This is a genomic window from Pseudomonas sp. NFACC10-1 (genome assembly GCF_900119195.1).
Classification (GTDB): domain Bacteria; phylum Pseudomonadota; class Gammaproteobacteria; order Pseudomonadales; family Pseudomonadaceae; genus Aquipseudomonas; species Aquipseudomonas cerasi.
This window is the reverse complement of record NZ_FPJB01000008.1, coordinates 172,068-287,410: the sequence shown is the minus strand read 5'-3', so window position 1 is coordinate 287,410 and position 115,343 is coordinate 172,068. Positions and strand designations below refer to the sequence as shown.

The window sequence follows — 115,343 nt, the reverse complement described above, 5'->3', positions numbered from 1 at the left end:
GTTTGATCAAGATTGGCGAGCTGGCGGTCAACAAACGCAGACCGGGTGAAAATGTCCAGGGCGACCGGATGCTGCACCTGTCGGTGTGAAGGTCAAGACCGATGACGCAGAGCGTCATGAACGGCATTCCCACGCTGGAGCGTGAGGAACGATCACTGTCCGGCAGAACACCATCGCGTCCATGCTACGCGGCGCGGCGCCAAGAGCTGACGCGCAGCGTCATGAACGGCATCGCCACGCTGGAGCGTGAGGAACGATCACTGTCCGGTAAAACACTATCGTGCCCATGCTCCGCGTGGGCATGCCGTTCCGGACGCTCTGCGTCCTCTTCTGAGCAGGCGGCGCTTTACGACAAGCGCATCGCCAGCGCCTTGGCCTGAATTGCCACGTCGGTCACCGCAGTGCTTTCCCACCACATGCCGCGCAATGGCGGGCCCATGGCGAACAGACGTGCCGAGTACTGACCGTGTGCGTCGAGCACTGCGCCAGTGGCGTCGGCGGCGATGCCGAGTGCCAGCGGACCGGGCTGGATCAGCCCGCGTGCCAGCAGTTGCCGGGGCAACGGGCGGTCCACGCGCCGCCAGTCGTATTCGATACCGGTGGAGTTGATCAACGCATCGCCGGTGATCTGCGTCGGCTGACTCTCCCCGCGTCGACGAACGCTGATCTGTACCTGACCTGACGGCAGGCTGGCCACGCCCTGCAGCGAGGCCGCATCAATACTCAACCGCCCTTGCCTGATCAGCCGCGCCAGTAGCGCAGCGCTCGGCGGCGGGGAGCGATGGTGGTGACTCTCCCACCAAGGCCTTACATGACGGACGAACTGGCGGCGCTGCTGGTCGCTGGCCTGATTCCACAGCCTGCCGACGTTGGCCCGCACGGTGTCCAGCGGGGCCTGCCAGTCAATGCCGCTCTCGATGGCCAGTTCGCACTGTTCACGCACTTTGCGCACCAGTTGCCGAGTGCTGCGGATACTCGGGTCCTGAGCAAGAAAATCAGACCATTCCGGCGGCTGACGCCGAACGTGCGGCAGCAGGCCGTGCCGGGAAAAAATCTGAATGGGCCCGCGGTGCCCCGCCGTTTCCAGCGAGACCAGCGCATCGACCATGGTCAGCCCCGAACCGATGATCAGCACCTTTGACTGCGGATCAAGCTTTTTCATCACCGACACATCCCAAGGGTCCAGCGCTGCCGTGTTCAGCTCGTTCGAATCGCGTCGCGGGGTGCGTGAAGCCGCGTACATGCCGGTCGCCAGCACGGCACGGCTACCGCGCAACTTACGGCCGTCAGCCAGCGAGACACTGACCCCGCCTTCATGGACCTGCAGGTCGACTGCCTCGCCGGGCACATGCACGGCGGTCGAGCCAAAGGCTTCAGCAGCGCTTCGGGCTTCACGCAGTCGCTGCTGAACATAAAGCCCGAACACACCGCGTGGCGGAAACAGTTCGGCAACCGGGACCCTCTGCTCATAAGCTTCAGGCCAGCCCCCGGCGGCCAGATAGTCAGTCAGCCACTGGGTGAGGTCATCCGGATTATCCGGATCGACGCTCATCCGCGCAGCGTTGCCATTGAGCGTATGGCCCGGCTCCGTCGCACTGTAGGCCTCGCCCCTGCCGAGTTCGCTGCGGGTTTCGATAATCAGGATTCGGCGCTGGCCCGGTCTGCGCAGCAGTTGCGCCGCCAGCATGGTGCCGCTCAGACCGCCGCCGATGATCAGAATGTCAGCCGTCTGGTGGGAATCTTCGGTCATCGAACAGCGCCTCGGTCGAGTTGCGATAAAGAATCGGAAAGGTCAGAGCACGACATTACGCACGAAGCGCAGGGGCACATCGGCGTCATTGCAGTAGCGGTGCGACTGGTTGCTGGGAAACATGAAGAACTCGCCCGCCCCGACCTGCTGCACGGCCGCAGGGTCGGCAAAGCGCAACGTCAGATGCCCTTCGACGACGTAGACCTGTTCACTCCAGCCATCGGGATCGGCCTCCGAGACATAGGCGTCCCCAGGCTGCAGGCAGAATTCCCACAATTCCACCTCGCGCCGGGCAACGGCCCTGGCCAGCAGCACCGCCTTGCTGCCGACGATCGTACCGGCCCATGCCAGCTCGTTGATGCGGCTGTAATCACGATTTTCAGGTGCTTGGATCAGGTCGCTGAACGCCACTTCCAAGGCTTCGGCCACGCGGTCGAGTGTCGCCAGGCTGACGTTTTTTTCGCCGGCCTCGATAGCGACCAGCATGCGTCGGCTGACTCCGGACTTTTCCGCCAGAGCCGTCTGGCTGAGGTCCGCACTGTTACGCAGACGCCGGACGTTCTGGCTGACGTGCTGCAGCACCGGAGGGCGCTGGGAATTTTCTTTGTGCATGCAGGTGCTCACATCAAACCGTTGCGCATTATACTGCCCAGCCCAGGGACACTGTCAGGTTGTTCCGCCTTTCACCGCGCGCATGGCAATTAACAGGAACCAGGAGCTGACATGAAGTCTATCAGCCGCATACCCCGCATCAGCAAGGCAGAAGCCGTACTGATTCTGATCACCATGCTCTGGGGAGGCACCTTTCTGCTGGTCCAGCATGCGATGACCGTTAGCGGGCCGATGTTCTTCGTCGGCCTGCGCTTTGCCGCCGCAGCGCTTATCGTAGCGCTGTTTTCAATAAAGGTGCTGCGCGGTCTTACCTTCCTCGAACTCAAGGCGGGCGTCTTCATCGGCACCGCGATCATGCTCGGTTACGGTTTGCAGACGATCGGACTGCAGACTATCCCCAGCAGCCAGTCCGCGTTCATCACGGCACTCTACGTGCCCTGCGTGCCTTTGTTGCAATGGCTGGTACTCGGTCGACGACCAGGATTGATGCCGACACTGGGCATCATCCTGGCTTTCACCGGGCTGATGCTGGTAGCGGGGCCGCAAGGCGCATCCCTGCAACTCAGTTCCGGCGAAATCGTGACGCTGATCAGCACGGTGGCCATTGCCGCCGAGATCATCATGATCAGCGCCTATGCCGGTGAGGTCGATGTGCGTCGAGTCACGGTGGTGCAACTGGCCACCGCTTCAGCGCTGGCATTTCTGATGATCGTTCCAACCGAGGAACACTTGCCGGATTTTTCCTGGTTGCTGGTGCTCAGTGCCGTGGGACTTGGGACCATGAGTGCGGCGATCCAGATTGCCATGAACTGGGCACAGAAAAGTGTTTCGCCTACCCGCGCCACCGTGATTTATGCCGGTGAACCGGTCTGGGCCGGAATTGTCGGAAGACTCGCCGGCGAACGTTTGCCGGGCATCGCCCTGCTGGGCGCGGCATTGATTGTGGCCGGAGTGATCGTCAGCGAAATGAAGCGGCGTTCTCCGCGCGCCGAACAGAACGTAGTCGACGAAGAGCAACAGCAGCGAGGCGTGCGCGAAGCTGAATGAACCGTGCTTAATTGCAGACCGTCAACCACCTTGTTTCTTCGAAACTGTTCCAACGACATATCACCGCATCAGAAGCAATTATTTACCGAATTAAAAAAGCAGACACTTTTTGTAGGAAATTTCGGAAACCGTCCCTTTGGTATCGGAGTGTCTGGCACGTATGATGCTTGACATTCCCCTGCAGATTAGAAGTCTATGTCCCTGATAGTTCTACTGCTTCTGCCTTTCATCGGCAGCTGTCTGGCGGCCTTTTTGCCGCACAACGCGCGTAACGCGGAATCGTTTCTGGCCGGTCTGATCGCCCTCATCGGCGCTGTGCAGATGGCCTTGTGGTTCCCGCAGATCGCCGACGGCGGCGTGATTCGTGAAGAGTATTTCTGGCTGCCAAGCCTGGGCATGAACTTCGTGCTGCGCATCGACGGCTTCGCCTGGCTGTTCTCGATGCTGGTGCTGGGCATCGGTGCGCTGGTCTCGCTGTACGCCCGCTATTACATGTCGCCGGACGATCCGGTGCCGCGCTTCTTCGCGTTTTTCCTGGCTTTCATGGGCGCCATGCTCGGACTGGTGATGTCCGGCAATCTGATTCAGATCGTGTTTTTCTGGGAGCTGACCAGCCTGTTCTCGTTCCTGCTGATCGGCTACTGGCACCATCGGGCCGATGCCCGACGCGGCGCGTACATGGCGCTGATGGTCACCGGCGCAGGCGGTCTGGCGCTGCTGGCCGGCATGATGATCCTCGGCCATGTGGCCGGCAGTTACGACCTGGACCGTGTCCTGGCCTCCGGCGACGCGATTCGTGCGCATGCCCTGTACCCGGTGTTACTGACCCTGATTCTGATCGGCGCGCTGACCAAAAGCGCCCAGTTCCCGTTCCATTTCTGGCTGCCGCACGCGATGGCCGCGCCCACGCCGGTGTCGGCGTATCTGCACTCGGCGACCATGGTCAAGGCCGGGGTCTTCCTCCTGGCGCGTATGTGGCCGGCGCTGTCCGGCACCGAGCAATGGTTCTGGATCGTCAGTGGCGCGGGGGCCTGCACACTGATTCTCGGCGCCTACGCCGCCATCTTCCAGAATGATCTCAAGGGTCTGCTGGCCTACTCGACCATCAGCCATCTGGGCCTGATCACCCTGCTGCTCGGCCTCAACAGCCCGCTGGCTGCGGTGGCTGCGGTGTTCCATATTCTCAACCACGCGACCTTCAAGGCGTCGCTGTTCATGGCCGCCGGTATCATCGACCACGAGAGCGGAACCCGCGATATCCGGCGTCTCAGTGGCCTGGTAAGGCTGCTGCCCTACACCGCAACACTGGCGATGGTCGCCAGCGCGTCGATGGCCGGCGTACCGCTGCTCAACGGCTTCCTGTCCAAGGAAATGTTCTTTGCCGAAACCGTGTTCATTTCCGCCACTGCCTGGGTCGAGATTGCCTTGCCGGTGATCGCGACCATTGCCGGGATCTTCAGCGTTGCCTATTCGCTGCGCTTCACGGTCGATGTGTTTTTCGGTCCGGCGGCCAAGGATCTGCCGCACCTGCCGCACGAACCGCCGCGCTGGATGCGTGCACCGGTCGAACTGCTGGTCCTGACGTGTCTGGTGGTGGGGATTTTCCCGGCGCAATCGGTCGCCCCCCTGCTCGCCGCCGCTGCGCGTCCGGTAGTCGGTGGAACATTGCCCGAATACAGCCTGGCGATCTGGCACGGCTGGAACCTGCCAATGGTCATGAGCCTGGTGGCGATGGCCGGCGGTATCATTCTGTATCTGTTGCTGCGCAAGCCGCTCAAGCACGAGCGCATCACCGCCCCGCCACTGGTGGGACGCCTCAACGGCAAGCGCTTTTTCGAGCGCAGTCAGGTTGTGATGATGCACTGGGCGCGCCGTTTCGAACGCAAGGTCAGCACTCGCCGCCTGCAGCCACAACTGTTTCTGCTGGTGCTCGCGGCGGTACTGGGCGGTTTCATTCCGATGTATTTCAGCGGCCTGACCTGGGGCGACCGACCGAAGATTCCGGGCTCCGGGGTGTTTGTCACGCTATGGCTCATCGCGATTGCCTGCGCCATAGGCGCGGCATGGCAGGGTAAATATCACCGTCTGGCAGCACTGGTGATGGTCAGCGTGTGCGGTCTGATGACCTGCATCACCTTCGTCTGGTTCTCGGCGCCTGATCTGGCACTGACGCAACTGGTCGTGGAGGTGGTGACCACGGTGCTGATCCTGCTCGGTCTGCGCTGGCTGCCGCGACGCAACGAAGATGTCGCTCCGCTCAGCGCACGCCTGCGTGCCCGCACCCGGCGCATACGCGACTTCGGGCTGGCGGTGCTCGTGGGGTTGGGCATGGCGATACTCTCCTACGCCATGCTGACCCGCCAGACGCCCAACGCCATCTCGTCCTTCTACCTGAGTCGTGCGCTGCCCCAGGGCGGCGGCACCAATGTGGTCAACGTAATGCTGGTGGATTTTCGCGGCTTCGATACGTTTGGCGAGATCACCGTGCTGGCGGCGGTCGCCATGACAGTGTTCGCCCTGTTGCGACGCTTCCGCCCACCGAAGGAAAGCATTCTGCTGCCCGCCCAGCAGCGCCTGCTGGCCCGTGACGTGGTGACGGATCTGGTCAACCCGCGCAGCGCCAGCGATACCGCGCTGGGTTTCATGATGGTGCCGGCAGCACTGGTTCGATTGCTGCTGCCGATTGCCTTCATTATTTCGATGTACCTGTTCGTCCGCGGTCACAATCAGCCTGGCGGCGGGTTTGTTGCCGGGCTGGTGATGTCGGTGGCGTTCATCCTGCAATACATGGTGGCAGGCACCCAGTGGGTCGAGGCGCAAATGAGCCTGCGACCGTTACGCTGGATGGGCACAGGCCTGCTGTGCGCGGTTCTGACCGGCGCAGGCTCGATGGCGCTGGGTTACCCGTTCATGACCACCCACACCGCCCATGTCGATCTGCCGATCCTGGGTGATATTCACATTGCCAGCGCGCTGTTCTTCGATGTCGGCGTGTACGCCGTGGTGGTCGGCTCGACGCTGTTGATTCTCACCGCACTGGCGCACCAGTCGGTGCGTAGCCATCGGCCGACGCAGTTGCCCAAGCCTGTCGCCAACCCGCAAGGAATCCTCTGATGGAAGAAGTCATTGCAATCGCCATCGGCGTGCTGGCCGCCTCCGGCGTCTGGCTGATCCTCAGGCCACGTACCTTTCAGGTGGTCATGGGGCTGTGCCTGCTGTCGTACGGGGTCAACCTGTTCATCTTCAGTATGGGCAGCCTGTTCATCGGCAGAGAGCCGATCATCAAGGACGGTATTCCTCAGGACCTGCTCAATTACACCGACCCGTTGCCACAGGCACTGGTGCTCACCGCGATTGTCATCAGCTTCGCCATGACCGCGCTGTTTCTGGTGGTCTTGCTCGCCTCCAGAGGCCTGACCGGCACCGACCATGTAGATGGCCGGGAGCCCAAGGCATGAGCGGGATGAACCAACTGATCATCGCGCCCATCCTGCTGCCGCTGCTGACCGCCGGGCTGATGCTCTGGCTGGGCGAAAAGCACCGGCCTCTCAAGGGCCGTATCAATCTGTTTTCCAGCATCTTCGGGCTGGGTATTTCCGTGGTGCTGTTCCTCTGGGTACAACACAGCGGCAGCAGCGGCTCGATCGGTGTCTATCTGCCGGGCAACTGGGGCGTGCCGTTCGGCATCGTACTGGTGGTGGACCACCTGTCAGCAATGATGCTGGTGCTGACCGGGATTGTCGGTGTCTGCGCCCTGCTGTTCGCGCTGGCTCGCTGGGACAGGGCCGGTGCCAGTTTCCATGCGCTGTTCCAGATCCAGCTCATGGGGCTGTACGGTGCGTTCCTGACTGCTGATCTGTTCAACCTGTTCGTATTTTTCGAAGTACTGCTCGCAGCGTCATACGGCCTGATGCTGCACGGCTCCGGCCGAGCACGAGTATCGACGGGCCTGCATTACATTTCGATCAACCTGCTGGCTTCGTCGCTGTTTCTGATCGGTGCTGCGTTGATTTACGGGGTGACCGGCACGCTGAACTTCGCCGATCTGGCCATCAAGATCCCGCAGGTGGCGGAGTCCGATCTGGGCCTGCTGCATGCGGGTGCTGCGATTCTGGCCACGGCGTTCCTGGCCAAGGCCGGCATGTGGCCGCTTAACTTCTGGCTGGTCCCTGCTTACTCGGCAGCCAGCGCGCCGGTGGCGGCGATGTTTGCGATCATGACCAAAGTGGGGATCTACACCCTGCTGCGCCTGTGGACGCTGCTGTTTTCCGGCCAGGCCGGTGCATCGGCATTCTTCGGCGGCGACTGGCTGATCTATGGCGGCATGGCGACGATTTTCACTGCAGCCATCGCCATCATCGCCGCCCAGCGTCTGGAACGCCTCGCCAGCCTGAGCATACTGGTGTCAGCGGGCATTCTGCTGTCTGCCGTGGGTTTCGCCCAGCCAAGCCTGACCTCGGGTGCGCTGTTCTATATGGTCAGTTCGACGCTGGCGTTAAGTGCCATGTTTCTCCTGGGCGAGCTGATCGAACGCTCCCGCTCGGCCAACGAGATCCCTCTGGAATACGATGTGGATCAATTGCCTCGTACCCTGGAGTCTCTGCATCCGCCGCCCGGCACCAACCTGGACGACGAACAGAAGGTCGTGGTCGGTCAGGTCATTCCCATGACCATGGCCTTTCTGGGCCTGAGTTTTATCGTCTGCGCCTTGCTGATCATCGGCATGCCGCCGCTCTCCGGGTTCATCGGCAAGCTGACATTGCTCAGCGCCCTGATGAACCCGCTAGGGCTGGACGTCGCGCAGGACGAATCGCTTTCGACCCAGGCCTGGATGCTGATCGGCCTGCTGATCTTTTCCGGGCTGGCGTCGCTTATCGCTTTCTCGAGGCTCGGCACGCAACGTTTCTGGACGCCACACGAGCGCCCTTCGCCGATGCTGCGCCGCAACGAATGCCTGCCGATCATCATCCTTCTGGGTCTGTGCATCGCGCTGACCTTCAAGGCCGAGCCCTTGCTGCGCTATACCCAGGACACCGCCGCAGCGCTGCATGAGCCCAAACAGTATGTGCAGTCAGTGCTCGCCACACGCCCGATACCCGGCCCCACCAGTCGGGAAGTCGATCCGGAGGGGCAACCATGAAGCGCCTGTTTCCCGCCCCGCTCCTCTCGTTGGCACTCTGGCTGCTGTGGCTGGTATTGAACCTGTCGATCAGCCCCGGTCACTTGCTGCTGGGCGCGGTGCTGGGGTTTCTCGCCCCCGTATTGATGGCCCCGCTGCGCCCGCTGCCGGTACGTATTCGCAAACCAGGTACGATCCTGAAGTTCTTATGGCGGGTGGGACGAGACGTGGTGATCTCCAATGTGCAGGTCGGCCTGAGCGTCTGGCGGCTCGAAAGCCGTCCGCCACGCTCGGCCTTCGTACGCATTCCACTGGACCTGCACGACGCCCACGGCCTGGCCGCGCTGGCGATGGTCACCACGGTAGTACCCGGAACGGTGTGGTCGGAGCTGGCACTGGATCGCAGCGTGCTGCTGATGCATGTCTTCGATCTGGAGGACGAAGCGCAATTCATCGAGCACTTCAAAACCACCTATGAGCGACCGTTGATGGAGATCTTTCAATGAGTGCACTGCTCGACAACGCCATCCTGATCAGCCTGCTGATCTTCGCTCTGGCGATGGTGATCACCCTGCTGCGCTTGCTCAAGGGGCCTTCGGCGCAAGACCGGGTGCTGGCGCTGGATTATCTGTACATCATTGCCATGCTGATGATGCTGGTGCTTGGCATTCGCTACGCCAGTGACACGTATTTCGAAGCGGCCATGCTGATTGCCCTGTTCGGCTTCGTGGGCTCGTTCGCTCTGGCCAAGTTCCTGCTGCGCGGAGAAGTGATCGAATGACCGGACTGCCGAATACAGTGCCCTTCTGGGTGGAAATACTGACCGCCGGGCTGCTGATCGCCAGCAGCCTGTTCGCCTTGACCGGTGCTCTGGGATTGCTGCGCCTCAAGGACTTTTTCCAGCGCATGCACCCGCCCGCCCTGGCATCGACGCTGGGCGCCTGGTGCGTTGCGCTGGCGTCGATCATCTACTTCTCGGCGCTGAAGTCGGAACCGGTGATCCACGCCTGGCTGATCCCGGTATTGCTGGCGATCACGGTACCGGTGACCACCCTGCTGCTGGCGCGCACGGCGCTGTTCCGCAAGCGCATGGCCGGTGACGACGTGCCCGCGGAAGTCAGCAGCGGTGCCGGCAACGGAGAATCGACAGGCGGCTGAACCGACGCCTGGCCAGTGTTACTCGCTGGCCTTGAAGGTCAGCTCGCCCTTGCGCCATTTGGCGGCCTTGCCGACCGCGCCTTTGAGAAGCTTGCTCATGCCGATCTGCAGTTGCTCTTGCGCAGCGAAGACCATGAATACGGTCTGACCTTCCTTGAACACGATACCGTGACCTTCGGGGACGTCGACGAAGGCATATTCGCCCAGCCCGTACACGGTGGTCTTGATTTCACGGAATTTCAATTCGAGCTTGCCGCCCTCGCGACTGGGCAGAACAGAAGCGCGGAAATGGTCGCCCACCTTGAGCTCAAGGCGAGGTTTATCGTCGACTACCAGTGCGGTTTCGGTGTCGATTTCAGCGATATAGATGCCTTCGGCTGATTGTTCGGCGATGTAGACAAAACGGGATTGGAACTGCTTGACCAACTGTGCACGGAGGTCGCCGAGCACGAACAAGGCATGGGTATCCAGATTACTTACAGCCAAAGTACAAACCCTCAAACATGAAATGAGGCTGCCTGATGTCAGGGCAGTCGAGAAAGTGATTCGTCCATAGACCGCTTCATGTGGCCGGAGTTTTTCCGGCATGCTGCACGCAGAAGCGCAGACAGCGCCGCCGCAAACCTTGTGCAGGCGGGTGGCGGATTCTACCGGCTCATGGCAGCTACGGGATATATACCTTTTGTACACAGCAGTGTCGCAGCAGCGCTGATGCCCTGAAAATTGCAGTCAGCCCGGGCACGGCGCAAAGGCTGGACGGGTTCCAGCCTGCGTTGGGTGCATCCTGCGATAGCAGAAACATATCATTTATAGCCGTTGCAAAAAAAGCCATCTTTTCTCCACAGCCAAATGCATCGAACTCTTGCCTGTGCCCACCACTCCCATAAGAACTGATGAATACGGGGATATCCCCCGGCGAGGAGATGACATGGAACAGACTACAACTACCATCAACGACCTGTTCGCCCAATTGGCGCTGGATTCCGATGATGAAAACATCGAAAAGTTTATCGCCAGCCATCCTCTGCCCGACGACGTCAAACTGATCGACGCAGAATTCTGGACGCCGCGTCAGTCTGACTTTCTCAAGGAACAACTGCACGAAGATGCCGAATGGGCGATGGTGGTCGACGAGCTGAACGTGCGTCTTCACAAAAAGCCCGAGTGAGCCACTCGGGCGTTGAGGCCTATTGCGGATAACCGGGCTGGCCGATATTGGGATGCAATATCCGGCCGCCTGGCTGGGGTGCGTGGACGAAAACAGCGTCGCCTAACGTACCTACTCTGCCAACCACTGCATTCCAGTGCGCGGACTGATGGATGTAGCGCCAGCGCAGTAATGCCTCTTCATGACTGTCCAGCAGGTAAGGCCCGCCTCGCGCATAGTCGATCAACCGGGTAGAGATGTTCTCGAGTTCGGGAGGCAGCTGGAATTCAGGTGTCAGTGGCACCGGATTGAAAGGCACGCCCTCATCACACGCCAGTGTGTGCATGACCAGCAACGACACCCTCGACAGATGGCCAAATACCTGGCGGCTCATGCCCACTGCGGCAGCGACCGTACTCATGCCATTCAAGCTTTTCCTGCACGAATAACACTTGCTCTCGCATGTCTGAACCCTCAGCCAGGCCTGGCTGTCGAGCGGGTCGATCCAGTGATCGCGGTTCATCCGGTTTAACTCAGCCTGTGCCTCCTTCCAGCTCGGTGCCGCCTCGCAGGAACTGTCACGGCTGACCACGCTGCTACGGGGGCGCGTGAGCAGTACGCTTTCTTCCATCTGTGGAGGATAACCCCCACCGATATCGGAATGTGCACCGGGCAGAACGATTTCTCTGGGCCACACGGGCAGGACGCTGTTCAACGCAAAGTTGCGCCGTGACTCATCGCGAGCCACCAGATGCAACACCTGCTGCGCACACCCCGGAGGCAGGTACAGATTGACCCTCCTGTTGCTCGCATCGCGGGTATTGCCCATGTCCTTGAAGCTGCCTATGGCTGCGACGGTGTCGAACAGACCGATAACCTTGAGCCGTACGCTGCCGTTGCTCCAGCTGAAACTGTCGCTCAACCTGACCCTGCGGCTTTCGAGTATCGGCTCGAGCATGCCCGAACGCTGCTTGAGGATTTCATTGACCAGATGCCTGGCCGACGCTGCACCTCGACTGAAGCCGAACACGTCCAGTTCCAGCGCGTCCAGCACACAGTCGGGGTTGTCGCGGGGGAACGCCTTCAATACCGATTCCAGCTTTTTGAATGCGTTTTCCACCTTGGATATCACGCCGGTGGCCCCGCGGCCAAAACTCTGCCCCGGCCATACCGAATCACGGCCACCGGAAGTAGTGCCGGCGCCACTTATATAGATCGGGTAATACACCTTCAGGCCTTCACCGTCATTTTCGGCAACAGGTTGCAGGCGGTAGATATCGACCAGTCTGGCTATATTGCTCGGATCATTACTGTAACTACTGCCAGGCTGAACATGACGACCCGCACACGCTTTAATGTGCTGCCCCGCATTGATCTCCATCAATGCCTGGCAGTCGGCACCGATCTGACTGTTGAGCCGGTTATTTCCCGTCCCATCGAAGAAAATGCCTACCCGCGCCGTGACGCGGCGTGTCACCACATCTGAAAGGGCTGATGACTGTTGGAAACTCCATTTATCGCTCATAACTTTTCCGTCCCTAGAGGCAAGCCAGGAAAAGGCCGCACTTAAATCAAAACGTAAATAACGTTGATTTAAACAGCTTGCTTAAAGACAGTGAGCAGTCAAGCCATGTTGCGCCTTTTCAGACCTTTCCTACGACTTCTATAGTCATGACTTCATTACTTATAAATAATACCCTACACACACTCACTGATAACTTTCTGATGCACTCTTTCAATGAAAACCAACTAACAGGCCAGCCCCGTTGCCAACCCGAATGATCGGTTACGCATATCAACGGCCTTGCGGCCTGTACCCCAGGCGCAGACCACCCCAGTGTCGTCCGTTGACCATGATCGGCACGGACAGGTCGTGCATCAGTTCGCCGGTGTCTCGCGTGTAGGTTTGCAGCAGGACCGGCTGTTGGTGGCTGCCACAGCGAATGCCGGTACGGTCATCGAACTTGCGCTTGCTTCGATTACGCGCGTTATCCACCGTCGCATCACCCGTCAAAGGCTGGCTGAAGGCGTTGTTGTGCGTCGGCACATAGCCCTGTTGCGTACAGGCGATGGCAAATACCAGACCTTCATGGCGCGACAGCAGCGGTTCCTGCAGTGCGGGCAATACCTGATCGGTGTAACGGTCGAAACGCGTTGTAAAGCGGGTGGGCGAAGTATTGGCAACGGGTTTGTAATTGCGATCGAACAGGTCATCAAGGCTGACCCGCCCCTGTTCGATATCGGCCTCGAACTTTTCGCTGATCATGCGCGCGCCTTCACGAGCCAGGTCGTAAATGCGCTGGTGGTATTCATCCAGACCGACCTGCGCCAGGCGCTGGCTGATGGTCTCGGCCTGCCCCTCCATCTGCACTGCGGCCTTGGCCAGTTGCCGGGTCTGCTCATCGCTGACGGCAAGATCACTGCGCATATGCTCGACAGCGTCGAACAGGCTCGCCAATTGATCCTGATTGCTCCTCGCGCCCTGCGCGATTTCGCCGACCTGGCTTTCCAGCTCGACCGCAAGCCGGGCGATATTGCCCAGGTGCTCGCCGGTCAGCTCGACCTGCTCGACACCCACGTCCAGATCGGCCGACAGCTCGCGAATTTGCTCCACGACTTGTGCGGTGCGCTGCTGGATATCCGCCACCATCTGCCCGACCTCGCCCGTGGCACTGGCAGTGCGGCCGGCCAGACCACGGACTTCGTCGGCAACCACCGCGAAACCGCGTCCGTGCTCGCCAGCCCGCGCCGCTTCGATGGCGGCGTTGAGCGCCAGCAGGTTGGTCTGGCTGGCAATCGACTGAATGACCAGCGTCACACGCTGGATCTCTTCGCTGCGCTGGCTGAGTGCCTCGATCAGCTCACGGCTGCCGACGGCACGCTTGCTCAGGTGGTGCATGCGCTCGATGGACTCATTCAGCACGCTGCTACCCGATTCGCTGCGCTGCCGCGCCTCGCTGGCAGCAACCAATGCCTGCTGGCTCAACTGGGCCGTCTGTTGCTCGGTGGCGATCATCTGCTCGGCACTGCTGACGATCTGTTCGGCAGCCCCCAGTTGCGATTGCACCTTGCCAGCCAGCCGACCAACGGAAAAGGCCACTTGGGCCGCGGACAGCGCGTTATGACTGGTGGTGCGCGACAGGTCGCGAGTCAGCAAGGCGATATCGCTGTCGCCCACCGCGCTGCCTGGCAGCACTTGCCTGCTGCGCACCAGGCGCGGCAACCAGACCACCAGCAGCGCCAGGGGAACGACGACATACAGCGACAGACCTGCAACGCTCATGGCGGCGAACAGCAGGCACAGGACTACGCTCTGCACCGCTGGCACCCACCACCTCGATGCAGCGTCGGGCGTATCGGCCAGCGGTAATCCGGCTGCCATGGATAGGTTCTCGGCCATGCTGCGTCACCCCGTCTGTCATTGTCGTTATGACGCTATTAAACGCCAGATAACGGCCTTGTGCCATGCGCTGTTGGTCGTAGCGACCGAGCGATGGCGATCAACGCGTTTTCGACAAATCCCGGGCACAACAAAACCGGGAGGCAATTGCTTGCCTCCCGGTCTGGTCACTCAGTCGCTGTTGCCTGCGTATCAGGCCTGGCGCTGGTGCTTGTCGATCTGCTCGTGGCGCTCTTGCGCTTCGATGCAATACTTGGTGGTCGGGCTGATCAGCAGGCGCTTGAGGCCGATTGGCTCGCCGCTGTCGTCGCACCAGCCGAAGGTGTCGTCGGCAATACGCGAAAGGGCCATTTCCAACTGTGGCAGCATGCGCTGGTCGCGATCGATCACGTTGACCAGCCAGTGACGCTCTTCTTCGACCGAAGCGGCGTCAGCCGGGTCGGCAGGCGTGTCCAGGCTCTCGATCGCAATGCGGCTCTGCTCGATACGCTCATGGATCTCGACCTTCATGCCCTGCAACAGCTCGACGAAGAAAGCGTGCTGCTCGGCGTTCATGTAGTCATCGGCCGGCATGGCCAGCAACTTTTCCTTTGTCATTTATTTCTCTATAAAAAAACGTGCATTGAGGAGCGGCCTGACGTTGCCGTTCAAACCAATAATCTCCAAGCGCCACCTGGCACTCAATTTACGAGGGGCGGCAGTCTAAGGCCGGCTAGCGGGCTCGGCAACACAATTGAAGGATTTTTGTACAGCGAATACCGTAAAACCCTTGAAATGCGGGCGAAAGACCTGACCAGCAGGTTGCTTGATGAGGCTCTGACCCACTGACAGCGAATCGGTTCCTGCAAACTCCAACGCACAAAAGGGCCTTGAAAGGCCCTTTGCTGCAGGTGATTGAATCAGCGCTTGGTCTTGCGCTTGTTGCGATATTGATCGATTACCACGGCCACGACAATGATCAAGCCTTTGATAATGTCCTGAACATAGGCGTCCACACCGACAAAGGTGAAACCGCTGGCCATCACGCCGAGGATCAGCGCACCGATCACCGTACCGGTGATCCGCCCGACCCCTCCGGAAAGGCTGGTGCCACCGATGACCGCAGCGGCAATTGCGTCCAGCTCGTAGGACATGCCCATCCCGGCCTGCCCGGTTGCCGCCCGCGCCGAGGCAACCACCCCGGCCAGCCCGGCCAGCAGCCCGGCGATGCTGTAGACAATCACCAGATGGCGCTTGACGTTGATGCCCGAAGTACGTGCCGCCTGCATGTTGCCGCCAATGGCGTAGGTGTATTTGCCGTACTTGGTGTAACGCAGGGCAATATGAAAGATGACCGCCACCACCAGAAAGATGATCACCGGCATCGCGCCCTGACCGATGGCCGTGTACGAGTCGGAGAGCATGCTCACCGGCTGACCTTCGGTATAGAAGCGTGCCAGACCGCGCGCAGAGACCATCATGCCCAGCGTGGCAATGAACGGCGGAATGCCGGTTATGGCAATGATGCTGCCATTGATGGCGCCCGCCAGCAGCCCGACCCCGAGACCGACAACGACCGGAATCCACACCGGCAGGTCGGTCAGCGACGGGAACACCGCCCGGGAGAAGTCGGAGGTTTGTGCCAGGCTCGCGGCAATCATCGCTGAAAGTGCAAGTACCGAGCCCGACGAGAGATCGATGCCTGTAGTGATGATCACCTGAGTCACGCCAATGGCCAGCAAGCCGATGATCGACACCTGCAGGATCATCAGTACCAGACGCTGGGAATTGAGCAAGAAGCTCTGATCACGGACGATCCAGCCGAACAGTTCAAAGATCAGGCCGATGCCGATCAGCACCAGAAAGATGCTCAGTTCGGTGGGCAGCCGTCGTTTGCTTCGGGTCGGCGTCATAGCCGGTTTATTTTGCAGAATCGCGTCGCTCATGTTCGTTTCCTCTTGTTCTTCTTCTACCGAGCCCTGTAGTGCGAACTCAATGAACCTTGTGGCCGGAGGCCAGATGCATGACTTTTTCCTGGGTCGCTTCGCCACGATCGAGGATGCCCATCATTTCGCCTTCGTGCATGACCATGACCCGGTCACTCATACCAAGCACTTCCGGCAGCTCCGAAGAAATCATGATGACCGCCATGCCTTCACTGGCCAGCAGGGAGATCAGGCGGTAGATTTCCACCTTGGCCCCCACATCGATACCGCGTGTGGGCTCATCCAGAATCAGCACCCTGGGGTTGGTCATCAGCCAGCGCGCGAGCAGTGCCTTCTGCTGGTTACCACCGGATAATGTGTCGATGCATTGCTCCAGCGACGGCGTCTTGACCCGAAGCTTTTTGCACATGTCTTCGCACAGTGCGCGCAAGGCCTTCTGTTGCACGAAACCGTTACCGGCATAGTTGGCCAGCACAGCCATCTCCATGTTTTCCATCACTGACAGGCATGGAAACAGGCCGGTCAATTTGCGATCCTCCGTGAGCAGCGCAAAACCCAGTTCAATCGCCTGATGCGGATCGCCGATGTGCACCGTCTTGCCATCGAAGCGCACCTCGCCGCTGTCGCTGGGGGTTATGCCGAACAGGGTCTCGGCGACATTGGTGCGCCCGGACCCCATCAGCCCGGCAATGCCAAGCACCTCCCCGGCACGCAGGTCGAAGCTCACGTCCTTGAAAATGCCGTTCAGGCTCAGTTGATTGACGGACAGCAGTACGTCGCCTGCCGGTTTTTCCCGCTCGGGGAACAGCTGGGTCAGTTCACGGCCCACCATCATGGTGATCAGGCTGTCACCGTCCATGCTTTCGGCGCGCTGCAGGCCGATATAGGCGCCGTCGCGGAACACCGCCACTTCGTCGGCGATTTCGAAGACTTCGTTCATCTTGTGGGTGATGTAAATGATGCCTTTGCCCTGGGCACGCAGGTCGCTGATGATCGAGAACAGGTGAGCGACTTCGGTTTCGGTGATCGCCGAGGTCGGTTCGTCCATGATCAGCACGTCCGAGTCGTATGACACGGCCTTGGCGATCTCCACCATCTGCCGCTCGGCAATGCTCAGCGTGCCGACCAGCTCCTCGGGATCGAGCTTGATGCGCAGACGCTCCAGCAGTTCGGCAGTGCAGCGGTGCATCTCGCGGTGATCGACCATGTGCAGGCCGTTGAGCTGTTCGCGACCGATCCAGATGTTCTCGGCAATGCTCATGAACGGCATCAGGTTCAGTTCCTGATGGATCATGGCGATACCCGCCTGCAACGCTGACAGAGGCGTATCGAAGCGGACCGGCTTGCCACGCAGGCGGATTTCGCCCGAGTCCGGCTGATAGATGCCCGCAATGATTTTCATCAGGGTCGATTTTCCGGCTCCGTTCTCGCCCATCAGCGCCAGCACGCTGCCAGGGCGAACGCGCAATTGCACATCATTGAGCGCAATGACGCCGGGGAAGCCCTTGCTGACATGGCTGATTTCCAGCAGATACGGGGCCTGGGCATCAGGCGCCCCTCCGCCCCCGTCGCCGGACGGCAGATCGCGTTGCGCGGGCGGATTGGCAGTAGCAGAACCGAACATGATCACAACTCCTCAAGCGGCAGGCTGCGGGAGCGCATTGGCATGCCCTCCCAGGCCTGGCGATCGTTGTTATTTGAAGGTGGCGACGTTTTCAGGGGTGATCAGGCGATAAGGAATGATGATCGCCTGGGGCTCGACCTTCTCCTTCCTGGCCAGTTTCACCGCGGCATCGATCGCCCCGTCGGCCTGTCCTTTCGCGTCCTGATAGACCGATACGGCCAGATCGCCCTTGGTCACGGCGTTGAGCCCGTCCGGTGTACCGTCGACACCGGCAACGAAAACGCTGCCTTTATCCACGCCTGCCTGCTTCAGCGCCATCGCCGCGCCAATGGCCATTTCATCGTTGTTGGCCAGCACCGCGTTGAATTTTCGGCCCTGGGTAAGCCAGTCGTTGGTCAGGTCCATGCCCTTCTGGCGCAGCCAGGTGCCGGTCTGCTCCTGGCCTATCTTGATGTCCGGGTACTTGGCCAACACCTCTTTGACGCCCTTGGTGCGGTTTTGCGTGGAGTTGTTGGCCAGGTCACCCAGAAGAATCATGACGCTGCCCTTGCCCTTCATTTTGTCGGCGATGTATTGCGCCTGAAGTCGGCCGGCCTCCATGTCATCCGACGTCACTGTGGCGACGCCCGCAGGCAGTTTCGGATCGTCGGGGCGGCGGTTGACGTAGACCAGCGGGATACCGGCGGCGACCGCTTCCTTGGTGATCCGCGCAGTAGCGGCGGTGTCGACCGGATTGACAATCAGGGCGTCGACTTTCTTGTTGATCAGGTCCTTGACCTGATCAAGCTGCTTGTTGACATCCGCGCGGGCATCGACGAACTGCAGGTCCACTTTCTCGGTCGTGGACATGACTTTGGCCTTGGCATTCATGTCGTCACGCAGGTAGGTCAGCCAGGTGTCATCGAACTGCGACATGGCCACACCAATCTTGATATCGGCCAAAGCTGCACCGCTGCCCACCATCAGCGCCATCGCCAATGAGGTCAAAGCAATCTTGGTCTTCATGAGGATCTGTCTCCAAATTATTGTTGTTGTTCGGATGCAGCGAATCAGCGTGACAGGCGGATCCCGGTGGCACCGGGAATGCAGAACAGTTGCGCATCCTTGTGGCGCACGCACAGGCTCAGGGCGACGACGGTGAGAAATCGCTCCAGGGTCCGGATCCAGAATGACGAGGTGGCAGAACGCTTGGCGGTGACGCCAGAGGTAGGGGTTTTCATCGACAGTACCTATCTTTTGTATTGTTTTTGTCGGGCTTGCTTCTCGTGCTTTGAAAAACCTTCAAAACGCGAGGGATTCGATAGTCGGCAACCTGAAAACGACTCTATTGGAAAATATTTTCCAATTCAACTGATTTTAGAATTTTATTCCATTTCATTTTATTCGGTTACAGAGACGACAAAGCCCGACGCATGGCAAGCGTCAGGCTCTCTTCGATAACGGGCCGCTGGATGCGCTGCAGCGCGAAATGGCTACAGCACCACAACGCGCCCTTCTCTGGCACTCAGGCGCGCGGCATCCATGATTTGCGCCGAGGCTATCGCATCATGCGGATTGACCGGATTACTGCCCTGCTCGTCAACCGCGCTTTGCAACTGGCGGTAGAACTCCAGCCAGCAACCACGCTCCGACGGCACACGCTCGCGATGCTCGCCCTGCTCGAACCAGCCCCAGCGCCGATGCTCCTCGACACCCCAGCGCTCGCCCTCGGACCTTGGCGTAAGCCCGGCAAAGGCGGCCTCTTCCTGGCCATCCAGCCCGTCGACGCTGTAACAACCCTTCGCTCCACTGATTCTGAAACGCGGCTTGGCAGTGTTTTGCAGGCAGCTGCCGGACAGGTGTGAGGTCACGCCGCCAGCATGGTGCAGGGAAACGAAGAATGTGTGATCCAGTTCGTCGTGCGGCGCAGCGAATTGCAGTTCCGCATACACCCGTTCGACCGGGCCGAACAGCACCAGCGCCTGATCCACCAGATGACTGCCCAGGTCACGCAGCACGCCACCGCCGCTGGCCTTGCCGACAGACCGTGGCGAATAACGCTCGATGCTGGACTCGAACCGGCTGACCGCGCCCAGTGCCTCGCCGTCGAGCAACTTGCGCACGGTGAGGAAGTCCGAATCCCAGCGGCGGTTCTGATAAACGCTGAGCAGTACGCCACGGCGCTCGGCCGCTTCCACCAGCTCGCGCGCCTGCGCTGCATCAATGGCGAAGGGCTTGTCGCTGACCACCCCGACGCCCAGCTCTATCGCTTCAAGGATCAACGCTCGGCGCGAAGCCAGGGGCGTGGAAATCACCACCACATCTACCCCGGCAGCGACCAGCTCGGCCAGCGTGTCGAAGGTTGCCACGCCGGGATGATCGTTGACCACTTCCTGTTTTCGCTCGGGTGAACGGGTGACAACGCCTGCAAATGTGGCACCGGGCAAACTCGAAATCAGCGTTGCATGAAAGTAACGCCCGCCTTTGCCGTAGCCCACCAGCCCTGCTCGCATGGATATCTCCTGTAGTCCATGAACCTCATGGCCGCAGCCATCGGTCGTGTATTGGATGCCACCGTTTCAACGAAGCAGCTCGCTTTTGACCCGCTCCAGCATGAATCGGCTCGATTCATCTGCACGCTCCTCCCAGGCAAATACGGCCACTGTGGCAATACCGTCGAAATCAATGTCCCGCAATGTCGAGAAGAACGCGTCCCAGTCCACCTAGCCCTGCCCGATGTCCAGATGCTGATGCACCGTTGCCGTGACGCCAGGCGGGTTGACGATGTAGCGCAGGTTGGACGAAGCCCGGTGATTATAGGTGTCGGCAATGATCAGGTGGGTGAGCTTGTCACCTGCGTACCGCAGCATGGAGGCAATGTCCCCCACGCCATCATCGTAGAAAAAGGTGTGTGGCGCGGCATACAGGTAATTGATCCAGTCCCGGTCCAGGCCGCGAATGATGTCGACTGACTCGTTGTTACGTTCGCAGAAGTCATAAGGATGCGCCTGGATATCGAGCCGGATGCCTTCTCGCTCGAAGTACGGCATCAGTTCATCCATGGATTTCATGAACTGGTTTTCGCACACCAGTGCATGATCGGATTGTCCGCTGAACTCGGTATTCATAAGGTCGCAGTCCATTTCCACAGCCACCTGAATGGCGCGCTTCCAGTTGCGCACCGCTGCAATACGCAAGTCTTCATCCGGCGCAGCCCAATGGTACAGCGGCAACAGCGAGGAGAGTTTCACACCAGCATCGCTCAGGGCTTTGCGAAACTCCCTGATTCGCGCACGATCCACGCGCGGGTACTTGTAGAACGGCATGAAATCTTCGCGCGGTGAAAGCTCTATGTAGTCGTAGCCCAGTTCCGCCGTCTTATCGACCATCGCACCCAGCGACAGGTGGCGATACATATAAGGATCCAGTGCGATGCGCATGATGCCCTCCCTTTTACTGTTTGAAAGACAGCCCGATTCCAGACACCTCTGTCAGTCATAAAACGCGGGACGCATCTCCAGGGCAATCGGCACGACTGCTCCACTGTTCTGCGCCTGCACACAGGCATCGGCGGCCACCGCAGCGGCATAGCCATCCCAGGCAGAAGGTCCGTAAATCGTGCCCGCGTTAACGCCATCGATGAAGTCCTGCAACTCGACGTCATAGGCGGCAATGAACCGGTCTTTCCAGTCCATCAGGATCGCGTTGGACAATTTCGCTTCGCTACGCAACTGCACTTGGGAAGGCTCAGGCAGTTTGGCAATGCCGCTCTCGCCGACCACTTCACACTGGATGTCGTAGCCGTACTGGCAGTTGACGAACACTTCGACGTCGATGCGCGTGCCTCTGGCCGTTTCCAGCATCACGATCTGCGGATCTTTCATGTGCGCAAGGGCCTTGCTGGTCTTGCGCGGGAACACCACCTGTACCGACACATAGTCATCGTTGAGCAGCCAGCGCAGCACATTGAGTTCATGAATCAGAGTGTCGGTGATCGCCATGTCGGTCTTGTAGTTCTCGCCGACCCGAGGGTTGCGGTGCGCACAGTGAAGCATCAGCGGTTCGCCGATCCGGCCGCTGTCGATCACCGATTTCAGGGCGCGATAGCCCTGATCATAGGGGCGCATGAAGCCCACTTGAACCAGACGCCTGCCGCTGGCGATCTCGGCCTCGACAATGTGCCGGCAACCCTCGGCGGTAACGGCCAAAGGCTTTTCGCAGAACACCGGCTTGCCTGCGGCAATGGCCGCCAGCACGTACTCTTCATGGCTGGGGCCCCAGGAACAGACCAGCACCGCCTCGACGTCGGGCGCGGCAATCAGCGCGTGGCCATCGGCATACACTTCGGCGCCGATGTCCAGCTCGCGCACCACTTTGGCTGCCTGCTCCAGGTTGATGTCGGTGACCGCTACCACCTGACTGCCAACCAGCGTTTTGCTGCAACGCCGGATATGATCCTGACCGATTGCGCCTGTACCGATCACGCCGAGTTTCAATGCCATTTTCATGTTCCTTTTTTTATTGGATGTTGCCGTGAACGGGTCACGGGCGCTGAACGATAAACAGTGATCAGTACTGTCGAGCCTTGGCCAGTTCGCGGTTGAGTTTTTCGTACACCTGGGCCGTGGTGCCGGTCGTTGATACTTCGGCAACGCCGACACGCCACCACGACAGGTATTTGTGGATCATGGTCTTGGGCAGGACCTTGATGTCGATCAGCGTCGAGACCGTCTGACGTTGCGCATCGACGAGCGCCTGACGCAGTTGTTCGGCGGTGCTGACCTTATAGGTCTTGCAGCCATAGGCGGCAGCGCTCATGGCGAAATCCACCGGTACAAAGTCGCCGTCGAGCTTGCCTGTTTCGGGATTGCGAAAGCGGAACTCGGTGCCGAAACTGTCCATGCCGTGCTCCATCTGCAGGTTGTTGATGCAGCCGAAGGTCATGTTGTCCAGCAACACCACATTGATCTTGCGCCGCTCCTGAATCGAGGTCGCCAGCTCTGAATGAAGCATCATGTAAGAGCCATCACCGACCAGCGCGAAAACCTCGCGGTGCGGCGCAGCGAGCTTGACGCCCAGTGCGGCATTGACCTCATAGCCCATGCATGAATAGCCGTATTCGACGTGATAGGTGTCGACCCCGGTGCTGCGCCAGGCACGCTGCAGGTCGCCCGGCAAACTGCCCGCCGCCGCAACGATCACTGCGTCAGAAGGCAGGTTCTGGTTAAGGATGCCCAGTACGCCGCTCTGGGTCAGACACGAGCCGGTCAGCTCGATGAACTCGCGCAGCACGGCCGGATCCAAGTGATCGTTGATTTCCGGGACGAAATCCTCGCTCTGGTACTCGACCGCATACAGGCGATCAACCTCGGCAGCCAGCTGCGCACGGGCTGTCTGCGGCGCATCGCCCCAGGCAGCACGGTAACCGCTGGCTTGCAGGCTTTCGGTCAGTGCCTGCAATGCCTCCTGCGCATCGGCCAGGACCTGCACGCCATCCAGCTTCTGCACATCGAAAGCGCCGACATTGAGGTTGAGAAACTGCACATCCGGGTTTTGGAACAGCCATTTCGACGCGGTGGTGAAATCGCTATAGCGGGTGCCGACGCCGATGATCAGGTCCGCCTCTTTCGCCAGCCGATTGGCCGCCACCGTGCCGGTTTCGCCGATGCCGCCCATGTTCAGCGGGTGCGCCGAAACGATGGCACTCTTGCCTGCCTGGGTTTCGGCGAAAGGGATATCGAAGCGCTCGGCAAAGGCTTGCAAGGCATCGGCTGCGCCGGAGTAACGCACACCACCACCGCAAATCAGCAGCGGTTTGCGCTTGCCGGCCAGCAGCTTCAATGCGTCGTCAAGCATGGCCTTGCTGGGCGGGCGGCGGTCGATACGGTGCACACGTTTTTGCAGGAAGCTGTCCGGATAATCGTAGGCCTCGGCCTGCACATCCTGAGGCAGCGCCAGCGTGACGGCACCGGTATCAGCCGGGTCGGTCAGTACGCGCATGGCATTTAGAGCTGCGCTCATCAACTGCTCGGGACGGTTGATACGGTCCCAGTATTTGCTCACCGCCTTGAACGCATCGTTGGTGCTGATGCTCAGGTCGTGAAACTGCTCGATCTGTTGCAGCACCGGATCGGGCTGGCGGCTGGCGTAGACGTCCCCCGGCAACAGCAGCAACGGAATGCGGTTGGCCGAGGCGGTTGCGGCGGCGGTGATCATGTTCGCCGCGCCTGGCCCGACCGAAGAGCTGCACGCGTAGATCTTGCGCCGCAGGTGCTGCTTGGCAAAACCGATGGCGGCGTGGCACATGCCCTGCTCGTTACGGCCTTGATGAACCACCAGGTCGCCGCTGTCCTGTTCCAGCGCCTGCCCAAGACCCAGCACGTTGCCATGCCCGAAAATGGTGAAGATGCCAGCGACGAATTTGCTCTGCACGCCGTCGACTTCGACGTACTGATTATCGAGAAACTTCACCAGGGCCTGGGCCATGGTCAGTCGGGTTGTACTCATGTTCGCACCTTGTTGTTGTTTGAGGTGGCCAGGGTTTGAGGCGGCCTGACGGCTGACGTCAGTGACGCTGCGAAACGGCTCGTGACAAGTGCGTCATGCTCGCCGCTATCGCCTGAGGGATGTCGGCCAGCGCATGGACGCTTTCGGCGAATGGTTCGAACGACAGATGGCCCTCATAGCCGCTGTCCAGCAAACGCTCGATCTGCGATGCATTACCCAGAATGTCAGCTTCGCCGACCAGCACGCGATGGCCATCGCGAATGCTGTTGAGCGGTGCCTGCGCATCCTCGACACCGGAGATATGCACCAGCCCGGTCAACTCTGGAAACAGCTCGACCTCACCGGCCAGGTGGTGGTGAAAGGTGTCATGAACCAGCCGATAAACGTCCAGCCCACCCACCGCCCTGATTGCGTCCACCGCCTGACGTTTGAGGCGCAACGAGCACTCCTCGAAGCCCAGCGGTTCGACGAAGCCGAGAATGCCGTGCTCACGAAGAATCGGTGCCAACGCAGTCAACGCGGTGCGCAACCCCGAAGCGCGCTGCGCGCCGTTACGCGGATCTGCACGGTCATTGAGCGGACATAGCACCAGACCGCGCGCACCGCAGTCGCGAGCGTACTGCGCAAGCTTCGTCGCCTGGGCTGCGCGCTCTTCATTCCAGACATCGAATGGGTACAGGGCGTTGATGGACAGCACCTTTACCCCTCGGGCAGCGCAAAGGTCACGAACGACCTGGGGTGCAGTGCCGTCCTCGATCTCGATACCCTTGAGGTCGTTGCGAATCTCGATGGCATCGGCACCCAGCTTCACCGCCAGATCGACGAAACCTCCCAGAGACAGGCGCGGCGCGACCATTCGATTAAGGGCGAAACGCAGAGGTTGGTTCATTGTTCTTGTTCTCCGCAACATTCCATTGATGAAGGCTATTTGGCAGTCGGCATACTGAACTCGGGGCCTTTGGCGATGCTGTCCGGCCAGCGTTGCATGACGCTTTTGTAGCGGCTGTAAAAACGCAGGCCTTCTTCGCCATAGGCATGGTGATCGCCAAACAGCGACCGCTTCCAGCCGCCAAACGAATGCCAGGCCATGGGTACCGGGATCGGCACGTTAATGCCGACCATGCCGACCTTGATGCTGCGAGCGAACGCGCGGGCCACGCCGCCATCGCTGGTGAAGCACGACACACCATTGCCGAACTCGTGGGCGTTGATCAGCGCCACGGCGCTGGCAAAATCCGCGACGTGGACGATGCCCAGCACCGGGCCGAAGATTTCTTCCTTGTAGATCTGCATCTGCGGCGTGACGTGGTCGAACAGCGTCGCGCCGACGAAAAAGCCCTGCTCGGCACCCGGCACCTTGAAGTTGCGCCCATCGACGAGCAGCCTGGCGCCCTCTTTGACGCCCTGATCGATGAAACCCTCGACCTTGGCCTTGTGCACGGCGGTGACCAGCGGCCCCATGTCCGAATCGGCCTGCATGCCGTTGCCGACCTTGAGCTGGTCGATGCGCGGCAGCAGCTTGTCGATAAGACGCTGGCCGACATCGCCGACCACCACGGCAATCGAGATCGCCATGCAGCGCTCTCCGGCCGAGCCATAAGCCGCCCCGATCAGGGCGTCGGCGGCCTGATCCAGATCAGCATCGGGCATCACGATCATATGGTTCTTGGCCCCGCCCAGTGCTTGCACGCGCTTGCCATGGGCAGTGCCTTGCTGATGGATGTACTCGGCGATCGGGGTCGAGCCGACGAAGGAAATGGCCTCGATGTCAGGGTGTTGCAGCAACGCATCGACCGCCACCTTGTCACCCTGCACCACATTGAAGACGCCATCGGGCAGACCGGCTTCCTTGAGCAGGCGCGCCATCAGAAGGCTGGCCGATGGATCGCGCTCGGAAGGTTTGAGGATGAAGCAGTTACCGGTCACCAGCGCCATGGGAATCATCCACAAGGGCACCATGACCGGAAAGTTGAACGGCGTAACCCCGGCGCAGACGCCCAGTGGCTGACGCAGGTTCCAGTTATCGATACCACCGCCGATGTTGTCACTGAAATCGCTCTTCAGAAGACTGGGGGCACCGCAGGCAAATTCGACGATCTCGATACCGCGCACCACCTCTCCGCGCGCGTCGGACAACACTTTGCCGTGCTCGCGGCAAATGATCTGCGCCAATTCGTCATGGTGCTGGTCCAGCAGTTCCTTGAACTTGAACATCACCCGCGCCCGGCGCAGCGAGGACTGCTCGGCCCAGGCCGGAAACGCCGCCTTGGCCGCCGCAACCGCTTCATCCACAGTCTTCACGCTGGCCAGCGCAACACGCGCCTGGACCGTGCCGATTGCCGGATTAAAGACATCGCTGTAACGCTCACCCTCGCCATTGTTCAGGTGTCCGTTGATGTAGTGGCCGATCACCGGTGACTCGTTCATCTCATGCCTCCAGAACAAAAATGGGAAATCAGAGATCCAGCAGCCAGCTGTGCTGCGGATCGTTGTGGAACTGCCAGGCGCGCGTCGGGCCGGCCATTACGTTCAGGTACCAGGATTCGTAGCCGTAGGGGACGGAGACCGGGTGGTAGCCCTTGGGCACGGTCACCAGGTCATTGTTTTCCACGGCCATGGCCTGATCGATGCTGCGGTCGTCGGTATAAACCCGCTGAAAAACGAAGCCCTGCGGCGGGTTGACCTGGTGGTAATAGGTTTCTTCGAGAAAGCTCTCGTGCGGCAGGTTGTCCCGGTCGTGCTTGTGCGGCGGGTAACTGGAGGAATGCCCGGAAGGTGTACGCACCTCGACCACCAGCAGCGAATGCGCCGCTTCGCTGTCCGGCAATATGTCGCACACATAACGGGTATTGGCGCCCTTGCCGCGTACGCTGCGCTTCATGCTGCCCGGCATGATCAAGCGTGCCGGAAAATGTTTGCCGGCATCGCCCGGCGCCGTGCATACGGCAAGCTGCACCGCGCCGCGTGCGACAAACTGCGCCTGGCTATGCGGCGGCAGGTAGACCGCGAACGGTGATTTTTCTTCGAACACCGATTGCCGGTCGCCGATGTTTTCCCAGCTGAAAGCGCCCTGCCCCGGCGCTTCGCCACTGACGCTGGCGTGCCCGGTCAGCAGGACCACGCACAGCTCGTTTTCTCCTGCGCTCAGCGGCAGGCTTTCTCCGGACTCCAGGCGGTAGGCGGCGAAGTTCACGTATTCCAGCGAACCGGGGGCCAGCGCTACGACGTCGCGGCCAGTGGATTTGCTCTTGGTCAGCAGATTCATGTTGCAGCCCTCCTTATCGTGCATCGGCCAGCAGTTGGCGCAACGTGTCATAGCCCTTTTTGGCGTACACATAGCTGGGCGCTACGGCGGGGTCCTGTTCGGCCTCGACCACCAGCCAGCCGTTGTAACCGGCCTGCCGCAAGACCTTGAGCAGCGCCGAGAAGTCAATATCGCCGTCCCCTGGCACCGTGAAAGTGCCGTTGATGATGCAGTCCGGAAAGCTCCACAGGTTGTTGCGTGCCAGTTGCACCACCGGCTTGCGCACGTCCTTGAAATGCACATGGCAAATACGCTGGATGTGCTTGCTCAACACTTGAAGAGGTTCGCCACCGCCCATGTAGCAATGCCCGGAATCGAACAGCAGCCCGACCTCCTCGCCGGTCAGCGCCATCAGCCGGTCGATATCCTGCGGCGACTCGACGTAAGCGCCCATGTGGTGGTGATACGCCAGGCGCACGCCTCGGGACAGGGTGAAACGTGCCAGCTCGGTCAGTTTTTCGGCGTATTCATGCCAGGCGGCATCGGTGTGAAAACGTGGACGTTCGACCAGCGGGATACGTTGCCCCTGAATCGAGTCGGCCACCTCGCCGTACACCAGCACCGAAGCGCCATTTTCGGCGAGCAGGTGCACATGCGCAGCGATGGCTTCGATTTCCTCGGCCACCGAACGCCGCGCCAGGCGGCTGGAATACCAGCCGGACACCAGCGCCAGGCCATGGGGACGCAACACATCGCCGACGCCCTTGGCATCTTTCGGAAACTTGCCGTTGAGCTCGAAGCCCTCGTAGCCAATGGCTTTGCCTTCGCTCAGCGCCGTGCTCAGCGGTGTTTCTCCGCCGAGGGCCGGCAAATCATCGTTGCTCCAGGAGATCGGATTGATGCCGATGCGGATTCTGGGTGTGGAAGTCGAAACGGGCATGGCTGCACCTTTTTTGTTGTTATCGCGACGTTGTTGTGGCGTCGAAATCCGGAACGAATCAGGCGCGGCTTTCGCGCCAGGACTCGATCAACCAGTTGAAGGTGCTCTGCACCCGACTGATCAGCGTCGCATCGTCTATTTCTCCGGCCATCCAGGCCCGGCTTGGCTCACGGAATATTGTCCGGCCGACAGCAAAGCCCTGGCAGACGCGGCTGTGGCGTGCTTCGGCAAAGCCTGCAGCGAGGTCTTCGACAGGCGCATTGAGCCCGAGCAGTACCACGCCGCGGCAATACGGATCGCGTTGCTGGATCAGTTCGTCCAGTTGCTGCCAGACCTGCGCGCTCTGCGCCTCGATCTTCCACCACGCCGGGTAGATGCCCAGGTTGTACAAGCGCTTCAGCGAGCGAAGCATCACGTCCGGGTGAGGCGACGGGTGATCCTTGGGCGGAATGATTTCCAGCAGCAACTCATGGCCGCTGACTTTCGAAGCGTCGTAGAGCGCCTTGATCTGCGCTTCCTGCTCCAGACGCAACATCGGCTCGTCATCGGGGTGATATTGCACCAGGCACTTGATGATCTGCTCTTGCGGCCAGGCGAGCAGATTGCTGCCGATGGAGCGACCGTGCTCGAAGGCCAGCGGCCTTGAGCCCTGTACTTCCACCGGACGCGCCACCCACCAGCCGCGACCGGTTGCGGCGTTGAGTGAATCCTGACCGAAGCGCTGGTCGGCAAGCAGACCGACATCGGCTTCGATGCCGCGCTTGCGCAGGTCGGCTTCGACCCGCTCGACCGCCTGCACGAACAGCTGCTTGAGCTGGCTGATGCTGCCCAGATCACGCCCGGCCTGTTGCGCCAGTTCGACTAGCTGGCCGCGATGATCGAAGGCAAAGATGAACAACTGCCGCCACTGCTTGCGCGGCACGCTGACCTGATGCAGCCGTTGCAGGGCGACATCCTGATCAGGACGGGTAATGGGTTCAGGGCTGTTGAACAGGTAATCGAGTTCGGCCGGGGTCGGCATCGCGGGCGCACAGGCATGCCGCGACACCACCAGCCCGCCACAGGCATTGGCCAGCTGGCAGCAGCGTTCGTCACTGGCTTCCTTGAGCCAGCCGCTGAGAAAACCGGACATGAACGCGTCGCCCGCACCGAGCACGTTGAGTACTTCGACCTGCACGCCGGGGTAGATGGCGCCCTCTTCCAGCCGCGCAGGAATGGCCCCGTGAATCACCGTGCAGCCTTGCGGGCCGAGCTTGACCACCAGCGTTGCGGCCGTCAGTTCACGCACCTTACGCAGGGCCGCGAGCAAATCGGTCGAACCGCCGGCAATCTGGAATTCTTCTTCGGTGCCGACGATCAGGTCGAAACGCGGCAGGATGCGCTGCACATGCTGGCTGACCTTCTGATCGGCAACGAACCGGGTCTCACCATCGGCCTTGCCTGCCAGCCCCCAGAGCACCGGGCGGTAGTCGATATCCAGCACGCGCTTGACGTTGTGCTTCTCGGCATAGTCGAGCGCCTGACTGCTGGCCCTGAACACCTGATCAGTGGAGAAATGCGTGCCGGTGATCAGCAGCGCCTTGCTCGAGGCAATCTGCTGCTCGTCGATGTCCTCGGCGCGCAGGGCCATGTCAGCGCAGTTTTCACGGTAGAACACCAAGGGGAAGGTTTCACGATCCTTCAACCCCAGCAGCACCATCGCCGTCAGACGCTCGGGGTCGCGCTTGATGGCGCTGACATCACAGCCTTCGCGGGCCAGGGACTCGACCAGAAAACGGCCCATGTGGTCGTCGCCGACCCTGCTGAGCATGGCCGACCTGAGCCCGAGCCTGGCCGTGCCGAAGGCGATATTGGCCGAAGACCCGCCCAGGTACTTGGCGAAACTGGAAACGTCTTCGAGTCGCGCCCCCACTTGTTGCGCATAAAGGTCGACGCCCAGGCGTCCGAGGCAAATCAGATCCAACTGACGCCCAGTGGCAAAGCGTGTCTGGCCCATGGTGGCTCCTGTTATTTTTATCAGCCTGCAGCGCCTGCATCATGTGTACACGCTGCTTTGTGAATGCAGCGTAAAACGTCAAGACACATCAATCAATATTTTTTCTATAATTATTTTTAGTGGAATATTTTTTCCATACCAGCACTCAAGTGCTGGCACACTGCGCAGGCGGGTAGGATATAGTCGTCGTTCCTGCCCCAAGGCAGCCTCCACCGTCAGGCCCACAACGGTCGTGCTGTGCGCGCCGTTGCCCTGAAGAAGAACAAGCAGAAAGGATTTGAATATGACCAGCGCCGATCAGCCCACTCTGCCCGGGACGAGCGTCGACATGCCGCCGAACAGTGCCGAAGGCTTGTTGCGGCTGATCACTGATGAATACGAGGGCCTGCCGCGTCAGCTCAAGCGGATTGCCAGCTATATGAGCCAGCAGAGCGACCGGATCATGGTTGACCGGATCAGTGACATCGCCCGCGAGTGCGAAGTCCACCCTTCGGCCATCGTGCGATTTTCCCAGCGTTTCGGGTTCAGCGGTTTCAGCGAGATGCAGGCGTTGTTTCGCGAGGCTTATACGCACAAGACCACGCCGGTGCAGAATTACCAGCAGCGTATCCGCAGCCTGATCGCCAACAAGTCACAAAAGGCCAATGCAGGCGATCTGGCACGTGAATGCGTCAGCGCCACCCTCTCCGGCCTGGAACGCCTGAGTGTCGAGCTGGATGACGATGAATTCGAGAAAGCCGTGGACCTAGTGGTCAACGCCGACAACATCTATGTGGTGGGCGTGCGCCGCTCATTCGCGGTGGCTGATTATCTGGTCTACAACCTGCAACACACCAACAAGCGCATTCATCTCATCTCCGGCCTAGGGGGCAGCTATCGCGAGCAAATGCGCAGTGTGCGCGCCAATGACCTGGTGATTGCCATCAGCTTCACGCCGTATGGCAAGGAGACCCAGCACTGCCTGCGCATCGCCCAGCACCACCAGGCCAAGACGCTGATCATCACCGACAGCAACCTGTCGCCGCTGGCCAAGCGCGCCAACTCGGTGCTACTGGTCAACGAAGGCAGCTCGTTCGCCTTCCGCTCGCTGAGCGCCACGCTATGCCTGTGCCAGGCGCTGTTCATTGCCGTGGCCTATCGCCTGGAACTCAAGGTCGATGAAATACACGAGCAGGTCGGGTTTGATGACTGAGGGCTGAGCCCTCAGGATTTGGCTTCCTCGCCCATGCGTTGCTGGTTCTTCTCGCCCATTTTCTTCGCGCGTTTTTCCAGCACCAGATACACCACCAGTGCCAGCAGCAGCGGCAGCAGGAAGTAGATCGCGCGGTAGCCGATCAGCGCTGCGAGCAGGCTGCCCTTGGAGAACTGGTGCGCCAGCAAGGTGATGAACACGGTCTCAAGCACACCGAGGCCCGCTGGAATGTGAGTGATCACACCGGCGATGCTGCTGATCAGCAACACACCGAGAATCGCCGGATAAAACGCCTTGTCCGGCAGCAGGGTGTAAATCACCGCGGCCATCAACGACCAGTTCAGAGCGCCCAGACTGGCCTGCATCAGCGCCTGCTTCATCGACGGCAGATTGAACTCCTGATCACGGATGGTCCATGAGCGTTTCTTCGAAAACCGGCAGGCCAGCAGGTACGCAAAACACACCGCCAACAGTCCGAAGCCGATCAATTGCAGGGTTGTGGTGCCGATCGACCACTCCTTGGGCAACTCCAGAAAGCGCATCGAAAACACAAAACCGGCCAGCAGCATGTAGCCCAGCCAGTTGGTAATCAGGCTCAGGCTGAGAATCCGCGTGATGGTCGAAACATCCAGCCCCAGTCGCGAATACAAGCGGTAACGCAAGGCAATGCCGCCCACCCAGGAACTGAGGTTGAGGTTGAACGCGTAGCAGACAAACGTCACCGGCACGATCTGCTTGATCGACAATGTGTGCCGGGTGTAATAACGCGCCAACACGTCAAAGCCGCAGTAGGTCGCGTAGCTGGCAAAGGCCACAACAGCCGCGATAGCCAGGGTGCTGGCCTTGTAGGACGCCAACGCCTGTTTCACCTCTTGCCAGTCAAGCTTCTTGACCAGCATAAACAGCAGAACCGGGACGGCGATAAAGAAAAACAGATTGAACGCCCGCTTTGCCCATTTCCACTTGGTTCCCTGCGCACTTTGCGGCGCTGCCTGCGTGGCTTGGGTCATAGGGTTTTCTCCTGGTCCATCGGATGGTTGTTCTGCTGCTGTTCGATCACTTTCGCTTCGGGCACTACATCACCGGCACGCAGGGGCTTGAGGCGTACACCGTGAACCGGGAACAAGCCGGCAATGGCCGGAAAACGGCGCAGGAAAAAGAAACTCAAGACGATCATCGGCGCACGCCACCACTGGCCACGCGCCGCGCCCTTGAGGCTCATCTGCTTGCTGTGCGCAGCGGCAAGCTCCATCAGGTGGTTTTGCAGATGCTCATTGAGCCCGCGATCACGAATGAACAGATTGGCTTCCAGGTTCAGCGCGAGGCTCAGCGGGTCAAGATTGCTGGAGCCCACGGTGGACCAGTCCTGATCGATCAGCGCGACCTTGCCGTGCAGTGCACGTTGCTTGTACTCATGAATGACCACGCCGTCGCGCAGCAGGTAGGTATACGTCAACCGCGAGCAAACCCGTACGAACGGCATGTCGGGCTGACCTTGCAAAATAAGGGTGACCTTGACGCCCCGCCGTGATGCATTGCGCAGCTCACGCAGAAAGCGGTAGCTGGGGTAAAAATACGCATTGGCCAAGGTGATCCGTTGCTTCGCAGCGCGAATCGCCTTCAGGTACTGCTCTTCGATATCGGTACTGTGCTCGTCATTGTCACGCTCGGCGAGCAGCATGCTGGCGTCACCGGCGCGGTCCAGCTTCAGTGCAACGGGCGGCAATTTGTCACGAACGACCTTGCTGAGCATATTCAACGCGCTGTGGTGAATATCGCCAACAATCGGGCCGCGGACCAGAACGGCATAGTCCTGTTTGGCCGTCACCCCCGTGTCAGTCATGTGATCGACGCTGTAATTGATGCCGCCGATAAAGCCCAATTCGCCGTCGATCACCACCACCTTGCGGTGCAGCCGGCGAAACAGGTTGGTGCGCATGCCCATGAACCTTGGGCGCGGATCGAACAGCTGAATCTGGATACCGGCGTCGATCATGGTTTTGACAAACGTCGAACTCAGATCCGAGGTGCCATAGTCATCCACCGTGACGACCACCTTCGCGCCATTCGCAGCGGCTTCGAGCAACGCCTGTTGCAGACCCTCGCCGATTCGGTCTTCAAAAATGATGAAGGTCTCGATCAGCACCTCTTTGCGCGCGGCACGTATGCACTCGAATACCCGGGCGTAGAAATCCTCGCCATTGATCAGCAACTCTACCGAGTTGCCGTCGCGCCACTGCCCTGTCGTATTGCTCATAAGGTCAACTCCACCGCCAGCGGTGCATGATCGGAAAGGTGGGACCACGGTCGGCTGGACAACACTTTCGGCCGGTGGGACGTTGCATTGCGCACATAGATCCGGTCCAGCCGGAGTAATGGCCAACGGGCCGGAAAGCTTTTCGCCGGTGCCCCGAAGCGCTCTACGAAAACCTCGTGCAGCCCGCTGCCCTGCAGCGACGCATCGGCGCGTTGGCGCCAGTCATTGAAGTCACCGGCAACGATCACCGGCTCGCCTTCGGGAATACGCGCCATCAGCTCGTTAAGCAGTTTGAGCTGCTGACGTCGATGGCTTTCACGCAGTCCCAGGTGCACACAGACCGCATGCACCCGGCCCGCGTGTGGCACCTCGAGAATGCAGTGCAACAAGCCGCGCTGCTCGGTGCCATGAATGGAAATGTCGAGGTTTTCATGCTGGATGATCGGGTATTTGGACAGCAACGCGTTGCCATGATCGCCATCCGGATACACCGCGTTGCGGCCGTAGGCAAAATCACTCCACATGCTGTCGGCCAGAAACTCGTACTGCGAAATCGTCGGCCAGTCCTTGACCCTGCGCGCGTGGCTCTGGTGTTCGCCGTGCACTTCCTGAAGAAACACGATATCGGCCGATACAGTGCGCACAGCTTCACGCAGCTCGGGCAGAATGAAGCGGCGATTGAAAATGCCAAAGCCCATGTGCATGTTCATGGTCAGTACATTCAATGAAACACTGGCGGACACAGGTGTCGCTGGGCCGACAGGCGGATTGGCACTGGTCAAGACTTGCTCCCGGGTGAATATTCACGGCATATGAAGCCACCCGTGAGCACAGGTTCCGTCGCGTATCTCACGTGCTGTGTATTTGCCATATGCAGTGGCGCAGAGATACACGTGAAAAAAATCAGGCCAACATGAAACGCAGGCGCCTGATAGACAGCCTAAGCTGTCTATCAGTCCTGCAAAAAAAGAGACAAGGAATCAAACCGTGGATGCATCGACTTCTCAACGCTACACCGCCCGAGCCAGATGGCTGCACTGGGCCATGGCCATTCTGATCGTGCTGGCGTACACCCTGATTCTGAGCCGCACCCAGTTCAGCAAGGGCTCGGAATACCGCTTGCTGGTCGTGCAGAGCCACTACTGGGTCGGCATTCTGATTCTGATCATGGCGTTTTTCCGTGTCGCCGAGCGTCGACGTCATCGTCCGCCCGGGATCACACCGCCGCTTGAAGGAGCGTTGCGCATCGTCGCAACCCTGACCCATTACGCGCTGTATGCGTTCCTGTTTGCCCAGCCGTTACTGGGCCTGCTGACAGTGATGGTGGAAAAAGGCGCGCTGCCCATTCCCCTCACCGATCTGCAGATTCCCTGGCCGCTGGCCACCTCGGACCACCTGGCCGAGACGTTCGAAGACGTGCACAAACTGCTGGGCTCGATCTTCTACTATGTCATCGGTCTGCATGTGATTGCTGCGCTCTGGCACCACCTGGTGCGCAAGGACAATACCCTCAAGCGCATGCTGTAACTCAGGACGCCGACAGGACCCGGGCAAGCGTGGCCTTCACCTTGCCCATCCCCTCACGCAGGGCCTGTTCGATTTCCGCCATGGTAATGACGGTCGTCGACTTGCCCGCTGCCGGATTGACCACCAGCGCCAGGCAGGCGTATTCAAGCTCCAGCTCACGAGCCAGCGCGGCCTCGGGCATGCCAGTCATGCCAACGATGTCGCAGCCATCGCGCTCCAGGCGGATGATTTCGGCAACGGTCTCCAGACGCGGTCCCTGGGTGCAGGCATAGACGCCCCGGTCGGAGAACGCGCATCCCTCGGCAGTCAATGCTGCAATCAGCCGGGCGCGCAGGGGCTCGCTGTACGGATAGCTGAAGTCGATGTGCGTGACCTCTTCCAGATCATCGGCAAAGAACGTGTGCTGGCGACCGCTGGTGTAGTCGACCAGATCATGCGGCACACAGAAATGCCCGGTGCCCATGGCCGGATGAATGCCACCGACTGCGTTGACCGCAAGAATCGCTTCGGCACCCGCCTGCTTCAGTGCCCAGATATTGGCCCGGTAGTTGACCTGATGCGGCGGCAAGCGGTGCGGGTGGCCGTGGCGCGCCAGAAACATCACCTCGCGACCGGCATAGTCGCCGATCTGGATTTCGCTGGAAGGTGCGCCATAAGGGGTGTTCATCGGCAGGGATTGCCGAATGTTCAGGCCCTCGAGCTGGGTCAGGCCGGTGCCGCCAATAATCGCGTAAACAGTCATCGCAAATCCTTAATCGATCAGTTGAGCAGCGCGCAGAGCCTGGAGCGCGGTCTGCCAGCGCGGGTGTTGCCGATAGTCGGTACTGGCCGATGCCTGACCGCGCATGCGCGCGATACGTGGCGAAGGCTTGACCTTCAGACGCTGCGCAGCGCCCAGCGCAAGCTCGGCGGCCGCCCGGTCGTTGCACACCAGGCCCATGTCGCATCCGGCTGTCAGCGCCGCTTCGATACGGCTCGCCGCATCCCCGACCACATGAGCGCCGGCCATCGACAGGTCGTCACTGAAAATAACACCGTCAAATTGCAGTTCGTCGCGCAAAATGTCCTGCAACCAGCGCCTTGAAAAGCCTGCGGGCTGCGAATCGACTTTCGGGTAGATGACATGCGCCGGCATCACTGCAGCCAGTTGCTGACTCAGACGTGCAAACGGCACCAGATCACTGGCGCGGATCTCTTCGAGGCTGCGCTCGTCATTCGGAATAGCCACATGAGAATCGGCTTCAGCCCAGCCGTGGCCGGGAAAATGCTTGCCGGTGGCAGCCATGCCTGCAGCGTTCATCCCACGAATGAACGCCCCTGCCAGCAACGCCGCGCGCTGCGGATCGCCTTCGAACGAACGCGTGCCGACCACGGCGCTGCGCTGGTAGTCGAGGTCCAGCACCGGGGCGAAGCTCAGGTCCAGTCCGACCGCCAGCACTTCGGTCGCCATCAGCCAGCCGCAGTGTTCAGCCAGAAGCTCGGCATCAGGCTTGTCGGCAATGGCACGCATTGGCGGCAAGCGTACGAACCCCTCACGCAGGCGCTGCACCCTGCCGCCCTCCTGGTCGACGGCCAGCAGCAGGTCCGGGCGCACGGCCCGAATTGCGGCGCTCAGCTCACGAACCTGACGGGGATGCTCGATGTTTCGGGCAAAGATGATCAAACCGCCCACTTCGGGCTGACGCAAAAACTGACGGTCTTCGCTGGTCAGCCAGGTGCCGGCGACATCGACCATCAGGGAGCCTTGCAGGCCAGAACTCATAGAAAAACCCTTACACACCAGTGCTCGTTCACAATCCGGGCATGGTGCTTGATCCTGAAGCCCGACGCAATCCGACACGCCGGTGCCGCTTGATTCAGGGCAAGGGCTTCAGGCCTTGGCGACCGCTGGTGTGCCGGTGCTGCTCTTGGTACGCGGCCTGAGCTGCGCGGCGATCATTGCCGGGTCGCTGACGCCGGTGTCGGCGCGCATGCCGGCGGCCAGAAACGGTACCATCAGGCGCATGACCTGCTCGATGGAGGTATTGACGCCGAAATCGGTCTCGGCAATGGCGCGCAGGGCCTTGATGCCGGACATGCTGAACGCGGCAGCACCGAGCATGAAGTGCACGCGCCAGAACAGCTCGATGGGCGGAATGCGCGGGGCCGCTTCGTTGACCAGTGTCATGTAGCGACGGAACACCTTGCCATACATGTCTTCGAGGTAGCGGCGCAGGTGGCCCTGGCTCTGACTGAAGGCAAGCCCCAGCAGGCGCATGAAGATCGACAGGTCGTTACCGCTGCGTGGCTGCACCACAAGCGCCTGCTCGACGAGAATCTCCAGCAGTTCCTCAAGGCTTGGCTTGTGCTCGGGCTTTGCCTGGCGACGTTCCAGTTCGCGATCAAGACTGATGCAGAAGGGTCCCAGAAAACGCGAGAATACGGCCTGGATCAACGCCTTCTTCGAGCCGAAGTGATAGTTCACTGCTGCCAGATTGACCGACGCCTTGCTGGTGATAAGGCGCAAGGACGTTTCGGCAAAGCCTTTCTCTGCAAACAACTGCTCGGCAGCATCAAGAATGCGTTCAACGGTTTCCGACTGGGCCATGGCTCTCTGCCTAACAAACGAACGTTTGAAACATACGTATCAAACGCCTCGGTTGTCAAGCCGGGCCGTTCATTTTGTGGCCGAACAGTCACGGTAATGGATGTTAAATGACAAAACGCAGGTGTTACCGAGGTTTTGGACGAGAAGCGCTACGCGGGTTGACCACCGCCTGGCGGCGAAAATGAAATGGATGATTGCCAACGCGCCTTCACTGTATATAATCCCAGTCACTGTATAAAAAGCCAGAGCGCCCCTCATGATCAAACTGACGCCACGCCAGGCTGAAATCCTGGGTTTCATCAAACGCTGCCTGGAAGACAACGGGTTCCCGCCGACACGTGCGGAAATCGCTCAGGAGCTGGGCTTCAAATCGCCCAACGCGGCGGAAGAGCACCTCAAGGCCCTGGCCCGTAAGGGCGCCATCGAAATGACTCCGGGTGCTTCACGCGGCATTCGAATTCCCGGCTTCGAAGCGCGGCCCGATGACAGCAGCCTGCCGGTCATCGGCCGCGTCGCAGCAGGTGCACCGATCCTGGCTCAGCAACACATCGAAGAGTCCTGCAACATCAACCCGTCCTTCTTCCACCCGAGCGCCAACTACCTGTTGCGCGTTCACGGCATGAGCATGAAGGACGTCGGCATTCTGGATGGCGATCTGCTCGCCGTGCACACCACGCGCGAGGCCCGCAACGGCCAGATCGTGGTTGCCCGGATCGGCGATGAAGTGACCGTCAAGCGCTTCAAGCGCGAAGGCAGCAAGGTCTGGCTGCTGGCGGAAAACCCTGATTTCGCACCCATCGAGGTCGATCTCAAGGATCAGGAACTGGTGATCGAAGGTTTAAGCGTCGGCGTCATTCGCCGCTAAGGAGACGTTATGCAGTTCCATCAAGCACCGCATTCGCAATTGCCGCTGTTCGAGGCGTTTCTGGCCCAGCCCATCGCCCCTCTGCTCACAGATGCAGTCGAAACGCCGTGGGGCAACGACCCAGAGCCCTTCAGTGAACTGTCATTGCGTGGCGCTGCCGGGAACTGCCTCAGCCTTCTTGCACCCATCCTTCGGGAATTGAGCGAGGAACTGGATGCGCGCTGGCTGACGCTGATCGCACCGCCATCCAGCCTGACCCAGACATGGCTGCGCGATGCGGGGCTCAACAGGGAGCGAATTCTTCTGCTGCAGCCACGCGGTACGCAAAGCGTACTGGAGCTGACGCGCGAAGCACTTCGACTGGGCCGTAGTCATACGGTGGTGAGCTGGATCAACCCGCTGGGCGCCATAGCGCGTCAGCAATTGATCAGTGCAGCAAAAATCGGGGAAGCACAGAGCCTGAACATCCGGCTGGGCTGAGGCCCAGTCGTCGATCAGTGCAGAACGTGAGGCACATCATCCTTTTCGATTTCGCCTTCAGCCAGGCGGCCAGCCATCTGCACACCCACACTCAACATGGCTTTGGCGACTTCGACATGCTGACCTTGCATGAAAGCTTTGGCATCCGCAGAGAAATCAAGCGTTACCAGGGAACCCTCGTCATCGGCACGACGCAGCTCTATACGTCCGTCAGGTAGTTCGACAATTTCCAGGAAAGAGGTAGGCATTGGTACAGTTACTCCGCGATAAGCCGGCATTGTAACAGCCTGCCAGCCCTTACTTCATTGGTTTTCAGCATTCGCTCAGGCCTTCACGAAAACGGATGGCCAACCCTTTGAGTTGTTGACGCCAATTTTCAAGCTCTTCACGTGAGAGTTCAGACTCCGGCTCGGCGTCCAGGTTCACTGCCTGTATCATCGGCTGCGTGACATCACCCTTGAGCTTTTTCGGCGCACGAGGCGGCTCATATAACGCGTTATAGGCCGACAGCAGTTGCGCAAGCCATGTCTGGCGATTCTGGGCAAGCTCTACCAGCTCGGCCATTTCGGGGATGGCGATGGCGTCCAACACTTCCTGCGTCAACAATTCTTCCGCACGACGCGCGCCGGCTTGTGGCAGACGGTAGTAGCCTGCGATCTCGTGGCACAGGCCCAGCAGCGCACCGTACAGATGAAACAGCGCGGACTCGCGCTCTGCCTGCAACAACGCAGGAGAGTTCACCGCCTGTCCCTTCTCCGCCCTGCCCAACGCCTCGAGCGAGAGCCCTGCGAAATAGATTTTCTGGTTGGTACGGGTATAGAGCTCATGGGCCATGGCGACACTCTCCACAACGATGGGATAGAGAACAGCATAGCCTGCGGCGCCTGGACAGGCCGGCGAAACAGGCTGGTGCCTATCGAAAACAGCGCCCGGCCCTCTTGAGCCGCGCGCTTGCGATCAACGCTTGTCTTCAACCTTCCAGGCGCTGCCGTCGTAGAACGCACGCCAGCCGGTAGGCTTGCCCTCTACTTCGGTCTGGACATATTGCTCTTTGGTCTTGCGACTGTAGCGGATCACTGCTGGACGACCGTCCGGATCCTTCTTCGGCGCTTCGCAAAGGAAGTGATACTTGGGATCGATTTCGTCCTTGTGCGGGGCGATTTCGATGACCAGCGGTGCGCGGGTTTCGCGATTCTTCGGGAACTGGCTGGCGGCCAGGAACAGGCCCGAAGCGCCATCACGCAGTATGTAGGTATCGTCAACCTTGTCGCACTTGAGTTCCGGCATCTTTACCGGGTCCATCTTCGGCGGCGCTGCGTCACCGCTTTTCAGCAGTTTGCGGGTGTTCTTGCAGTCCGGGTTGGTGCAGCCGAAGAACTTGCCGAAACGGCCGGTCTTGAGCTGCATCTCGCTGCCACACTTGTCACATTCCAGGCTCGGACCTTCATAGCCTTTGATACGGTAAGTGCCTTCCTCGATCTCGTAACCAGTGCAATCAGGGTTGTTGCCGCAAATATGCAGCTTGTGCTTCTCGTCCAGCAGGTAGGCGTCCATCGCCGTGCTGCAGATCGGGCAGCGATGCTTGCCGCGCAGAACCCGTGATTCGGACTCACCCTCGTCATCGTCGGCAATTTCGTCGCCGGGAGTCAGATTGACGGTCGCCTTGCAGCGTTCCTTGGGTGGCAGGCTGTAGCCGGAGCAACCCAGGAAAACGCCCGTCGAGGCTGTACGGATCTGCATCGGACGGCCGCACACTTTGCACGGGATGTCGGTCATCACCGGCTGGTTGGCGCGCATGCCGCCATCAGCGGCCTCGGCCACGTCGAGCTTTTTACGAAAATCACCGTAGAACTCGTCCAGCACGTTTTTCCAGTCGCGCTCCCCCTGAGCCACGTCATCGAGGTTTTCTTCCATCCCGGCGGTAAAGCCATAGTCCATCAGGTTGGAAAAGCTTTCGGACAGACGTCCGGTGACGATGTCGCCCATCTTTTCCGAGTAGAAGCGGCGGTTATGCAACGCCACGTAGCCACGGTCCTGGATGGTCGAGATGATCGCTGCGTAGGTCGACGGGCGACCAATGCCCCGTTTTTCCATCTCCTTGACCAGACTCGCTTCCGAGTAACGCGCAGGCGGCTTGGTGAAGTGCTGGCTTGGATCGAGCTTGTTCAGTTTCAGGGTTTCGCCCTGTGCCATGTCCGGCAAAACATCGTCATCGCCCGGCTTGGCCATCTGCGGCAGCGCACGGGTATAACCATCGAATTTCAGGATGCGGCCCTTGGCGCGCAGCTCGAAATCGCTGGCGGCGACCGTGACGGTGGTCGACAGGTATTGCGCAGGCAGCATCTGGCAGGCCACGAACTGGCGCCAGATCAACTCGTAAAGACGCTCGGCGTCACGCTCCATCCCGGTCAGTTTGCTCGGGTGAGTGTTGACGTCGGAAGGTCGAATCGCTTCGTGAGCCTCTTGCGCGCCTTCCTTGCTGCTGTAGACGTTGGGCGACTCCGGCAGGTACTTCTTGCCGAATTCGGTCTGGATGTAGTCACGCGCCATGCTGACTGCGTCAGCCGACAGGTTGGTCGAGTCGGTACGCATGTAAGTGATGTAGCCCGCTTCGTACAAGCGCTGGGCCATCATCATGGTCTTCTTTACGCCGAAACCCAGACGGTTGCTCGCCGCCTGCTGCAGGGTCGAGGTGATGAACGGCGCCGATGGCTTGCTGCTGGTCGGCTTGTCTTCACGCTTGACGATGCTGTAGCTGGACGCCTTGAGCTTTTCAAGAGCGGCCATGGCCTGGGTTTCATTGAGCGGTTTGAACGCTTCGCCGTTTTCACGCGCTACTTCGAAACGCACGTTGGCGCCCTTGGCGGTGCCCAGATCGGCGTGGATCTCCCAGTATTCTTCAGGGTTGAACGCGCGGATTTCACGCTCGCGCTCGACCACCAGCTTCACCGCAACCGACTGCACACGCCCGGCGGACAAGCCACGGGCAACTTTCTGCCAGAGCAGTGGGGAAACCATGTAGCCGACGACGCGGTCGAGGAAGCGACGCGCCTGCTGGGCATTGACCCGGGCGATGTCCAGTTCGCCTGGCTTGGAAAACGCCTCCTGGATGGCTTTTTTGGTGATCTCGTTGAACACCACGCGCTTGTAGCGGCTGTCATCACCACCGATGGCTTCGCGCAGGTGCCAGGCAATGGCTTCCCCTTCGCGGTCCAAGTCCGTCGCGAGATAGATGGTGTCGGCATCCTTGGCGAGCTTGCGCAGCTCTTCGATGACCTTTTCCTTGCCGGGGAGGATCTCGTACTTGGCTTTCCAGCCGTGTTCCGGATCGACTCCCATGCGCGAGACCAGCTGGCGTTGCGCCTTTTCTTTCGGCGTCAGTACCGGGCCTTCGCCCGCAGCGGCCTTGCCACGCTTGGCGGCAGGATCTTTGGCGGCACTCGCCGAACCGCTGGTGGGCAGGTCTCGGATATGGCCGATACTCGACTTCACCACGTACTGGTTGCCCAAATACTTGTTGATGGTCTTGGCCTTAGCCGGGGATTCCACGATGACCAGCGATTTGCCCATGGATCAGAAAATTCCTGAATACTAGATGAAAGACAGTGAGGAGCTTGTAAAGGCCACGCTATATATAGTGGCTACAAGGTGAGGTCAAGCACAGCCTGTTGTGCAATCGCCTCTCACGTTCGGGAAAACAGGCTGGGTTCAGCCTCAATCAGAGCAAAGCGCGGGACGTGCTCGCCGTCAACCTCGACCGACTCCAGAAACATGCTCAAGGGACGTACCCACATGCCGAAATCGCCGTACAAAGCCTGATAGAACACGACTTCCTCTTCGGTTTCGGAATGTTTTGCAACGCTGAAAACCCGGTAGTGCGGGCCCTTGTAATGGCGATAGAGCCCTGGCTGCAATTGCATGTCGCGGTCCTCTTGTAACACGTCCAGAAAATTTGCCTGAAACCATTTTTCCAAAAAACAAAAGCCGGGGCACCAAGCCCCGGCTCGCATCACACTCAGGAATCAGACGCGTTCGAAAACGGTCGCGATGCCCTGACCCAGACCAATACACATGGTCGACACGCCGAAGGTGCCGCCATTTTGCTTCATGACATTGAGCAAAGTGCCGGAGATGCGTGCACCGGAACACCCGAAAGGATGCCCCAGAGCGATGGCGCCGCCGTGCAGGTTAACCTTCTCGCTCATCTTGTCGAGCACTTTCAAATCTTTCAACACCGGCAAGGCCTGTGCAGCGAAGGCTTCGTTGAGCTCGAAGAAGTCGATATCGGCAATACTCAGACCAGCGCGCTTGAGCGCTTTCTGAGTGGCCGGAACCGGACCATAACCCATGATTGCGGGGTCGACACCGGCCACCGCCATCGAACGAATCACCGCCATCGGCTGGATGCCGAGGTCCTGGGCACGCTGGGCCGACATGACAATCATGCACGACGCACCGTCGGTGATCTGTGAAGACGTACCGGCAGTCACGGTGCCACCTTTTGGATTGAAGGCAGGCTTGAGTGCCGCCAGACTTTCCAGGGTGGTGTCCGGACGAATAGTCTCATCGTAGTCGAAGACCTTGAGGAAACCGTTCTCGTCATAGCCCTGCATCGGGATGATCTCGTCCTTGAACTTGCCTTCCAGCGTTGCCTTGTGCGCCAGCTGGTGGGAACGCAGGCCGAAAGCGTCCTGCTGCTCGCGGGTGATGCCGTGCATTTTCCCGAGCATTTCAGCGGTCAGGCCCATCATGCCGGAGGCCTTGGCGGCGTGCAGGGACATGTGCGGGTTCGGGTCGACGCCATGCATCATGCTGACATGCCCCATGTGCTCGACACCGCCGATGACGAACACGTCACCGTTGTTGGTCATGATTGCCTGAGCAGCCGTGTGCAGCGCGCTCATGGACGAACCACAAAGACGGCTGACCGTCTGGGCGGCCGAGGTGTGCGGGATCTGGGTCAGCAATGACGCCATGCGCGCAATGTTCCAGCCCTGCTCCAGGGTCTGGTTGACGCAGCCCCAGATCACATCCTCGACTTCGGCCGGATCGACCTTGTTGTTGCGCTCGAGCAACTTGCTGATCAGGTGCGCGGACATATCTTCAGCGCGGGTGTTGCGGTGCATGCCGCCCTTGGAGCGGCCCATCGGGGTGCGACCGAAGTCGACAATCACGACGTCTCTTGGATTAAGGCTCATTGGTTCATTCCTCGGAAGACGCTTGACCGAAGAAGCTCTGGCCATTGGCGGCCATCTCACGCAGCTTCGCGGTCGGTTGATACAGGGCACCCAGTTCGGCGTATTGGTCAGCCAGGGCAACGAATTCGGCAACACCGATGGAATCGATGTAGCGCAGCGCGCCGCCACGGAACGGAGGGAAACCGATACCGTAGATCAGGCCCATGTCAGCCTCGGCAGCGGTTTCGACAATGCCGTCTTCCAGGCAGCGGACCGTTTCCAGGCACAGCGGGATCATCATCCAGTTGACGATGTCTTCATCGCTGACCTCGCGTTGTTCGTAGACAATCGGCTTGAGCACGTCCAGCACCGCCGGGTCATTGACCTTCTTGGGCTTGCCCTTCTTGTCGGTCTCGTACGCGTAGAAACCCTTGCCGTTCTTCTGCCCGAGGCGCTTGGCATCGTACAGAGCGTCGATCGCAGAGCGGCGATCGTCCTTCATGCGATCAGGGAAGCCTTCGGCCATGACATCACGCCCGTGGTGTCCGGTGTCGATACCGACCACGTCCATCAGATAGGCAGGACCCATCGGCCAGCCGAATTTCTCCATGACCTTGTCGATGCGCACAAAATCCACGCCTGCACTGACCAGTCTGGCGAAACCACCGAAATACGGGAACAGTACACGATTGACGAGGAAGCCCGGGCAATCGTTGACCACGATCGGGTTCTTGCCCATTTTCTTGGCGTAGGCAACGGTCGTGGCGACCGCTTCTTCACTGGATTTCTCGCCACGGATCACTTCCACCAGCGGCATCATGTGCACAGGGTTGAAGAAGTGCATGCCGACGAAGTTTTCCGGGCGCTTGAGGGCCTGGGCCAGCAGGCTGATCGAGATGGTCGAGGTGTTGGACGCCAGAATGGTGTTTTCACCCACATTGGCTTCGACTTCGGCCAGTACCGCCTGCTTGACCTTGGGATTCTCGACGACTGCTTCGACGACCAGATCGACGTTACCGAAATCGCCGTAGGACAGCGTAGGACGAATGGCGTTAAGCGCTTCGGCCATCTTCGCAGCGGTCAGACGACCTTTCTCCAGACGACCGCCAAGCAGTTTGGACGCTTCGTTCAGACCCAGTTGAATGGCTTCTTCGCGAATATCCTTCATCAGGATCGGCGTGCCTTTGACTGCCGACTGATAGGCAATACCGCCGCCCATGATCCCGGCGCCCAGTACGGCAGCCTGTTTCACGTCCTTGGCGATTTTGTCGTAGCCCTTGGCTTTCTTTTTCAGCTCCTGATCGTTCAGGAACAGGCCGATCAGGCTCTGCGCAGCAGCAGTCTTGGCCATTTTCACGAAACCGGCAGCTTCGATCTCCAGTGCCTTGTCACGACCGAAGTTGGCGGCTTTCTGGATGGTCTTGATGGCTTCTACCGGGGCCGGATAGTTCGGGCCGGCCTGACCTGCGACAAAGCCTTTTGCGGTTTCGAATGCCATCATCTGCTCGATGGCATTGAGCTTGAGTTTGTCCAGCTTCGGCTGACGCTTGGCCTTGTAATCGAACTCGCCGGAAATGGCGCGCTGGATCAAATCAAGGGCGGCAGCCTGCAGCTTGTCGGGCGCAACCACCGCGTCCACGGCACCAACCTTGAGCGCATCTTCTGCGGCGTTTTCCTTGCCCGAGGCGATCCACTCGATCGCGTTGTCAGCGCCGATAATGCGTGGCAGACGCACGGTGCCGCCAAAACCCGGGTACAGGCCGAGCTTGACCTCGGGCAGACCGACGCGAGCGCTGCTGGCGATGACTCGATAATCTGCGGCCAGGCACATTTCCAGACCGCCGCCTAGCGCAATACCGTTGATTGCGACGACAGTCGGCACGTTCAGGTCTTCGAAATCACTGAAAATCCTGTTCGCTTCCAGATTGCCAGCGACCAGTTCAGCTTCCGGCAACTTGAAGTTGTCGACGAATTCGGTGATATCGGCGCCGACAATGAATGAATCTTTGCCACTGGTGACGATCACGCCCTTGACCGATGCGTCGGCCTTGAGCGCGTCGACTGCCTGGCGGAACTCATTGAGGGTGAGACGGTTGAACTTGTTGACGGACTCACCCTTGAGGTCGAAATTCAATTCGACGATGCCACTTTCAAGAGCCTTAACCGTGATGGCTTTACCTTCGTAAATCATCAACTGATCTCCACAATATGGAAGCTGAACAATACCCGCCGGACCTCAATGTCCGACGGGGCTACGACGTCGCCGTCGATGAACACGCCAAATCACACGCTTACCGCCGCGACGTGGTAGTCGGGATTCTGTGAGAGCCCTCTGACGACCAAACGCTCATTTCATACGCCCGTTTGATTTGGGTACGCACACCATCAGGCATAACCACAAGATTGTCAATTCGACAAAACGCCTGAAAATTCGCGTTTTAACAGGAACATGCCGAGGCCCCATAATGCCCGCTGCAACCTAAGATCTTCCATCATTCGCGGTAATGATAGTGCTCACTTGAATGCCCTGCAGTTGCTGGACGCGGAGCGCGGTAATAAGCCGCCACGCCAGGGACGACGGGCCTCTGCATGACAATAATCGCGATGCGTGACAATCGATAAGCGCGGGGAAAATCAGCCAGGAACGCACCGCACGAGGGCACATGCAAAAAATATTTGCAGGAATCGCGACAAAAAGGAGCAAAAGGTCTAGAGTCGCAGCACTGCGCCACAAGAGGCTCGCAATGCAGCTGATTTGCGGGTGCGCAACAGCGAAAGCCGACATGGCAGCGAAAGCCTGTCGGCACGCGACGAATTATCGGCCTGCCTGGCCAACCCCGGCCCGATGTTGTTATCGGGCTTTTTAATGCCTGCGATTCAGGGTCAGGCCAGCGCCCTGAGCACCGCATCAATACGCTGTAACACTTCTGCCTCGCCCCGCTCGGCCCAGTACACCGCAATCAGTTGCCCATCAGCCTCGACCTTGTAGGCATCCACGGGCAACGTTTGCAGGTGGGGCAGCAGCCTCGCGTCCTCGCAAGGCTCGCGCCAGCGGTTAAGCCATACGCCCGGTTCGCTTTGCCAGTACACCCAGGTATCTGCATGCGAGCCCAGACGCGGACGATGGTACTGCGCGCAAGGGCTGGGCGGCTCTTTGCTCAGCCAGTGCGGCCACTCCTGCGGGGTCAGTTGCATACCCATGCCCAGCCGCCGCGCCTGCATGCGCAACGCCATCCTGCCGCTTTGCTGGCGCGAGGGACGTAACCACACCAGCGGACTCAGCATTACACCAATGATTGACAGGACTATCCAGACCGTCATATTTCTTGCCCCCAGCCGATTTCAGGCTCTTTACAACATTCTTGAAAACAATGACTTGCACGGGGGCCTGCCCAGATGCGAACGAAAGAGCCATACTCCCATCATTGCAATTCTCCCGGAGGACACCCTCATGCCATACAAACACGTTCTGGTTGCCATCGACCTCACCGATGAGTGTGAATCGGTCATCCACCGCGCCAGCATGCTGGCAAAAGACAGCGGCGCGAAGCTGTCGATCGTGCACATCGTCGAACCCATGGCAATGGCCTTTGGCGGTGATGTACCCATGGACCTGTCGCAGTTGCAGCAGCAGCAATTCGACCAGGCCAAGGAAAAACTCAAGAAAGTACAGGACTCGCTCAAGCTAAGATTCCCGCTGCTCAACGAAGGCGAAAGCCATCTTGTGTATGGCCAGCCGCGTCAGGAAATCCATCAACTGGCCAAGAACAAGGGTTGCGACGTAATCGTTGTCGGCAGCCACGGCCGCCATGGCCTGGCCCTGCTGCTAGGCTCGACCACCAACGACGTCGTGCATGGCGCGCCCTGTGACGTACTGGCCGTACGCCTCAACAAACAGGAAGACAAGAAGCCTGAATAATCCCGGGCCCGCTATAGCAAAAAGCCCGGTGACCCGGGCTTTTCCTGCAACCTGAGACGCGCCGGACGATCACTCGTCCAGTTCGGCCCAACGCTCCAGCAGCTTGTCCAGTTCGGCCTGCAGGTTTTCCAGCTGCGCCAGCACGGCTGCAGTCTGCTCGGACGAGCGCTGGTAGAAGCCCGGCTCGGCCATTTCCGCGTTCAGCGCGGCCATCTTGCCTTCGACTTCATCGATCTGCGCAGGCAACGCCTCCAGCTCACGCTGAAGCTTGTAGCTGAGCTTCTTCTTCGCCACCGGCATGTCCTGAGCGGCAACCGGTGCGGCCTGCACCACAGCGCTGGCCAGCTCGGCCTTGCCCGACTTGGTGTCGGCGACGCCCAGCAGACGCGGTGACCCGCCCTGACGCAGCCAGTCCTGATAACCACCCACGTACTCGCGAACCTTGCCTTCGCCTTCGAACACCAGCGTACTGGTGACGACGTTGTCGAGGAATGCCCGGTCGTGACTGACCATCAGCACAGTGCCTTTGAAGGTCAGCAGAACCTCTTCGAGCAGCTCCAGGGTTTCGACGTCCAGGTCGTTGGTGGGTTCGTCGAGCACCAGCAGGTTGGCTGGCTTGCTGAACAGCTTGGCCAGCAACAGACGGGCACGCTCGCCACCGGAAAGCGCCTTGACCGGCGTGCGGGCACGCTGCGGGCTGAACAGGAAGTCGCCGAGGTAGCTCAGCACATGACGGCTCTGGCCATCGATATCGATGAAATCACGTCCCTCGGCAACGTTGTCGATTACGGTCTTTTCCAGATCGAGCTGGTGACGCAACTGGTCGAAATAGGCCACATCCAGACGCGTACCGACTTCAACCTTGCCTGCGGTTGGCTGCAGGTTGTCGAGCATCAGCTTGAGCAGCGTGGTCTTGCCGGTACCGTTGGCGCCGAGCAGACCGATACGGTCCTCGCGCTGCAGGACCATGGAGAAATCCTTGATCAGGGTCGGCCCGCCCGGATGGGCGAAGCTGACGTTATCGAGCACCATGACCTGCTTGCCGGACTTCTCGGCAGTGTCGAGCTGAATGTTGGCCTTGCCGGTACGCTCACGACGCTCGCTGCGCTCTACGCGCAGCTCCTTGAGCGCACGCACGCGACCTTCGTTACGGGTGCGACGAGCCTTGATGCCCTGGCGGATCCAGACTTCTTCCTGGGCCAGACGCTTGTCGAACAGCGCGTTGGCGGTTTCTTCGGCAGCCAGCGCAGCTTCCTTGTGGACCAGAAAACTGGCGTAGTCGCCATCCCAGTCGATCAGGCCGCCGCGGTCCAGCTCAAGGATGCGGGTCGCAAGGTTTTGCAGGAATGCCCGGTCGTGCGTGATGAACAGCACTGCACCCTGGAAATCCTTGAGGGCTTCTTCAAGCCAGGCGATGGCGCCGATATCCAGGTGGTTGGTCGGCTCGTCGAGCAACAGCAGGTCCGGCTCGGACACCAACGCCTGGGCCAGCAGAACACGGCGACGCCAGCCACCGGACAGTTCGGCCAGGGTCTTGTCGGCAGGCAACTGCAAGCGGCTGAGAGTGCTCTCGACCAACTGCTGCAGGCGCCAGCCATCACGGGCTTCGAGGTCCTGCTGAACATGCATCAGCTTGTTCAGGTCTTCCTCGGTGACGCAGTTCTGCGCCAGGTGGTGGTACTCGGCCAGCAAGGCACCGACGCCATCCAGACCTTCGGCCACCACGTCGAACACAGTCCGTCCGTCGGCTACCGGCAATTCCTGGGGCAATTCGCCGATCTTGAGGCCGGGCGCGCGCCAGACAGCCCCGTCATCAGGCTTCTGAACGCCTTTTACCAGCTTCAACATGCTGGATTTGCCTGTGCCGTTACGGCCGATGATGCACACCCGCTCGCCACGGGCGATCTGCCAGGACACCTTGTCCAATAACGGCATGGCGCCGAAAGCAAGGGACACATCGCTGAATTTGAGCAGGGTCATGAGCTTCTCCAAAAACCGGGCGCGCATTCTACCTGAGATAGCAGGCAGATGTCGGCATTCATGGCACCGCTGCGCGCCTCGACAAGACTTTATGACCGCCAATTATTTCCATATGAGACAAGCTCGTCGGCAATGCTTTCACCAAGAGCTGGCAAAAGGCTAAGCTAGCAATACTTTTCACCGACTCATCTGCTCGGAAGTCTCATGCGCAGTCGTTTGTTCAGCTTTTTATCGTGCCTGCTCCTCTCCGCCACCGCCGTCCAGACTGCTCATGCGGTAGACCTCAACCAACAACGCAAGTATTACGACGAAGCAAAGCGCGCACTGGCCAAGGGCGATTCCGGCCCCTACCAGATGTACGCCACAGCCCTGGCCGACTATCCGCTGGAGCCTTACCTCGAATACGACGAACTGACGGCGCGCCTGAAAACGGCAAGCAATCCCGAAATCGAGAAGTTCCTTGCCGAGCACGGCGACCTGCCGCAAGCCAACTGGATGAAGCTGCGCTGGTTGCGCTGGCTGGCCGAGCGTGGCGACTGGCAAACCTTCGTCAAGTATTACGACCCGAAGATGAAGTTCGTCGAGCTGGACTGCCTGTACGGGCAGTACCAATTGAACAACAACAAACGCGCCGAAGGCTTCGCCAGTGCTGAAAAGCTCTGGATGACCGGCAAGACATTACCCGCCGCCTGTGACGGTTTCTTTGCCCAGTGGGCGGCCGCCGGCCAGCTGACCGAACAGAAGCGCTGGCAGCGCGCCAAGCTGGCGGCGCAGACGCGTAATTACAGTCTGGCCAGCACGCTGGTGGACAGCCTCAACTCGCTGGCACCGCAAGGACGCCTGCTACTGGCTGTCGCGCAGAAACCGGAGATGGTCAACAACCCGTCGCAATTTGCCCCGGTAGACGAAGCGATGTCCGACGTGGTCGGTCTCGGCCTGCGTCGGCTCGCCAAGCAGGACCCGCAGAAAGCCCTGTCGATGCTCGATGGCTACGCCGTGACCATGCATTTCTCCCGCGAAGAGCAGGTCGAAATTGCCAAGGAAATCGGCCTGACCCTGGCGCGTCGTTATGACGACCGCGCACTGGAGGTCATGACCAAATATGACCCCGAGTTGCGTGACGACACCGTGACCGAATGGCGCCTGCGCCTGTTGCTGCGCCTGGGTCGCTGGGAAGACGCCTATGAGCTCGCGCGCCGGCTGCCCAAGGATCTGGCGGCGACCAATCGCTGGCGTTACTGGGAAGCCCGCTCTCTGGAACTGGCGCAACCCAACAGCCCGCTGATTGCTGCGCTGTACAAGGATGTCGCCAAGGAGCGTGACTTCTACGGCTTTCTGGCTGCCGATCGCACCCAGAGCCCATACCAGCTCAACAATAAGCCGCTGGTGCTGAGCCAGGCGCTGATCAACAAGGTACGCAACACGCCGGGCGTGCGTCGCGCACTGGAGTTTCATGATCGCGGCGAGATCGTCAACGGTCGGCGCGAGTGGTATCACGTGAGCCGCCTGTTCAATCGTGACGAGATGGTTGCCCAGGCCAAGCTGGCCTACGACATGCAGTGGTATTTCCCGGCAATCCGCACCATCAGCCAGGCGCAATACTGGGACGATCTGGATATTCGCTTCCCGATGGCGCACCGCGACACGCTGGTACGCGAAGCCAAGGTGCGCGGCCTGCATTCGAGCTGGGTGTTCGCCATCACGCGTCAGGAAAGCGCCTTCATGGATGATGCCCGCTCGGGCGTCGGTGCCAGCGGGCTGATGCAATTGATGCCTGCCACCGCCAAGGAGACCGCGCGCAAGTACAGCATCCCGCTGGCCTCGCCTCAGCAGGTGCTCGACCCGGACACCAACATCCAGTTGGGCGCCGCCTACCTGAGCTCGGTGCATGCGCAGTTCAACGGCAACCGGGTGCTCGCCTCAGCCGCCTACAACGCTGGCCCGGGGCGCGTGCGCCAATGGCTTAAAGGTGCCAATCATCTGGCCTTCGATGTCTGGGTAGAGAGCATTCCGTTCGATGAAACCCGTCAGTACGTGCAAAACGTATTGTCGTACTCGGTGATCTACGGCCAGAAGCTCAACTCGCCGCAGCCTCTGGTGGACTGGCACGAACGGTTTTTCGACGACCAGTGACCGGTGTCGGCAGGAGTGCCGCGCACAGCACTCCTGCCGGACAATAGCGCTGCCCGCCCCTACTCCAGCACTTCGACGGACATGCCCACTTCAAGCTCGCCCACCCCCTCGTTGACCACGTTCTGACCGAACAGCACGTTGCCTTCAACTTCCCGATAAGTCTTGAGCGTGGCAAACGGTTCGCGATCTGCACTGCGCTCGCCGGTTGCCGGGTCGACAGTGGTCAGGATGCAGCGTGCGCAAGGCGTGAGCAACTGGAACTCGATGTCGCCGATACGGATGCGTTTCCAGCCATCCTCGGCAAAGGCCTCGGCCCCTTCGATCACCAGATTGGGTCTGAAACGCAGCATTTCCATCGGCCTGCCCATGCGCGCTGACAGGTCATCGAGCGATCCCTGGCCGATCAGCAGCAATGGAAAACCATCGGCAAAGCTCACCCGGTCGTTGACCGTCTGGTAGCCGCCAGGGATCCAGCGCGCACGCTCCGCAGGCAGGTAGACCATGCGCGTGGGCTTGCCGATAAACCGGCTGACCCATTCGCCGGCCTCATCACCCGCATCCGGAACCTGCAGCGAGTCACGCCAGACGGTCACGCCACGCAAATTAGAGTCGATATCCAGCGGAATCGCGACGTCCAGAGGCTCGAAGCCAGGTGCCGAAAGGGTTACACCACCGCTGGCGTTCCACAATACCGACAGTCGGGACATGTGCGGCAGGGCGCGCTGAGTGAAGAATCGGCCATTACTGGCGTCGACCAGCATCCAGCGTCGATCGCCCGCCAACCCCAACGCATCGAACGAGGCGCGCTGCATCGGCTCGGCCTTGCAGGATTTGAGGGGGAAACGATAGAGCGAGCTGAGACGTAACATGTGCGCCGATTCCTTTGGGGCTGGATAAGCTTTGATGCAGACAGCAAAGCTTATCCGAAGCCGGAGCCGGCAGCACTCGCGATGAAGAATCGAGCGCGGTGTCAGACAATCATCAAAAGACGTTCGCGCACGACCTCGACCAGCTTGTCGGGCTGGAACTTGGAGAGGAAGTTGTCACAGCCGACCTTCTTGACCATCGATTCGTTGAAGCTGCCGGACAACGAAGTATGCAGGACGATGTACAGACCGCGCAGGCGTGCATCGTTGCGAATCTCAGTGGTCAGACGGTAGCCGTCCATTTCCGGCATTTCCGCATCGGTGAACACCATCAGCAGCTTCTCGTGCACGTTCTCGCCTGCGTCCGCCCAGGCCTTGAGCATGTTCAGCGCCTTGAGGCCGTCGCTGGCGACGTGCAGCTTGAGGCCTAACTGAGACAGCGTATCGCGCAACTGCGCCAGCGCGACCTTGGAATCGTCGACCAGCAACACTTCCCGACCACGGGCATTTTCCAGCACCGGATCTTCGAGCTTCTCGCGGGATACCTTGGCGTTGTAAGGCACGATCTCGGCGAGCACTTTTTCAACGTCGATGATCTCTACGAGTTGATCATCGACCTTGCTGATGGCGGTCAGGTAATGCTGACGACCTGCGCTGACCGGCGGTGGCATGATTGCATCCCAGTTCATGTTGACGATGCGGTCGACACCGCCAACAAGAAAGGCCTGAACCGACCGGTTGTATTCGGTGACGATGATTGTGCTGCCCGGACCCGGTACCAGTGGGCGCATGCCGATGGCCTGGGAGAGGTCGATCACCGGAAGGGTCTGGCCGCGCAGGTTGACCACACCACACACGAACGAATGGCGTTGCGGCATGAGGGTCAGCTTGGGTAGCTGCAATACTTCCTGGACCTTGAACACGTTGATCGCAAACAACTGCCGACCGGCAAGGCGAAACATGAGGATTTCCAGGCGATTCTCGCCCACCAGTTGTGTGCGCTGATCTACTGTGTCGAGAATGCCTGCCATTATTAGCTCCTGAAGCGATGGTCGCGTTGATTCTGTTGAGCCTGTATCGGCTGAAATCAGCCGGACCTTAATGGCGATGAACGGCCACTCTCAAGCATTGATGTCATTTTACCATCATGCTTTACTGATGTCGCTTTCAAGACACACAAATACAGCTTCAAACCCGCGCCGAAAATGCCTCGGCGCCTCTTTGCGCCCAGAGCAAAATCATATATCCGCAAAAAGTCAATCAGGGATAACCTGATATGATCGACATCTAATTGCCACTATTGTGACGGCATTCTCACTACATGAATGGCGTTAGATTTGTGTCCGCGTCCCAATCCCTGCAATCGAGTGGCGCTGGCGACATTCAGAAACGTCCTACATACTTTTGTTTGAAATCGACATTAACTGTCAGCCATTCGCCGCGGGCGGAAGTTCGCTATCCATGATCAGTGGAGACAAAGGATGCTGAGCCACAACGATTGGCAGCACAAGCACGACCAGTTCCTGAGCCTGTCTCAGGCACTTTTGCACAAGTCGGAAGAATGTCTTTCGCATCTGGAGCTGATCCCCAACGACGAGGACGCTACCGGCTGCCTGCTGACAACCCTGCGCAAGCTCGCGCAGGAGGCAGAGGCCGTTCCTGTGCCGTGCATTGCCGATTTTTCCCGCCAGCTGTGCCAGTTGTTGAAAACCGGCAGTCAGGCCAACGAGCTTTCCCAGGAAGCCCTGCTGGCCGTCAAGAACTGCCTGACGCTGATGTACTGGCAAGTCGAGCTTCTCGATCCGCTGACCGGCGAATTGACGATGGACGACCACGAACAGCTCGAACTGCTGGAAAAACTGGCCAGCGCCTCCGCGCAATCGGCCTTGCCGAAAGATGCAACCCGCCAATAACGCTCGATCACGCCCGGCCGTTGAGAATCGTATCGCGATGTCATTGAGGCAGCGTTGTCACGCCAGCATTTTCCGTTCATTGTCTTTACTGGTGTTGACATCGTCTTCACGTATGACCAGAGACTGCACACGCGCTTGAGCGGTCCCATTTGCACAAGAAATCACAATGACCTGCAATCTGTTATTGGTCGACGACCACTCCCTTATCAGAGCCGGCGTGCGAGCGCTGGTTGCAGACATGCCCGGATACACCATCGTGGGCGAAACGGCTGACGGCGCGCAATTGGCAAACCTTGCGCAGCAGCTCAGGCCCGACATCATCCTGCTCGACATCTGCATGAAAAGTGTCGACGGCCTGGATGCACTCGAGCACCTGCTGCAGGTGCTACCGCACTGCAAGGTATTGATCCTGTCGATGCAGAATGATCCGGACATGATCATGCGTGCACTCGACATCGGCGCGCATGGTTATCTGCTCAAGGACACTACGGCTGCGGAACTCGAACAGGCACTCGGGGCGCTGCGCAGCAACGAGCGCTACCTGAGCCCGGCCATTGCTCAGATGGTCATCGAGTGCGCATTGCGCGGTACCCCCTCAGACCGGGCTCAGGCGGCGAAGGAGCGTTATCGCCTGACCGCTCGCCAACTTGAAATCCTGCGCCTGATCGTGCGCGGCAAGTCCACACGCGAGATTGCCGATGGCCTGGGACTCAGCGTCAAGACCATCGAGACTCACCGTGCCCAGGTCATGAAGCGCCTGCAGATATTCGACGTGGCCGGGTTGGTGCTGTTCTGCGTTCGCGAACGGATTATCAGTCTGGACGATTGAGTTCAGGTGCGCCGCTCAGTACCGGCGAATCGGTTGGCAGGTGTACCTGAAGTGCCCCCGGCCGGGCCTCGAAACGCAGGTACTCGCCCGACAGCGGCTCACCGTCCAGATTGATATCCAGGCCCTGGGCGGACTTGAGTTCTACCCACGGCAAACGCGCTCGAACGAACATATTGTCGATGCCCAGCCCGCCTTCCAGAAGACTCCTCAGCGTGCCGACCACTTCCTGAGGCGCCGGCAGGATACTGATGTCGAGCAGACCGTCATCGGCCAGCGCGGTCGGGCACAGCTCGTGTCCACCGCCCGCCTGCCGACCATTGCCGATACCCAGTGCAAGCAGGTCGCCGCGCCAGTGAAAATCCGGCCCGGTGAGTTCGCCGTGGGCCGCATGCAGCTCGCTGAATCGGGTCAGGCCGGTAAACAGGTAGGCAGCGCCACCCAGCACCTTCTTCAGGTCTTCGGACGTGCTGGCCGTGACCTGGCTGCCAAACCCACCGGTCGCCATATTGAGGAACAGCTTGCCGCCGACCTCACCCAGATCGACGGCACGCGGAGCCACGTCCATCAGTTGCAGGGCCCTGGAGACTTCCAGAGGCACGCCAGCCGCACGGGCAAAATCGTTGGCAGTCCCCAGCGGCAGAATAGTCAGGCTGGCCTTGGTTTCGGCCATTGCCAAGGCTTCGGCGATATCGCGCAAGGTGCCGTCGCCACCACCTGCGACGATATGCCGATGACCGGCGGCCAGGGCCTCACCGACCAGGCGCTGGGCATCGCCGGCTTCCCAGGTCAGTCGCACGTCCAGTTCCCAACCCTGCTTGCGCTTGTCTGCCACCGCGTCACGCACGTCTTCGTTGAGTGCCTGTTTACCGTGAAGAATGAGCATTGCCCTGCGTTGTGTCATGACACCTCCTCTGCCGAACCCTACGAATTGAAACCTGCGAGCGACGCTCTTGGTGTAATCGGCGCCCGCATACATTTCGCACGACGCATGACTCTGACCCCGGGCAGCCGGAAAAAGCCCATCCGTTGCGGAAATTTTTTTCACCTCTGCAACAGCTCGCTTGCCCCCGCAGGTACTGGGGAGAACCTCGCAACGGGCTGTCCGGATCAACGCCTGCGTCAGGGCTGAAGCACTTTTGTCCTGTCACTATTCGTTTCATGAGCTTTACTGACAGCAGTACCCTCACTTGAGGGAAATTTCCTTCACAAATGATTGAAAAGGCTTAAATAAAATCCGGTAAGGGACGACATATATAAAGTGATATTCACAAAAGACGGTCCGGATTCCTCATCAGCACGACCTGTAACTGGCTACGCTTGGACACAGTCCCCGTAGAAACACCTCTCGGGTCTTACAAAAAATAGAAATACGTCCTGGGTCAGCAGAATTCAGGCGCACACAGGGAGTAAGGGATTTCCATGAGGTTGCAGCCCGTCGACAGCCTTTCGCTGACCCGCACCAGCCTGGTCGAATACTTTCTTTTCGGCATCCGCCTGGCTCACGGCATCGCCTGCATACTGCCGGGCCTTGTGATCATTCTGCTGATCAAGGATGGCGGAGCGGAAACACAGCAGGGTTACCTGACCATGCTGCTGTTTTTCGGCTTTGTCGGGGTGCTGGTGTTCCAGGCCATGGGCGTCTATTCCGAAGCACTGTTCAGCAACGATCTGCGCATGGGCGCGATGGCGCTGGCCTGGACGGCCGCCTTCGGACTGTTGCTGTTCATGCAGCAGGCAATGGGCCTGTTCGGCTACCTCCCGCCGGAAGAACTGCTGATCTGGTACCTGACCAGCCTTGCGCTGTTCGGCATCATTCGCCTGCTGCTGCTGATGCTGTTCAAACGTCAGATGCGCAAGGGCGTGTTCCTGCAGCACGCCGTGATTCTTGGCGCGACGGAGAATGGCCAGCGCCTCGCCGAATACCTGCTTGAACATCAGGACATTCGTTCGGGGGTGACCGGCTTTATCGACGACCGTATCGGGCGCATGCCCAAGACCGTAGCCAACCTGCCACTGCTGGGCAATACCAGCGATCTGGAGCGGCTGATCCGCGAAGAGAAAGTGACCCAAGTGCTGGTCGCCCTGCCCTGGACAGCGGAAAACCGCATGGACTACATCATCCGCGAACTGCGCAGGCTACCGGTCAACGTATTGCTGGTTCCGGACATGATCGCCTTTCGGCACACCCACAACCGCATCACCGAAGTCGCCCGGCTGCCGATGTTCAATGCCTCGGATCTGCCGCTCAGTGGCTGGTCGCCGTTCATCAAACGCGCTGAAGACATCGTGCTGTCATCGCTGGCGCTTCTGGCGCTATCACCCTTGATGCTGCTGGTCGCACTGGCGATCAAGCTCGATTCGCCAGGACCGGTGTTTTTCCGTCAGAAGCGCTACGGGTACAACAATCGCCTGATCGAAGTGTTCAAGTTCCGCTCCATGCATCAGCACCAGGCCGATGCAACGGCCGAACGGCAAACCACCCGCGGTGACGCCAGAATAACGCGGGTCGGTCGCTTCATTCGCAAAACCAGCCTGGATGAACTGCCACAGCTGTTCAACGTGGTGGCGGGCAGCATGTCGATGGTCGGACCGCGTCCGCACGCCACGGCGACCAAGGCAGCCGGGATTCTGTTCGAGCAGGCGGTGAAGGAATACACCTCGCGGCACCGCGTCAAACCAGGCATTACCGGACTGGCGCAGATCAACGGCTATCGGGGCGAAACCGACACCGTTGAAAAAATCGAAAAACGCGTCGAGTTCGACCTTGAGTACATAGAAAACTGGTCCGTCTGGTTCGACCTCTACATCCTTATGCGCACTGTGCCTGCAGTGCTATTCACCCGTGAGGCTTACTGATGAGCACGCTCATTCCCTGCATCATTGCCGGCGGCTCCGGCACCCGTCTTTGGCCGGTTTCCCGTGAAGCGATGCCCAAGCCGTTCATGCGCCTGCCAGACGGCCAAAGCCTGCTGCAGAAGACCTTTCTGCGTGCGGTCGGTCTGCCCGGCGTCGAGCGTCTGCTGACCGTCACCAACCGGGAAGTGTATTTCCGCACGGTGGACGACTACCGCCAGTTGAACAAAGGCAATGCACGTCTGGATTTCATCCTCGAACCCTTCGGTCGTAATACAGCAGCTGCCGTTGCCGCCGCGGCATTGCACGTCAGCCAACTGTATGGCGACGAAGCGCAACTGCTGGTGTTGCCTGCCGATCACCTGATCACCGACGTGGCGGAATTCTCCAGAGCAGTGAGCGCTGCACAGAAGCTGGCCGCAGAGGGCTGGCTGGTGACGTTCGGTATCCTGCCGACCGCGCCGGAAACCGGTTTCGGCTACATCGAGAAAGGCCCGGCACTCAATGCCGACGCCTGTCAGGTCGCCCGTTTTGTCGAAAAGCCCGACGCGATCACCGCCCAAGGCTATCTGGACAGTGGTCAGCATTTCTGGAATGCCGGCATGTTCTGCATGCGCGCCGACGCCGTGCTGCGCGAGCTGCGCACACATGCGCCGGACGTCCTGAGCGCCGTCAGCGCGTGCCTGGAATCCAGCCCGCGCAAGGAAGGCAACCGTGAGCTGCAAGTCGAGCTGGACAGTGAGTCGTTTGCCCTGACACCGGACATTTCCATCGATTACGCGCTGATGGAACGCTCCGACAAAGTTGCCGTGGTGCCCTGCCAGCTTGGCTGGAGTGATATCGGCTCGTGGCAGGCGGTGCGTGAACTGTCTCCCGGCGATGCTCAAGGCAACTACTGCAATGGCGAAACTGTGCTGCACGACGTCAGCAACTGCTACATCGACTCTCCCAAACGTCTGGTAGGCGCTATCGGCCTCGACAATCTGATCATCATCGACACCCCCGACGCCTTGCTGATCGCCGACGGTCGACGCAGTCAGGACGTCAAGATCATCGCTCAGGAGCTCAAGCGTCAGGGCCATGATGCCTACCGCCTGCACCGCACGGTCACACGCCCCTGGGGCACTTACACCGTCCTCGAAGAGGGCAAGCGCTTCAAGATCAAGCGCATCGTGGTTCGCCCGCAGGCGTCACTGTCGTTGCAGATGCACCATCACCGCAGCGAACACTGGATCGTGGTCAGCGGCATGGCCCGCGTCACCAACGGCGAGCGCGAGTTCATGCTGGATACCAACGAATCGACCTTCATCAAGCCGGGCCACACGCATCGTCTGGTCAACCCTGGCGTCATCGATCTGGTGATGATCGAGGTGCAGAGCGGCGAGTACCTGGGCGAGGACGACATCGTACGTTTTACCGACATTTATGGACGTGTACCCGACAAGGCCGTGAAGAGCTGATCGGCGCAGCAGCAAGCGCCGCTTGATTCACGCGGCACGCAATTGACAGCACCCGGAACACGCATGACCCGCCAACATGAATTTATTACCCGCAAGGGAGCCGTATTTGTGCATGACAGGAGCTCAGGACCAATGAAAAGCATGATGCTGATCGCCAGCTTATTGCTGTTAAGTGCGTGCAATACCCCTTCCAGGGTGGGCCTGCCCGATGACCGTGCGCAAATCGAGGCCGGTCAGGCGGCGGGGCGCGCGCTGGCAGGCAAGCCGCTGCCACCGGAGCGGATCCGCCCCGGCGATACGCTGCGCATCGTGCGCAACAGTGGCGAGGCGCCGTCGATTTCGGCGTTCACCGCCAACTCCATCTATGAACTGACCCTGTTTCAGGTGCTCAACGACGGCACCTTTTCCTACCCTTACATCGGCACCGTCAAGGCCGCAGGCCTGACCCTCCAGCAACTCAACGACCTGCTGGAAAGCAAGCTGCAGAACGTCTACCGCGAGACCGCGCTGACCATCAACATTTCCCAGTCACCGGGCAATACCGTGTTTGTCGGCGGCGCGGTGCGCAACTCGGTCACTTTGCCGGTCAACGTCGCTACCAACCTTGACCAGGCGATTGTCGGCGCGGGCGGCGTGGCGCTTGACGCCGATGCCGGTCAGGTCGCCCTGCTGCGTCAGGAAGAAAACGGCCTCTACAAGACTTACTTCTTCGATTACAGCAAGTTTCTCTGGGCCGGCGGCGCCGGTGGCCCCAGCGCACCGGTCCTGTTGAAACGCGGCGATATCGTGTTCGTTCCCAAATCGTCGGTCGGCAACAAGGTTGACGGCGTGTCCCTGTATTTCAACCAGTTGATCCCCTTCGCGAAGTCGATCGGCCTGGGCATGAATTACGAGCTGCGCAACAACAATTAATTGTCAGGGAAACAGACATGATCAACATCCGCTCATTCCGCGACCTGCTGCGCCTGCTCTTCATCTTCCAGCGCGAAGTCAGGATTACCGTGCTGGCGACCTTCGTCATCATTCTTCTGGGCGCATTTCTGCTCCCCAACCGCTATGAGTCCACCGCCCTGCTGCTGGTCAAGCCGGGCCGCGACAGCAGCACGGTGCCGATCGAGTTGTCTGATCGTCAGGCCATTGTGATTCCGAGCGGCCTGCGCGATCCGCTGCTCGACGAGGAGCGCATGCTCAGCGGGCGGCCGATCATGCGTGCAGTGTCCGAGAAATACCTCGCCGAACTGTCCATGGTGCCACCTGAAACCGGCGTTCTGGCCTCGGTGAAGAACGGCATCAAGACCGTAGTCGGAGCGCTCGTCAACGGCGTGCGCAACGTTCTGCAGTTCATCGGGCTGGTGGAAAACCGCTCTCAGGTCGAACGTCTGGCCGAGGATCTGGAGAAAAACTTCAAGGTCAGCCATGAACCGGGCTCGTCGGTGATGGAGTTGAGATTTACCTGGAACGACCCGGAAATCGCGCAGACCGTACTCAAGACCTGGATCACCGAGTACCAGACGCAGCGCACCAAAACGCTGGGCCGTGTCAGCCTGTACGCGTTTTACGAAGGGGAAGTGAAGACGACCGGTGCGAACATCATCGAGTACAAGAAGCAAATTCAGAACTACCTGAACCAGTTGAGCGCGGTCAGTATTTCCCAGCGTCTGGCCGACACTTCGCAGGGGCTCAACGATCTGCGCACCGAGCGCAACAACACCACCCGCTCGATTGCCTCGACCAAGGCAGGTCTGGACCTGCTGAAAAAACAACTGGCAGAACAACCCAAGACCGTCTCGGCAGGCCGTGAACTGGCCCTCAACCCCAATCGTCAGGACCTTCAGAACCGCATCAACGGCAAGGAAGTCGAGCGCCAGGAAATGCTTCGCTCGTTCAAGGAAGAGGCGCCACCGATTCGGGCCATCAACGAGGAAATCAATAACCTCAAAAAACTGCTCAAGGAACAGGACGCCACCGTCCAGCGTTCCGAAAGCATCACGCCCAACCCCATCTACAACCGCATGCAGAATGTGTATGCCGACCAGCAGACCAGCTACGCGCGCTTGCAAACCCAGCTTGCCCAACAGAATGCGCAGATTGCCCAGCTGGAAAGCGACCGCCAGCAGGCGCTGAATCTGGAACCGGAACTGTCGCGCCTGCAGAACGAACTCGATGCAGCGGAGAAAAGCTATGCGCTGTACAAGGACAGCCTGGAAAAATCGCGTATCGACCGTGAGCTCGACAACAGCCAGATCAGCAATATCGCGACCGTCGAGGACGCGACTTTCAACCCCAGCCGGGTATTCCCGAAAAGCCTGTTGATGCTGTTTCTGGCATTCCCGCTGAGTATTGTGGTCGGTGCCGTGGCGCTGTACTTCTTCTACCTGCTGGATCAGCGCATTCACGACGGCGACAAGATCGAGAGCAGCTTCGGTGTTCCGGTCTGGACCAGCCTCCCCGACCTGGAACGTGCTCAGGAACGCAGTGCAGCGTTCACCTCGAATCTGCATCGGGTGTACGGCATTCTGCCGCTTGATCAGGTAGAAGAGCGCGGATTGACCATCGGTTTTACCTCGGTCAAGTACGGAGCTGGCGTATCGTTCGTGATCGCGCGGTTAAGCGCGCTGCTGATCGAACAGGGCCATCGGGTGCGTACCGAGGGCCGCGGCCCGGCCAGTCCTGGCGAAATCGTGCTGATCAATGCGTCGGCGCTTTCGGCGAATCAGGACGCCTTCGTGCTCTTGCGCAAGGCTGACCTGATCGTGCTGGTGGTTCGCGCCCAGGACACCACCGTGCCAATGCTGGAAGACACGCTCAACAACCTCAACACCGCGTTCAAGAAAGTCGACGGTATCATCATCAACCGTCGGCGCTTCGAAGTGCCTGAAAAGGTCCTGAATTTCCTCAAGCGGATCGGGAGCCGAGGCTGATGCGAATAGCGTTGCTTGCGCCGCTGCCGCCCGAACAGAACGGCATCGCCGATTACGCCGGACATCTGCGGCATGCGCTTGAAGGCCTGGGTCTGCAGGTCAGTACACCGCTGCAGGGTGTTGGCAACGATCCCCGCGCTGCACAACAGCGGGTGGCCGAAACCGACTGGAGCGGCATCGATCTGGTCCACGCCGAACTGGGCGGCGGTCGACTGGCGGAGTTTCAAGCCCTGCGCGCATTGCGTCGGCGTTTCCCGAGGCTGCCGTTGACCGCGACCGTGCACGATCCCGAGCGCCTGGTCTGGCGACGCGAGAAACTGCCGTGGCCATTATCGATGGTCAGCGGCATGCGCTCGCCGCTGCCGGAAATCGCCACAGTACTGGCCGATCCGCTGTGCCTGCATGAAGAACGGCAGCTGGCGCGGCACATGACCCGGCTGGTGACCCTGACCCAGGCAGGCAGTCAGAGCCTGCGCCAGCGCATGGGGCTGACGGCAGCGCAGATGGCCGTCATCAATCATGGCAACCTCGACATCGCCCCCATGCCGTTACCGCCGTTGAATCCCTTGCGTCTGTTGTATTTCGGTTTCATTTATCGCGGCAAGGGTATCGAGGACCTGCTCGATGCGCTGTCCAGCGTATTCACCGCCCAGCCTGCGCTGCGCTCGACCGTGCGCCTGACCCTGGCCGGCGGCAGCGAGCCGGAAATGGCCTTTGGCCCGTCCGGCAGTTATCTGGAACAACTACGACTGCGCATCCGCCAACTGGGCCTTGTCGATCTGATCGACTGGCAACTGGACCTGCCTGCCGAACAGATTGCGCAGGTGATCCAGGCCCACCACGTGATGGTTCTGCCCTATCGCGAGTCGAGCAAACTGAAGATTCTCGGCAAGCTGCGCGGCACCAGCGGCGCGCTGTCCTGGGCGGTAGCCTGCGGACGTGGCGTGATCACTTCGGATGCGCGCTCGTTTGCCGAAGAAGTCTCGCATGGCAACGGCATGATCTATCCGCAAGGCGATGTCGACGGGCTGGCGCAAGCCCTCGCCCGCGCCTGCGCAACACCGGAGCTGGTCAGGCAGTGGGCCGACAACGCCGCGCAGATGGGCAAGGCCCGGGTCTGGAGCCATACCGCAGAACATTTTCAGGATGTATTTCGCCAGGCTTGCCAGGAGAAGTGACATGCAGCGTCCATCCAGATTCGGGCAACTCGTCACCAGCATACTGCTCGGCGCAGCAATGAGCTGCGCCGCCCAGGCGGCAACGGTCCTCAAGGCGCCTCGCGAGGTGGTCTGGGCGGACTTTCTGGGCGTCAACGTACAGTTTCAGTACTTCGCCCCGGACATCTACCAACAGCAGATGAGCCGTCTGGACGAACTGGGCCTGAACTGGGTTAGGCTGACCATTCACTGGCCGGTGATCGAGCCGCAAAAGGACCGCTACGCCCTGACCGAGCTGGACGCCGCCATGACCGCGATCAAGGCGCACAATTACAACACCCTGGCGTACCTGGTCGGGTCAGCGCCTTTCGCCAGCAGCGCGCCGGCCGATGCAAAGAGCCGCGATCAATACCCCCCGACGGATTTCAACGTGTTCGCCGCACGCATGACCGCCCTGGCCCAGCGCTATCCGCAGGTCAACAACTGGCAGGTCTGGAACGAGCCGAACATCGTCTGGCTGCCCAAAGAGGATCCGGCTGCCTATGGCCGCTTGCTGACCACCACTGCCAATGCGATCCGCGCCGTCCTGCCGAACAAGACGATTGTCACGTCAGGCATGGCTTACTACAGTCAGATGCATAGCACCTCTGGCTACATGCTGCAGACGCTGCTCGATAATGGCCTGGGCCAGCAGAATATCGTCGCGGCCTATCACCCCTACTCCGAGTACCCGGAAGGCGATTCCATACCGGATCGCGATTTTCTGGTGCGTGCCAATGCCATGAACCAGTTGTTGCACAGCAATGGCGTCAAGCAGGTGTGGGCCACTGAATGGGGCTGGTCGAGCTATGCAGGCCCGGTGGAGATGCAGCACCTGATTGGCACCTCCGGCCAGGCTGACTACACCCTGCGGCGTCTGGCGCTGATGAGCGCCATGGATTTCCAGCGCATCTTCCTGTTCAACCTCAGCGATCTGGACGAGCGCGCCTCGGCCCGCGATCAGGGTTACGGGCTGCTTGACCTGCAAGCCAGTCCCAAACCGGCCTACACCGCGCTGCAGAACTTTCTGAAAATCACCGGCCCACGTCTGCTACCCGCCGAACCACCCGCCGTAAGCAGCGTACCGGACGACCTGTATGCCATTCCATGGACGCGCGCGGATGGCTCGCACTTGCTGATGTTCTGGAGTGCGGCGGGCACATCGCTGACTTTCCCGGCTATCACCGATGCGGTGGTCCACGACCCATTGACCGGTAGCCGCACCCCGTTGTCCGGCAGCCAGGGGATCACCCTGCTGCTGAAGCCGACTCTGCAAATTCTGGAATGGAAGCCCTGAGCCATGCGAATCCTGTGGACGCTCCCCTATCTGCCCTGGCCCACCACCAGTGGCGGCAAAACCCGGGAATACCATTTGCTGCGCAACCTGGCAGCACGTGGTCATCGCATCACGCTGCTGGTGCAGTCCAAGAACCCGCTGGACGACGATGCCCGCGCGGCACTGGAGCCTTGGCTGGAACGCCTGATCGTGATCGATCGACGCCCGTTGCTCAGCTTGCGTACCCTGCTGGCCGTGGCGTTTGCCCCGCCACCGATGCTGGCCAGCGTGAACGGCTACGCACCGCAACTGGAAAAGGCCTTCGAACAGTTGCTGGAGGAAGACTGGGACATTATTCAGTTGCAGCACACTTATGCCTTTCAGCCCTTCGAGCATGCGCTCAAGCGCTCCGGCAAACCCTTCGTGCTGACCGAGCACAATGTCGAATCGGACCTGGGTGCCGCCAGCTATGACCGTCTGCCACGCTGGGCCAATGCCTTCGCGGTCTATGACCGCTGGCGCTACCGGCGCTGGGAAACCCGCGTGTTTCGCCAGACCGGTGAGCTGATCGCGGTCACCGAGGACGATGCCAAGGCGCTTTCGCGTCTCAGCGGCAGGGCGACGTCCTATGTGGTCAACAGTGTCGACTGCGATTACTACGCCAGCGTCCACGCGGACCGTCACAGCCATCGACTGCTGTTCATCGGCAACTATGAATACGGCCCCAATGTCGACGCCATCGAATGGGCGCTGGACGAGATCATGCCAAAGGTCTGGGCCCTGGCACCCCATGTGCGTTTTGCCATCGGCGGCTTCGGCATGCCGCCCGCCTGGCGCGAGCGCTGGTCTGACCCGCGCATTGAATGGCTGGGTTATGTAGCTGACCTGCGTGCCTTGCAGGCCACTGCCTCGATGTTCTTCGCACCCCTGCGCCAGGGCGGCGGCTCCAAGCTCAAGACCCTGGAAGCCATGGCCGCCGGCCTGCCAGTGGTGACCACCGCACAGGGTGTTTCCGGACTGGCGGTGCGGCATGGCGAACATTACCTGGGCAGCGAGGATGCGTCAGGGCTGGCGACACTGATCGCCGAATACACCGACAAACCACTGCAGCTTGAGCAGATTGGCGAAGCCGGCCGCATTTATGTTCGCGCCCGGCATGACTGGTCCGTTTCCGCCGCTCAGCTGGAAGTGATTTACACCCGCTTTTCGTTCTCCAAGCAAGGATTGCGCTCATGCGTATAGGACTCGACTACCGCGCCGCAGCCGGTTACCCCACCAGCGGCATCGGACGCCAGAACCTGGCACTGGAACGGGCATTCCGTGAACACCCGGACGTGCAATTGCAGCTGTTCGGCGTGGCCCCCTACGATCATCCGGTACGCCGCCTGATGCATGCCCCGCGCTGGGCTGCCCCATTGAATTCAGTTCATCGGCTGCCGGATCGCCTGCGCTTCGAAGGCCAGTTCCTGCCTGCAGCCCTGCGCGATGCCGGCATTCAGATCTACATGGCCAATATCAACATGGGCCTGCCGCTGGGGCGCAAGCCGGCCGATATGCGTTACGTACTGCAACTGCACGATCTGTTTCAGCTCACGCAGCACAACAGTCACGGTTCGCGACTGAAAGCCAGGATCTACCGGATGACCGACTACCTGTCGATTGCCTGGTCGCTGAAGGTTGCCGACCAGATCTGGGTGCCTTCGCAATTCACTGCAAACGAGGCTGCACGGATGTTCCCCAGGATCAAAGCCAAGCTGCGCGTCATACCGCTGTTGGTGGAAGCCTTCAAGGGTGAGCCGGCCGACATCGCGCAACTGCGCCTGCCGCTGCGTTACTGGCTGTGCGTGGGCACGCGCGAACCGCGCAAGAACATCAAATGGTTCGTGGATGCCTGGCAGACCGCGCGTATGCAATTCGTCGATACCCCGGAACTGGTGCTGGTCGGTGGCGATGATCCGCTGACCGAAGCGCAGCGCCAGTTACCGGGTCTGCATGTGCTCAGCGGCCTGAGCGACGCCGAACTGCACGCCGTATACAAAAATGCCGAACGGCTCTGGCAACCCTCCAAAAGTGAAGGTTTCGGGCTGCCGGTGATTGAAGCACTGAACAGCGGCACACCGGTTGCAGTGGCCTCGGGCTCCTCGCTGGACGAAGTCGCACCGCCCGACAGTCCACGCTTTTCGCCGGTCGACAGCGGTAACCTGATCAGGTTGATGGGGACCCTGTCGCAAGCGCCTGAAGAGGATCCGGCGATTGCCACAGACTGGACGCAGCGCTACCAGTTGAAAGCCTTTTGCGAACGCGTGCACGTGGCGCTGGAGGAATTGCGCTGATGCCATTGGCCTTGCCCTTGGGGCTGCTGTTCAGCCTGCTGTTCGGCGTAATGATCTGGATGCTGCCGGCGCCCTTCGTGGTAGCGGCGGCAATCGGTATCGTGGCGGTTGCCACGATCATCCGCCGGCCGGTACGCGGGCTGCTGCTGTTCTGCCTGATCGGAACCTTCCTGCCCTACTCGACGATTCAGATCGGCATTCGCACCACGGTCTCCGAAGCGCTGATCATGCTGACCTGGGCCAGCTATCTGCTGCATGCAGTCTTTCAGGAACGCCACCGTGTGCCCCATATGCTGCGCCCCGAACGGCTGCTGGTGGCGTTGATGCTGTTCAGTGCGTTTCCGTTTCTGGTCGGCCAGTTGACCGTCATCGCCGAGGGCAACGGCCCGATCAACTGGATCCGCTGGCTGTTCAACCTGTCGATCCTGTTTCTGGTGCCCCGTCTGCTGACCGACCTCAAAACGCTGGAAAACGCAGTCATCGCGCTGCTCGGCGGGACGCTGTTGTTGCTGGTGCTGTCGATCGGTGTCTACGTCACCAAAGGCTCGGCCACTGCAATCATTCCGATCCTCGGCAGCCTGGGCTACAGCGGTGCCGACGTGTTGAGCGAGAGCCTGCTTTCGTTCGCCAGCCGCATGGGATCGCCGTGGATGCACCCCAACGTGGCGGGGGGTGCACTGGCGATGCTACTGCCGCTGGCCTTCTGCTTCGGCATGACGCGCAGCGGCACGGCCCGCAGGCTGGGCCTTGCGGTAGCGGCCCTTGGCGTGGTCGGCCTGTTGCTGACCGGCTCACGCGGCGCGCTGTTGAGCCTGATCGCAGTGATGCTGCTGATGGCCCGGCGACGCATTCCGCATCTGGGACGGCTGTTGATGGGTGGCATGGTGGCCGGCATTCTTCTGCTGATGTTCTACCCGCCTCTGCAAGACCGGCTGATGGGGCTGTTCAGCAATGACGATGCCAGTACCGCGATTCGCTTCCTGGAATACAGCCATTTCCCCGACGCAGTGGCCACCTTCCCGTTCGGCATCGGTTTCAAGACCGACCCACCGGTGCTGGGCTACACAGAATTCGGCATTTCCAACCTGTGGCTGAACTTCATCTACAAGATCGGCATACCCGGCATGCTGCTGTTCATCGCTATCACCCTCAGTTGGTGGAAGGAAGTGCGTCCCGGAAGCGGCCGGGTCGTGCTGACTCGCGAAAACGCTATTGCGCTGGGCTGCACCACCGGTGTACTGGCTGCGTTGTTCAGCGGTCTGTTCGACCATTACTTCAGCTTCACCAGTGTGCTGGTTGCGTTGTTCTGGCTCTTGCTCGGCATCAGCCTGCACGAAACCAGACGCCTGCGCGCCAGGCCCGACATGACATCCAGACACCTTGACGCCTCACCCGAGCCGGGAGCCTCCTCATGAAACACCGCATGCTGCATTCTCATAATCTCAGAGAGGCACTGCCCGATTACGCGCGCAAGATGGCGGTGCCGCTCGAAGAGCTGGAAGCCGCCTATCAGTGGATGCTGGACAACGAAGTGTGCTTTGAAACGCGGATCAAGGAACGCACCCTGTCGTTCATCTGCTACCTGAATATCGAGACGAGAATCGAACACCCGCTGGCGCGACGCTTCTACAAGCTGCTGGCCAGCGAAACCAAAGGCGCGCTTATTCCGCTGTACGGGATCAACTGGCCGACCCTGCGCGACCGCATGTTGCGGACCTGGGAGCAGGCTTACAACATCCTCATCTGCAAGATCCCCAGCCACACCCTGCGCCTGCTGTGGTTGCGCATCGGCGGCGCGAAGATCGGCAAGGGCTCGACCGTCTGGCGCAATACCGAGGTGCTCGGCGTCGACAGCCTGCGCATAGGCAATGACAGCACGGTGGGCTGGCACTGCCAACTCGACGCACGCGGTGGGCTGGTGATCGGCGATCACGTCACCATCGCTTCACATGTGCTGATCATCGCCGGTGGACACGATCTCAACGAACCGGAATTCTGGGCGGTAGGCGGGCCGGTGTTCATCGGCGACTACGCGTGGATCTGCAGCCGCGCGCTGCTCTCGTTCGGCGCCGACATCGGCGAAGGTGCCGTGGTGGGCGGTAACAGCGTGGTCTCCAAACCGGTTCCGCCCTACGCCATCGTCAGTGGCCCGAACGCAGAGATCAAGGGCGAGCGCGCTCGCGGCCTCAAGTACAAGGTGGGCGGCAAAGGCCTGTTCACCTTGTTTCACTGATCAGAAGCACAGACGATGCTGGGTTCGACACTTTGGCTGACACTGGCCACCCTTACCGGTCTGGCTGCCGGATTTGCCCGCGAATGGCTGCTGGTGGCGGCCTGGGGTGCCGGAGGTCAGAGCGACGCGTTTCTGGTTTCGATGTTCCTGCCCGAGGCGCTGCGCATGTCACTGGCCGCGGGCTTGCTCAGCGCCGCTGCCCTGCCCCTTTATCAGCAGCGCAGCGTTGAACGGCAACAGCGCTGGCTGGGAGGCATGGCACCGCGTCTGTTACTGACCGGGCTGGCAGTGAGCGTCGTTCTGCTGTTGAGCGCAGAGGGACTGGTGCGGCTGATCGGTCCGGGGCTGGACGCCGATGGCTACGCGCAGGCTGCCAGTGGCTTGCGCTGGCTGGCATGGTGCGCTCCGGGCTTCATGCTGCATGCGCTGTTTTGCGTACCGCTACAGGCTCGCTCGCGCTTCGTGCTGGCCGGGCTCGGCTCGCTGCTGTTCAACCTGCCGCCGGTCATTTACCTCGCCACGTTCAGCCATGCCTCGACATCGAGCGGGCTGGCCAGCGCGTGCGTACTGGGTAGCGTGCTGATGCCGGGTGTGCTGTTGCCCGCCTTGTATCGTTCGGGCTGGCGGCCCTGGCAGTGGCAATCGGAAGCGGGCGCAATGCGTGAGCTGTTACAGCGTATCGGCCCGCTGCTGAGCAGCAACCTGGCCAGCCAGGGGCTTGCCCTGCTGGAGCGCATGGTGGCTTCGCTGCTCGGCGAAGGCGCGGTGACCTGGGTCAACCTGGCGCGCAAACTGATCAACCTGCCGTTGATTGCCTTGATGAGCCTGAATCAGGTGCTGCTCGGCCTGATGAGCGGCAGTGCCGGCGATCAGCGCCTGTCGCTGCTCAAGCGCGGGCTGGGCAGCGCGACCTTGCTGACCTTGCCGGCAGTGGCCGGCCTGATCGGTGCAGCCGGGGCGCTGGTGGCCCTGCTGCTGCCCAACCAGACCCAGGGCGGGCCGCTGCCGGAACTGCTCGCCTGGTTTGCCGTGCCGCTGATGTTCGGTGCCTGGAATGCCTTGCTGGCGCGCTATGCCTACGCCGCTGGCGACACGCGCCTGCCGCTCAACTGCGAGCTAGTGGGCAGCCTGTGCAATGCACTGCTGCTCGGCGCACTGCCCTTTGCCTTCGGCCTGACCGGCATTGCCCTCGCCGCGCTGGGCGGCGCGCTGGTCACCGGCGTGCTGCTGATGCGTCGCCAGTCGTTGCTGCATGTCTTGCCGTGGCGCAGCCACTGGTTACTGGCCAGCCTGCTGATGGCTATCGCCGCCCTGTTGCTGCATCCATTGCACGACACCTGGCTGCAACTGGGCCTGAGCTGTGTTTACGGCGCGCTGCTGCTGGTCGGGCTGGCGTTGTGGCTCAAGCCATGGCGCAACGTGTCAGCCTGATCGGCAGCCTGGCGGCAGGCCTCCCTGAAGCGCTCCAGGCTCGGCGAGATGAACTTGTCGCGATGCCTGATCATGAAGAACCGGCGATTGAGCGGCGGCAACGGGCTGGCGAGCGTGCGCAACTGTCCGCTCGCCAGCAGGTCGGCGACCACACGACGGGACAGGCAACTGATGCCAATGCCTTGCGCGAGGGTGCGCATGATCGCTTCCGAACTGCCTACCTGACGCATGTCCTGCAGGTCATGCAAATGCCTGAGCAGCAAGTGTTCGACCTCTTCGCGCGTCCCCGAACCCTGCTCACGCAGCAGCCACTCCGCGCCCTGCAGTTCGCCCAGTGACACGTATTCCTGCCCGGCCAGCGGATGGGCGCAGCCGGCGACGATGACCATTTCATCGACCAGCCACGGCTCGGCGATCAACTCCGGCAGATGACAGGGTGCCTCGATGAGCCCCATGTCTATTTCAAACTGCGCAACCTTGCGCGCGATCAGCGCGCTGTTGCCGATGTCCACATCGATTCGCAGTTGAGGCGTCGAGCTGCGCAATGCTCCGACGATCTGTGGCACGACGTAATTGCCGATGGTGCTGCTACTGCCGATGCGCAGCCGAGCCTTCAACGCTGCGTCGGGCAATAGAAAGCTGTCCTCGATCTGCTGGGCGTTTTCCAGCATTTTCATGGCACGCGGCAGCAACGTCTGGCCGCTGTCATTCAGAACCAGGCGTTTGCCAACCCGGTCGAACAAACGCGTACCCAGCGCACTTTCAAGCTCGTTCAATGCCGCGCTAGTGGCTGATTGGGACAGTGCTAAAGCGCTGCCTGCGCTGGTGGTGCTGCCACAGCGGGTGATCGCGCAAAAAATCTGTAATTGCCGCAGGTTGATTCTCAAGGCCGTCTCTCTCGCCGGGTAGACCTACCTGAAAAACAGGTAACGATGAGAGAGATTACCCGTTTAGAAGATTGACTGTCGATCCGTAGACTGATGGCACATCCCGAAATCACCCGTAGGAGACTGCCATGAGCAGACTCGCAATCCTCATCAAGGGCAACGCCCCCTTCACAGCGCTGAACAGCCCGCTGGAGGCGATTCGGCAATTCACCCCCAACTGGTTCGCCGTGACCATGGGCACCGGCATTCTGTCGCTGGCGCTGGCGCAACTGCCGGGTAGCCCTGCCCCGCTGCGTGCGCTGGGCGAAGCGCTGTGGTTCCTGAACATCGCCCTGTTCACGCTGTTCAGCGTGATGTACGCCAGCCGCTGGTTGCTGTTTTTCGATGAGGCGCGTCAGGTCTTCGGGCACTCCACCGTGTCGATGTTCTTCGGCACCATTCCCATGGGCCTGGCCACCCTCATCAATGGCCTGCTGGTGTTCGGCCCGGCGCGCTGGGGCAGTGCCATTGTTCCGGTTGCCGAAGCCTTGTGGTGGCTGGACGTGGCGATGGCCCTGGCGTGTGGGGTGCTGATCCCTTTCATGATGTTCACCCGTCAGGAGCACAGCATCGAGAAGATGACTGCTGTCTGGCTGTTACCGGTGGTGGCGGCCGAAGTTGCAGCGGCCTGCGGGGGATCGCTGACAACGCATCTTGCGACCGCTGACTCGCAGTTCACCGTGCTGATCACCAGCTACGTACTCTGGGCCTACTCGGTGCCCGTGGCGTTGAGCATTCTGGTGATTCTGCTGTTGCGCCTGGCGTTGCACAAACTGCCCCACGAAAGCATGGCCGCCTCCAGCTGGCTGGCACTCGGGCCCATCGGTACAGGCGCACTGGGCATGCTGGTGATGGGCAGCGACGCCCCGGCCATCTTCGCCGCCCACGGCCTCGCATCCATCGGCACGGTAGCAGCAGGCATCGGTGTGGTGGTCGGTATGCTGTTCTGGGGGCTGGGTCTGTGGTGGATGGCGCTGGCCGTGCTGATTACGGCGCGCTACGTGAAACAGGGCATCGGCTTCAACCTGGGCTGGTGGGCGTTCACCTTCCCGCTCGGCGTGTATGCAGTGGCGACACTCAAACTCGGCGCTACCCTGCATCTGGGCTTCTTCGATGTGTTTGGCACGTGGCTCGTTGCGCTGCTGGCACTGATGTGGTCGGTCGTGGCGGTACGTACTCTGGCCGGCGCCTACCGGGGTTACCTGTTCGTCTCGCCCTGCATCGCAGCACAAGGGTGCGTCCGCCGGTAAGTTTCCTTGAACTTACCTCGGCGGCGAGGCGCCTGAGAGGAATATCTTCATGACAGAGAGCCTCCATGCCCAACTCAGCCTTTTCCGCCAGCCACTTTTCCGGCAACCACGCCGCTCGCGATGAAAACATCGTCATCAACTCCTACACCACCGTGCTGCGCAAGACGGGTGTTCCCCATGAACTGTTCGCGACCTACTGGCGCGACGTTCATGGCCCGCTGTGCGCCAGGCTTGAGGGCCTGGGCTGGTACGTTCAGCATCACCTGACGCGCGAAAAGGACGGCCACCTTTGGCCAGTCATCGAAGGCGTTAAGGCATTACCGGGCTACGTGCTGGATGGTGGTGTGGAGATCGGCTTTCTGTCCGCCGATGCGCAGAAACAATTCAAGGATGCCAGCGCCCTGCTGTTCTCCGACGAGCAGAATATGTTCGAAGAAACCATCGCCTACGACGTACCGGATGGCTCCAGCACCCTGGTGGATCGCCTGCCTGACCCGATCCCCAACGAAACCGCCACACTGGACAAGATGCATCTGCACTTTCATCTCGCCAGCGATGATCTGCCCGCAGCCCGCAAAGCCATTGAGCAGCTCGCCCGTGACATGGCCGGTTCCGAGGCTGTGCTGAAACTGCGCCTGCACCTTGCGCAACCCTACGATAACGCCAAGCCTGCGCCGCCTGCGCCGGACGTTAATCATGAGGTCGAAGAGTCGCGCCTGAATATCGTCATGATGGAGTTGGTGTTCGAATCGGCCTGGACGCGCAGAACCTATTACGCCAGCGAGCATTTCAAGACGATCACCCAAGGCATCAGCCAGCATGTTCGCTACATCACGCCGTTCGGTGTCAGCGGCGTCTACACCTACGTGCGCGATGCGCTGATGACCACTGCTGGCGTGCGTGGCAGCAGGCAGGCCGAACTGATCCGTCAGTTGGGTGCGATCAACCAGACCCGGCCCGAGATCGAAAGCCTGTTTGGTGCGCCGTCGACGTTTTGAAGCGTCTGCTTTAACCGGCACGATTCGGAATCGTGCTTTACTCAGCAAAATGGATTTGAGTGACGCCTGTGAAAGCTCTGACGACTCGTGAGGTGTATCAGCAACTGCGGGATGCTGCGATGGGTACTCGGTCGCTGAAGCTTATCGGCACATCCTCCGGCTTCGGGCTGCAACAGGTCGAGATTGACGGCTGGTTGCTGACGCTGGAAGTCACCGAGGGCAGCCCGACCCGCTGTCGGGTATGTCGCTGTCCGCTGGGTCGGGAAGGCTCGTTTGAAAGCTGGCTGCGCACTGATCCGGTGAGTTTGCTCAGCGGTTGGGAGCATGCGCAGATCGAGCGGTTGCTGGGTGAGGCGGCAGCCGAGCGGCTTGGGCTCGATCAGGTTCGGGGGCAGTCACCTGAATCTCGATGAACGGTGATTAACGTGCCTGGCTATACTCGGCGAGGCACCTCTCGTTCCTCATCGTCCGCGCTCATCGTTATACACAAATCTGCTTTTGATGCTGGCCGGAGGCCGTGGGAGCAAACTTGTTCACGAAGGGGGCTGTGGTATCAGGTGGATTCAGGTTCGACTCGGATTCTCGTTCCTCACGCTCCGCCTGGGAATGCAGTTCGTGACGCTCTGCGTCACACAGCAGTTTTTCTTTGTCAGGCGGATTGAGGTTCGACTCAGGTCACCTTTTCGCCCCTCGGCGACTCACTTTGAGGGACCAACGTGAGCAACGTCCCCGCTCCTGCTTGCGGCCCGATTTCGTTGGGTTCCTTCGCCCTGTCACTGACGTCGCACTCTGCGTCGTCAGTGCCATCGTGGTTAAAAGCGCTTTGCCTGGACTCTGCCCATTGCTGAATCGTTTAACTCGGCGTTAAATAGCTGTTCAGACGGTATGCAACACCATAATTCCAATAATTACAGAAGGACCATCACCATGAAATCCCTTCCTCTGCTCGTAGGCCTCGGCGCTCTTACAGCCGCTTCCAGTGTGTTTGCCTGGGATTATGTGCTGCTCGACACCGACAAGGCTGCGCAGAATCAGCAGATCACCAGTCAGCAGCTGGGCGTGAAGACCGACAAGCCGTTCACTGTCACGATGCGTACGCTGCATGGCGGTCGTCAGGAAGGCGTGAGCATTATCGATATCGATAATGGCACGATGAAGCTGTCAGTCGTCCCGACCCGTGGCATGAACGTGCTGCAGGCATCAGTCGGCGATGTGCGCATGGGCTGGGATTCTCCGGTCAAGGACGTGGTCAATCCGGCCTTCATCGAGCTCAATGGCCGCGGCGGCCTGGGCTGGCTGGAAGGTTTCAACGAGTTAGTGACCCGCTGCGGCTATGAGTGGGTGGGCCACCCGGGCATGGACAACGGCGAGCTGCTGACCCTGCACGGCCGTGCGGCCAACATTCCGGCGAGCAAGGTGACACTGCAGATCGACGAAAAACCGCCCTACGCGATCCGTCTCAAGGGTGAATTGAAGGAGCAGGCGTTCAAGAAGGTCGACTTCTCGGTGCAGACCGAACTGGTCACCGAGCCAGGCAGCACGAGCTTTTCGCTCAACGATACGCTGACCAACAATGGCGACTATCCGAAAGAATACCAGGCGCTGTACCACAGCAACTTCAGCACGCCGTTCCTCGAACAGGGGGCGCGTTTCGAAGCGCCGGTCAAGCAGGTCTCGCCGTTCAATGAAAAAGCCAAGGGTGACCTGGGCGACTGGCAGACCTACCGCGCACCGACGCCGGATTACGACGAGACGGTCTACAACATCGTGCCCTACGGCGATGCCAAGGGTGACACGCTGACCGTGCTGCACAACAAGGCTGGCAGCCTGGGCGTGTCGGTCGGTTTCAATACCAAGCAGTTGCCGGTGTTCTCGCTGTGGAAAAACACCGACACCAAAGGCCAGGGCTACGTCACCGGACTGGAACCGGGGACCAGCTTCTCCTACAACCGCCGCTTCCAGCGCCCGCTGAATCTGGTGCCAACCATTGCGCCGAAAGAGCAACGCCAGTTCCAGATCAGCTACAGTCTGCTGGCTGACAAAGGTGCTGTCGACAAAGCCCTTGGGCAGGTCAAGCACATTCAGGACGGTCGCGAGACCGAAGTGCGCAAAGAACCGCTGGTGGATCTGACCAAGGAGCAATGATCCTCATCCGACGTTTTTAAACGCAGCGGTGAAACAGGGCCGGATGTCGACGCACGTCATTGTGTCGACATCCGCCCCTGCTCGTTCCGGTGGTAAAAAATTCTCACACACTTGAGGTTTTTGCCTGTCTACACCCTCTCACCCCTTCGAAGACGAGCATGCACATGAAAATCCTGATGGTTTTGACATCCCATGACCAACTGGGCGACACCGGCAAGAAAACCGGTTTCTGGCTCGAAGAGTTCGTCGCGCCGTATTACGCGTTCAAAGAGGCCGGCGCCGACGTTACGCTGGTCTCTCCGAAAGGCGGTCAACCACCGCTGGACCCGAAAAGCGATGAGCCTGACGCTCAGACCGACGACACCAAGCGCTTCTCCAAAGATGCCGATGCGCAAAAAGCGCTCGCCAATACCGGCCTTCTGTCTGGCGTCAATGCGGCCGATTTCGATGCCGTGTTCTACCCGGGCGGTCACGGCCCGCTGTGGGACCTGGCTGAAGACAAGGACTCCATCGCGCTGATCGAGGCCTTTGCCAAGGCAGACAAGCCACACGGGATGGTCTGCCACGCACCTGGCGTATTGCGTCACGTAAAAGCGCCGGACGGTCAGCCACTGGTCAAGGACCGCCGTGTCACAGGCTTCACCAACAGTGAAGAAGAAGCGGTCGGCCTGACCAATGTCGTGCCTTTTCTGGTCGAAGACACGCTCAAGCAACTGGGCGGTGACTATTCCAAGGGCGACGACTGGGGCGTCTACGTGCTGACCGATGGCAAGCTGGTGACTGGCCAGAACCCGGCCAGCTCTGCGCAGGCGGCCAAAGACTTGATCACTCTGTTGAGCTGATTGATGTGCGCGGTTCAGCGTCCGACGCTAACAGCACCGGGCAATGAACCGCGCGTCATTTAAATCGAATCTTGCACCCGCCACACTGACCAATAACCACACCCCCCCTACAAAAAGGAATACGGTCATGGCAGATGAATCCAAACGCGAAGACCTCGATCACAAACCGGAAAACGCCGGCAAGGTGGGCGAGAAGAACAAACAGCTCAATCAGCAGGGCGAACAGGCCCGACCTGCCACCTCACCCGACCCGCAGAAAGACAAGTCAGGCAACTGACAACCCGTCAGAGCAAGCCGCGTTCGGCACACACCTTCACGACTTGTTCACGCAGCCAGCCGCTGGCTTCGTCTCGATCCGCCTGGGCGCTCCACAGCATGTCCAGGCTGAAGCCAGACAGGTCAGGTGGCAGTTCGAATACGGAAATCCACGGTTCATTACCCAGCAGCGTCTGAATACGCCGTGGCAGAACCAGCATGAAATCGGTGCCTTCCAGCAATTGCAAGGCCGCCCGATAGCTGTTGGCCCGCGCGACAATGTTGCGCTCCAGACCCTGTCGCTGCAGCCAGCCATCCACCATGTTGGTGTCGGACGTCCACGGCGTCGGGTAGACATGACGATGCTGGACGAAGGTTTGAATGTCGATCAGGGCGCTGAGCGGCGCGAACCTGGAGTCCATGACGCAAACCAGATCATCCTCCATCAACACCTGCGAAATCAGACTGTCCGGGACTCGGTGAAAGCCAGGCCCGAAGCACAGGGCGAGGTCAAAACGACCGTCGTTCAACTGCTCGGCAGGCAACTGCTTCTCAAGTTTTTGCACATTGACCGTCACCGAGAAACCAGCGGCAGCGAAGTCACGCATCAAATGCGGCAATACCAGCAGCTCGAAATACTCCGGCGCACAGACCGTGAAGGTCGTTTGTGTGCGAGTCGGGTCGAACAGATCCAGGCCGTCATGGCACAGATTGACCGAGCGGAGAATCTGCTGCACATGGTCGTGCATGGCCAATGCCTTGCGGGTCGGGCGCATGCCGTTGCGGGTGCAGATGAAAAGGTCGTCCTCGAAGTTCGCCCGCAGCTTTTTCAGGCAGTAACTGACCGTCGACTGGCTGACATGCAACGCTTCCGCGACCAGGGTCAGGTTGCGCTGCTCATACACCGAGACAAAGACCATCAGGTCCTGCATGTCCAGCTTTCTCAGAGCATTACTGTTAAGCATCAAGGTATCTCGCTGGCGCTGTGACCAGGCGGTCAGGTCAACGCGCACAAGATAGCATCAAAATGCGATCATGCCGCCTATCTGCCAGTGATGACAGGTTCGTCGAGTGCGTCGCGCAGATGATCAGCATAACGCCGGGGGTCGAGTCGCACCACCATCAACAGCATGACCGCGACCAACGCCATCAGTGAACACCATGCACCCGCAAAGCTGCCCGTCAGGTCACGAATCACTCCGGCAAGCAGCGGCGACAGGCTGGCGATCAGATAACCCACGCCCTGCACGAATGCCGTCAGGCTGCCCGCCTGCTGTGGCTCATCGAAATGATCCATGGACACGATCAGGCTCATCGGAAAAAGACCGCCAATCCCCAATCCCAGCAGGCATGCCCACAGCAGTCCCAACTGCTGCGGCATCAGAATCAGCCCGGCAAAGCCGGTCATCATCAACAGCAGCAGCACAACCAGCGCCACGCGCTTATCGCGACTGCGGTTGGCCAGCACCGGCACCAGCAGACCCGATACGACCTCCATCAGGGTCAGAAAACCCAGCAGCAGCCCTGCACTCTGCTCACTCCAGCCGTTCTCCAAATAATACGGGGCCAGCCAGGCCAACACGCAGGTATAGGACGCAGTGCCAAGGCCGAAGAAAACCCCCAGCATCCAGGTCCGAGGCGTGTGGAAGAAAGTCTGCCGGAGCCCTGCAGTGGTTGACGCATCGGAGCGCAATACGCGCCGCTGGGCAAACCAGAAGCACATTGCCAAAAGAGCCAGTAGTGACCAGACCGCCAGGCCGAAGCGCCAACTGCCACTACTACCCATCACCACGGGGCTGAATGAAGCGGCCAGCGCGGCCCCGCCCATGATCGCAGTCACATACAAGCCCATGCACAAAGAGACGTTGGCTTTGAAGCGCGATTTGATCAACGCGGGCATCAGCGCCTGAATCAAGGCAATACCCAGCCCCGCCAACACAGCGCTGAAAATCAGTTCGGCAGCAGAATCCAGAAACAGACGCGCCAGGGTTGCCAGACCGATAAGCGCCAGTGAAAGCATGATGCTGCGATACGACCCCAGGTAGCGAGCGATGCCCATGCCGAAAAACATTGCCAGTCCCATGGCCATGACCGGCAGCATGGTCAGCAACGACGCCGTCCCGAAACCCAGTGGGACGTCCAGCCGAATCGCCATCAACAATGGACCGACAGCGGCCATCGACGGACGCAAGTTGAGCGCCACCAGTATGACACTGATCATTAACCCCATATTCTGAACCACCGAGCCACGCATCTGCATACCTTCACCCTCCCTGTCGAGGGTCACGATTAGGCCGGGCGTGTGCTCAGGTGACAAATCAAAATCTGGGCCCTGCTATTTAAAAAATCAGTTCATCGTTACCAGAGTTGGTTTTCAGGCGTTCTGACGACGGCAGTTGCAGGGTTCTGCGCCCTCCGTCTGTGCGGTTTCAGACTCAACCACCTCATCCACGCCCAACCACCAGGTCAGACCCCGACACGGGTACTGCACATAAAACGGCTGGCCCATCATCGGCGTGGTGATCAAGACATTCTGCTCCCAGGCCAGGGCCAGAATGCGATCGAACGGCTCGTGCCAGGCATGCATCGACAGGTCGAAGGTGCCGTTGTGGATCGGCAGCAACCAGCGACCGCGCAGGTCCAGATGCGCCTGCAGCGTCTGCTCGGGCTGCATGTGCACATCAGGCCACTCGACGTTGTAGGCGCCGGTTTCCATCAGGGTCAGGTCAAACGGCCCATATTGATCGCCGATGGTCTTGAAGCCATCGAAGTAACCGCTGTCGCCACTGAAGAAAATCCGCTGATCGCCATCGATCATCACCCAGGACGCCCACAGCGTGCGGTTGCTGTCGAGCAGCGTACGCCCCGAGAAATGCTGCGAAGGCGTGGCGACGAACTCGATGCCCGCCACTTCGGTGGACTGCCACCAGTCCAGCTGACGCACCTTGTGCGCAGGCACGCCCCATTCGATCAACGTATCACCCACGCCAAGCGGTGCCAGAAAGTGCTCGGTCTTGTCGGTCAGCGCCTTGATAGCCATACGATCCAGGTGGTCGTAATGGTTGTGCGAAAGAATCACCGCCTTGATCGGCGGCAACTCTTCGAGGCTGATCGGCGGCTGATGAAAGCGCTGCGGGCCCGCCCACTGCACGGGCGAGGCACGTTCGGCAAACACGGGGTCGGTAAGCCAGAACTGATCGCGCAGTTTGAGCAGAACGGTCGAATGCCCCAGGCGATACACCGTGTTGTTCGGTGCCGCCAGCAATTGCTGACGCGACAGCGGCTGTACCGGAATTTCGCCTGCCGGGCGTGTGTCCTTGGGTTTGTTGAACGCCTGATCCCAGAAAATACCGAGCGTGCGAAGCAGACTCGACGGCTTCATGGTGGCGTGATTGCGGTATCTCCCTTCGTGACGGGACAAGACAGGCAGTGTAGAAGAGTCCTTTTTCTGATGTGTCGAGGCCATGGTTCGCTGACTCCTGGGGGCAGGTTGAGGCTCCAGCCGTGCATACTTCGTACGTGATCCTGTTGCAGGATGTCCGAGGGAAAATATGTAACAGTGTTTTACACTACACGGTGTAGTTTTAAGCTTGCATGATCCTCGGCGACAAGTAAACTGCTGAGTGTAATTTTCTCTAAACGCACGTTTGAAGCGAACCTATGACCGAACCCATGCGCCTCACCGATCAGAAACGCGAATCCATCGTCCAGGCGGCTATCGCCGAATTCGGCGATCGTGGCTTCGAGATCACCAGCATGGACCGGATCGCCGCGCGGGCCGAGGTTTCCAAACGTACGGTGTATAACCACTTCCCCAGCAAGGAAGAACTGTTCGCCGAGATGCTGCAGCGCCTCTGGAGCTGCGCCCCACCGCAGGCCGAAGTGGTTTTTCATCCGCAGATCGGCTTGCGCGAGCAGTTACGGGAATTGCTCTGGGGCAAGATGCGCAACCTGACCAACAGCCATTTTCTCGACCTGGCCCGCGTGGTGGTCGGCGCGACCATTCACTCCCCCGAGCGGGCTCAGGTGTGGATGGCGCGTATCAATGAGCGAGAAGAAACCTTCAGTGCCTGGATTCGCGCCGCGCAGAAAGACGGCCGTCTGAAACCGGTCGACCCGGCCTTTGCCGCGACGCAGATGCATGCATTGCTCAAGTCGTTCGCGTTCTGGCCGCAGGTAACGTTCAGTGCGGCCTTGCTTACCCCCGAGGAGCAGCACACGGTGGTCGAATCGACGCTGGACATGTTTCTTGGCTGGTACGAAATAACCCGCTGACGTTGCAGGAGCCGAGCACGGTATTCTCAGTCGAGCACAACGCCCCGGCACTCACCAAAGCCAATCGAGGCATACCCGTCGCGATGACAACGGGCACGCAGAATCACCTCGTCGCCACTTTGCAGGAACATCCGTACTTCGCCGTTGGGTAGGGTCACCGGTTGTTTGCCGCCAGCGGTCATCTCCAGCAGGCTGCCGTACTGACCTTCTCCGGGACCGGACAACGTACCGGTGCCGAGCAGGTCACCCGGCTGCAACCTGCAGCCGTTGACGCTGTGATGCGCGACCATCTGCGCCACTGTCCAGTACATGTTCAGCGAGTTGCTCAGACCCAGCCGGTGAGGCGCCAGCCCGTCGGCTTTCATCCGTGCAGTCAGCAGCAGCACTTCCAGCTCGATATCCAGCGCCCCACCCTGCTGATCGTGGTCATCCAGCAGATAGGCCAACGGTTGCGGATCGCCGTCCGGACGCGGCGGTTGGGCGCGACGAAACGGTTCAAGGGCTTCGGCAGTCACCACCCAGGGCGAAATCGTGGTGGCGAAGCTCTTCGACAGAAATGGCCCCAGTGGCTGGTATTCCCATGCCTGTATGTCACGCGCCGACCAGTCGTTGAGCAGGCAGAACCCGGCAATGTGCTCGGCGGCCCGATCGATCCCGATGGCCTCGCCCTGGACATTTCCCGGCCCGATCCAGACCCCTAGTTCCAGTTCGTAATCGAGGCGTTGGCAGGGACCGAAAACGGGCGACTCCTGACCTGCCGCCAGGGTTTGTCCGCTGGGGCGCCGCACAGCCGTACCCGAGGGACACAAGGTCGACGCTCTGCCGTGATAGCCGATCGGCACGTATTTGTAGTTGGGCAGCAGCGGGTTGTCCGGGCGGAACAGCTTGCCGACATTCAGCGCATGATGAATACCGACGTAGAAGTCCGAGTAATCACCTACCCGAGCGGGCATGTGCAACGTGCACTCGCTCATCGGCAGCAACAAACCGGCCATACCCTGCAGCCTGTCGCGCTGCGGGCTGTCTTCATCGAGCAACTGCAACAAGGCGGTGCGCAATGCCTGACGCGCTGCGGCACCCAGCGCAAGAAAATCATTGAGCTGGTCGCGGCTGGCAACGTCGGCAACGTCGGCGGCCTGTCCCTGAAACACCCCGGATTCTGTTGCCACGTGCAGATCGAAAATCCTGTTGCCTATCGCCACCCCGCCACGTGGGCCGGTCTGGCCGTGACTGAACACGCCCAATGGCAGGTTCTGCAGAGGGAAATCGGCATGCCCGTTGGCAGATTCGACCCAGCTACGACGCTTGAACGCGGTATTCATCAGCGTGGCTCCCTGGTAAACGTTCTGGCCATGTCCTTCCAGCAGGCATCGTAATCGGTTTGCAGTTGCGGGCAGTCGAGCGCGTGACGACTGGGGCGCAAGACCTTGCCGGTCTCGAACATGAAGGCCATGGTGTTGTCGATCCTGTGCGGTTTCAGCTCGGCGGCAATAGCCTTTTCGGCGGTGACATTATCGGGGCCGTGCGCGCTCATGCAGTTGTGCAGCGAAGCGCCACCGGGCATGAAGCCTTCGGCCTTGGCATCGTACGCGCCGTCGATCAGGCCCATGAACTCGTTCATCAGGTTTCGGTGGAACCACGGCGGGCGGAAGGTGTTTTCCGCCACCATCCAGCGCGGCGGAAAGATCACGAAATCGATATTGGCCTGGCCGTGAATAGCCCCCGGTGAGGTCAGCACGGTGAAAATCGACGGGTCCGGATGATCGTAGCTGACCGTACCGAGGGTGTTGAAACGCCGCAGATCGTACTTGTAGGGAACGTTATTGCCGTGCCAGCCCACCACGTCAAACGGTGAGTGCTCCAGTTGCGTCGACCACAGCTCACCGAGGAACTTCTGCACCAGTTGCATTGGCTGGCGACTGTCTTCGAACCAGGCGACCGGGGTCAGAAAATCACGTGCGTTGGCCAGCCCGTTGCTGCCGATCGGACCCAGTTCCGGGAGGCGCAGGGCGCAGCCGTGATTCTCGCAGAGGTATCCGCGGGCGCTGCTATCGAGCAGGTGCACGCTGAACTTCAAACCTCGCGGCAGGACGGCGATTTCGAGGGGTTCGATGTCCAGCAGGCCCAATTCGGTGACGACTCTGAGCCGGCCCTGCTGGGGCACCACCAGCCATTCGCCATCCGCGCTAAAGAAAGCTCGCTGCATGGAGATGTTGGCGGTGTACAGGTAAACGCTGACGCCCTCGGCCTGCTCCGCCGCCGAGGTGCTGGCGAGAGGGATGAGGCCGTCGATGAAATCGGTCGGCTCTGTCGGGATATCGAAGGCATTCCAGCGCAACCGGTTGGGGTTGATCGGCCCCTGCTCCCGACCGGCGATCTGCAGATCCATGCGCTGGTAACGCGGATGGGCTGCCGATGGGCTGATCCGATACAGCCAGGTACGTCGGGCTTCGCTGCGCGCAACCGTGAAAGCGGTGCCCGAGAACTGCTCGGCATACAGGCCCAGCGGATGCTTCTGCGGCGAGTTCTGACCAATCGGCAAGGCACCAGGCAGCGCCTCGCTGCTGAACTGGTTGCCAAAGCCCGACTGATAAAGCAGTGCGTCGGAACTGGAGTGGATAGCCATCTGGACCTCTTGTTATTGTGGGGTCGGACACAGACACGAGGAAATATAATTTAACGTAAACAGATTACGCATAACGTAATTTGAGTTTGCCAGCCGGTCAAGCTATAAAGCTGCCTTTCCCGATCGGCGCACAGCATCCCATGACCCAGCAAACCGAAAGCCCCGCAGGCGGACGCCAGCAGAAGGTCCAGGCCGCCGAAGTCGGGCTGGGCGTGCTCAAGGCGCTCGCCGAACTCTCCCCTGCCACGTCTTTGTCGAGACTGGCCGAACACCTGGGCATGCCCGCCAGCAAGGTCCATCGTTATCTGCAGGCGCTGATTGCCAGTGGCTTTGCTGAACAGGATGCCGTCAACAATCACTATGGGCTGGGACGCGAGGCGTTGCAGGTAGGGCTGGCCTCGCTCGGCAAGCTGGATGTCCTGAAGGTATCCGCCCCCTGGCTGGCTGGCCTGCGCGACGAGTTGAATCAGACCTGTTTTCTGGCGGTATGGGGCAACAAGGGGCCGACCGTGGTGTATGTCGAGCCCTCGATGGGTGCGGTGACGCTGGTCACGCAGATCGGCTCGGTGCTGCCGCTGCTTGGCTCGTCCACCGGCCTGGTGTTCGACAGCTTTCTGAACGGGCGCGAAACCGCTGCGCTTCGCGAGCAGGAAGTGCCGTTGCTGAGCACCGGCCAGCTGCGTGAGGTCGAGCAGCATGTCGAGCAGATTCGTACCACCGGCGTGCACCAGATTCAGGGCCTGCTGATGCCGGGTATCAATGCAGCCTCGTCACCGCTGTTCGCCATGGGTGACAAGCTGGTGGGGGTGATCACCGTGGTCGGGCCGGGATCGATGTTGAACGACGAGACGCAGAATCTGGCGGCCAGGCGGCTTTTGCAAACGGCGCAGGCCATCAGCGAGCGTATGGGCGGTAGCCGTCCGTCAGACTGACTCAGGAAGAGGCGGTTGATACCCTGGCGAAATGGCTCGCTCCATGCCAGCCGTGAATCAGCCGACCTTCGACGCGGTTACGCCCTTTGGTTTTGGCCAGGTAAAGCAGCCGATCCGCTTCCGCCAACGCGGCGGTATGTCCATCCTTCTCTGCTGCGTTGATCGACACCACGCCCGAACTGATGGTCAGTTTGCCCAGCGGGCTGGCCGAGTGATCTATACGAGTGTTTTCAACGGATGATCTGATTTTTTCCGCGATCTTCAGCGCCCCCGCCAGGTCGGTTTCAGGCAGCAGAATGACAAACTCCTCGCCGCCGTAACGTGCCGCGATATCCCCAGCCCGGTCAAGACTGTTGCCTATGAGCCCAGCCACTTGCTTCAGGCAGTCGTCTCCCTGCAGATGACCGTAGGTGTCGTTGTATTGTTTGAACCAGTCAATATCCAGCAGAATGATCGCGATAGTTGCAGTATTCCGGCTCGCCCGCCCCCACTCCTGCTGCAAGGCCGCATCGAAGCAGCGTCGATTGGCCAGGTGCGTGAGGCTGTCCGTGTGAGCGATGATCTCCAGCTCGTTCCTGGCGATGTTCAGTTCACCTTCCGCATTGATCAACTGCTGGATTTGCCGGTACAGCAGGACGCCAAGCAAAACCAGCGCAAGGATAATGATGCCGGTGATGGTCATGGACCGGTGTGCATAGGCCCACCAGGGCGCGAACACATGCTGACAGGAGACGCCTGCAGCGGCGACGATCGGCAACCCGGACACCCGCCGATAGGCGTAGATCCTTTCCACCCCGTCCACCACGGAGTTGATCACCGCCGTGCCGCTGTCGCTGTAGGGCAGATAGCGAGTGAAGATATCGCCCTTGGCGACATTGGTGGTCATCAGTGCGGTTAAGGTAGGCCGCCGTGCCAGCAGGTCACCATTGCTCAGAGCGAGAAAGATTACCCCCTTGTCGTCTACATCCATGCGCTGGAAAAACGCCTGGAAATAAGCCACCGGTACGGTGGCCAGTGCAACGCCAGCAAAACTGCCATCCGCAGCATTGATACGCCGACTGACCGGGATGACCATATCCCCGGTATTACGGCTTTCTACGATAGACCCTACATGAATGGACGGGTCAGGGTTATCGCGATGGTAAATGAAGTAATCGCGGTCTTCGTTGTTCCTGGTGTGCACGCCATTGGCAAAGGAATTGGCGACCCAGTTGCCCTGAGCATCGTAGATGAACAGCCCCTGAAGCCCTTTGACGTTTATCAGGTCTTGAGCCATCAGCCTGGTCAAGCGGCTTTGCTGCTGGCCTGCGACCCCGTCCTGTTCCACACGCTCGACAAGGTCACGCAGCGTATTGTCAGCCTGTTGCAGGGTGTCCTGAGCCTGCTGCTCAGCGGCAAGCACGATATTGGACACCGCAATCCTGGCGGTGGCCGCGCGCTCGAGCTTCGACTGGTTCATCTGCCAGACGGTAGCCAGGGTCAGCGATAGACAGACCAGGGCAATGAAGCCGATCAACGCTTTGCTGAGCGCCGAAGGTGTAAGCCTCGTCGAAATAAAGGAAAGCCGTTTCATAGGGTTGTCATCAAATTGGCAGTGAACCCCGCCATGCAGTTTCCATACCTTAGCGCCACTCACCCGAACACGTTGTTACACCGAGGTCACGCGGGGCTTAGTTGAATGAATGCCCCGCAGGCTAGTTGCTCAAGAAGTCATTACAGGTATTCGGTTTTTTGACGATACAGCTTCTAAGCTGCTAGAGACAGCTACCGATACACTACTGTGAGAGGTGCTGCAATGTATCGAACTTTGCTTTTCCGGCATGGCGCAAGCGCGTGTTGGCAGGGTGTTTTCACCGATGCCGGCACAGCGGCATTGTACATCGATCGCTTCGCGTTTCAGGCGCGATCAGCTTATAGCGATGACCTCAAATGAGTACTTACCCAGTCGGCGATGACGACGAAGAGCGTATTCGGATTTTGAATGCTTTTTCGTTGATGGATACCCCACCTGAGCATGAATACGATCAGATCGTGCAAATGGCATCGCGGATTTTCGACGCGCCCATTGTTCTGATTTCTCTGGTTCATCGCGACCGGCAATTCTTCAAGGCGCGCGTTGGCCTCGATGTCTGCGAAACGGGCCGCGACGTCTCATTCTGTAATTTTGCGCTGATGGGCCGTAACGTTTTTCTGGTGCCTGATGCATTGCAGGATGAGAGGTTCAGCTCAAACGCTCTGGTGATAGGCGCTCCCTATATTCGCTTTTATGCCGGGGCGCCACTGATAACCCCCAGCGGTCATGTGCTGGGCAGCCTGTGCCTGATCGACAATAAACCTCGGGAGACCTTCTCTGAGCGAGACCAACTGATTCTTCAGGACTTGGCGGTCATGGTCATCGAAAGAATGGAATTGCGTCGGCTCGAGCTCGAGAATGAAGACAGCCACGCCCGCTTCATGAATATCACCTCGACCTCACCCGACGCGATCATCTGCTCGGACAGCAAAAACCGGATCATCTCATGGAACAATTCGGCCGAGCTCATTTTCGGGCATCGATCCGAGGACGCCATGGGAAAGCCTCTCGATATCATTATTCCGCCCGAAATGCGCTCCAGACATCATGCAGGTCTGTCGAGGGTGTCTGCAGGCGGCCCGGCCTCCATTATCGGAAAATCCATCAACCTGACGGCCATCCATCGCGACGGTCATACAATCCCCATCGAGCTCTCGCTCTCACAATGGACGTATGCCGGCGAGCCACAATTCGGAGCGATCATTCGTGACATCACCCAGCGTGTCGAGGCGGACAAATTACTCAAGCATGCGGCTGAATACGATCATCTGACCGGCCTTGCCAACCGATCGACGCTCAAAAGGCGGATCAAGGAAGCGTGCGGCGCACAGCTTTCGGCGGCCATCCTGCTGATCGACCTGGACGGCTTCAAGGACGTCAACGACACGCTGGGCCACGCTGCGGGGGATTTTGTGCTCCAGGTGACCTCTCTTCGTCTTCGCGAAAACGTCCCGGCCAGCCATATGGTCGCGCGTCTGGGCGGCGATGAGTTTGTCGTGTTCCTGTCAGACACGGCAGACCCTGACAACGCGACCAGGCTGGGCCTGGAGCTCATCGCGGTCATCGAGGAACCGATTGAGTTTGAAGACAATTCAATCTACATCGGCGCCAGCATCGGCGTCTCCGTAAGGTCCGGCTGCGACTACGACGAGGAGCAAATGCTCGGCAATGCGGATCTGGCGCTCTACCAGGCCAAGTCTGACGGACGTTCCCTTGTTCGCACCTTCACCTCCGAGCATCGACAGACCGCGTCAAGAAGAGGCGCGCTCAGCTCATCGATGCGTCAGGCGTGGGCCAACAAAGAGTTCGAGCTGTACTATCAGCCTCAGGTACGCCTTGCGGACGGTCGTATTACCGGAGCCGAAGCCCTTATTCGCTGGAACCATCCGACACTGGGTGTGGTGTCCCCGGCGGTTTTTCTACCTGCACTGGAAGCAGGTCTTCTTGCGGTGCCGGTGGGCGAATGGATCCTGCGTTCAGCCTGTGAGCAGGCAGCGCAATGGAGAAATACCGGCTGTGACGAATTCCGCATCGGAGTCAACCTGTTCGCCGCGCAGTTTCGCATGCGTGACTTTGCGGAAATGGTTGAAAGTGCGCTTGAAGACTTTTCCTTGCCAGCACACGCTCTCGAGCTGGAGATCACGGAAAACATCATCCTGCGAAACGAACAGCGCATCATGGAACCGCTGCGCCACCTTCGCTCATTGGGAGTGGGCATTGCATTCGACGATTTCGGTACCGGCTATGCGTCCCTGAGCCTGCTGAAAGACTATCCGGTGACACGGCTGAAAATCGACCGCTCATTCGTAAGTGGCGTTGAGCGCAGCAAAAAAGACGAAGTTATCATCGAGGCCGTTATCAGGCTGGCGAACGGCTTCAATCTCCAGGTCACGGCAGAAGGCATAGAGACCCGCGAGCAGGAAAGTCTGATGCGTCATTATGTGTGCGACGAGGGTCAGGGCTATCTGTATGGTCGTCCCATGCCGGCGCATGAATTTACCGAGCGTTATGTCTCGTCTCACAATCGGCAGGCTGACGTGCTCAAGCACAAATGACTCAGAACGAGCCTGAGCAGGCTCGTCTGATCGCGCAAGGCGGGCACTTCCGGTTATCGCTCAATCCGGCGTCAGTACACCACGCTGGATCTGGTCGCGTTCGATGGATTCGAACAGCGCCTTGAAGTTGCCTTCGCCAAACCCGTCGTCGCCCTTGCGCTGAATGAATTCGAAAAACACCGGGCCCATCAGCGTGGCGGAGAATATCTGCAACAGCAAGCGACGCTCGCCCCCTTCGGAAGAGCCATCGAGCAGAATGCCGCGTGACTTGAGCTCGGCCTCCGGCTCACCGTGATCGGGCAGGCGGCCTTGCAGCATCTCGTAGTAGGTGTCCGGTGGCGCAGTCATGAAGCGCATGCCGGTTGCTTTCAGCGCGTCCCAGGTCTTGATCAGGTCATCGGTAAAGAACGCTACATGCTGGATGCCTTCGCCATTGAACTGCATCAGGAACTCTTCAATCTGCCCCGCCCCCTTGGACGACTCTTCGTTGAGCGGAATGCGGATCATGCCGTCCGGGGCGGTCATGGCTTTGGAGGTCAGGCCGGTGTATTCGCCCTTGATGTCGAAGTAACGCAGCTCGCGAAAATTGAACAGCTTTTCATAGAAACCGGCCCAATACGCCATGCGCCCGCGGTACACGTTGTGGGTCAGGTGATCGATGAATTTCAGACCGGCACCGACCGGGTGGCGATCGACGCCTTCGATGAAATTGAAATCAATATCGTAAATCGACGTGCCCTCGCCGAAGCGATCAATCAGGTATAACGGCGCGCCACCGATGCCCTTGATCGCGGGCAGGCGCAACTCCATGGGCCCGGTAGCGATTTCCAGCGGTTGTGCACCCAGTTCGAGTGCCCGGTTATAAGCCTTCTGCGCATCTTTCACGCGGAACGCCATGCCGCATACCGAAGGACCATGCTCGGCGGCAAAGTACGATGCCAGGCTGTGCGGCTCGTTGTTGAGGATCAGGTTGATCGCGCCCTGACGAAACAGGGACACGTCCTTGGAGCGGTGCGTTGCGACTTTGGTGAAGCCCATCATCTGAAACACGGGCTCAAGGCTGTTGGGCGTCGGTGACGCGAACTCGATGAATTCAAAGCCCATCAGGCCCATTGGATTTTCGTAAAGATCAGCCATGACTGGCTCCTTGCAGGAAAGTGAGAGTGGGTAACCCTGGCAATCACTGTCCTGCGGGCGGCGCACACGGAATCCCTCGCACGCTGCGTGCGAGAAAATCACCGAATATCAGTTGCAGACCAAGAATCTTCATGAAGGCAGCCTACTCCGGCTTGTCCGATTGTGCATCAGGATGTGCCTGCTGAAAGGCCGGGTGCTGCATGGCCAGATGCTCGACCCGCTGAATACGCGCAAATGCAGTCAGGTCAACGTGGTAACGATGGGCTGCGTACAACTGCGGTAACAGGTAAATATCCGCGAGGCCGGGGCTCGAGCCAAAACAGAAACCCTGCTCCCCGATCAACTGCTCGACGGCCTGCAAGCCTTGGCCGATCCAATGCCTGGTCCAGGCCACGACAGCGGCCTCGTCGTGACCAAGCGTGCGCAACCGGTCAAGCGCCGAAACGTTGTGCAAGGGCTGGATGTCACAGCCGATAAGCGCCGCCACGGCACGCTGTCGAGCTCGCATCACGGCCTCCTGCGCCAGTAACGCAGGTTGCGGATAACGCTCCTCCAGGTATTCGATGATCGCCAGTGACTGAGTGATGACCACTCCATCGTCCAGCCGCAGCGCAGGCACCCTGCCCTGCGGGTTCAAGTCCGTGTAATCAGGTTTGTTTTGCTCGCCGCCCTCAAGCGCCAGGTTGACCGGAACCGCCGTGTAATCCAGCCCCTTGAGGGCCAGCGCAATACGCACACGGTAACTGGAGGTCGAGCGGTAATAAGTGAATAGGTCCACGGGAGTCGCCTGCCTGACGCATGGGTGCGTGTTTTTATTTTCGTAACCGCATTACGTAATGCGTAAATTGCGTGATCAGACCTTCGCTGTCAACTCAAGCTTCGTAGCGAATGAGCTAGGATGCATTAACCCGATAAAAACAACCCAGGGTGGCTTGATGAATATCCTTTACGACGAACGCATCGATGGCGTGCTGCCCGCCGTCGACAAGCAACAACTGTTGCAGGCGCTGCAACAGCAGTTGCCCGACCTGGACATCCTGCATCGGCCCGAAGAACTGCGGCCTTACGAGTGCGACGGATTGTCGGCCTATCGCAGCACACCGATGCTGGTGGCATTACCGCGGCATGTGGAAGAAGTACAGACGCTGCTCAGGCTGTGCCACGCACGTCGCGTACCGGTGGTCGCTCGTGGGGCGGGCACCGGGCTGTCGGGTGGCGCGCTGCCGCTGGAAAAAGGCGTGCTGCTGGTCATGGCACGCTTCAATCAGATCCTCGATATCGACCCTTCGGCGCGCCTGGCGCGGGTTCAGCCCGGCGTGCGCAATCTGGCCATTTCTCAGGCGGCAGCGCCCCACGGCCTGTATTACGCGCCGGACCCATCCTCGCAAATTGCATGCTCCATCGGCGGCAATGTGGCGGAAAATGCCGGCGGCGTGCATTGCCTCAAGTACGGACTGACCGTGCATAACCTGCTCAAGGTCGAGATCCTGACCGTGGAAGGCGAGCCGATGACACTGGGCAGCGACACGCTGGACTCGCCGGGCTTCGACCTGCTGGCACTGTTCACCGGCTCCGAAGGCATGCTCGGCGTCATTACCGAAGTCACGGTCAAGCTGCTACCCAGACCGCAAGTGGCCAAGGTGCTGCTGGCGGCGTTCGATTCAGTGGAAAAGGCCGGACGCGCGGTGGCCGATATCATCGCCGCGGGCATTATCCCCGGCGGACTTGAGATGATGGACAATCTGGCGATTCGTGCCGCCGAGGATTTCATTCACGCAGGTTACCCGGTCGATGCCGAAGCCATTCTGCTCTGTGAACTGGACGGCGTCGAAGCCGACGTGCACGCCGATTGCGAACGGGTCAGCGAGGTATTGACACTGGCGGGCGCTACCGAAGTGCGCCAGGCGAAGGATGAAGCCGAGCGGGTCCGCTTCTGGGCCGGGCGCAAGAACGCTTTCCCGGCCGTGGGTCGCCTGTCGCCGGATTACTACTGCATGGACGGGACCATCCCGCGCCGTGAGTTGCCGGGAGTGTTGCGCAGCATCAGGGAGCTATCCGAGCAATACGGCTTGCGCGTCGCCAACGTGTTTCATGCGGGTGACGGCAACATGCATCCGCTGATCCTGTTCGATGCCAATCAACCGGGTGAGCTGGAGCGCGCCGAGGCACTGGGCGGCAAAATCCTCGAGCTGTGCGTCAAGGTCGGCGGCAGCATTACTGGCGAGCACGGTGTCGGTCGCGAGAAGATCAATCAGATGTGTGCCCAGTTCAATAGCGACGAGCTGACCTTCTTCCATGCCATCAAGGCGGCATTCGACGCCAGCGGTCTGCTCAACCCTGGCAAGAACATCCCGACGCTGCATCGCTGCGCGGAATTTGGCGCCATGCACATACATGCCGGGCAATTGCCGTTCCCCGACCTGGAGCGCTTCTGATGAGCACGATGGACAACGACGTCAGCCAGGCACTGCTCCAGCGGGTCGATCAGGCGCTCCGCGATAACCGGCCGTTACGTATTCAGGGCGGCAACAGCAAGGCTTCTCTCGGTCGTGAAACGGCTGGCGAAATACTCGATACCCGCGAGCACCGAGGCATCGTCAGTTATGACCCGACAGAACTGGTGATCACTGCGCGCGCCGGTACGCCATTGAACGAGCTGATACAGACGCTGGATGCCGCAGGCCAGATGCTGCCTTGCGAACCGCCCGACTTCGGCGCGGCAACGCTCGGCGGCATGGTCGCTGCGGGGCTCTCGGGACCGCGCCGTCCGTGGAGTGGGTCGGTGCGTGATTTCGTGCTGGGCACACGGATCATCACCGGTCTTGGCAAACACCTACGTTTCGGCGGAGAAGTCATGAAGAACGTTGCAGGTTATGACGTTTCACGCCTGATGGCAGGCAGTTTCGGCTGCCTGGGGCTGCTGACCGAGGTGTCGCTCAAGGTGCTGCCCAAACCACGTCTGTGCAGCAGTATCGCACTGGAAATGGACAGCACGCTGGCCTTGGCGCGCCTTGCCGAGTGGGGTCAGCAACCGATACCGATCAGCGCGGCCAGCCATGATGGCCACGTACTGCGTCTGCGCCTGGAAGGCGGTGAAGGTTCAGTGGCCGCAGCCCGGGACCGGCTCGGCGGCGAGCTGCTCGATGCCGCGTACTGGCAACAGTTGAATGCGCACCGCCTGCCCTTCTTCGATGACCCTCGGCCGCTGTGGCGGCTCTGTGTACCTGCTGACAGCCGCCTGCCGGATCTGCCGGGCGAGCAGTTGATCGACTGGGGTGGCGCGCAACGCTGGCTCAAGTCGGATGCTGACGGACAAACCATTAGAGCGATCACTATGGGGGTTAGCGGCCATGCGACCTGCTACAGCCAGGGCGTCGTCGACAGCCCGTTTGAACCGTTGGCCGCACCTGTGCTGCGCTACCATCAGGCACTCAAGACCCGACTCGACCCGCAGGGGATTTTCAACCCCGGCCGACTGTACGCGGAGCTTTGAAACATGCAGACCACATTGAGTGAACACGCCAGAACCCTGCCGCGCGCCGAAGAAGCCGAACGTATCCTGCGCAGTTGTGTGCATTGCGGTTTCTGTAACGCCACGTGCCCGACCTATCAATTGCTGGGTGATGAGCTGGACGGTCCACGCGGCAGGATCTACCTGATCAAGCAGGTGCTCGAAGGTCAGCCGGTCACCGAGAAAACCCGTGTGCATCTGGACCGCTGCCTGAGCTGTCGCAACTGCGAGACCACCTGCCCGTCCGGGGTGGATTACCACAACCTGCTGGACATCGGCCGCGCGGCGGTTGAGGCCCTGGTGCCGCGGCCACTCGCAGAACGCGTGCTGCGTGAAGGCTTGCGTCGCGTCATCCCCCACCCCGGGCTGTTCAAATCCCTGACCGGCATGGGCCTGAAGTTCAGGCCGTTGCTGCCACAAACCCTGGCCACCAAGCTGCCGGAGACGGTCCATCCTGCCGGACTTCGCCCGCACACCGGTCATGCGCGCCAAGTGCTGCTCCTGGAAGGTTGCGTTCAGCCGGGCCTGTCGCCCAACACCAATAGCGCTACGGCGCGGGTGCTGGATCGTCTGGGCATCGGCGTTACGGCGGTCGGACAGGCGGGTTGCTGCGGCGCCGTGGATTATCACCTCAATGCACAGGAGGCAGGGCTGGACCGGGCACGGCGCAACATCGACGCGTGGTGGCCCGCGTTGCAGGGCAGTGTTGAAAGCCTGATCCAGACGGCCAGCGGCTGCGGGGCCTTCGTCAAGGATTACGGCCACCTGCTGCGCCATGATCCAGCCTATGCCGACAAGGCCGGGCAGATCAGCGCGCGAACCAAGGATCTGGTCGAACTGCTGCGCGACGAACCGCTGGAAACCCTCGGCATCAAGACCGATCAGCGCCTGGCGTTTCACTGCCCGTGTACGCTGCAACACGCGCAAAAACTCGGCGGCGAAGTCGAGCGTGTCCTGACTCGTCTAGGCTTCAATCTGACCACAGTGCCGGACGGTCATTTATGCTGCGGCTCTGCAGGCACCTACTCCATCACCCAGCCTGCCATCGCCCGTCAACTGCGCGACAACCGCATGAACGCACTGGAGAGCGGCAAACCGCAGGTGATTGCCACCGCTAATATCGGCTGTCAGACCCATCTGGCCAGCGCCGGCCGAACGCCAGTGCGGCACTGGATCGAACTGATCGATGCAGCGCTTGGCACGCCTGAATCACACTGAACCCTATTCAATAATCACTGCTCCGGAGAACCCCATGAAGATCAAAGCCGTCCTGACCCAGACCGAAATCAGCCTGATGCTCGGTGCCGCACGCGATGAAGCACGGGCCAATGCCTGGGCCGTGTCCATCGCCGTCGTTGATGACGGCGGCCATCTGCTGGCATTCGAGAGACTGGACGACGCCGCACCGATCAGCAGCTACATCGCGATCGAAAAAGCCCGCACCTCGGCACTCGGCAAACGTGAGTCCAAGGGTTACGAAGAGATGGTCAATGGCGGGCGCACTGCATTCCTGAGTGCTCCGCTGCTGACTTCCCTGGAAGGCGGTGTGCCGGTCATCGTCGACGGCCAGGTAATCGGTGCGCTGGGGGTTTCAGGCGTGAAAGCCGAACAGGATGCTCAGGTCGCCAAGGCCGGTGTCGCAGCACTTGACGCCGACTGACGGGCGGCCCGGCTGGTCACACGCAAGCCAGGCCACTGCAGGAGTCTTCATAGCCGGTAGATCGAGATCCAGCTCATGTCCGGATGGCTGGAATAGATATACGTGCCGGTCTTGTTGAGTACAGCGCCGCCTACCGACGGAAAGTAGGCAATGCAGGTGGCGATGCCCTTCACCGTATCGATCCGGTAAACGTCGTAATTACAGGTGTAGATTGCGTAGACATAGCGGTCATCCGGTGTCACGCCGATGACTTTCACCGGGTAACCCTGCGTGCCGATTTTTTCCCGATAGAAGGTTTTATTGGTCGCGGCATCGACGATGTAGACCTCGTCGATGCCGCCGACATACAGCCAGGCGCCATCGGAACTGAAGGCCATCGAACGTGGGTCGGAAAACCCGGTAATGTCATGCTGCAGGTAATCGACCTTGCTGATCGCAAGAACATCGGTAGGCGCGGTGCGATCAACCAGCATGGTCGCGTAAAACCTGTCGTTCAACGGACTGATCCCGAGGGCCAGCGATGCGTTGGTCAGGGCGCCCAGATCGAACTCGTTTTCGACCGTGTAATTCTCGGTCTCGATCAGGCGAATCAAACCGCCGAGCGCATTCTGAAAGGACAGGCAGATAAAACGGCCATCGGCACTGCACAGGATCCTGTTGACGTTGGCTGCCGGGAGTATCCTGATCACTTCGCGCAGGCGCGTATCGACCACGTAGCACCTTTTCTGGCCAATGGTGTAAAGCCTTTTACCATCGGGGCTCAGGGTAATCGCGCCGGCCCCTGCCCGCTTGATGGCGCCCGTTACGCTGGCACTGGCGATGTCGACCACACTGACTTCCCGGCCACTTTCATGGGCGACATACAACGTGGTTTCATCAGGGCTGATAGCGATCTGTGCGGGTACAAAGCCCAGGGGGATAATGCCGGTCAGCCACGCGATGTCCAAGGGCACACCCGAACCGACGGGGTCAGCGATATGCGTCAAGGCTCTAACGTTCTGAGATGCTTTTTTTTGCATTTCTCTGATCCTTCAATAGGTCTTGTAAGACCGCCAGAACGGGGAATAGATAAGAAGATATATCCCCGTCATCCAACGATGCGGCCAAGACACTTATGCCGCTCCGAGCCAAAAACATAGGGTCATTGAATACTCAACACGGGGGGATGGGTACTGTCAGAAATGACAGTCAAAATGTGCCGGAACCGTTCGAATGAGGGTATCGCTGGCAGTGCAGGACAGCGCGGTCGGGCACTCCAGCCCGAAGGCATCGAGCCCGCAGAGCGCCATTACCATTGGTCAGCGCAATGACCCGGAGAAGGCTCGCGAGAATTGGCCGGGGAAAATCCTCAAGAGCTTTCCCGCACCACCAGCTCAAAGCCGAGATCCACCAGAGGCTGCTGGGTGACCCCGTCAAGCAGGCCCAGCAATACCTGCGCAGCGCGCTGCCCGACTTCTTCTCTGGGCGTGCGTATCGAGGTCAGGCGCGGCACCATGTGCGCGGACCCCGGCAGGTCGTTGAAGCCCACCAGAGAGACTCGTTCGGGAATCGTGACGCCCAGGCGCAAGGCCTCCAGCGCGGCGCCTTGTGCCAGGTCGTCGTTACAGAAAAATACCCCGTCGACATCCGGATGCTGGTCAAGCAGGCGCGCAAACAACTCCCCGCCCAGACCGATCGACGAGGCCTGGCGTGTCGAGACCTGCAACGCGGGGTCGAACAGCCCGGCGTCTTCCAGCACCCGACGGAACCCGGCGCCACGTTGCAGTACACGAGGGTCGAGTTGGGCGGCCATGTACGCCAGCCGACGGCGGCCACGCCCGAGCAGGTGACGCGCGGCTTCAGCACCGGCCTGTTGTTGCGAGAACCCGACGCAATAGGCGCCCAGGCGGGTGTCGAGTTCCATCATGTGCACGCAGGGTATGCCGCTGGTTTCAAGCATCTGGCGAGACGCTGCCGTGTGGTCGAAACCGGTCAGCAGAATACCGCGCGGGCGATTGACCAGATGGTTGCGCAGCAGCTTCTCTTCCTCGTCAGGTGAGTAATGGTAGTTGCCGATGACCACGTCCAGGCCCCGCACGCGCAACACGTCCTGAATGGCTTCCAGCGTCTCGATGAACAACTGGTTGGACAGTGACGGCACCAGCACCACGACGGTCTGACTGCAGGAAGAAGCCAGTGCCCTGGCGGCCGGGTTGGCTACATAACCCAGGCCCTGCGCCGCAGCACGGACCTTTTCCACAAGTTCAGGCGCCACGGTGCTGATACCGCGTAACGCACGCGAGGCAGTGATCGGAGAGACACCAGCCAGCTTCGCCACTTCATTGAGCGTGGGGCGACCGGTAGAGCGGGAACCAATGCGTATCATGCGTTGCCAACTAACATAAGGGTTGCCAAATGTGTCGAATGCCCCATAAGGTAGCGCTGTCTCATGGAACGTGACAATGCTTTATCGCTGGTTTCACAGGGGTTGCCCGGTTCGGGTCCCGCGGAGAACAGCCTCCCATGCTTATTGATGAGCCCAAAACAACGACAAATAACTGGAACAGCCCGGGCTGGGACTCATGTCCACCCGAAAGAAGACAGCGCTGTCTCCAGATGAGGTGCCTACTGTGACAACTGCGAATACTGCTATTTCCGCCCTTGTGGTGATGGGTGTGTCTGGCTGCGGCAAAAGCGCCGTGGGTGCCGAGATTGCCCTGAACAGCGGCGGCCGTCTGATCGAAGGCGACGCGTTCCATCCACCGGCCAACATCGAAAAGATGAGCGCCGGAACCCCCCTCAACGACGAAGACCGTGCCGGCTGGCTGACCCGCCTGGGCGAAGAGATGGCTGCCGCCCTCGCCAACGGTGAACACCCGGTGCTGACCTGCTCCTCGCTCAAGCTCATTTATCGCCAGCGCCTGCGTGATGCGGTGCCTGGCCTGGGTTTCGTTTTTCTGGAACTCAGCAAGGAACTCGCCAGCGAACGCTGCTCGCACCGGCCTGGGCACTTCATGCCCGCCAGCTTGGTGGACAGCCAGTTCGCGACCCTCGAACCGCCCTATGGCGAACCGCTGACATTGATCGTGGACGCGTCCCAGCCTATCGATGTCATCGGCAAACAAGCCGCAGCATGGTGGAAAGGCTCTCACGCCTGATAAAGGTGTGAGTGCAAAAGACAGCGCTGTCTTGCGCACACACGATTGAAGTCGGCGCTGTTAACAGTTCCTTAAAACAATAAACCGGAGAGACACCCATGTTCGGTATGACCCATGAGACGTTCCTGCTCGTCGATGCCTTGGTGACCATCGTCGGCCTGGTGCTGCTGATCACCACCTTCAAGGTGCACCCTTTCGTCGCGCTGACCCTGGCGGCAGGCTTTCTTGGCCTGACCTCGGGAATGCCGGTCGAAAAAGTCATGAAATCCTTCCAGGACGGCTTCGGTGGCGTACTGGGCTTCGTCGGTATCATCCTTGGCCTGGGCACGATGCTCGGCAAGCTGATGGCCGACTCGGGCGGCGCAGACCAGATTGCGCAAACGCTGATACGCACCTTCGGCAAGCAGAAAGTGCACTGGGCAATGATGTTCTCTGCCTTCCTGGTGGGCATCCCGTTGTTCTTCGAGATCGGTTTTGTCCTGCTGATACCGCTGGTGTTCATTGTCGCGCGACGCACCGGCGTGCCCATCGTGAAGATCGGCATTCCGCTGCTGGCAGGCCTGTCAGCCGTGCACGGTCTGGTTCCACCGCATCCGGGTCCGTTGCTGGCCATCGGCATCTTCGGTGCAGACATCGGCAAGACCATTTTCTACGGACTGATCGTTGCTCTGCCAACCGCCATCATCGCTGGCCCGATCTTCGGTAACTGGATTTCCAAAAGTATCCCCGGTACGCCGTCCAAGGAACTGATGGACCAGATTGCCAAGGAGTCGAGCACTGACAACCTGCCAGGCTTCGGCATCACGCTGGTGACCATCCTGCTGCCAGTCTTCCTGATGCTGCTCAAGACCTTGGCCGACGTGGTATTGCCGGAAAACAACATGTTCCGCATCTGGATGGATCTGATCGGTCACCCGATCACCGCCCTGCTTGCCGCGCTGTTGCTGGCGTTCTACACCTTTGGTGCCGCGCGCGGGTTTGACCGCAGCAAGATCATGAAGCTGCTGGACCAGAGTCTCGCTCCGGTGGCGGCAATCGTGCTGATCGTGGGCGCAGGCGGTGGCTTCAAGCAGATGCTGGTGGCCAGTGGCGTCGGTGACGTGATCGGGCACATGGCTGTGCAGGCGCAGATCAACCCGATCATGCTGGCCTGGCTGGTAGCGGCGGTCATCCGCATCGCAACCGGTTCGGCGACTGTGGCAACCATTACCGGTGCCGGCATCGTAGCGCCGGTGGTCGGCCTGATTCCAGGCGTCAATCGCGAACTGCTGGTGCTGGCAACCGGTGCAGGTTCGTTGATCCTGTCGCACGTCAATGACGCCGGGTTCTGGCTGGTGAAGCAGTACTTCAACATGACCGTTGCCGAGACCTTCAAGACCTGGACAGTGATGGAAACCATCCTCTCGGTCGTCGGCCTGATTTTCATCATGCTGTTGTCGATGGCGGTGTAAACCCCGGACCAGGCCTTCGCGGGAGCTGCAGCCCGCGAACGCCTGGCCCCGCCTCACACCTGTGCATCACCCTTCCCAGCCCCCCGCTATACACCGCATCAGCATGGACACTACGGTGATCCGCAGCCCCTTCCTACACACTCGTTCGCCACTTTCATTTGAATTTTCAGAAAGCCCGGGCAATCTGGTGAAGTCGTGCCTACGCTTGTACTCATATCGAAATGGCTTGAGCAGCACCGTCGACCGAGACGATGACGACCCTGAACGGTGCAGCGGCTGACGTTACTTTTTATATGACGCCAGTAAATACGGGCATTTTCACGTCGAAACGGGCAGAATTGGCGCACTCGTCGTATCCGGGATGCAAATCTCGATGACAAGAAAATGAACCGAGGGAATTTAATTCACCTGTGCGACGTCATAAGACGGATGCATTTGGATGCACTCGGCAACAATCACCACGCAAAGGCAAACGCCAGCCTCTTGAGAGAGGCGTTTTCAAGAGGCCATCAAGGAAAAGATTATGTTGATACTCACTCGCAAAGTAGGCGAAAGCATAAACATCGGTGACGAGATCACCGTCACGATTCTTGGCGTTCAAGGGCTTCAAGTCCGCCTGGGCATCAATGCACCTAAAAATGTTTCAGTGCATCGTGAAGAAATCTACAAACGTATCCAGGCAGAACTGGCTCCCAACCAGGACCCACAATAATTCCCGCACCACCCCCTTATTCAATGCTGATCTGCCGTTTATTGGCAGACCGGCCGTACGGCGTCCCTGGGACGCCGTTTTTTATGGCCGCCATTCTGCGCTTCTCTGCTGCACCGGCCTAACCGGCCTGAAGGCCTAAAGCCGCCTGCATGAACCCCTCCGAAATGAACGTCTCGGCAGCTACAGGTTGATGAGCGAGCCTGCGCGTGACCGCCTCCAGTACCACTCGGCTGGCATCATGATGAAACTGCCAGACGCCGTATATCCGGCCGTCGAAGGCGGGTTCGCTGCCCAATTGCGGGTCTACGCCCAGTCCGGCGCCCAGACCGAAAAGATGCAGGCCCTTGATTCGACGACCGTGCTGGTCGAACGGGCAGCCGCCAGCGTCCGAGTCGAGTCCCCCCTTGGCCTCGCGCAAGCTGACAAGGTTGCCATCGGCATCCTTCAGTCTGGGCAACACGGGCTGATAACCAGAGCACTGCACGATCACAGTCGAGTCAGCCAGGACACGTCGTGCCTGCTCGTGTTCATCGGGGCGTCCGCCCAGTGTCTGCACCATCTGCACGTGCACGCCGGTTTTGCCTACGCGGCCACTTTGCAGCGCTTCGCGCCCGATCTCCAGGGCACGGTAACGCAAGCCTCCGGAACGGTTGATCCGACCTGAAACCGGACAGACATCAAGCTGCGCGTCGAATGCGTAGCCGGCTGCGTGCGCCAGTTCAGCACTTTCGTAAAACAGCCTGATACTGCTTCGGTGAACCAGTGACAGTTCTTGCAAGCCAGCAAACTCCAGTGCATCCGCCAGATTCTCAAGCGTCGAGAAAGCGCTGTGAGATCCCCCGACGATGGTGATACGCCCGTTATCGGCCAGCGCCGGGGCAAATACTTCGCGTAACTGCACCGCGTTCATGCGCAACAAGCGGTCAGCGCTCTGGATAGTGCAGGTGTCCGGCAGCGTCAGACCTTGCCGGGCAAGATCATCGATCAGGTGTTGTGGATCCTGGCGCCCGCCCAGGTTGAGTACCAGCGTCTGGCAGCGCACGCTTCTTTTGCCGTACACGCTGTCAACGTGCAGACAGAACTCGTCGCCCTCGCAAATCACCTCATCAAGGCGCGTGCCGGACCATACTTCTACGCCATAACGTTGCACGATGTGGTCCAGCACCAGCCTGGCTGCTTCGGCCATGAGCAGGCCCACATCCGACAGCTGTGGCGCGCTCTGTGCCTGCGCCTTGATGCGCCAATAGGCTGCCGAGTACTCAAGGGGTTCGAACACCTCGCGCAATGCCGGATCACGAAGGCAATCGATGAATACATCGCCTACCGAGTTGGCAGTAATCCGGTAATCTCCCAGCGCACCCGCCCCGGGCTGGTCGCTTGCATCAATGACAATCAGTCCTTTGGCAGCGAGCCCGGGCATCGCGCCGCTCTTCAGGGCGTAGAACAAAAAGCCCATGCCCGCGAGCCCGGCACCTCCCACCACGCAACCGCAGGCTGTTTCCATACAGTTATCAAACATAATGATGCTCCATCGTCATTTTCATACGTGGGTGCAGTCCAGATGTTCTGGATGTCGAATACCTGATTGATAAGGCGAACCAGCGTCCCTGCACGATTCGAGGCGAAACACATGCAGCACACTACACACGCGCTCATTCACGGCGCCCATGAGACGACATGGTTAGAGAAGGTGTTCTTCACAAAAAATTACACTAGGTACAACAGACACAGGCCCAATGTTCAGACCTGACAGGAGAAGGCGTCATGCTACCGCCCTTTTTAAGACAACGCTTTTATCAGCCTGAAAAGAGTGACAATGCGTTACAAAATAAGTCGGGCAACTGAATAGTTGCAAAGAAAATCGGGGGTGTCAAATGGGCTGCAAGCGGCGACAATGGCCTGGAACGCTTTATAACCTGATGATTTGAATGACCTTGTATCGTTTAATCGTTGAATGACCCTTCAAAAGAGCAGTTCTGGCTGACATTGACGCATTCAATGCGTTCAACTTATTTTTTATAGTCTGCGCTAAAAACAGCATTCTTTCGACGCTGTTAATTTGACGAGCATAAAGCGGTTCTGCGCCACCAAAGGTTCGCGTTCATGAAGACCCGCCTAGCCTCTCTGCCTGCGCCGAATGCGGTGGATAAAGCGGCCCTTAGAAACGACAAGGCCCCGATCAGCGATGATCAGGGCCAGGTAACGTGATGCCGGGGCATCAGCGGGGTGCAGCAGTATCAGGCAGCGCTGTAATACGCTTTCGCCACCCGGGGCATTACCGGTTCTTCGCGCAACTCGGCCACCAGTGCCGAGATGTCCCGAACCGTATTGATACGGCTGAGCGGCAGATTCATCTGGCGCTGGGTACGCCCCGATACCGGGTCGCTTATCTGCACGTTCATCTGATCATTGGCAATCGTACAGGTGCAGCGTAACGGCAGGAACGCACGTTCAACGATGCTTCTGAGTTCTAACTCGGACAGTCCACTCGCGATCATCTCTTTATCTCCTTATGTGTGTAAGCATGTCCCGACAGTGACAAATTTTTGATAATTTTTATTGTTGATGACTTTTTAAAAACGGCCCGCGCCAGCCCGCCAATTATCCGTCGCCACTCACTTGATGCTTAAACCCGTTATACACTGCGCGCTGCACTTCAGGCAACTTCCATACCTGAATATCGATCATCCTTTTAACGCGGTTTCTTATTGAGTGCTCCCACAGAAAAAACGATTCACCCTCATGTTCTTCAACAGAATGGGACTCGGCGTGAACCGCAGCGTATAAAAGGCACGTGAACGGAAGGAATAAAGACCGACGAACGGTTGAACATGAAATGGTTACTGCGCTCGCAAGGCACGCCCGCTCCTTTAAAAGAGTCCTGCGTGCCCCGCTCGAAAACTTACTCTTGTGCGTCTTGCATGTTCTCTTTTGCGTCGGTGCCGGACAGCCGCAGGTGAATCAGCGCAACACGCTCGCCACGCTTGTCGCGCTTTTCTTCGATGTGGAAAGGACGAAACCCCATTCGCGGATAGAACAGCAGGCCCGGGACGTTGTGGTTGTAGCAGGACGCGATCATTTCACTCGCCTCGTGCTTGTCGAACGCAATCCCCATCATGGTGGTGATCATGAAGCGCCCTACTCCTCTGGAGCGGGCTTTCGGTGCGATGATGACGTTGCCCAGCGAACAGCGGCCGCGAAACGTGCAGAGAGAAAAGTTGGCAAACCCTACTACTTCGCCATCCATCTCGATGACAGTCGAATCATGACGCGTCTCAAGCGCTTCGATGAGTTGCGAGGCGGTCAACGGGTACGTGGCCCTGGGGAACATATAGAACAGCTCATCGGCATTCTGCGGCATCTCGCAGATGAGGGGGACGTCTTTTTCTTCCAGGGGACGGTAGGTGAACATAGGCGGTAACCTCTTGAAGAAATTGAAGAAAGCGCGGGAATACAGCAGGCAGATCGGCGAATCCGGCGGCGGTAGATGACAAAAACACAGCGCCCTCGCCGACACAGCATAATCCGCAGCTATCGATAAGGGCTACCTCAATAACAAAACGTGCTAATGAGCGTCGTTGTCCAGGCTGCCTTCGGGCCACATCGCGCAAGGTATTGAAGCCACCGGTTTTACTCGCCTCGGTCTATCAATCCTTCCGGCGCAGGTACGCAATATCCTGTAACCCGGCGTTCGTCGGCTGGTCTTGCATCCCGGATGCAGATTCTGCATTTATTTCACTTTGTTGACCGGACTCTCCTTCTTATGTCGATTTCGCCTCTGGCTCGCTTCAAAGCCCGTCCGCTCAGATGGATTAGCATGATAGCCGTCATCCTTGGCCTGCCCGTTGGCTGCGCAGTGCTTGAACACAAGGAGCGCGAACTGGTATTTCGCATCGAGCCCGGTACCGCCAGCTGGTACAGCGGTCTGCCGGCAGATGTACAGGAAATCGAACTCAGTACACCGGCATTCGGTAACTCACAGAATATCCACGCATGGTGGTGGCCCGCTGCGGACAAGAACGCCCCGGCGGTGCTGTACCTGCATGGATCACGATGGAACCTCACCGGCCAGCTGTTCCGTATCCAGCAACTCAAGGCGCAGGGTTACTCGATACTGGCGATCGATTACCGGGGTTTCGGGCAAAGCATGGGCCAGCTGCCGTCGGAGAAGTCCGTGTATGAAGACGCACGCATCGCCTGGGAACGCCTGAAGCAATTGCAACCCGATCCGCAGCGCAGGCTGATTTATGGACATTCTCTGGGCGGTGCGGTGGCAGTGGATCTGGCTGCCGAGCTGGGCGAAGACGCTGAAAAGGGCAATGTGCCGATTCAGGCCCGCGGGCTGATCATAGAATCCACGTTCACCAACCTGGCCGATGTGGCTACCGCGCTGGCCAATACCTCGCTGCCGGTGCGCTGGCTGCTGTCGCAGAAGTTCGACTCACTGGACAAGATTGCAGACATCCATATGCCGGTGCTGATCGTGCATGGCACCGAGGATCGCTATGTCCCGGCCCGCTTCAGCGAACAGTTGTTTGAGGCCGCGCAGGAACCGAAGAAACTGCTATTGGTGCCTGGCGGTACGCATAACAACAGCATGCAGCTCGGGCAGCCCGCTTACAGCCGGGCCATTCGCGCCCTGCTCGATACACCCGCATCGCTGCCTCAGGTGACAAAACAGGGCAAGGGCTCAAAGACCGCCGGTTAGACAATGCAGGGCGCGTGGCCTTAGTCTTCGGATTCATGGCTAAAGGACCCCGCAATGAACTGTATTGTCGAGTATTCAGACCCGCATCACCGTCTCGCGGTCATCCAACTGTGGAAGACCGTCTTCAATGACGAAAAGCCGCACAATCGCCCAGACCTGTCGATCGACAAGAAAAGGGCTGTCGACGACCATTTGTTTTTCGTCGCTCTAGCGGATGACGAGGTGGTCGGGACCCTCCTTGCCGGCTATGACGGTCATCGCGGCTGGCTGTATTCGGTTGCCGTTGATCCCCAACAGCGTGGCAAAGGCCTGGGCACCCGGCTGGTCAGGCACGCTGAAAAAGCGCTCGCGGAGCTTGGCTGTGTGAAGATCAACCTGCAGATCCATACCTTTAATGAAAGCGTGCAGGCCTTCTATCAAACCCTGGGCTATACGCCTGAGCCCATTATCAGCATGGGTAAGCGGATTGATGCCAATGTACCTAATCTGCCCTGAGCCGTGCGCCCCCTGTTTGCAGGGGGAAAGAAGCCGGCAGGCGCCTCAATCATTTATTTACATGAGAATCAATATCAAATTACAATTATTGCTATTAACGTCCTAGCAGAGCATCTCCCTTGAGCACTTCCTTCCAATGCCCTCGCCGTCCCGGCACTTTTCTGCTGTCCGCGCTTTCTCTGGCGATGTTCTCCGGCGGCGCAGTGCATGCAGCTGAAACCGCAACGCTGCCTGCCACGCAGGTGTCGGCAACCGCGACCGAAACACAGGAAGGCTACAGCGCCAAAAGCGCCAGCACCGCGAGCAAGAGCGATGTACCGCTGAAGGAAGAAGCGCAGTCGGTCAACGTGGTGACACCGCAGACCATCGCCGACTACAACGTGCGCTCGCTGGACGATGCCATGAAGTTTGTCAGTGGCGTCAGCCAGGGCAACACGCTTGGCAACACCAAGGACTCGCTGGTCAAGCGCGGCTTTGGCACCAACGATGATGGCTCGGTGCTGCGTGACGGCGTGCGCTCGGTGGTGTCGAAAAATTTCGGCGCTACCACCGAACGCGTTGAAGTGCTCAAAGGCCCGGCCTCGCTGCTGTACGGAGCCATGGAGCCGGGTGGCGTGATCAACGTGATCAGCAAACAGCCGCAATACGTGCAAAGCACCACGCTCAGTGGCTCGGCGTACAGCGAAGGCGGCGGCAGCTTCGGCATCGACACCACCGGCCCGCTGGGCGACTCGGGGCTGGCCTACCGCTTGGTGGCCGAGCGTCAGAGCGAGGACTACTGGCGTAACTACGGCGTTGACCAGCACACGCTGGTCGCGCCGTCGCTGTCCTGGACCGGGGAGCGCGCCAGCCTGACGCTGGCTTACGAATACAACGATTACGTGAGCCCGTTCGATCGTGGCACGGTGTTCACGGGCGGTCATCCTGCCAATATCAGCTACGACAAGCGCCTGGATGAAAAATGGTCCAATACAGTCGGCATCAGCGAAACCGCAACCGCGCGCTTCGAGTACCAGCTCAGCGATGACTGGAAAACCCGTCTGACCTACGGCTGGAACAACGACCGCTACAGCCTCTCGATTGCCCAGCCGAGTACGCTGTCCAGCAGCGGCGTGCTACGGCGTCAGGCCAATGGCGGCCACTACGATTATGAAACGCGTTATGCCAGCTGGGACTTCATCGGCAAGCAGGAGCTGTTTGGCCAGCAACATGATCTGCTGATCGGTGCCGAACAGGAAGACTCCGACAAGTACCGCGGCAAGACCTATCGCAACACCGCCCAGAACGGCTTCAACATCTTTTCGCCCAGCTATGGCAGCCTGGCAGAGCCCAGCGTGATCAGCGCAGCGAACAGCAACCTGAGCAATCAACTGACTTCATCGTCCATTTACCTCAAGGATAACTGGCACCTCGATGACCGCTGGATTCTGGTCCTCGGCGGCCGCTATCAGCATTATGACCAGTACATCGCCCAAGGCCTCGGCGCCAGCCGCAACACTAACCTGGACAAAAATGACGATATATTCCTGCCGATGGCGGGCCTGGTATTCAAGGTCAATGAAGACCTGTCGCTGTACGGCAACTACAGCCGCTCCTTCGTCCCCAATGATGACGTTAACGATGACGGCACCACCTTCGACCCGGAAGAAGGTCGCAGTTACGAAGTCGGGGCCAAATATGCACTGGCACCGGAACTCGACTTCAACCTTGCGGTGTTCGATATCGAGAAGAAAAACGTCGTCACCCCTACTGGCGTGACGGGTGTCAGCGAAGCCGCTGGCAAGGTAGGTTCACAAGGCATCGAGCTGGACGTGACCGGTCGAATTGCCGAGCGCTGGGACATGATCGGCACTTACGCTTACACCCACACCGAAGTGCTGGATGATCCAAGCAACAAGGGCAATCGTCTTAGCCAGGCCCCCAAGCATACGGCCAGCCTGTACCTCACCCACCATCTGCAAGTCCCGTCCGGCCTGGGCGACTGGCACGCAGGTGGCGGCGCACGCTATGTGGGCGAACGTGCTGGCGACGATGCCAACACCTTCTATATGAGCAGCTACACAGTGGCGGATGCGTTTCTGCGCTGGGACGTGCCCATGGCCGGTTATAAAACACGCCTGCAGTTGAATGTGGATAACCTGCTCGACAAGCAGTACTACCCGTCCAGCACCGGCAGCCAGTTGCAGGTCAACGTGGGTGAACCGCGCACCGCGCGCCTGAGTGCCAGCGTCACGTTTTAAAAGCTGTCGCGTAGCAGGCCTGCCCAGGCGTGCTACGCGGACATTCGCAGGGACTGATCAGAACTTCATTCGGTAAAAGCTGATCAGCGCTTCATTGCCATACAGGTATTCGAACCTGCCGATGAATGCGCTCTTCTCCAGCCACTCGTTAGGACCCAGAGAGACCTGAAAGCGCGGTGTACAGGTGCACTGATAATGGCCTTCGCTGATTGGCCATACTCCGTTCTGCAGGTCGTGCTGGCCCGCTTCGTCAACGAGTAGAGCGCCCCTGCTTTCAACGTTGATCATTTCACCCAACTGGGTGACCAGCGTGAAACGGGTTTCCAGAAAGGCAAGCTCGGATGACAACTCAACCAGCGTATTGCTACCGCCGGAGAGTACCGAGCCGCTGAAGTTTTCGCCGTAAAATTCCCCGCCCACTACATTGCTGTTGCTACGCAGCCCGTCACTGCAAATCCCCATAAGCACAGGAGCGTCGGTCTTCAGAATCACGGTCAGCATTTTTTCCAGCTGAGGAGCGGCTGCCGTATTACTACGAAAAGCACGTTTGACGGATTTGTTGAAGTCGATAATGGTCATAGAACTGTTCACTCCATCTTTGAATGGATTCGGGCAACGAATGGCCGGGTGCAGTCCATCGGCATTTATCTGCGCCTGCTTTTCCAGTAAGCTCCACGGAGTCTGCTGAAATCGTACCGAACGGTTCAGTTCCAGTCTAGAGAATTTTGCACACAATCTGCCCACTGGAGAATTGAGGATATGAATGAAGGTCCGTACTGAAGCTCGCCGCGAAGCCATCATTGATGCCGCAGCAAGTGTCTTCCTCGAAATGGGCTACGAGCGTGCCTCGATGAATGAAGTCACCAAACGAATGGGTGGCTCCAAGGCGACGATCTACAGTTACTTCCCCTCCAAGGAAGAACTGTTCATCGCCGTGGTTAACAGGCTCGCCACCGCTCATCTGGCCGACGCGGTTTCAGAGTTGGCGATCCAGGATGACAAACCGATCAATTTGAGAACACTGTTTACCCGTTTCGGGGAACGCATGCTCATGGTGCTCATCAATGACGACAAGGCACTGGCTGTCTATCGCATGGTAGTGGCCCAGTCAGGGCACTCGGACATCGGCATGATGTTTTACGAGTCCGGTCCCAGCCAGTGTTTGCAGACAGTCAGCTCACTGATGGCTCTGGCGATGCGAAAAGGCCAGTTGCGTGAAACCGATCCGCACATCGCCGCATTGCAGTTGACCTCGCTATTGACTGCCGAAACCGACATTCGTCTTTACCAGCAGGCGCCCATGCCGCTGAGTATCGAAGAAATTCACGCCATGGTCGAACGCGCGGTGGATACCTTCATGTTGGGTATGGAGAAACGTTGAATCCGCATAAAAGAACCAAGCGGTTTTGATAAAAGCCAATATTGCAACCCTTCTGAAACACTTTGTTACTCTTTTACGGCCAAGTTAATCCGAATGAGGGCGATACCTGATTACCCCTTCGGAGAAACACTTATGATCCTGCGAAAACTTAACCTGGCCGCTCGTTCGACGCTCTGTTTCGGCGTGTTCTGCCTGATGATCATTGCTTTGGGCTTGCTCGCCCTGCGTCAGGCCGCCGAGCTCAATGCTGCGGAAAAATTCATCGAGACCAATGTGCTTCCGAGCGTGAAACAGCTCGCGTCGATTGATCGGGAGTTTGTCAGTATTCGGGGCAACAACGCCCGAGTGCGCAATCCGATTGAACCGCAGGATCGAAAGACCAAGGCGCTCAGCGATATCCAGCAGTCTCGTTCGCTGATCGCCGGCTATTTTGACGCCCTCGGCAAATTGATCGTGACTCCGCAAGGACGCCAGGCATTCGATGAATTGTCCCAGGCACAGGCCGGGTATCAGGTGGCACAGGATCGCTACCTGGCCTCGGTGGCCGCCGGCAATCTGGAAGCTGCAGTGGCAACCTCCAATGGCGAAATGAAAAGCGCGGCCGATCAGGTTGAAGCCGGACTGAAGAAACTCAGGACCGTCAACGACGCCAAAGCCGAGAAAGCCGGTGATACCGCTCAGACTGCCTATCAGCAGACGCTGTGGGTGGTGGGTATTTTCATCGCCGTGGGCGTCATTACCACGCTGCTCCTTGCCTGGATGTACACCCGCAGCCTGACTGGCCCGATTGGCGATTCGTTGAGTATCGCGCAACGCATCGCCACCAATGATCTGAGCAAGGATATTCCGCAGCATGGCACTGATGAGGCGGCGAAACTGATTGCCGCACTTGCCACCATGCAGGCCAACCTGCGCAATGCCCTGACCCTGATCGGCGACTCCTCCACCCAGCTGGCTGCCACTTCCGAGGAAATGCATGCCGTCACGGAGGACGCATCGCGCACCATTCAGCGCCAGACCAACGAGATCGAAATGGCAGCCACGGCCGTTAACGAGATGAGCGCGGCGGTGGAAGAAGTGGCCAGCAATGCCGCATCGGCATCTGAGGTGACCTCGCAATCCAGCACTGCCGCCATGGCCGGACGCGCTCAGGTCGATGAGACCGTCACGGCGATCAACCTGATGGTTTCCAAGGTGCAGATTACGTCCACCGAGGTACAGGGCCTGGCCGTCATGGCGACGGATATCAGCAAGGTGCTGGATGTGATTCGGGCCATCGCCGAACAGACCAACCTGCTGGCACTCAACGCGGCCATCGAAGCAGCCCGCGCAGGTGAAGCCGGACGGGGCTTTGCCGTGGTTGCGGACGAAGTCCGGGCACTTGCGCATCGTACTCAGCAATCGACCCGTGAAATCGAACAGATGGTCGGCTCGATTCAGACCGGCACCGGCAATGCTGTCAGCGCAATGGAGCAGACCAGCGTTCAGGCCCAAAAGACACTGGAGATGGCCAATGGTGCCGGCAAGGCGCTGCTCGAAATCACCGAATCCATCAGCCAGATCAATGAACGTAACCTGATGATTGCCACCGCAGCTGAAGAACAGGCTCAGGTCGCTCGAGAAGTAGACAGAAGCCTGGTCAGCATTCGTGATCTGTCCAGCCAGACGTCCGAGGGTTCCAATCAGACGGCCATCGCCACTGCCGAACTGTCGACCCTGGCTTCAAGCCTGAACCGTCTCACCAGGCAATTCCGCGTTTAAGCCCCTCTGCCGGGAAGCTCGCTTCCCGGCATCTCTCCTTCGAATGGTCTGCCCAGGCTTGCCAGCCACTGGCGCAGCGCTAGACGCTACTGCTGCGTGCCGAACATTGCCGTCCAGTAAATCCCTGCGTCACTTTTGGGGTCCATCGCGTAGGCTGCACCCAGCTCGCGGAAATCCGGATTCATCAGATTGGCGCAGTGGCCCGGGCTCAGCAGCCAGCCATCCACCACCTTGCGCGCACTGTCCTGGCCGGCAGCAATGTTCTCGCCCACCTGCTGTCCCACATACCCGGCCAGTTCAGCGCGGTCGCCAGGCGTGCGGCCGTCACGATCCTTGTGGTCAAAAAAGTTTTGATTGGCCATCGCCTGGGAATGACGTTGCGCAGCGGTCCCTAGAACCAGGTTCCAGGCCAGCGGCGTGGTAGCGGCGAAGGATTGTGGGCCGCACTGACGTGCCTGAGTGCGGGCATTGTTGATCATTTCCAGAATCTTTTGCCCCTCTGTCTGCCAGTCGCCAAGACGCGACGCGACCAGTGAGCGCGCCAGCACGATACGCCAGTCTCGCCCTTCGCGGCTGACACCGATGTCGACGAACTGCGGGTCCAGCACCACGCGGCAGAAACTCTCCAGAACCGCCTTGAGTGCAGCGTCTGCATTGTTCGGACCGGACAGGCTTATCGCCTGCACAGTGACCATTGGGTAGGAAGCGCGCGTCAACGCCTGTTGCAGGTCCAGATTGCCACTGGCCGGCAGCACCAGACGGGCGTCGCTGGTCAGCGGCGGCAGTTCCGTGGACACCTGCTCGCCACAGCGCTGTGCCTGGCTGCGATAGGCATTGAGGGATTCGATCAGTTGCGTTTCGTCGCCAGCCAGCGCAGCACTGGCAAACACACCAGAGCACAACACGGCCAGAAAGGCTAACGACACTCGCGGGAGCGACAGGCGCAGAAAGTAATGAATGACAGGCATGAAAAGTCTCTCTCGGGCTGAGTCCGCCTATGATGCGCGAAATGACCCGGTCGGGCGCAACGCCTTTTTTATGCCTGACCGGAATTTCACCACCGATCGGGCCAGGACGTGCGCCAGACAATGCCTCTTGGGAGCGACTTACAGCTTGAAGTTGGCCACCAGTGAATTGAACGAGGTGGCCAGTCGCGACAGTTCCTGACTGGACGCGCTGCTCTGGTTGGCACCCGCAGCGCTCTGGGTCGACAGGTCCTGAATGTTGAGCAGGTTGCGGTCCACCTCGCGAGCCACCTGGGCCTGCTCTTCCGAAGCAGAGGCAATGACCAGATTGCGCTCGTTGATGGTTGCAACACCCTGGGTGATTTTCTCCAGCGCCGCGCCCGCACGCTGGGCCAGTTCCTGCGTGTTGGTGGCCAGTGACAGGCTCTTGCCCATCGCCGCAACCGCGCCGTCAGCACCCGATTGCACGGTGCTGATCATGCCTTCGATTTCCACTGTCGATGCCTGGGTACGGTGCGCCAGAGCCCGAACCTCGTCAGCCACCACCGCAAAACCACGACCCTGTTCGCCAGCACGTGCAGCTTCAATGGCGGCGTTCAAGGCCAGCAGGTTGGTCTGCTCGGCGATACTGCGAATAACGTCAAGCACCTTGCTGATTTCCCGGACATGCCCGGCCAGCTCGGACACAGCGCCAGTGGATGCGGTGATCTCATGGACCATGGTGGTGATGCCCTTGACCGTGTGATCGACCTGGCCACGGCCATCGATGGCATCGTCTGTAGCAGACTTCGAAGCCTCAGACGTGGATACCGCGTTACGCGCCACTTCTTCCACTGCGGCAGTCATCTGATTGACGGCCGTTGCCGCCTGCTGGATTTCGTCGTTCTGGCGAGTCAGCCCGCGGGTGCTTTCATCGGTGACGGCACTCAGTTCTTCGGCAGCGGAAGCCAGCTGGTCCGAGGCACTGGCAATCTGTTGAATGGTGTTTTTCAGACCGCCCTGCATGTCGGACAGCGCGTTCAACAGTTGTCCGGCCTCATCGCCACTGTTGGAAACAATGGGCTGGGTCAGGTCACCGCCCGCAATGCGCTGAGCACTGGCGACTGCGACAGCCAAAGGACGGGTGATCATGCGGGTAATCAGCACGCCGAGCATGATGGCCACCAGAAAAGCAATCACCACGCCAATCTCCAGCATTAATACCGAACTGGCCTTCAGGTCGGCAGCAGCGGCTGCGCCTTCCTTGATCTGACGATTGTTGGAATCGATCATGATCCGCAGATAGCTGCGCACCTTGGTAAAGCTTTCCGAGGAAAGGCTATTCAACTGGGTCCGGGCAGCCTCGTAATTACCCGCCTTCATCAGGTCGACAACCTGTTGAGAGCCCGAAACGTACGCGGGCAGCATCAGTTCCAACTGGTCACCGGCGGCGCGCTCGTCATCTTCCAGAGGCGTGGCGCGGTAAGTCGCGAATACTTTTTGCGCGCGGGCCAGGTCATCACTCAATGCCTGACGAACTCGATCCTTGTCCGTTTCGGAGACACCGCCATCCTGCGCATCCAGCAAACGGTAAAGCCCGCGGTTGTGGGCGGTGAAGCTGGTCAGCGCTTCATTGGTGTTGCTGACCGAGACAAGGTTGTTGGAGAAGGTCAGCTCAAGGGCATTGGCCAGGCGTGTCACGCCCACCATACCCAAGGCGCCGACGGCCAGCGTAATCAATGCACAGATGATGAAAGCGGAGAGCAGCTTGGTGGAAAACTTGGACTGACGCAGGACGTTCATGGGGCTTACCTGTTGCTGAATGAGGAGTGATGTCAGTGCCGGAATGAGTTGATCAAACAGCGATGATGTCATAATGACTTCACCTCATTTGGATCGTTCCCGACCTCCTCGCTTTTTGATAGAAAAACTTTGACAAGTCGCAGATCTGCG

The 115,343-nt window shown here is 59.7% G+C and carries 101 protein-coding genes and 1 pseudogene (1 of these 102 only partly in view); 49 read left to right on the top strand and 53 right to left on the bottom strand.

From position 1 onward, the window contains the following. Window positions 1–89, top strand: partial view of a sigma-54 interaction domain-containing protein gene (locus tag BT119_RS22350; RefSeq protein WP_058397930.1) — the 3' portion only. The gene continues 1,018 nt to the left of window position 1, outside the view; only the last 89 of its 1,107 coding nucleotides appear in the window; its start codon lies off the left edge, out of view; the stop codon is at window positions 87–89. Between the two features lie 257 nt (window positions 90–346). Here the strand turns inward: BT119_RS22350 and BT119_RS22345 are convergent, their stop codons facing one another. Both BT119_RS22345 and BT119_RS22340 read right to left on the bottom strand, forming a co-directional pair. Continuing rightward, window positions 347–1,750 carry an FAD/NAD(P)-binding protein gene (locus BT119_RS22345; protein ID WP_072366941.1) on the bottom strand — a complete coding sequence of 468 codons (1,404 nt, stop codon included), beginning with the start codon at window positions 1,748–1,750 and terminating at the stop codon, window positions 347–349. 42 nt (window positions 1,751–1,792) lie between these two features. After that, a complete protein-coding gene (locus BT119_RS22340) occupies window positions 1,793–2,362 on the bottom strand; it encodes a helix-turn-helix domain-containing protein (protein ID WP_003436399.1) in 570 nt (189 codons plus the stop codon). Between the two features lie 111 nt (window positions 2,363–2,473). Here BT119_RS22340 and BT119_RS22335 point away from each other — a divergent pair, with 111 nt between their 5' ends. The 7 genes from BT119_RS22335 (at window position 2,474) to BT119_RS22305 (ending at window position 9,686) form a co-directional block, all read left to right on the top strand. Next, window positions 2,474–3,409, top strand: coding sequence for a DMT family transporter (locus BT119_RS22335; RefSeq protein ID WP_044308566.1), 936 nt, complete (start codon window positions 2,474–2,476; stop codon window positions 3,407–3,409). A gap of 195 nt (window positions 3,410–3,604) precedes the next feature. After that, on the top strand, window positions 3,605–6,523 hold the full coding sequence (locus BT119_RS22330; protein ID WP_072366940.1) for a monovalent cation/H+ antiporter subunit A: 2,919 nt from the start codon (window positions 3,605–3,607) through the stop codon (window positions 6,521–6,523). After that, the gene (locus BT119_RS22325) at window positions 6,523–6,867 is read left to right on the top strand and encodes a Na+/H+ antiporter subunit C (RefSeq protein ID WP_002554068.1); all 345 of its coding nucleotides are present in this window, start codon (window positions 6,523–6,525) and stop codon (window positions 6,865–6,867) included. Before BT119_RS22330 ends, BT119_RS22325 begins: the two co-directional genes overlap by 1 nt. Continuing rightward, window positions 6,864–8,549, top strand: coding sequence for a monovalent cation/H+ antiporter subunit D (locus BT119_RS22320; RefSeq protein WP_003370545.1), 1,686 nt, complete (start codon window positions 6,864–6,866; stop codon window positions 8,547–8,549). Before BT119_RS22325 ends, BT119_RS22320 begins: the two co-directional genes overlap by 4 nt. Then, window positions 8,546–9,034: a Na+/H+ antiporter subunit E gene (locus BT119_RS22315; protein WP_003370544.1), complete on the top strand. Its 489-nt coding sequence runs from the start codon at window positions 8,546–8,548 to the stop codon at window positions 9,032–9,034. Before BT119_RS22320 ends, BT119_RS22315 begins: the two co-directional genes overlap by 4 nt. Beyond that, window positions 9,031–9,309, top strand: coding sequence for a K+/H+ antiporter subunit F (locus BT119_RS22310; protein ID WP_002554071.1), 279 nt, complete (start codon window positions 9,031–9,033; stop codon window positions 9,307–9,309). Before BT119_RS22315 ends, BT119_RS22310 begins: the two co-directional genes overlap by 4 nt. Beyond that, entirely contained in the window at window positions 9,306–9,686 is a 381-nt protein-coding gene (locus BT119_RS22305) for a Na+/H+ antiporter subunit G (RefSeq protein WP_003370543.1), read from the top strand. The genes BT119_RS22310 and BT119_RS22305 overlap by 4 nt, the downstream gene beginning before the upstream one ends. A gap of 18 nt (window positions 9,687–9,704) precedes the next feature. Here BT119_RS22305 and BT119_RS22300 read toward each other — a convergent pair whose 3' ends face one another. After that, window positions 9,705–10,172, bottom strand: coding sequence for a hypothetical protein (locus BT119_RS22300; RefSeq protein WP_072366939.1), 468 nt, complete (start codon window positions 10,170–10,172; stop codon window positions 9,705–9,707). Window positions 10,173–10,614: 442 nt separating this feature from the next. On the opposite strand from BT119_RS22300, the gene BT119_RS22295 reads away from it, so the two are divergent. Beyond that, complete coding sequence (locus BT119_RS22295) at window positions 10,615–10,854, top strand: DUF2789 domain-containing protein (protein ID WP_072366938.1); 240 nt, start codon at window positions 10,615–10,617, stop codon at window positions 10,852–10,854. Between the two features lie 19 nt (window positions 10,855–10,873). Here BT119_RS22295 and BT119_RS22290 read toward each other — a convergent pair whose 3' ends face one another. The 16 genes and pseudogenes from BT119_RS22290 to iolC all read right to left on the bottom strand — a co-directional run bounded on the left by BT119_RS22290 (window position 10,874) and on the right by iolC (window position 30,448). Then, a complete protein-coding gene (locus BT119_RS22290; RefSeq protein ID WP_072366937.1) occupies window positions 10,874–12,358 on the bottom strand; it encodes a phospholipase effector Tle1 domain-containing protein in 1,485 nt (494 codons plus the stop codon). Window positions 12,359–12,628: 270 nt separating this feature from the next. Continuing rightward, entirely contained in the window at window positions 12,629–14,233 is a 1,605-nt protein-coding gene (locus BT119_RS22285) for a methyl-accepting chemotaxis protein (protein WP_032609937.1), read from the bottom strand. A gap of 192 nt (window positions 14,234–14,425) precedes the next feature. Then, on the bottom strand, window positions 14,426–14,830 hold the full coding sequence (locus tag BT119_RS22280) for a TraR/DksA family transcriptional regulator (protein ID WP_002554078.1): 405 nt from the start codon (window positions 14,828–14,830) through the stop codon (window positions 14,426–14,428). A gap of 302 nt (window positions 14,831–15,132) precedes the next feature. Further along, complete coding sequence (locus tag BT119_RS22275) at window positions 15,133–16,158, bottom strand: ABC transporter permease (protein ID WP_003370536.1); 1,026 nt, start codon at window positions 16,156–16,158, stop codon at window positions 15,133–15,135. 46 nt (window positions 16,159–16,204) lie between these two features. After that, window positions 16,205–17,782 carry a sugar ABC transporter ATP-binding protein gene (locus BT119_RS22270; protein WP_003370535.1) on the bottom strand — a complete coding sequence of 526 codons (1,578 nt, stop codon included), beginning with the start codon at window positions 17,780–17,782 and terminating at the stop codon, window positions 16,205–16,207. 69 nt (window positions 17,783–17,851) lie between these two features. Next, a complete protein-coding gene (locus BT119_RS22265) occupies window positions 17,852–18,787 on the bottom strand; it encodes a sugar ABC transporter substrate-binding protein (RefSeq protein ID WP_072366936.1) in 936 nt (311 codons plus the stop codon). A gap of 44 nt (window positions 18,788–18,831) precedes the next feature. Beyond that, a complete protein-coding gene (locus BT119_RS27315; protein WP_003370533.1) occupies window positions 18,832–19,002 on the bottom strand; it encodes a hypothetical protein in 171 nt (56 codons plus the stop codon). A gap of 252 nt (window positions 19,003–19,254) precedes the next feature. Then, window positions 19,255–20,274, bottom strand: coding sequence for a Gfo/Idh/MocA family protein (locus BT119_RS22255; protein WP_072366934.1), 1,020 nt, complete (start codon window positions 20,272–20,274; stop codon window positions 19,255–19,257). A 66-nt stretch (window positions 20,275–20,340) separates the two neighbouring features. Continuing rightward, window positions 20,341–21,201 (bottom strand): annotated as a pseudogene (locus BT119_RS22250) (sugar phosphate isomerase/epimerase family protein). A gap of 51 nt (window positions 21,202–21,252) precedes the next feature. Further along, entirely contained in the window at window positions 21,253–22,263 is a 1,011-nt protein-coding gene (locus tag BT119_RS22245) for a bifunctional inositol 2-dehydrogenase/D-chiro-inositol 1-dehydrogenase (RefSeq protein WP_002554084.1), read from the bottom strand. 67 nt (window positions 22,264–22,330) lie between these two features. Continuing rightward, window positions 22,331–24,268 (bottom strand): 3D-(3,5/4)-trihydroxycyclohexane-1,2-dione acylhydrolase (decyclizing), encoded by a 1,938-nt coding sequence (gene iolD, locus BT119_RS22240; RefSeq protein ID WP_072366933.1) that lies wholly within the window; start codon window positions 24,266–24,268, stop codon window positions 22,331–22,333. 58 nt (window positions 24,269–24,326) lie between these two features. Further along, on the bottom strand, window positions 24,327–25,157 hold the full coding sequence (locus BT119_RS22235) for a TIM barrel protein (protein ID WP_072366932.1): 831 nt from the start codon (window positions 25,155–25,157) through the stop codon (window positions 24,327–24,329). 35 nt (window positions 25,158–25,192) lie between these two features. Then, a complete protein-coding gene (locus BT119_RS22230) occupies window positions 25,193–26,695 on the bottom strand; it encodes a CoA-acylating methylmalonate-semialdehyde dehydrogenase (protein WP_003370525.1) in 1,503 nt (500 codons plus the stop codon). A 28-nt stretch (window positions 26,696–26,723) separates the two neighbouring features. Continuing rightward, a complete protein-coding gene (gene iolB, locus BT119_RS22225; protein ID WP_003436377.1) occupies window positions 26,724–27,533 on the bottom strand; it encodes a 5-deoxy-glucuronate isomerase in 810 nt (269 codons plus the stop codon). 13 nt (window positions 27,534–27,546) lie between these two features. Further along, window positions 27,547–28,452 (bottom strand): myo-inosose-2 dehydratase, encoded by a 906-nt coding sequence (gene iolE / locus BT119_RS22220; protein WP_003436374.1) that lies wholly within the window; start codon window positions 28,450–28,452, stop codon window positions 27,547–27,549. A gap of 58 nt (window positions 28,453–28,510) precedes the next feature. Beyond that, entirely contained in the window at window positions 28,511–30,448 is a 1,938-nt protein-coding gene (gene iolC / locus BT119_RS22215) for a bifunctional 5-dehydro-2-deoxygluconokinase/5-dehydro-2-deoxyphosphogluconate aldolase (protein WP_072366931.1), read from the bottom strand. 283 nt (window positions 30,449–30,731) lie between these two features. Here iolC and BT119_RS22210 point away from each other — a divergent pair, with 283 nt between their 5' ends. Continuing rightward, entirely contained in the window at window positions 30,732–31,640 is a 909-nt protein-coding gene (locus BT119_RS22210; RefSeq protein ID WP_003315787.1) for a MurR/RpiR family transcriptional regulator, read from the top strand. Window positions 31,641–31,651: 11 nt separating this feature from the next. Here BT119_RS22210 and BT119_RS22205 read toward each other — a convergent pair whose 3' ends face one another. From BT119_RS22205 to BT119_RS22195, 3 genes are read right to left on the bottom strand one after another with little or no spacing between them, the layout of a single operon-like run. After that, window positions 31,652–32,650 carry a lysylphosphatidylglycerol synthase domain-containing protein gene (locus BT119_RS22205; RefSeq protein ID WP_054081622.1) on the bottom strand — a complete coding sequence of 333 codons (999 nt, stop codon included), beginning with the start codon at window positions 32,648–32,650 and terminating at the stop codon, window positions 31,652–31,654. Then, window positions 32,647–33,897, bottom strand: coding sequence for a cardiolipin synthase ClsB (clsB, locus tag BT119_RS22200; protein ID WP_044308554.1), 1,251 nt, complete (start codon window positions 33,895–33,897; stop codon window positions 32,647–32,649). The genes BT119_RS22205 and clsB overlap by 4 nt, the downstream gene beginning before the upstream one ends. Then, a complete protein-coding gene (locus tag BT119_RS22195) occupies window positions 33,894–34,679 on the bottom strand; it encodes an endonuclease/exonuclease/phosphatase family protein (RefSeq protein WP_003370515.1) in 786 nt (261 codons plus the stop codon). Before BT119_RS22195 ends, clsB begins: the two co-directional genes overlap by 4 nt. Before the next feature lie 205 nt (window positions 34,680–34,884). Here BT119_RS22195 and BT119_RS22190 point away from each other — a divergent pair, with 205 nt between their 5' ends. Beyond that, the gene (locus tag BT119_RS22190) at window positions 34,885–35,424 is read left to right on the top strand and encodes a cytochrome b (RefSeq protein ID WP_003370513.1); all 540 of its coding nucleotides are present in this window, start codon (window positions 34,885–34,887) and stop codon (window positions 35,422–35,424) included. Between the two features lies 1 nt (window position 35,425). Here BT119_RS22190 and BT119_RS22185 read toward each other — a convergent pair whose 3' ends face one another. The 3 genes from BT119_RS22185 to psrA form a co-directional block, all read right to left on the bottom strand. Continuing rightward, window positions 35,426–36,166, bottom strand: coding sequence for an S-methyl-5'-thioinosine phosphorylase (locus BT119_RS22185; protein ID WP_054081621.1), 741 nt, complete (start codon window positions 36,164–36,166; stop codon window positions 35,426–35,428). A gap of 9 nt (window positions 36,167–36,175) precedes the next feature. Next, window positions 36,176–37,174: a beta-N-acetylhexosaminidase gene (gene nagZ, locus BT119_RS22180; RefSeq protein ID WP_170846041.1), complete on the bottom strand. Its 999-nt coding sequence runs from the start codon at window positions 37,172–37,174 to the stop codon at window positions 36,176–36,178. Between the two features lie 120 nt (window positions 37,175–37,294). Continuing rightward, window positions 37,295–38,011 (bottom strand): transcriptional regulator PsrA, encoded by a 717-nt coding sequence (psrA, locus tag BT119_RS22175; RefSeq protein WP_003370508.1) that lies wholly within the window; start codon window positions 38,009–38,011, stop codon window positions 37,295–37,297. A 256-nt stretch (window positions 38,012–38,267) separates the two neighbouring features. On the opposite strand from psrA, the gene lexA reads away from it, so the two are divergent. Then, window positions 38,268–38,876, top strand: a complete 609-nt coding sequence (gene lexA, locus BT119_RS22165; protein WP_003315796.1) for a transcriptional repressor LexA — start codon at window positions 38,268–38,270, stop codon at window positions 38,874–38,876. A 9-nt stretch (window positions 38,877–38,885) separates the two neighbouring features. Further along, the gene (gene sulA / locus BT119_RS22160; RefSeq protein WP_003370506.1) at window positions 38,886–39,356 is read left to right on the top strand and encodes an SOS-induced cell division inhibitor SulA; all 471 of its coding nucleotides are present in this window, start codon (window positions 38,886–38,888) and stop codon (window positions 39,354–39,356) included. A 14-nt stretch (window positions 39,357–39,370) separates the two neighbouring features. Here the strand turns inward: sulA and BT119_RS22155 are convergent, their stop codons facing one another. The 7 genes from BT119_RS22155 to BT119_RS22110 form a co-directional block, all read right to left on the bottom strand. After that, on the bottom strand, window positions 39,371–39,604 hold the full coding sequence (locus BT119_RS22155) for a hypothetical protein (protein WP_003315798.1): 234 nt from the start codon (window positions 39,602–39,604) through the stop codon (window positions 39,371–39,373). A 64-nt stretch (window positions 39,605–39,668) separates the two neighbouring features. Beyond that, on the bottom strand, window positions 39,669–40,190 hold the full coding sequence (locus tag BT119_RS22150) for a DUF6586 family protein (protein ID WP_072366930.1): 522 nt from the start codon (window positions 40,188–40,190) through the stop codon (window positions 39,669–39,671). Window positions 40,191–40,313: 123 nt separating this feature from the next. Then, complete coding sequence (topA, locus tag BT119_RS22145; RefSeq protein ID WP_003436352.1) at window positions 40,314–42,926, bottom strand: type I DNA topoisomerase; 2,613 nt, start codon at window positions 42,924–42,926, stop codon at window positions 40,314–40,316. 113 nt (window positions 42,927–43,039) lie between these two features. Then, window positions 43,040–43,276 (bottom strand): DUF1653 domain-containing protein, encoded by a 237-nt coding sequence (locus BT119_RS22140; RefSeq protein WP_003370499.1) that lies wholly within the window; start codon window positions 43,274–43,276, stop codon window positions 43,040–43,042. Between the two features lie 102 nt (window positions 43,277–43,378). Continuing rightward, the gene (gene fadA / locus BT119_RS22135; RefSeq protein ID WP_072366929.1) at window positions 43,379–44,554 is read right to left on the bottom strand and encodes an acetyl-CoA C-acyltransferase FadA; all 1,176 of its coding nucleotides are present in this window, start codon (window positions 44,552–44,554) and stop codon (window positions 43,379–43,381) included. Between the two features lie 4 nt (window positions 44,555–44,558). Next, window positions 44,559–46,724 carry a fatty acid oxidation complex subunit alpha FadB gene (fadB, locus tag BT119_RS22130; RefSeq protein ID WP_044308550.1) on the bottom strand — a complete coding sequence of 722 codons (2,166 nt, stop codon included), beginning with the start codon at window positions 46,722–46,724 and terminating at the stop codon, window positions 44,559–44,561. A gap of 692 nt (window positions 46,725–47,416) precedes the next feature. Then, window positions 47,417–47,854 (bottom strand): hypothetical protein, encoded by a 438-nt coding sequence (locus tag BT119_RS22110; RefSeq protein WP_032609932.1) that lies wholly within the window; start codon window positions 47,852–47,854, stop codon window positions 47,417–47,419. Between the two features lie 130 nt (window positions 47,855–47,984). Between BT119_RS22110 and BT119_RS22105 the strand changes: the two genes are divergently transcribed. Beyond that, on the top strand, window positions 47,985–48,452 hold the full coding sequence (locus BT119_RS22105; RefSeq protein WP_003370492.1) for a universal stress protein: 468 nt from the start codon (window positions 47,985–47,987) through the stop codon (window positions 48,450–48,452). 69 nt (window positions 48,453–48,521) lie between these two features. Here the strand turns inward: BT119_RS22105 and BT119_RS22100 are convergent, their stop codons facing one another. Continuing rightward, complete coding sequence (locus BT119_RS22100; protein ID WP_003436344.1) at window positions 48,522–50,432, bottom strand: ATP-binding cassette domain-containing protein; 1,911 nt, start codon at window positions 50,430–50,432, stop codon at window positions 48,522–48,524. A gap of 204 nt (window positions 50,433–50,636) precedes the next feature. On the opposite strand from BT119_RS22100, the gene BT119_RS22095 reads away from it, so the two are divergent. Further along, window positions 50,637–52,565 (top strand): transglycosylase SLT domain-containing protein, encoded by a 1,929-nt coding sequence (locus BT119_RS22095; RefSeq protein WP_003370486.1) that lies wholly within the window; start codon window positions 50,637–50,639, stop codon window positions 52,563–52,565. Between the two features lie 59 nt (window positions 52,566–52,624). Here the strand turns inward: BT119_RS22095 and BT119_RS22090 are convergent, their stop codons facing one another. Both BT119_RS22090 and BT119_RS22085 read right to left on the bottom strand, forming a co-directional pair. Continuing rightward, window positions 52,625–53,434 carry an MOSC domain-containing protein gene (locus BT119_RS22090; protein WP_003436342.1) on the bottom strand — a complete coding sequence of 270 codons (810 nt, stop codon included), beginning with the start codon at window positions 53,432–53,434 and terminating at the stop codon, window positions 52,625–52,627. A gap of 101 nt (window positions 53,435–53,535) precedes the next feature. Next, window positions 53,536–54,462 (bottom strand): chemotaxis protein CheV, encoded by a 927-nt coding sequence (locus tag BT119_RS22085; RefSeq protein WP_003315817.1) that lies wholly within the window; start codon window positions 54,460–54,462, stop codon window positions 53,536–53,538. Window positions 54,463–54,912: 450 nt separating this feature from the next. On the opposite strand from BT119_RS22085, the gene BT119_RS22080 reads away from it, so the two are divergent. Beyond that, window positions 54,913–55,344: a hypothetical protein gene (locus BT119_RS22080; RefSeq protein WP_003436340.1), complete on the top strand. Its 432-nt coding sequence runs from the start codon at window positions 54,913–54,915 to the stop codon at window positions 55,342–55,344. A 166-nt stretch (window positions 55,345–55,510) separates the two neighbouring features. Further along, a complete protein-coding gene (locus BT119_RS22075; RefSeq protein WP_003436338.1) occupies window positions 55,511–56,173 on the top strand; it encodes a response regulator in 663 nt (220 codons plus the stop codon). Here BT119_RS22075 and yegS read toward each other — a convergent pair. Next, window positions 56,157–57,074, bottom strand: a complete 918-nt coding sequence (gene yegS, locus BT119_RS22070; protein WP_003436337.1) for a lipid kinase YegS — start codon at window positions 57,072–57,074, stop codon at window positions 56,157–56,159. The two genes, BT119_RS22075 and yegS, sit on opposite strands and share 17 nt — an antisense overlap. Before the next feature lie 518 nt (window positions 57,075–57,592). Here yegS and BT119_RS22065 point away from each other — a divergent pair. The 11 genes from BT119_RS22065 (at window position 57,593) to BT119_RS22015 (ending at window position 71,876) form a co-directional block, all read left to right on the top strand. Next, the gene (locus BT119_RS22065) at window positions 57,593–59,029 is read left to right on the top strand and encodes an undecaprenyl-phosphate glucose phosphotransferase (protein WP_003370475.1); all 1,437 of its coding nucleotides are present in this window, start codon (window positions 57,593–57,595) and stop codon (window positions 59,027–59,029) included. Further along, window positions 59,029–60,486, top strand: coding sequence for a mannose-1-phosphate guanylyltransferase/mannose-6-phosphate isomerase (locus BT119_RS22060; RefSeq protein WP_003436334.1), 1,458 nt, complete (start codon window positions 59,029–59,031; stop codon window positions 60,484–60,486). Before BT119_RS22065 ends, BT119_RS22060 begins: the two co-directional genes overlap by 1 nt. Before the next feature lie 132 nt (window positions 60,487–60,618). Then, window positions 60,619–61,398 (top strand): polysaccharide biosynthesis/export family protein, encoded by a 780-nt coding sequence (locus tag BT119_RS22055; protein WP_003370469.1) that lies wholly within the window; start codon window positions 60,619–60,621, stop codon window positions 61,396–61,398. A 17-nt stretch (window positions 61,399–61,415) separates the two neighbouring features. Continuing rightward, window positions 61,416–63,407 (top strand): GumC family protein, encoded by a 1,992-nt coding sequence (locus tag BT119_RS22050; protein WP_003436332.1) that lies wholly within the window; start codon window positions 61,416–61,418, stop codon window positions 63,405–63,407. Next, complete coding sequence (locus tag BT119_RS22045; protein WP_003370466.1) at window positions 63,407–64,585, top strand: glycosyltransferase; 1,179 nt, start codon at window positions 63,407–63,409, stop codon at window positions 64,583–64,585. The genes BT119_RS22050 and BT119_RS22045 overlap by 1 nt, the downstream gene beginning before the upstream one ends. 1 nt (window position 64,586) lies before the next feature. After that, window positions 64,587–65,900, top strand: coding sequence for a cellulase family glycosylhydrolase (locus tag BT119_RS22040; RefSeq protein WP_003370465.1), 1,314 nt, complete (start codon window positions 64,587–64,589; stop codon window positions 65,898–65,900). 3 nt (window positions 65,901–65,903) lie between these two features. Beyond that, the gene (locus tag BT119_RS22035) at window positions 65,904–67,121 is read left to right on the top strand and encodes a glycosyltransferase family 4 protein (protein ID WP_003436329.1); all 1,218 of its coding nucleotides are present in this window, start codon (window positions 65,904–65,906) and stop codon (window positions 67,119–67,121) included. Beyond that, window positions 67,112–68,212 (top strand): glycosyltransferase family 4 protein, encoded by a 1,101-nt coding sequence (locus BT119_RS22030; RefSeq protein WP_003436327.1) that lies wholly within the window; start codon window positions 67,112–67,114, stop codon window positions 68,210–68,212. Before BT119_RS22035 ends, BT119_RS22030 begins: the two co-directional genes overlap by 10 nt. Beyond that, on the top strand, window positions 68,212–69,627 hold the full coding sequence (locus tag BT119_RS22025) for an O-antigen ligase family protein (protein WP_044308545.1): 1,416 nt from the start codon (window positions 68,212–68,214) through the stop codon (window positions 69,625–69,627). The genes BT119_RS22030 and BT119_RS22025 overlap by 1 nt, the downstream gene beginning before the upstream one ends. Beyond that, window positions 69,624–70,445, top strand: coding sequence for an acyltransferase (locus BT119_RS22020; protein ID WP_058416947.1), 822 nt, complete (start codon window positions 69,624–69,626; stop codon window positions 70,443–70,445). The genes BT119_RS22025 and BT119_RS22020 overlap by 4 nt, the downstream gene beginning before the upstream one ends. 15 nt (window positions 70,446–70,460) lie before the next feature. Continuing rightward, window positions 70,461–71,876 carry a lipid II flippase MurJ gene (locus BT119_RS22015; RefSeq protein WP_072366927.1) on the top strand — a complete coding sequence of 472 codons (1,416 nt, stop codon included), beginning with the start codon at window positions 70,461–70,463 and terminating at the stop codon, window positions 71,874–71,876. On the opposite strand, the gene BT119_RS22010 is transcribed toward BT119_RS22015, so the two are convergent. Further along, on the bottom strand, window positions 71,810–72,763 hold the full coding sequence (locus tag BT119_RS22010; protein WP_024662788.1) for a LysR family transcriptional regulator: 954 nt from the start codon (window positions 72,761–72,763) through the stop codon (window positions 71,810–71,812). The two genes, BT119_RS22015 and BT119_RS22010, sit on opposite strands and share 67 nt — an antisense overlap. A gap of 128 nt (window positions 72,764–72,891) precedes the next feature. On the opposite strand from BT119_RS22010, the gene BT119_RS22005 reads away from it, so the two are divergent. From BT119_RS22005 to BT119_RS21975, 6 genes are all read left to right on the top strand, one after another. After that, on the top strand, window positions 72,892–74,052 hold the full coding sequence (locus tag BT119_RS22005; protein ID WP_003370453.1) for a TDT family transporter: 1,161 nt from the start codon (window positions 72,892–72,894) through the stop codon (window positions 74,050–74,052). Window positions 74,053–74,117: 65 nt separating this feature from the next. Beyond that, on the top strand, window positions 74,118–75,050 hold the full coding sequence (locus tag BT119_RS22000; RefSeq protein ID WP_072366926.1) for a hypothetical protein: 933 nt from the start codon (window positions 74,118–74,120) through the stop codon (window positions 75,048–75,050). A gap of 68 nt (window positions 75,051–75,118) precedes the next feature. Beyond that, window positions 75,119–75,463: a DUF7693 family protein gene (locus tag BT119_RS21995; RefSeq protein ID WP_072366957.1), complete on the top strand. Its 345-nt coding sequence runs from the start codon at window positions 75,119–75,121 to the stop codon at window positions 75,461–75,463. Window positions 75,464–75,977: 514 nt separating this feature from the next. Then, a complete protein-coding gene (locus tag BT119_RS21985; RefSeq protein WP_003436312.1) occupies window positions 75,978–77,195 on the top strand; it encodes an aldose 1-epimerase family protein in 1,218 nt (405 codons plus the stop codon). Between the two features lie 164 nt (window positions 77,196–77,359). Further along, window positions 77,360–78,037: a type 1 glutamine amidotransferase domain-containing protein gene (locus BT119_RS21980; RefSeq protein WP_003370448.1), complete on the top strand. Its 678-nt coding sequence runs from the start codon at window positions 77,360–77,362 to the stop codon at window positions 78,035–78,037. 127 nt (window positions 78,038–78,164) lie between these two features. Further along, entirely contained in the window at window positions 78,165–78,314 is a 150-nt protein-coding gene (locus tag BT119_RS21975; protein ID WP_002554136.1) for a hypothetical protein, read from the top strand. A gap of 7 nt (window positions 78,315–78,321) precedes the next feature. Here the strand turns inward: BT119_RS21975 and BT119_RS21970 are convergent, their stop codons facing one another. The 3 genes from BT119_RS21970 to BT119_RS21960 form a co-directional block, all read right to left on the bottom strand. Beyond that, window positions 78,322–79,257, bottom strand: coding sequence for a LysR family transcriptional regulator (locus BT119_RS21970; RefSeq protein WP_072366956.1), 936 nt, complete (start codon window positions 79,255–79,257; stop codon window positions 78,322–78,324). 77 nt (window positions 79,258–79,334) lie between these two features. Further along, window positions 79,335–80,552 carry a cyanate transporter gene (locus BT119_RS21965; RefSeq protein WP_072366923.1) on the bottom strand — a complete coding sequence of 406 codons (1,218 nt, stop codon included), beginning with the start codon at window positions 80,550–80,552 and terminating at the stop codon, window positions 79,335–79,337. A gap of 114 nt (window positions 80,553–80,666) precedes the next feature. Further along, on the bottom strand, window positions 80,667–81,758 hold the full coding sequence (locus tag BT119_RS21960; protein ID WP_072366922.1) for an MBL fold metallo-hydrolase: 1,092 nt from the start codon (window positions 81,756–81,758) through the stop codon (window positions 80,667–80,669). A 194-nt stretch (window positions 81,759–81,952) separates the two neighbouring features. On the opposite strand from BT119_RS21960, the gene BT119_RS21955 reads away from it, so the two are divergent. After that, the gene (locus BT119_RS21955; RefSeq protein WP_003370440.1) at window positions 81,953–82,567 is read left to right on the top strand and encodes a TetR/AcrR family transcriptional regulator; all 615 of its coding nucleotides are present in this window, start codon (window positions 81,953–81,955) and stop codon (window positions 82,565–82,567) included. Between the two features lie 26 nt (window positions 82,568–82,593). Here the strand turns inward: BT119_RS21955 and fahA are convergent, their stop codons facing one another. Both fahA and hmgA read right to left on the bottom strand, forming a co-directional pair. Continuing rightward, on the bottom strand, window positions 82,594–83,889 hold the full coding sequence (fahA, locus tag BT119_RS21950) for a fumarylacetoacetase (protein WP_072366921.1): 1,296 nt from the start codon (window positions 83,887–83,889) through the stop codon (window positions 82,594–82,596). Next, entirely contained in the window at window positions 83,889–85,193 is a 1,305-nt protein-coding gene (hmgA, locus tag BT119_RS21945) for a homogentisate 1,2-dioxygenase (protein ID WP_058416937.1), read from the bottom strand. The genes fahA and hmgA overlap by 1 nt, the downstream gene beginning before the upstream one ends. Window positions 85,194–85,333: 140 nt before the next feature. Here hmgA and BT119_RS21940 point away from each other — a divergent pair, with 140 nt between their 5' ends. Next, window positions 85,334–86,125 carry an IclR family transcriptional regulator gene (locus BT119_RS21940; RefSeq protein WP_024662291.1) on the top strand — a complete coding sequence of 264 codons (792 nt, stop codon included), beginning with the start codon at window positions 85,334–85,336 and terminating at the stop codon, window positions 86,123–86,125. A 1-nt stretch (window position 86,126) separates the two neighbouring features. On the opposite strand, the gene BT119_RS21935 is transcribed toward BT119_RS21940, so the two are convergent. Beyond that, window positions 86,127–87,698 (bottom strand): sensor domain-containing diguanylate cyclase, encoded by a 1,572-nt coding sequence (locus BT119_RS21935; protein ID WP_058397947.1) that lies wholly within the window; start codon window positions 87,696–87,698, stop codon window positions 86,127–86,129. 356 nt (window positions 87,699–88,054) lie between these two features. On the opposite strand from BT119_RS21935, the gene BT119_RS21930 reads away from it, so the two are divergent. Continuing rightward, window positions 88,055–90,253, top strand: coding sequence for a putative bifunctional diguanylate cyclase/phosphodiesterase (locus BT119_RS21930; RefSeq protein ID WP_024662293.1), 2,199 nt, complete (start codon window positions 88,055–88,057; stop codon window positions 90,251–90,253). Window positions 90,254–90,313: 60 nt separating this feature from the next. Here BT119_RS21930 and hppD read toward each other — a convergent pair whose 3' ends face one another. Next, a complete protein-coding gene (hppD, locus tag BT119_RS21925) occupies window positions 90,314–91,390 on the bottom strand; it encodes a 4-hydroxyphenylpyruvate dioxygenase (protein WP_003370421.1) in 1,077 nt (358 codons plus the stop codon). Between the two features lie 142 nt (window positions 91,391–91,532). Continuing rightward, window positions 91,533–92,168: a maleylacetoacetate isomerase gene (maiA, locus tag BT119_RS21920; protein WP_003436293.1), complete on the bottom strand. Its 636-nt coding sequence runs from the start codon at window positions 92,166–92,168 to the stop codon at window positions 91,533–91,535. 157 nt (window positions 92,169–92,325) lie between these two features. On the opposite strand from maiA, the gene glcD reads away from it, so the two are divergent. Genes glcD through BT119_RS21900 form a run of 4 tightly spaced genes read left to right on the top strand, consistent with a single transcriptional unit; the run spans window position 92,326 to window position 96,561 of the window. Beyond that, window positions 92,326–93,825: a glycolate oxidase subunit GlcD gene (gene glcD / locus BT119_RS21915; protein WP_058416935.1), complete on the top strand. Its 1,500-nt coding sequence runs from the start codon at window positions 92,326–92,328 to the stop codon at window positions 93,823–93,825. Next, window positions 93,825–94,883 carry a glycolate oxidase subunit GlcE gene (gene glcE / locus BT119_RS21910; RefSeq protein ID WP_072366919.1) on the top strand — a complete coding sequence of 353 codons (1,059 nt, stop codon included), beginning with the start codon at window positions 93,825–93,827 and terminating at the stop codon, window positions 94,881–94,883. Before glcD ends, glcE begins: the two co-directional genes overlap by 1 nt. 3 nt (window positions 94,884–94,886) lie before the next feature. Next, entirely contained in the window at window positions 94,887–96,119 is a 1,233-nt protein-coding gene (gene glcF / locus BT119_RS21905) for a glycolate oxidase subunit GlcF (protein ID WP_072366918.1), read from the top strand. A gap of 34 nt (window positions 96,120–96,153) precedes the next feature. Continuing rightward, window positions 96,154–96,561 carry a heme-binding protein gene (locus BT119_RS21900; RefSeq protein WP_003436282.1) on the top strand — a complete coding sequence of 136 codons (408 nt, stop codon included), beginning with the start codon at window positions 96,154–96,156 and terminating at the stop codon, window positions 96,559–96,561. A 47-nt stretch (window positions 96,562–96,608) separates the two neighbouring features. Here the strand turns inward: BT119_RS21900 and BT119_RS21895 are convergent, their stop codons facing one another. Then, on the bottom strand, window positions 96,609–97,580 hold the full coding sequence (locus tag BT119_RS21895) for a YncE family protein (protein WP_003370412.1): 972 nt from the start codon (window positions 97,578–97,580) through the stop codon (window positions 96,609–96,611). A 329-nt stretch (window positions 97,581–97,909) separates the two neighbouring features. Next, complete coding sequence (locus BT119_RS21890; RefSeq protein ID WP_054081606.1) at window positions 97,910–98,926, bottom strand: HTH-type transcriptional regulator GntR; 1,017 nt, start codon at window positions 98,924–98,926, stop codon at window positions 97,910–97,912. Between the two features lie 283 nt (window positions 98,927–99,209). Between BT119_RS21890 and BT119_RS21885 the strand changes: the two genes are divergently transcribed. From BT119_RS21885 to csrA, 3 genes are all read left to right on the top strand, one after another. After that, the gene (locus tag BT119_RS21885; protein ID WP_003344097.1) at window positions 99,210–99,698 is read left to right on the top strand and encodes a gluconokinase; all 489 of its coding nucleotides are present in this window, start codon (window positions 99,210–99,212) and stop codon (window positions 99,696–99,698) included. Window positions 99,699–99,796: 98 nt separating this feature from the next. After that, on the top strand, window positions 99,797–101,149 hold the full coding sequence (locus tag BT119_RS21880; RefSeq protein WP_003436276.1) for a GntP family permease: 1,353 nt from the start codon (window positions 99,797–99,799) through the stop codon (window positions 101,147–101,149). 523 nt (window positions 101,150–101,672) lie between these two features. Next, the gene (gene csrA, locus BT119_RS21875) at window positions 101,673–101,861 is read left to right on the top strand and encodes a carbon storage regulator CsrA (RefSeq protein ID WP_002554157.1); all 189 of its coding nucleotides are present in this window, start codon (window positions 101,673–101,675) and stop codon (window positions 101,859–101,861) included. A 118-nt stretch (window positions 101,862–101,979) separates the two neighbouring features. Here the strand turns inward: csrA and BT119_RS21870 are convergent, their stop codons facing one another. From BT119_RS21870 to BT119_RS21860, 3 genes are all read right to left on the bottom strand, one after another. After that, window positions 101,980–103,380: a pyridine nucleotide-disulfide oxidoreductase gene (locus tag BT119_RS21870; RefSeq protein ID WP_072366917.1), complete on the bottom strand. Its 1,401-nt coding sequence runs from the start codon at window positions 103,378–103,380 to the stop codon at window positions 101,980–101,982. A gap of 718 nt (window positions 103,381–104,098) precedes the next feature. After that, window positions 104,099–104,359, bottom strand: a complete 261-nt coding sequence (locus BT119_RS21865) for a DUF1652 domain-containing protein (RefSeq protein WP_003370403.1) — start codon at window positions 104,357–104,359, stop codon at window positions 104,099–104,101. A gap of 404 nt (window positions 104,360–104,763) precedes the next feature. Beyond that, window positions 104,764–105,273, bottom strand: coding sequence for a GNAT family N-acetyltransferase (locus BT119_RS21860; protein ID WP_072366916.1), 510 nt, complete (start codon window positions 105,271–105,273; stop codon window positions 104,764–104,766). A gap of 351 nt (window positions 105,274–105,624) precedes the next feature. Here BT119_RS21860 and BT119_RS21855 point away from each other — a divergent pair, with 351 nt between their 5' ends. The 3 genes from BT119_RS21855 (at window position 105,625) to BT119_RS21845 (ending at window position 109,304) form a co-directional block, all read left to right on the top strand. Further along, window positions 105,625–106,569, top strand: a complete 945-nt coding sequence (locus BT119_RS21855) for an alpha/beta hydrolase (protein ID WP_054081604.1) — start codon at window positions 105,625–105,627, stop codon at window positions 106,567–106,569. Between the two features lie 54 nt (window positions 106,570–106,623). Continuing rightward, window positions 106,624–107,064 (top strand): GNAT family acetyltransferase, encoded by a 441-nt coding sequence (locus BT119_RS21850; protein ID WP_024662299.1) that lies wholly within the window; start codon window positions 106,624–106,626, stop codon window positions 107,062–107,064. A gap of 119 nt (window positions 107,065–107,183) precedes the next feature. Next, on the top strand, window positions 107,184–109,304 hold the full coding sequence (locus tag BT119_RS21845; protein ID WP_072366915.1) for a TonB-dependent siderophore receptor: 2,121 nt from the start codon (window positions 107,184–107,186) through the stop codon (window positions 109,302–109,304). Window positions 109,305–109,361: 57 nt separating this feature from the next. Here the strand turns inward: BT119_RS21845 and BT119_RS21840 are convergent, their stop codons facing one another. Continuing rightward, window positions 109,362–109,883 (bottom strand): DUF3237 domain-containing protein, encoded by a 522-nt coding sequence (locus tag BT119_RS21840; RefSeq protein WP_003370392.1) that lies wholly within the window; start codon window positions 109,881–109,883, stop codon window positions 109,362–109,364. A gap of 184 nt (window positions 109,884–110,067) precedes the next feature. On the opposite strand from BT119_RS21840, the gene BT119_RS21835 reads away from it, so the two are divergent. Both BT119_RS21835 and BT119_RS21830 read left to right on the top strand, forming a co-directional pair. After that, the gene (locus tag BT119_RS21835) at window positions 110,068–110,685 is read left to right on the top strand and encodes a TetR/AcrR family transcriptional regulator (RefSeq protein ID WP_003370390.1); all 618 of its coding nucleotides are present in this window, start codon (window positions 110,068–110,070) and stop codon (window positions 110,683–110,685) included. A 93-nt stretch (window positions 110,686–110,778) separates the two neighbouring features. Then, complete coding sequence (locus BT119_RS21830; protein ID WP_371857185.1) at window positions 110,779–112,446, top strand: methyl-accepting chemotaxis protein; 1,668 nt, start codon at window positions 110,779–110,781, stop codon at window positions 112,444–112,446. 86 nt (window positions 112,447–112,532) lie between these two features. Here BT119_RS21830 and BT119_RS21825 read toward each other — a convergent pair whose 3' ends face one another. Continuing rightward, window positions 112,533–113,414, bottom strand: a complete 882-nt coding sequence (locus BT119_RS21825; RefSeq protein WP_003370372.1) for a CAP domain-containing protein — start codon at window positions 113,412–113,414, stop codon at window positions 112,533–112,535. A gap of 138 nt (window positions 113,415–113,552) precedes the next feature. Continuing rightward, window positions 113,553–115,193: a methyl-accepting chemotaxis protein gene (locus tag BT119_RS21820; RefSeq protein WP_072366955.1), complete on the bottom strand. Its 1,641-nt coding sequence runs from the start codon at window positions 115,191–115,193 to the stop codon at window positions 113,553–113,555. Between the last annotated feature and the right edge of the window lie 150 nt (window positions 115,194–115,343).

Excerpts from the sequence above, each read along its gene's own strand:
- BT119_RS22345 (WP_072366941.1), bottom strand. The coding sequence starts at position 1,750 with ATGACCGAAGATTCCCACCAGACGGCTGACATTCTGATCATCGGCGGC.
- BT119_RS22340 (WP_003436399.1), bottom strand. The coding sequence starts at position 2,362 with ATGCACAAAGAAAATTCCCAGCGCCCTCCGGTGCTGCAGCACGTCAGC.
- BT119_RS22335 (WP_044308566.1), top strand. The coding sequence starts at position 2,474 with ATGAAGTCTATCAGCCGCATACCCCGCATCAGCAAGGCAGAAGCCGTA.
- BT119_RS22330 (WP_072366940.1), top strand. The coding sequence starts at position 3,605 with ATGTCCCTGATAGTTCTACTGCTTCTGCCTTTCATCGGCAGCTGTCTG.
- BT119_RS22325 (WP_002554068.1), top strand. The coding sequence starts at position 6,523 with ATGGAAGAAGTCATTGCAATCGCCATCGGCGTGCTGGCCGCCTCCGGC.
- BT119_RS22320 (WP_003370545.1), top strand. The coding sequence starts at position 6,864 with ATGAGCGGGATGAACCAACTGATCATCGCGCCCATCCTGCTGCCGCTG.
- BT119_RS22315 (WP_003370544.1), top strand. The coding sequence starts at position 8,546 with ATGAAGCGCCTGTTTCCCGCCCCGCTCCTCTCGTTGGCACTCTGGCTG.
- BT119_RS22310 (WP_002554071.1), top strand. The coding sequence starts at position 9,031 with ATGAGTGCACTGCTCGACAACGCCATCCTGATCAGCCTGCTGATCTTC.
- BT119_RS22305 (WP_003370543.1), top strand. The coding sequence starts at position 9,306 with ATGACCGGACTGCCGAATACAGTGCCCTTCTGGGTGGAAATACTGACC.
- BT119_RS22295 (WP_072366938.1), top strand. The coding sequence starts at position 10,615 with ATGGAACAGACTACAACTACCATCAACGACCTGTTCGCCCAATTGGCG.
- BT119_RS22290 (WP_072366937.1), bottom strand. The coding sequence starts at position 12,358 with ATGAGCGATAAATGGAGTTTCCAACAGTCATCAGCCCTTTCAGATGTG.
- BT119_RS22285 (WP_032609937.1), bottom strand. The coding sequence starts at position 14,233 with ATGGCCGAGAACCTATCCATGGCAGCCGGATTACCGCTGGCCGATACG.
- BT119_RS22280 (WP_002554078.1), bottom strand. The coding sequence starts at position 14,830 with ATGACAAAGGAAAAGTTGCTGGCCATGCCGGCCGATGACTACATGAAC.
- BT119_RS22275 (WP_003370536.1), bottom strand. The coding sequence starts at position 16,158 with ATGAGCGACGCGATTCTGCAAAATAAACCGGCTATGACGCCGACCCGA.
- BT119_RS22270 (WP_003370535.1), bottom strand. The coding sequence starts at position 17,782 with ATGTTCGGTTCTGCTACTGCCAATCCGCCCGCGCAACGCGATCTGCCG.
- BT119_RS22265 (WP_072366936.1), bottom strand. The coding sequence starts at position 18,787 with ATGAAGACCAAGATTGCTTTGACCTCATTGGCGATGGCGCTGATGGTG.
- BT119_RS27315 (WP_003370533.1), bottom strand. The coding sequence starts at position 19,002 with ATGAAAACCCCTACCTCTGGCGTCACCGCCAAGCGTTCTGCCACCTCG.
- BT119_RS22255 (WP_072366934.1), bottom strand. The coding sequence starts at position 20,274 with ATGCGAGCAGGGCTGGTGGGCTACGGCAAAGGCGGGCGTTACTTTCAT.
- BT119_RS22245 (WP_002554084.1), bottom strand. The coding sequence starts at position 22,263 with ATGGCATTGAAACTCGGCGTGATCGGTACAGGCGCAATCGGTCAGGAT.
- iolD (WP_072366933.1), bottom strand. The coding sequence starts at position 24,268 with ATGAGTACAACCCGACTGACCATGGCCCAGGCCCTGGTGAAGTTTCTC.
- BT119_RS22235 (WP_072366932.1), bottom strand. The coding sequence starts at position 25,157 with ATGAACCAACCTCTGCGTTTCGCCCTTAATCGAATGGTCGCGCCGCGC.
- BT119_RS22230 (WP_003370525.1), bottom strand. The coding sequence starts at position 26,695 with ATGAACGAGTCACCGGTGATCGGCCACTACATCAACGGACACCTGAAC.
- iolB (WP_003436377.1), bottom strand. The coding sequence starts at position 27,533 with ATGAATCTGCTGACCAAGAGCAAATCCACTGGCCGCGACGTCGTAGCG.
- iolE (WP_003436374.1), bottom strand. The coding sequence starts at position 28,452 with ATGCCCGTTTCGACTTCCACACCCAGAATCCGCATCGGCATCAATCCG.
- iolC (WP_072366931.1), bottom strand. The coding sequence starts at position 30,448 with ATGGGCCAGACACGCTTTGCCACTGGGCGTCAGTTGGATCTGATTTGC.
- BT119_RS22210 (WP_003315787.1), top strand. The coding sequence starts at position 30,732 with ATGACCAGCGCCGATCAGCCCACTCTGCCCGGGACGAGCGTCGACATG.
- BT119_RS22205 (WP_054081622.1), bottom strand. The coding sequence starts at position 32,650 with ATGACCCAAGCCACGCAGGCAGCGCCGCAAAGTGCGCAGGGAACCAAG.
- clsB (WP_044308554.1), bottom strand. The coding sequence starts at position 33,897 with ATGAGCAATACGACAGGGCAGTGGCGCGACGGCAACTCGGTAGAGTTG.
- BT119_RS22185 (WP_054081621.1), bottom strand. The coding sequence starts at position 36,166 with ATGACTGTTTACGCGATTATTGGCGGCACCGGCCTGACCCAGCTCGAG.
- psrA (WP_003370508.1), bottom strand. The coding sequence starts at position 38,011 with ATGGCCCAGTCGGAAACCGTTGAACGCATTCTTGATGCTGCCGAGCAG.
- lexA (WP_003315796.1), top strand. The coding sequence starts at position 38,268 with ATGATCAAACTGACGCCACGCCAGGCTGAAATCCTGGGTTTCATCAAA.
- sulA (WP_003370506.1), top strand. The coding sequence starts at position 38,886 with ATGCAGTTCCATCAAGCACCGCATTCGCAATTGCCGCTGTTCGAGGCG.
- BT119_RS22155 (WP_003315798.1), bottom strand. The coding sequence starts at position 39,604 with ATGCCTACCTCTTTCCTGGAAATTGTCGAACTACCTGACGGACGTATA.
- BT119_RS22150 (WP_072366930.1), bottom strand. The coding sequence starts at position 40,190 with ATGGCCCATGAGCTCTATACCCGTACCAACCAGAAAATCTATTTCGCA.
- topA (WP_003436352.1), bottom strand. The coding sequence starts at position 42,926 with ATGGGCAAATCGCTGGTCATCGTGGAATCCCCGGCTAAGGCCAAGACC.
- BT119_RS22140 (WP_003370499.1), bottom strand. The coding sequence starts at position 43,276 with ATGCAATTGCAGCCAGGGCTCTATCGCCATTACAAGGGCCCGCACTAC.
- fadA (WP_072366929.1), bottom strand. The coding sequence starts at position 44,554 with ATGAGCCTTAATCCAAGAGACGTCGTGATTGTCGACTTCGGTCGCACC.
- fadB (WP_044308550.1), bottom strand. The coding sequence starts at position 46,724 with ATGATTTACGAAGGTAAAGCCATCACGGTTAAGGCTCTTGAAAGTGGC.
- BT119_RS22110 (WP_032609932.1), bottom strand. The coding sequence starts at position 47,854 with ATGACGGTCTGGATAGTCCTGTCAATCATTGGTGTAATGCTGAGTCCG.
- BT119_RS22105 (WP_003370492.1), top strand. The coding sequence starts at position 47,985 with ATGCCATACAAACACGTTCTGGTTGCCATCGACCTCACCGATGAGTGT.
- BT119_RS22100 (WP_003436344.1), bottom strand. The coding sequence starts at position 50,432 with ATGACCCTGCTCAAATTCAGCGATGTGTCCCTTGCTTTCGGCGCCATG.
- BT119_RS22095 (WP_003370486.1), top strand. The coding sequence starts at position 50,637 with ATGCGCAGTCGTTTGTTCAGCTTTTTATCGTGCCTGCTCCTCTCCGCC.
- BT119_RS22090 (WP_003436342.1), bottom strand. The coding sequence starts at position 53,434 with ATGTTACGTCTCAGCTCGCTCTATCGTTTCCCCCTCAAATCCTGCAAG.
- BT119_RS22085 (WP_003315817.1), bottom strand. The coding sequence starts at position 54,462 with ATGGCAGGCATTCTCGACACAGTAGATCAGCGCACACAACTGGTGGGC.
- BT119_RS22080 (WP_003436340.1), top strand. The coding sequence starts at position 54,913 with ATGCTGAGCCACAACGATTGGCAGCACAAGCACGACCAGTTCCTGAGC.
- BT119_RS22075 (WP_003436338.1), top strand. The coding sequence starts at position 55,511 with ATGACCTGCAATCTGTTATTGGTCGACGACCACTCCCTTATCAGAGCC.
- yegS (WP_003436337.1), bottom strand. The coding sequence starts at position 57,074 with ATGACACAACGCAGGGCAATGCTCATTCTTCACGGTAAACAGGCACTC.
- BT119_RS22065 (WP_003370475.1), top strand. The coding sequence starts at position 57,593 with ATGAGGTTGCAGCCCGTCGACAGCCTTTCGCTGACCCGCACCAGCCTG.
- BT119_RS22060 (WP_003436334.1), top strand. The coding sequence starts at position 59,029 with ATGAGCACGCTCATTCCCTGCATCATTGCCGGCGGCTCCGGCACCCGT.
- BT119_RS22055 (WP_003370469.1), top strand. The coding sequence starts at position 60,619 with ATGAAAAGCATGATGCTGATCGCCAGCTTATTGCTGTTAAGTGCGTGC.
- BT119_RS22050 (WP_003436332.1), top strand. The coding sequence starts at position 61,416 with ATGATCAACATCCGCTCATTCCGCGACCTGCTGCGCCTGCTCTTCATC.
- BT119_RS22045 (WP_003370466.1), top strand. The coding sequence starts at position 63,407 with ATGCGAATAGCGTTGCTTGCGCCGCTGCCGCCCGAACAGAACGGCATC.
- BT119_RS22040 (WP_003370465.1), top strand. The coding sequence starts at position 64,587 with ATGCAGCGTCCATCCAGATTCGGGCAACTCGTCACCAGCATACTGCTC.
- BT119_RS22035 (WP_003436329.1), top strand. The coding sequence starts at position 65,904 with ATGCGAATCCTGTGGACGCTCCCCTATCTGCCCTGGCCCACCACCAGT.
- BT119_RS22030 (WP_003436327.1), top strand. The coding sequence starts at position 67,112 with ATGCGTATAGGACTCGACTACCGCGCCGCAGCCGGTTACCCCACCAGC.
- BT119_RS22025 (WP_044308545.1), top strand. The coding sequence starts at position 68,212 with ATGCCATTGGCCTTGCCCTTGGGGCTGCTGTTCAGCCTGCTGTTCGGC.
- BT119_RS22020 (WP_058416947.1), top strand. The coding sequence starts at position 69,624 with ATGAAACACCGCATGCTGCATTCTCATAATCTCAGAGAGGCACTGCCC.
- BT119_RS22015 (WP_072366927.1), top strand. The coding sequence starts at position 70,461 with ATGCTGGGTTCGACACTTTGGCTGACACTGGCCACCCTTACCGGTCTG.
- BT119_RS22005 (WP_003370453.1), top strand. The coding sequence starts at position 72,892 with ATGAGCAGACTCGCAATCCTCATCAAGGGCAACGCCCCCTTCACAGCG.
- BT119_RS22000 (WP_072366926.1), top strand. The coding sequence starts at position 74,118 with ATGCCCAACTCAGCCTTTTCCGCCAGCCACTTTTCCGGCAACCACGCC.
- BT119_RS21985 (WP_003436312.1), top strand. The coding sequence starts at position 75,978 with ATGAAATCCCTTCCTCTGCTCGTAGGCCTCGGCGCTCTTACAGCCGCT.
- BT119_RS21980 (WP_003370448.1), top strand. The coding sequence starts at position 77,360 with ATGAAAATCCTGATGGTTTTGACATCCCATGACCAACTGGGCGACACC.
- BT119_RS21975 (WP_002554136.1), top strand. The coding sequence starts at position 78,165 with ATGGCAGATGAATCCAAACGCGAAGACCTCGATCACAAACCGGAAAAC.
- BT119_RS21970 (WP_072366956.1), bottom strand. The coding sequence starts at position 79,257 with ATGCTTAACAGTAATGCTCTGAGAAAGCTGGACATGCAGGACCTGATG.
- BT119_RS21965 (WP_072366923.1), bottom strand. The coding sequence starts at position 80,552 with ATGCAGATGCGTGGCTCGGTGGTTCAGAATATGGGGTTAATGATCAGT.
- BT119_RS21960 (WP_072366922.1), bottom strand. The coding sequence starts at position 81,758 with ATGGCCTCGACACATCAGAAAAAGGACTCTTCTACACTGCCTGTCTTG.
- BT119_RS21955 (WP_003370440.1), top strand. The coding sequence starts at position 81,953 with ATGACCGAACCCATGCGCCTCACCGATCAGAAACGCGAATCCATCGTC.
- fahA (WP_072366921.1), bottom strand. The coding sequence starts at position 83,889 with ATGAATACCGCGTTCAAGCGTCGTAGCTGGGTCGAATCTGCCAACGGG.
- hmgA (WP_058416937.1), bottom strand. The coding sequence starts at position 85,193 with ATGGCTATCCACTCCAGTTCCGACGCACTGCTTTATCAGTCGGGCTTT.
- BT119_RS21940 (WP_024662291.1), top strand. The coding sequence starts at position 85,334 with ATGACCCAGCAAACCGAAAGCCCCGCAGGCGGACGCCAGCAGAAGGTC.
- BT119_RS21935 (WP_058397947.1), bottom strand. The coding sequence starts at position 87,698 with ATGAAACGGCTTTCCTTTATTTCGACGAGGCTTACACCTTCGGCGCTC.
- BT119_RS21930 (WP_024662293.1), top strand. The coding sequence starts at position 88,055 with ATGAGTACTTACCCAGTCGGCGATGACGACGAAGAGCGTATTCGGATT.
- hppD (WP_003370421.1), bottom strand. The coding sequence starts at position 91,390 with ATGGCTGATCTTTACGAAAATCCAATGGGCCTGATGGGCTTTGAATTC.
- glcD (WP_058416935.1), top strand. The coding sequence starts at position 92,326 with ATGAATATCCTTTACGACGAACGCATCGATGGCGTGCTGCCCGCCGTC.
- glcE (WP_072366919.1), top strand. The coding sequence starts at position 93,825 with ATGAGCACGATGGACAACGACGTCAGCCAGGCACTGCTCCAGCGGGTC.
- glcF (WP_072366918.1), top strand. The coding sequence starts at position 94,887 with ATGCAGACCACATTGAGTGAACACGCCAGAACCCTGCCGCGCGCCGAA.
- BT119_RS21900 (WP_003436282.1), top strand. The coding sequence starts at position 96,154 with ATGAAGATCAAAGCCGTCCTGACCCAGACCGAAATCAGCCTGATGCTC.
- BT119_RS21895 (WP_003370412.1), bottom strand. The coding sequence starts at position 97,580 with ATGCAAAAAAAAGCATCTCAGAACGTTAGAGCCTTGACGCATATCGCT.
- BT119_RS21890 (WP_054081606.1), bottom strand. The coding sequence starts at position 98,926 with ATGATACGCATTGGTTCCCGCTCTACCGGTCGCCCCACGCTCAATGAA.
- BT119_RS21885 (WP_003344097.1), top strand. The coding sequence starts at position 99,210 with ATGGGTGTGTCTGGCTGCGGCAAAAGCGCCGTGGGTGCCGAGATTGCC.
- BT119_RS21880 (WP_003436276.1), top strand. The coding sequence starts at position 99,797 with ATGTTCGGTATGACCCATGAGACGTTCCTGCTCGTCGATGCCTTGGTG.
- csrA (WP_002554157.1), top strand. The coding sequence starts at position 101,673 with ATGTTGATACTCACTCGCAAAGTAGGCGAAAGCATAAACATCGGTGAC.
- BT119_RS21870 (WP_072366917.1), bottom strand. The coding sequence starts at position 103,380 with ATGTTTGATAACTGTATGGAAACAGCCTGCGGTTGCGTGGTGGGAGGT.
- BT119_RS21865 (WP_003370403.1), bottom strand. The coding sequence starts at position 104,359 with ATGATCGCGAGTGGACTGTCCGAGTTAGAACTCAGAAGCATCGTTGAA.
- BT119_RS21860 (WP_072366916.1), bottom strand. The coding sequence starts at position 105,273 with ATGTTCACCTACCGTCCCCTGGAAGAAAAAGACGTCCCCCTCATCTGC.
- BT119_RS21855 (WP_054081604.1), top strand. The coding sequence starts at position 105,625 with ATGTCGATTTCGCCTCTGGCTCGCTTCAAAGCCCGTCCGCTCAGATGG.
- BT119_RS21850 (WP_024662299.1), top strand. The coding sequence starts at position 106,624 with ATGAACTGTATTGTCGAGTATTCAGACCCGCATCACCGTCTCGCGGTC.
- BT119_RS21840 (WP_003370392.1), bottom strand. The coding sequence starts at position 109,883 with ATGACCATTATCGACTTCAACAAATCCGTCAAACGTGCTTTTCGTAGT.
- BT119_RS21835 (WP_003370390.1), top strand. The coding sequence starts at position 110,068 with ATGAAGGTCCGTACTGAAGCTCGCCGCGAAGCCATCATTGATGCCGCA.
- BT119_RS21830 (WP_371857185.1), top strand. The coding sequence starts at position 110,779 with ATGAGGGCGATACCTGATTACCCCTTCGGAGAAACACTTATGATCCTG.
- BT119_RS21825 (WP_003370372.1), bottom strand. The coding sequence starts at position 113,414 with ATGCCTGTCATTCATTACTTTCTGCGCCTGTCGCTCCCGCGAGTGTCG.
- BT119_RS21820 (WP_072366955.1), bottom strand. The coding sequence starts at position 115,193 with ATGAACGTCCTGCGTCAGTCCAAGTTTTCCACCAAGCTGCTCTCCGCT.